Annotated in this window: 103 protein-coding genes, 1 pseudogene and 1 riboswitch (1 of these 105 cut by a window edge); of the genes and pseudogenes, 52 read left to right on the top strand and 52 right to left on the bottom strand. The window is 61.3% G+C overall.

Annotated features, from left to right (window positions below):
* The 12 genes from QMO80_RS25330 to QMO80_RS25275 form a co-directional block, all read left to right on the top strand.
* Positions 1-1,480 carry the 3' portion of an ABC transporter substrate-binding protein gene (locus tag QMO80_RS25330; RefSeq protein ID WP_283201088.1) on the top strand. 65 nt of this gene lie to the left of the window's left edge, so the window shows 1,480 of its 1,545 coding nt (coding positions 66-1,545); its start codon lies beyond the left edge, outside the window; the stop codon is at positions 1,478-1,480.
* A gap of 134 nt (positions 1,481-1,614) precedes the next feature.
* Positions 1,615-3,063, top strand: a complete 1,449-nt coding sequence (locus tag QMO80_RS25325) for a M20 family metallopeptidase (protein ID WP_283201087.1) — start codon at positions 1,615-1,617, stop codon at positions 3,061-3,063.
* A 145-nt stretch (positions 3,064-3,208) separates the two neighbouring features.
* Positions 3,209-4,342 (top strand): transporter substrate-binding domain-containing protein, encoded by a 1,134-nt coding sequence (locus QMO80_RS25320; RefSeq protein ID WP_283201086.1) that lies wholly within the window; start codon positions 3,209-3,211, stop codon positions 4,340-4,342.
* 1 nt (position 4,343) lies between these two features.
* On the top strand, positions 4,344-4,967 hold the full coding sequence (locus QMO80_RS25315) for an ANTAR domain-containing response regulator (protein WP_283201085.1): 624 nt from the start codon (positions 4,344-4,346) through the stop codon (positions 4,965-4,967).
* A gap of 194 nt (positions 4,968-5,161) precedes the next feature.
* Positions 5,162-6,007, top strand: a complete 846-nt coding sequence (locus tag QMO80_RS25310) for a nitrilase family protein (protein ID WP_283201084.1) — start codon at positions 5,162-5,164, stop codon at positions 6,005-6,007.
* Positions 6,008-6,037: 30 nt separating this feature from the next.
* Positions 6,038-7,186, top strand: a complete 1,149-nt coding sequence (locus QMO80_RS25305; protein ID WP_283201083.1) for a substrate-binding protein — start codon at positions 6,038-6,040, stop codon at positions 7,184-7,186.
* A 51-nt stretch (positions 7,187-7,237) separates the two neighbouring features.
* Entirely contained in the window at positions 7,238-8,071 is an 834-nt protein-coding gene (locus tag QMO80_RS25300) for a branched-chain amino acid ABC transporter permease (protein ID WP_283201082.1), read from the top strand.
* Entirely contained in the window at positions 8,064-9,821 is a 1,758-nt protein-coding gene (locus QMO80_RS25295; protein ID WP_283201081.1) for an ATP-binding cassette domain-containing protein, read from the top strand. The genes QMO80_RS25300 and QMO80_RS25295 overlap by 8 nt, the downstream gene beginning before the upstream one ends.
* The gene (locus QMO80_RS25290; protein ID WP_283201080.1) at positions 9,814-10,521 is read left to right on the top strand and encodes an ABC transporter ATP-binding protein; all 708 of its coding nucleotides are present in this window, start codon (positions 9,814-9,816) and stop codon (positions 10,519-10,521) included. The genes QMO80_RS25295 and QMO80_RS25290 overlap by 8 nt, the downstream gene beginning before the upstream one ends.
* Positions 10,522-10,534: 13 nt before the next feature.
* On the top strand, positions 10,535-11,695 hold the full coding sequence (locus QMO80_RS25285) for an amidase family protein (RefSeq protein WP_283201079.1): 1,161 nt from the start codon (positions 10,535-10,537) through the stop codon (positions 11,693-11,695).
* A 190-nt stretch (positions 11,696-11,885) separates the two neighbouring features.
* Positions 11,886-12,731 carry a pirin family protein gene (locus tag QMO80_RS25280; RefSeq protein WP_283201078.1) on the top strand — a complete coding sequence of 282 codons (846 nt, stop codon included), beginning with the start codon at positions 11,886-11,888 and terminating at the stop codon, positions 12,729-12,731.
* A 69-nt stretch (positions 12,732-12,800) separates the two neighbouring features.
* Complete coding sequence (locus tag QMO80_RS25275) at positions 12,801-13,025, top strand: hypothetical protein (RefSeq protein ID WP_064843557.1); 225 nt, start codon at positions 12,801-12,803, stop codon at positions 13,023-13,025.
* Between the two features lie 50 nt (positions 13,026-13,075).
* Here QMO80_RS25275 and QMO80_RS25270 read toward each other — a convergent pair whose 3' ends face one another.
* Together QMO80_RS25270 and QMO80_RS25265 are read right to left on the bottom strand one after the other, a co-directional pair.
* A complete protein-coding gene (locus tag QMO80_RS25270; RefSeq protein WP_283201077.1) occupies positions 13,076-13,516 on the bottom strand; it encodes a DMT family transporter in 441 nt (146 codons plus the stop codon).
* Entirely contained in the window at positions 13,513-13,998 is a 486-nt protein-coding gene (locus QMO80_RS25265) for a DMT family transporter (protein ID WP_283201076.1), read from the bottom strand. The genes QMO80_RS25270 and QMO80_RS25265 overlap by 4 nt, the downstream gene beginning before the upstream one ends.
* 170 nt (positions 13,999-14,168) lie before the next feature.
* On the opposite strand from QMO80_RS25265, the gene QMO80_RS25260 reads away from it, so the two are divergent.
* Complete coding sequence (locus QMO80_RS25260) at positions 14,169-14,408, top strand: hypothetical protein (RefSeq protein ID WP_369685950.1); 240 nt, start codon at positions 14,169-14,171, stop codon at positions 14,406-14,408.
* A 76-nt stretch (positions 14,409-14,484) separates the two neighbouring features.
* Here the strand turns inward: QMO80_RS25260 and QMO80_RS25255 are convergent, their stop codons facing one another.
* Entirely contained in the window at positions 14,485-16,251 is a 1,767-nt protein-coding gene (locus QMO80_RS25255; RefSeq protein WP_283201074.1) for an SLC13 family permease, read from the bottom strand.
* 198 nt (positions 16,252-16,449) lie between these two features.
* Between QMO80_RS25255 and ligD (QMO80_RS25250) the strand changes: the two genes are divergently transcribed.
* The 8 genes from ligD (QMO80_RS25250) to QMO80_RS25215 all read left to right on the top strand — a co-directional run bounded on the left by ligD (QMO80_RS25250) (position 16,450) and on the right by QMO80_RS25215 (position 26,502).
* On the top strand, positions 16,450-19,092 hold the full coding sequence (gene ligD / locus QMO80_RS25250) for a DNA ligase D (protein WP_283201073.1): 2,643 nt from the start codon (positions 16,450-16,452) through the stop codon (positions 19,090-19,092).
* Positions 19,093-19,291: 199 nt separating this feature from the next.
* Positions 19,292-20,017, top strand: coding sequence for a FadR/GntR family transcriptional regulator (locus QMO80_RS25245; RefSeq protein ID WP_283201219.1), 726 nt, complete (start codon positions 19,292-19,294; stop codon positions 20,015-20,017).
* Positions 20,018-20,068: 51 nt separating this feature from the next.
* Positions 20,069-21,061 carry a D-erythronate dehydrogenase gene (denD, locus tag QMO80_RS25240; protein WP_283201072.1) on the top strand — a complete coding sequence of 331 codons (993 nt, stop codon included), beginning with the start codon at positions 20,069-20,071 and terminating at the stop codon, positions 21,059-21,061.
* A gap of 148 nt (positions 21,062-21,209) precedes the next feature.
* Positions 21,210-22,277: an ABC transporter ATP-binding protein gene (locus QMO80_RS25235; protein ID WP_097629033.1), complete on the top strand. Its 1,068-nt coding sequence runs from the start codon at positions 21,210-21,212 to the stop codon at positions 22,275-22,277.
* A gap of 157 nt (positions 22,278-22,434) precedes the next feature.
* Complete coding sequence (locus QMO80_RS25230; protein WP_283201071.1) at positions 22,435-23,739, top strand: ABC transporter substrate-binding protein; 1,305 nt, start codon at positions 22,435-22,437, stop codon at positions 23,737-23,739.
* Positions 23,740-23,818: 79 nt separating this feature from the next.
* On the top strand, positions 23,819-24,751 hold the full coding sequence (locus QMO80_RS25225; protein ID WP_283201070.1) for a carbohydrate ABC transporter permease: 933 nt from the start codon (positions 23,819-23,821) through the stop codon (positions 24,749-24,751).
* A gap of 10 nt (positions 24,752-24,761) precedes the next feature.
* Positions 24,762-25,697, top strand: coding sequence for a carbohydrate ABC transporter permease (locus QMO80_RS25220; RefSeq protein ID WP_283201069.1), 936 nt, complete (start codon positions 24,762-24,764; stop codon positions 25,695-25,697).
* A 124-nt stretch (positions 25,698-25,821) separates the two neighbouring features.
* Complete coding sequence (locus QMO80_RS25215; protein WP_283201068.1) at positions 25,822-26,502, top strand: redoxin domain-containing protein; 681 nt, start codon at positions 25,822-25,824, stop codon at positions 26,500-26,502.
* Between the two features lie 35 nt (positions 26,503-26,537).
* Here the strand turns inward: QMO80_RS25215 and QMO80_RS25210 are convergent, their stop codons facing one another.
* Positions 26,538-27,131, bottom strand: coding sequence for a TetR/AcrR family transcriptional regulator (locus QMO80_RS25210; protein WP_283201067.1), 594 nt, complete (start codon positions 27,129-27,131; stop codon positions 26,538-26,540).
* A gap of 156 nt (positions 27,132-27,287) precedes the next feature.
* Between QMO80_RS25210 and QMO80_RS25205 the strand changes: the two genes are divergently transcribed.
* The 4 genes from QMO80_RS25205 (at position 27,288) to QMO80_RS25190 (ending at position 28,931) form a co-directional block, all read left to right on the top strand.
* Complete coding sequence (locus tag QMO80_RS25205) at positions 27,288-27,686, top strand: RidA family protein (RefSeq protein ID WP_283201218.1); 399 nt, start codon at positions 27,288-27,290, stop codon at positions 27,684-27,686.
* 137 nt (positions 27,687-27,823) lie between these two features.
* Positions 27,824-27,988: a hypothetical protein gene (locus QMO80_RS25200; protein ID WP_283201066.1), complete on the top strand. Its 165-nt coding sequence runs from the start codon at positions 27,824-27,826 to the stop codon at positions 27,986-27,988.
* A gap of 24 nt (positions 27,989-28,012) precedes the next feature.
* Positions 28,013-28,477, top strand: a complete 465-nt coding sequence (locus QMO80_RS25195) for an NUDIX domain-containing protein (RefSeq protein ID WP_283201065.1) — start codon at positions 28,013-28,015, stop codon at positions 28,475-28,477.
* 172 nt (positions 28,478-28,649) lie between these two features.
* Positions 28,650-28,931, top strand: a complete 282-nt coding sequence (locus QMO80_RS25190; RefSeq protein WP_283201064.1) for a hypothetical protein — start codon at positions 28,650-28,652, stop codon at positions 28,929-28,931.
* A gap of 42 nt (positions 28,932-28,973) precedes the next feature.
* Here the strand turns inward: QMO80_RS25190 and QMO80_RS25185 are convergent, their stop codons facing one another.
* From QMO80_RS25185 to QMO80_RS25175, 3 genes are all read right to left on the bottom strand, one after another.
* Positions 28,974-31,019 carry an SPFH domain-containing protein gene (locus tag QMO80_RS25185; RefSeq protein WP_283201063.1) on the bottom strand — a complete coding sequence of 682 codons (2,046 nt, stop codon included), beginning with the start codon at positions 31,017-31,019 and terminating at the stop codon, positions 28,974-28,976.
* 474 nt (positions 31,020-31,493) lie between these two features.
* Positions 31,494-32,789, bottom strand: coding sequence for an aromatic acid/H+ symport family MFS transporter (locus tag QMO80_RS25180; RefSeq protein ID WP_283201217.1), 1,296 nt, complete (start codon positions 32,787-32,789; stop codon positions 31,494-31,496).
* Positions 32,790-32,971: 182 nt separating this feature from the next.
* On the bottom strand, positions 32,972-33,424 hold the full coding sequence (locus tag QMO80_RS25175) for a MarR family winged helix-turn-helix transcriptional regulator (RefSeq protein ID WP_283201062.1): 453 nt from the start codon (positions 33,422-33,424) through the stop codon (positions 32,972-32,974).
* Between the two features lie 201 nt (positions 33,425-33,625).
* On the opposite strand from QMO80_RS25175, the gene QMO80_RS25170 reads away from it, so the two are divergent.
* Genes QMO80_RS25170 through QMO80_RS25145 form a run of 6 tightly spaced genes read left to right on the top strand, consistent with a single transcriptional unit; the run spans position 33,626 to position 38,670 of the window.
* Complete coding sequence (locus QMO80_RS25170; protein ID WP_283201061.1) at positions 33,626-34,165, top strand: flavin reductase family protein; 540 nt, start codon at positions 33,626-33,628, stop codon at positions 34,163-34,165.
* A gap of 10 nt (positions 34,166-34,175) precedes the next feature.
* On the top strand, positions 34,176-35,408 hold the full coding sequence (locus QMO80_RS25165; protein WP_283201060.1) for a flavin-dependent monooxygenase: 1,233 nt from the start codon (positions 34,176-34,178) through the stop codon (positions 35,406-35,408).
* A 47-nt stretch (positions 35,409-35,455) separates the two neighbouring features.
* Positions 35,456-36,436 carry a gamma-resorcylate decarboxylase gene (gene tsdA, locus QMO80_RS25160; protein WP_283201059.1) on the top strand — a complete coding sequence of 327 codons (981 nt, stop codon included), beginning with the start codon at positions 35,456-35,458 and terminating at the stop codon, positions 36,434-36,436.
* Position 36,437: 1 nt separating this feature from the next.
* A complete protein-coding gene (locus tag QMO80_RS25155; protein ID WP_283201058.1) occupies positions 36,438-37,496 on the top strand; it encodes a maleylacetate reductase in 1,059 nt (352 codons plus the stop codon).
* 20 nt (positions 37,497-37,516) lie between these two features.
* Entirely contained in the window at positions 37,517-38,365 is an 849-nt protein-coding gene (locus QMO80_RS25150; RefSeq protein ID WP_283201057.1) for a dioxygenase, read from the top strand.
* On the top strand, positions 38,362-38,670 hold the full coding sequence (locus QMO80_RS25145; protein WP_283201056.1) for a YciI family protein: 309 nt from the start codon (positions 38,362-38,364) through the stop codon (positions 38,668-38,670). The genes QMO80_RS25150 and QMO80_RS25145 overlap by 4 nt, the downstream gene beginning before the upstream one ends.
* Positions 38,671-38,689: 19 nt before the next feature.
* Here the strand turns inward: QMO80_RS25145 and ligD (QMO80_RS25140) are convergent, their stop codons facing one another.
* The 8 genes from ligD (QMO80_RS25140) to QMO80_RS25105 form a co-directional block, all read right to left on the bottom strand.
* Entirely contained in the window at positions 38,690-39,745 is a 1,056-nt protein-coding gene (gene ligD / locus QMO80_RS25140) for a non-homologous end-joining DNA ligase (RefSeq protein WP_283201055.1), read from the bottom strand.
* Positions 39,746-39,877: 132 nt separating this feature from the next.
* Positions 39,878-41,083: an MFS transporter gene (locus QMO80_RS25135; protein WP_283201054.1), complete on the bottom strand. Its 1,206-nt coding sequence runs from the start codon at positions 41,081-41,083 to the stop codon at positions 39,878-39,880.
* Positions 41,084-41,286: 203 nt separating this feature from the next.
* Complete coding sequence (locus QMO80_RS25130) at positions 41,287-42,471, bottom strand: MFS transporter (protein ID WP_283201053.1); 1,185 nt, start codon at positions 42,469-42,471, stop codon at positions 41,287-41,289.
* A 332-nt stretch (positions 42,472-42,803) separates the two neighbouring features.
* Entirely contained in the window at positions 42,804-43,718 is a 915-nt protein-coding gene (locus QMO80_RS25125; protein ID WP_283201052.1) for an SMP-30/gluconolactonase/LRE family protein, read from the bottom strand.
* A 14-nt stretch (positions 43,719-43,732) separates the two neighbouring features.
* Positions 43,733-44,683, bottom strand: coding sequence for an ABC transporter permease (locus QMO80_RS25120; RefSeq protein WP_283201051.1), 951 nt, complete (start codon positions 44,681-44,683; stop codon positions 43,733-43,735).
* Complete coding sequence (locus QMO80_RS25115) at positions 44,680-45,627, bottom strand: ABC transporter permease (RefSeq protein WP_283201050.1); 948 nt, start codon at positions 45,625-45,627, stop codon at positions 44,680-44,682. The genes QMO80_RS25120 and QMO80_RS25115 overlap by 4 nt, the downstream gene beginning before the upstream one ends.
* On the bottom strand, positions 45,624-47,075 hold the full coding sequence (locus tag QMO80_RS25110) for a sugar ABC transporter ATP-binding protein (RefSeq protein ID WP_283201049.1): 1,452 nt from the start codon (positions 47,073-47,075) through the stop codon (positions 45,624-45,626). The genes QMO80_RS25115 and QMO80_RS25110 overlap by 4 nt, the downstream gene beginning before the upstream one ends.
* A gap of 71 nt (positions 47,076-47,146) precedes the next feature.
* Positions 47,147-48,163, bottom strand: a complete 1,017-nt coding sequence (locus tag QMO80_RS25105; RefSeq protein WP_283201048.1) for an ABC transporter substrate-binding protein — start codon at positions 48,161-48,163, stop codon at positions 47,147-47,149.
* A 295-nt stretch (positions 48,164-48,458) separates the two neighbouring features.
* On the opposite strand from QMO80_RS25105, the gene QMO80_RS25100 reads away from it, so the two are divergent.
* Both QMO80_RS25100 and QMO80_RS25095 read left to right on the top strand, forming a co-directional pair.
* Positions 48,459-49,697, top strand: a complete 1,239-nt coding sequence (locus QMO80_RS25100) for a sensor histidine kinase (protein WP_283201047.1) — start codon at positions 48,459-48,461, stop codon at positions 49,695-49,697.
* 13 nt (positions 49,698-49,710) lie between these two features.
* On the top strand, positions 49,711-50,433 hold the full coding sequence (locus tag QMO80_RS25095) for a response regulator transcription factor (RefSeq protein WP_003594707.1): 723 nt from the start codon (positions 49,711-49,713) through the stop codon (positions 50,431-50,433).
* 39 nt (positions 50,434-50,472) lie between these two features.
* Here QMO80_RS25095 and QMO80_RS25090 read toward each other — a convergent pair whose 3' ends face one another.
* Both QMO80_RS25090 and QMO80_RS25085 read right to left on the bottom strand, forming a co-directional pair.
* A complete protein-coding gene (locus QMO80_RS25090) occupies positions 50,473-52,797 on the bottom strand; it encodes a bifunctional diguanylate cyclase/phosphodiesterase (protein ID WP_283201046.1) in 2,325 nt (774 codons plus the stop codon).
* 199 nt (positions 52,798-52,996) lie between these two features.
* Positions 52,997-53,818: a DUF1206 domain-containing protein gene (locus QMO80_RS25085; protein WP_283201045.1), complete on the bottom strand. Its 822-nt coding sequence runs from the start codon at positions 53,816-53,818 to the stop codon at positions 52,997-52,999.
* A gap of 274 nt (positions 53,819-54,092) precedes the next feature.
* Here QMO80_RS25085 and QMO80_RS25080 point away from each other — a divergent pair, with 274 nt between their 5' ends.
* Positions 54,093-55,466 (top strand): ISNCY family transposase, encoded by a 1,374-nt coding sequence (locus QMO80_RS25080; protein ID WP_283200343.1) that lies wholly within the window; start codon positions 54,093-54,095, stop codon positions 55,464-55,466.
* A gap of 262 nt (positions 55,467-55,728) precedes the next feature.
* Here the strand turns inward: QMO80_RS25080 and QMO80_RS25075 are convergent, their stop codons facing one another.
* The 4 genes from QMO80_RS25075 to QMO80_RS25060 all read right to left on the bottom strand — a co-directional run bounded on the left by QMO80_RS25075 (position 55,729) and on the right by QMO80_RS25060 (position 58,603).
* Positions 55,729-56,367: a GMC family oxidoreductase N-terminal domain-containing protein gene (locus QMO80_RS25075; protein ID WP_283201044.1), complete on the bottom strand. Its 639-nt coding sequence runs from the start codon at positions 56,365-56,367 to the stop codon at positions 55,729-55,731.
* A gap of 96 nt (positions 56,368-56,463) precedes the next feature.
* Positions 56,464-57,231, bottom strand: a complete 768-nt coding sequence (locus tag QMO80_RS25070; protein ID WP_283201043.1) for a nuclear transport factor 2 family protein — start codon at positions 57,229-57,231, stop codon at positions 56,464-56,466.
* A gap of 194 nt (positions 57,232-57,425) precedes the next feature.
* Positions 57,426-57,851: an Rrf2 family transcriptional regulator gene (locus QMO80_RS25065; protein ID WP_283201042.1), complete on the bottom strand. Its 426-nt coding sequence runs from the start codon at positions 57,849-57,851 to the stop codon at positions 57,426-57,428.
* A gap of 344 nt (positions 57,852-58,195) precedes the next feature.
* Positions 58,196-58,603 (bottom strand): carboxymuconolactone decarboxylase family protein, encoded by a 408-nt coding sequence (locus QMO80_RS25060; RefSeq protein WP_283201041.1) that lies wholly within the window; start codon positions 58,601-58,603, stop codon positions 58,196-58,198.
* Between the two features lie 298 nt (positions 58,604-58,901).
* Between QMO80_RS25060 and QMO80_RS25055 the strand changes: the two genes are divergently transcribed.
* Positions 58,902-59,831 (top strand): TauD/TfdA family dioxygenase, encoded by a 930-nt coding sequence (locus QMO80_RS25055; RefSeq protein ID WP_283201040.1) that lies wholly within the window; start codon positions 58,902-58,904, stop codon positions 59,829-59,831.
* 40 nt (positions 59,832-59,871) lie between these two features.
* Here the strand turns inward: QMO80_RS25055 and aspA are convergent, their stop codons facing one another.
* From aspA to QMO80_RS25030, 5 genes are all read right to left on the bottom strand, one after another.
* Entirely contained in the window at positions 59,872-61,299 is a 1,428-nt protein-coding gene (gene aspA / locus QMO80_RS25050) for an aspartate ammonia-lyase (RefSeq protein WP_283201216.1), read from the bottom strand.
* A 100-nt stretch (positions 61,300-61,399) separates the two neighbouring features.
* The gene (locus QMO80_RS25045) at positions 61,400-62,503 is read right to left on the bottom strand and encodes an asparaginase (protein ID WP_283201039.1); all 1,104 of its coding nucleotides are present in this window, start codon (positions 62,501-62,503) and stop codon (positions 61,400-61,402) included.
* A 73-nt stretch (positions 62,504-62,576) separates the two neighbouring features.
* Entirely contained in the window at positions 62,577-64,046 is a 1,470-nt protein-coding gene (locus tag QMO80_RS25040; RefSeq protein WP_283201038.1) for an amino acid permease, read from the bottom strand.
* A 225-nt stretch (positions 64,047-64,271) separates the two neighbouring features.
* Positions 64,272-64,979: a FadR/GntR family transcriptional regulator gene (locus tag QMO80_RS25035; protein WP_283201037.1), complete on the bottom strand. Its 708-nt coding sequence runs from the start codon at positions 64,977-64,979 to the stop codon at positions 64,272-64,274.
* Positions 64,980-65,031: 52 nt separating this feature from the next.
* On the bottom strand, positions 65,032-65,745 hold the full coding sequence (locus tag QMO80_RS25030) for a FadR/GntR family transcriptional regulator (RefSeq protein ID WP_283201036.1): 714 nt from the start codon (positions 65,743-65,745) through the stop codon (positions 65,032-65,034).
* Positions 65,746-66,403: 658 nt separating this feature from the next.
* On the opposite strand from QMO80_RS25030, the gene QMO80_RS25025 reads away from it, so the two are divergent.
* The 4 genes from QMO80_RS25025 to QMO80_RS25010 all read left to right on the top strand — a co-directional run bounded on the left by QMO80_RS25025 (position 66,404) and on the right by QMO80_RS25010 (position 68,721).
* Complete coding sequence (locus QMO80_RS25025; protein ID WP_183854798.1) at positions 66,404-66,742, top strand: hypothetical protein; 339 nt, start codon at positions 66,404-66,406, stop codon at positions 66,740-66,742.
* Positions 66,743-67,031: 289 nt separating this feature from the next.
* Positions 67,032-67,223 (top strand): hypothetical protein, encoded by a 192-nt coding sequence (locus QMO80_RS25020; protein ID WP_283201035.1) that lies wholly within the window; start codon positions 67,032-67,034, stop codon positions 67,221-67,223.
* A 736-nt stretch (positions 67,224-67,959) separates the two neighbouring features.
* Positions 67,960-68,280 carry a hypothetical protein gene (locus tag QMO80_RS25015; RefSeq protein ID WP_283201034.1) on the top strand — a complete coding sequence of 107 codons (321 nt, stop codon included), beginning with the start codon at positions 67,960-67,962 and terminating at the stop codon, positions 68,278-68,280.
* Positions 68,281-68,430: 150 nt separating this feature from the next.
* Positions 68,431-68,721, top strand: coding sequence for a ribbon-helix-helix protein, CopG family (locus QMO80_RS25010; RefSeq protein ID WP_097629070.1), 291 nt, complete (start codon positions 68,431-68,433; stop codon positions 68,719-68,721).
* Between the two features lie 193 nt (positions 68,722-68,914).
* On the opposite strand, the gene QMO80_RS25005 is transcribed toward QMO80_RS25010, so the two are convergent.
* From QMO80_RS25005 to QMO80_RS24975, 7 genes are all read right to left on the bottom strand, one after another.
* Positions 68,915-69,736 (bottom strand): bifunctional allantoicase/(S)-ureidoglycine aminohydrolase, encoded by an 822-nt coding sequence (locus tag QMO80_RS25005; RefSeq protein WP_283201033.1) that lies wholly within the window; start codon positions 69,734-69,736, stop codon positions 68,915-68,917.
* A 79-nt stretch (positions 69,737-69,815) separates the two neighbouring features.
* Complete coding sequence (locus tag QMO80_RS25000) at positions 69,816-71,651, bottom strand: ABC transporter ATP-binding protein (protein WP_283201032.1); 1,836 nt, start codon at positions 71,649-71,651, stop codon at positions 69,816-69,818.
* Positions 71,652-71,668: 17 nt separating this feature from the next.
* Positions 71,669-72,865, bottom strand: coding sequence for an aminotransferase class V-fold PLP-dependent enzyme (locus tag QMO80_RS24995; protein ID WP_283201031.1), 1,197 nt, complete (start codon positions 72,863-72,865; stop codon positions 71,669-71,671).
* Between the two features lie 67 nt (positions 72,866-72,932).
* Complete coding sequence (locus QMO80_RS24990; protein ID WP_283201030.1) at positions 72,933-73,445, bottom strand: RidA family protein; 513 nt, start codon at positions 73,443-73,445, stop codon at positions 72,933-72,935.
* A gap of 54 nt (positions 73,446-73,499) precedes the next feature.
* Positions 73,500-74,369 (bottom strand): ABC transporter permease, encoded by an 870-nt coding sequence (locus tag QMO80_RS24985; protein WP_283201029.1) that lies wholly within the window; start codon positions 74,367-74,369, stop codon positions 73,500-73,502.
* Complete coding sequence (locus QMO80_RS24980) at positions 74,369-75,310, bottom strand: ABC transporter permease (RefSeq protein ID WP_064819917.1); 942 nt, start codon at positions 75,308-75,310, stop codon at positions 74,369-74,371. The genes QMO80_RS24985 and QMO80_RS24980 overlap by 1 nt, the downstream gene beginning before the upstream one ends.
* Before the next feature lie 83 nt (positions 75,311-75,393).
* Positions 75,394-76,920 carry an ABC transporter substrate-binding protein gene (locus tag QMO80_RS24975; RefSeq protein ID WP_283201028.1) on the bottom strand — a complete coding sequence of 509 codons (1,527 nt, stop codon included), beginning with the start codon at positions 76,918-76,920 and terminating at the stop codon, positions 75,394-75,396.
* A 226-nt stretch (positions 76,921-77,146) separates the two neighbouring features.
* Between QMO80_RS24975 and QMO80_RS24970 the strand changes: the two genes are divergently transcribed.
* On the top strand, positions 77,147-77,731 hold the full coding sequence (locus QMO80_RS24970) for a DUF1349 domain-containing protein (RefSeq protein ID WP_283201027.1): 585 nt from the start codon (positions 77,147-77,149) through the stop codon (positions 77,729-77,731).
* 68 nt (positions 77,732-77,799) lie between these two features.
* Here the strand turns inward: QMO80_RS24970 and QMO80_RS24965 are convergent, their stop codons facing one another.
* The 7 genes from QMO80_RS24965 to QMO80_RS24935 form a co-directional block, all read right to left on the bottom strand.
* Entirely contained in the window at positions 77,800-78,114 is a 315-nt protein-coding gene (locus QMO80_RS24965) for a colicin (RefSeq protein WP_097588476.1), read from the bottom strand.
* Positions 78,115-78,136: 22 nt separating this feature from the next.
* On the bottom strand, positions 78,137-78,388 hold the full coding sequence (locus QMO80_RS24960; RefSeq protein ID WP_283201026.1) for a MafI family immunity protein: 252 nt from the start codon (positions 78,386-78,388) through the stop codon (positions 78,137-78,139).
* A gap of 166 nt (positions 78,389-78,554) precedes the next feature.
* Entirely contained in the window at positions 78,555-79,247 is a 693-nt protein-coding gene (locus QMO80_RS24955; RefSeq protein ID WP_283201025.1) for a hypothetical protein, read from the bottom strand.
* A 453-nt stretch (positions 79,248-79,700) separates the two neighbouring features.
* Complete coding sequence (locus QMO80_RS24950) at positions 79,701-80,114, bottom strand: hypothetical protein (RefSeq protein ID WP_283201024.1); 414 nt, start codon at positions 80,112-80,114, stop codon at positions 79,701-79,703.
* A gap of 97 nt (positions 80,115-80,211) precedes the next feature.
* Positions 80,212-80,859: a hypothetical protein gene (locus QMO80_RS24945; RefSeq protein ID WP_283201023.1), complete on the bottom strand. Its 648-nt coding sequence runs from the start codon at positions 80,857-80,859 to the stop codon at positions 80,212-80,214.
* A complete protein-coding gene (locus QMO80_RS24940; RefSeq protein WP_283201022.1) occupies positions 80,840-81,181 on the bottom strand; it encodes a hypothetical protein in 342 nt (113 codons plus the stop codon). The genes QMO80_RS24945 and QMO80_RS24940 overlap by 20 nt, the downstream gene beginning before the upstream one ends.
* A gap of 136 nt (positions 81,182-81,317) precedes the next feature.
* On the bottom strand, positions 81,318-82,589 hold the full coding sequence (locus QMO80_RS24935) for a hypothetical protein (RefSeq protein ID WP_283201021.1): 1,272 nt from the start codon (positions 82,587-82,589) through the stop codon (positions 81,318-81,320).
* A 99-nt stretch (positions 82,590-82,688) separates the two neighbouring features.
* Here QMO80_RS24935 and QMO80_RS24930 point away from each other — a divergent pair, with 99 nt between their 5' ends.
* Together QMO80_RS24930 and QMO80_RS24925 are read left to right on the top strand one after the other, a co-directional pair.
* Positions 82,689-82,853, top strand: coding sequence for a hypothetical protein (locus QMO80_RS24930; protein ID WP_283201020.1), 165 nt, complete (start codon positions 82,689-82,691; stop codon positions 82,851-82,853).
* Entirely contained in the window at positions 82,850-83,092 is a 243-nt protein-coding gene (locus tag QMO80_RS24925) for a hypothetical protein (protein ID WP_283201239.1), read from the top strand. Before QMO80_RS24930 ends, QMO80_RS24925 begins: the two co-directional genes overlap by 4 nt.
* Here QMO80_RS24925 and QMO80_RS24920 read toward each other — a convergent pair.
* From QMO80_RS24920 to QMO80_RS24870, 11 genes and pseudogenes are all read right to left on the bottom strand, one after another.
* Positions 83,042-83,503, bottom strand: a complete 462-nt coding sequence (locus QMO80_RS24920; RefSeq protein WP_283201019.1) for an SMI1/KNR4 family protein — start codon at positions 83,501-83,503, stop codon at positions 83,042-83,044. The two genes, QMO80_RS24925 and QMO80_RS24920, sit on opposite strands and share 51 nt — an antisense overlap.
* Positions 83,504-83,505: 2 nt before the next feature.
* Positions 83,506-88,293, bottom strand: a pseudogene (locus tag QMO80_RS24915) (hemagglutinin repeat-containing protein); the annotation flags it as partial.
* Positions 88,294-88,311: 18 nt separating this feature from the next.
* A protein-coding gene (locus QMO80_RS24910; protein WP_283201018.1) for an IS3 family transposase occupies positions 88,312-89,501 on the bottom strand; the annotation gives its coding sequence in 2 pieces (ribosomal slippage) (positions 88,312-89,252 and positions 89,252-89,501; 1,191 coding nt in all).
* A 47-nt stretch (positions 89,502-89,548) separates the two neighbouring features.
* Positions 89,549-89,893, bottom strand: coding sequence for a hypothetical protein (locus tag QMO80_RS24905; RefSeq protein WP_283201017.1), 345 nt, complete (start codon positions 89,891-89,893; stop codon positions 89,549-89,551).
* Between the two features lie 140 nt (positions 89,894-90,033).
* Entirely contained in the window at positions 90,034-90,606 is a 573-nt protein-coding gene (locus QMO80_RS24900) for a hypothetical protein (RefSeq protein WP_283201016.1), read from the bottom strand.
* An 8-nt stretch (positions 90,607-90,614) separates the two neighbouring features.
* On the bottom strand, positions 90,615-99,497 hold the full coding sequence (locus QMO80_RS24895; protein ID WP_283201015.1) for a hemagglutinin repeat-containing protein: 8,883 nt from the start codon (positions 99,495-99,497) through the stop codon (positions 90,615-90,617).
* A gap of 179 nt (positions 99,498-99,676) precedes the next feature.
* On the bottom strand, positions 99,677-100,360 hold the full coding sequence (locus QMO80_RS24890; protein WP_283201014.1) for a hypothetical protein: 684 nt from the start codon (positions 100,358-100,360) through the stop codon (positions 99,677-99,679).
* Between the two features lie 94 nt (positions 100,361-100,454).
* Positions 100,455-101,009, bottom strand: coding sequence for a hypothetical protein (locus tag QMO80_RS24885; RefSeq protein ID WP_283201013.1), 555 nt, complete (start codon positions 101,007-101,009; stop codon positions 100,455-100,457).
* 45 nt (positions 101,010-101,054) lie between these two features.
* Entirely contained in the window at positions 101,055-101,522 is a 468-nt protein-coding gene (locus QMO80_RS24880; RefSeq protein ID WP_283201012.1) for a hypothetical protein, read from the bottom strand.
* 13 nt (positions 101,523-101,535) lie between these two features.
* The gene (locus tag QMO80_RS24875) at positions 101,536-103,257 is read right to left on the bottom strand and encodes a ShlB/FhaC/HecB family hemolysin secretion/activation protein (protein WP_283201011.1); all 1,722 of its coding nucleotides are present in this window, start codon (positions 103,255-103,257) and stop codon (positions 101,536-101,538) included.
* Between the two features lie 13 nt (positions 103,258-103,270).
* Entirely contained in the window at positions 103,271-103,885 is a 615-nt protein-coding gene (locus QMO80_RS24870; RefSeq protein ID WP_097628990.1) for an invasion associated locus B family protein, read from the bottom strand.
* A 703-nt stretch (positions 103,886-104,588) separates the two neighbouring features.
* A riboswitch (TPP riboswitch) is annotated at positions 104,589-104,685 on the top strand.
* Between the two features lie 48 nt (positions 104,686-104,733).
* On the opposite strand from QMO80_RS24870, the gene thiM reads away from it, so the two are divergent.
* The 10 genes from thiM (at position 104,734) to QMO80_RS24820 (ending at position 114,231) form a co-directional block, all read left to right on the top strand.
* Positions 104,734-105,537, top strand: coding sequence for a hydroxyethylthiazole kinase (thiM, locus tag QMO80_RS24865; RefSeq protein WP_183778122.1), 804 nt, complete (start codon positions 104,734-104,736; stop codon positions 105,535-105,537).
* Positions 105,534-106,169: a thiamine phosphate synthase gene (thiE, locus tag QMO80_RS24860; RefSeq protein WP_183778120.1), complete on the top strand. Its 636-nt coding sequence runs from the start codon at positions 105,534-105,536 to the stop codon at positions 106,167-106,169. Before thiM ends, thiE begins: the two co-directional genes overlap by 4 nt.
* Positions 106,166-106,996 (top strand): bifunctional hydroxymethylpyrimidine kinase/phosphomethylpyrimidine kinase, encoded by an 831-nt coding sequence (gene thiD / locus QMO80_RS24855; RefSeq protein ID WP_283201010.1) that lies wholly within the window; start codon positions 106,166-106,168, stop codon positions 106,994-106,996. The genes thiE and thiD overlap by 4 nt, the downstream gene beginning before the upstream one ends.
* A gap of 405 nt (positions 106,997-107,401) precedes the next feature.
* Entirely contained in the window at positions 107,402-107,890 is a 489-nt protein-coding gene (locus QMO80_RS24850) for a GNAT family N-acetyltransferase (RefSeq protein WP_283201009.1), read from the top strand.
* Between the two features lie 16 nt (positions 107,891-107,906).
* Positions 107,907-108,929, top strand: a complete 1,023-nt coding sequence (locus QMO80_RS24845) for a glycoside hydrolase family 3 N-terminal domain-containing protein (RefSeq protein ID WP_283201008.1) — start codon at positions 107,907-107,909, stop codon at positions 108,927-108,929.
* Between the two features lie 44 nt (positions 108,930-108,973).
* Positions 108,974-110,620 (top strand): ABC transporter substrate-binding protein, encoded by a 1,647-nt coding sequence (locus tag QMO80_RS24840; protein WP_283201007.1) that lies wholly within the window; start codon positions 108,974-108,976, stop codon positions 110,618-110,620.
* Positions 110,621-110,677: 57 nt separating this feature from the next.
* Entirely contained in the window at positions 110,678-111,655 is a 978-nt protein-coding gene (locus QMO80_RS24835) for an ABC transporter permease (protein WP_283201006.1), read from the top strand.
* A 1-nt stretch (position 111,656) separates the two neighbouring features.
* The gene (locus QMO80_RS24830; RefSeq protein WP_283201005.1) at positions 111,657-112,535 is read left to right on the top strand and encodes an ABC transporter permease; all 879 of its coding nucleotides are present in this window, start codon (positions 111,657-111,659) and stop codon (positions 112,533-112,535) included.
* Positions 112,532-113,335, top strand: a complete 804-nt coding sequence (locus tag QMO80_RS24825; protein WP_283201004.1) for an ABC transporter ATP-binding protein — start codon at positions 112,532-112,534, stop codon at positions 113,333-113,335. The genes QMO80_RS24830 and QMO80_RS24825 overlap by 4 nt, the downstream gene beginning before the upstream one ends.
* The gene (locus QMO80_RS24820) at positions 113,332-114,231 is read left to right on the top strand and encodes an ABC transporter ATP-binding protein (RefSeq protein WP_283201003.1); all 900 of its coding nucleotides are present in this window, start codon (positions 113,332-113,334) and stop codon (positions 114,229-114,231) included. The genes QMO80_RS24825 and QMO80_RS24820 overlap by 4 nt, the downstream gene beginning before the upstream one ends.
* A gap of 19 nt (positions 114,232-114,250) precedes the next feature.
* On the opposite strand, the gene QMO80_RS24815 is transcribed toward QMO80_RS24820, so the two are convergent.
* Positions 114,251-114,688 carry a VOC family protein gene (locus tag QMO80_RS24815; RefSeq protein ID WP_283201002.1) on the bottom strand — a complete coding sequence of 146 codons (438 nt, stop codon included), beginning with the start codon at positions 114,686-114,688 and terminating at the stop codon, positions 114,251-114,253.

The following is a 114,688-nucleotide window of genomic DNA, read 5'->3' as shown; positions in this document are numbered from 1 at the left end:
CATCGTCGTGGCTCAAAGCTCCGACCTGCGCAGCAACAATCCGGGCGTCAATCGCGACGGCAATACCGATGGCGTCATCCTGCATATCGTCGAAGGGCTCGTCGGCTATGCCAACAACGGCGAGGTCAAGCCGCTGCTGGCAAAGAGCTTCGAAGTCTCGGCGGACGGGCTGACCTATAGCTTCAAATTGCGCGACGGCGTCAAATTCCACAGCGGCAAGACATTGACCGCCGATGACGTCGTGTGGAACTGGAACCGCTATCTCAAGCCCGAAACGAAATGGACCTGCCTGCCCGATTTCGACGGCAGCGGCACCGTGCATGTTACCGGCGTCAAGGCAGCCGATGCCTCCACCGTCACCATCACGCTGGAAAAGCCATCCGCGGTTTTCCTTGGCCTCCTGTCGCGCCCCGAATGCGGTTACACCGGGATGATCTCCCCGGAATCGGTCGGCGCGGACGGAAGCTTCATCAAGCCGATCGGCACCGGACCCTTCAAATGGGATGAATGGAAGAAGGGCGAATATATCCGTCTCGCCAAGTTCGACGATTATGTTTCGCCGGAGAATGACGGCAAGCCTGACGGCATGGTCGGCTCCAAGCGCCCTCTCGTCGATGGCATCAAGTTCATGGTCATTCCCGATGCTTCGACTGTGAAAGCCGGCCTTCAGTCCGGCGTGCTCGATACCGCGGAAATTTCGCCGGATCTCATTCCCGAATTCAAGACGAGCGACACGATGCAATTGATCGTGGCCCGTAACAACGGCAAAAACCTGTTCTACATCCAGACGCGCGACAAGGTTCTGGGCAACCCCGGCGTGCGCCGCGCCATGGCGATGGCACTCGATCTCGACCAGCTCGTCGAGGCCGCCTCCAATGGCACCGGCGCCGCCAACGGTTCGATGGTTTCGCAAGATTCGCTCTATTTCGACGATGTCCAGAAGAAGCGTCTGCCCTACGACATCGAGGCCGCGAAGAAGGAGCTGGCGGAAGCTGGCTACAAGGGCGAGCCGATTACCATCATCGCCAACAAGCGCAGCAACGTGCCGAGCTTCCCGGCCGCGGTGATGGCGCAGGCCATGATGCAGCAGGCGGGTCTCAATGTGCAGATCGAGGTACTCGACTATGCGACGCAGGTCGATCGCCGCCGGTCCGGCAACTACCAGATCATCTCGCAATCGGTCGCGCCGCGGCTCGATCCGGCGCTGATGTACGGCTTCTATGTCGGCAACAAGGACAAGAACGCTTCCCTGATGTGGGATGATCCGAAGGCCGTCGAGTTGATGAAGGCCGCCTATGCGGAGCCCGACCGGACGAAGCGTCAGGCGATCTTCGACGAGTTTCACACGCTGATGCTCAAGGAAATGCCGGGCATCTTCCTCTATGACATGGTCGATGTCTGGGGCGCGACCAAGAAGCTGAAAGGTCAGCCCGTCTGGCAATCGAATGCCCGTCTTTGGGAAGTTTCGCTCGACGATTGAGCCTGAACTGCCGCGCCCGCCAGCTCGGGCGCCGCCATCCCACTTCGACAGCCAACAGAAGATCCGGCAGGCAGACCTGCCGGGTCCGGTGCAACACGTCCCTGTGGCGGCAGGACAGACAGCGAGGAAATGCCATGAATCTTGACGCGATCAACTCCATTGCCGCGACGATCGAAAAGATGAAGCCGGATTATATCGCGCTCAGCGACAGTATCTGGGATTTCGCAGAACTGAAATTCGAGGAGCAGCGCTCGTCGCAATTGCTGGCAAGGACACTCGAGGAAAACGGCTTCGCCGTGCGCCGCGGCGTGGCAAGCATGGAAACGGCCTTCATCGGCGAAGCCGGCAGCGGCAAGCCGGTGATCGCTTTCCTCGGCGAATTCGATGCCCTGGCCGGAATGAGCCAGACCGCCGGCGTCTCCGAGCCTCTTCCCGAGGCGGCGGGAGCGACCGGTCACGGCTGCGGGCACAATCTGCTTGGCGTCGGATCGCTGATGGCGGCGGTTGCGCTTGCCCGCCATCTCAAGGAGAACGACCTGCCCGGAACGGTGCGTTATTACGGCTGCCCGGGAGAGGAGGGCGGTTCCGGCAAGACCTTCATGGTTCGCGCCGGCGCATTCGACGACGTCGATGCCGCCCTGACCTGGCATCCGGCCCCATTCAACGGCGTTCGTTCGACGAACAATCTTGCCGTCCTCGAATATTACTATCGCTTCAGGGGTGTAGCGGCCCATGCGGCCAACAGCGCCCATCTCGGACGTTCGGCGCTCGATGCCGTGGAACTGATGAATGTCGGCGTCAATTTCCTGCGCGAACACATGCCGCAGGATTGTCGCGTTCACTACGCGATCACCGACACCGGCGGCAGGGCCGCCAATGTCGTGCAGGCGAGCGCCGAAGTTCTCTATCTGATCCGAGCGCCCGACATGCCGCAGGCGCTTGCGCTTGCCGGGCGCGTCGAGAAAGTCGCCCGCGGTGCGGCGATGATGACCGAGACCGCGGTCGAAATCGTGTTCGACACCGCCTCGACGAACCTGCTTCCCAACATCACGCTGGAAACGGCAATGCACGAGAACATGGTCGCGCTCGGGCCGATCGCCTTCGACGAGGCCGACATCGCCTTCGCCAGGAAAATCCAGGATACCTTCACGCCGGAAGCGATCGCGAGCAGCCTCCGTCTCTACCAGATCAAGGGAGACGTGTTCTCCAACGCCAAGGTCGATGGCTCGACGCCCTTGCACACCGGTCTGCGCGATTTCGAAGGACAATCGCATTTCCGCGCCGGATCGACCGATGTCGGCGACGTCAGCTGGGTGACGCCGACCGCGCAATGCTGGGCGCCGGCCTGGGCGATCGGCACCAATCCCCATACCTGGCAGGTGGTCGCGCAGGGAAAAAGCCCGGCCGCGCACAAGGCCATGGCGCATGCCGCCAAGACGCTAGCGGCAACCGGTCTCGCATTGCTGTCGTCATCCGACCTCCTGGCAGCCGCAAAGGCCGAGTGGCTGGAAAAGACCAGCGGCAAAGCCTATGTCTGCCCGATCCCCGACAATGTGATGCCCGCAGCGGTTCACAGCCGCTAGCTCCCGCCTTCGTCTACCGGGACAGCGACCCGCATAGTACCCGCTTGCAGCATCCCATGAAAAAGCACTAAGGGTATGGAAGTCGAAGGCGCGGAACTGAGGCATTCACCGCTTTCGAACCTCCAACACGTCGGAAAAGGCAAAGATGACAAGCTCCGAATGGCGGGTGGGAGTGCTGTTTTCCAGAAGCGGAATTAGCGAAGTCACGGAAACAGAGCACTTTCTTGGCACCGCACTTGCGATCGAGGAAGTCAATGCGGCGGGGGGCGTGCTTGGCAAGCCCATCGTTCCGATCGCTTACGATCCAGGCGGGGACCAAACCGCCTATCGCAATCTGGCACGGCGCCTGCTGGCGGACGATGACGTCAACATCATTTTCGGTACCTCGATGTCGGCCAGCCGGAAGGCCGTGCTGCCGATCGTCGAGCGGCACAATGGACTGTTGTTTTATCCGTCGATGTATGAAGGTTTCGAATATTCGGAGAACGTGGTCTATACCGGCGCCACCCTCAATCAGAATACTTTCGCGCTCGCAGAATACCTTCTCCGCCACCATGGACGCCGCATCCTCTTCGTCGGCGCGGATTACATCTATCCGCGCGAATCCAATCGGGTGATGCGGGATGTGCTCGAGGCAAAAGGCGGCGAAGTCGTCAGCGAGCGATACCTTCCTCTTCATGCCGACGAACAAACCTTGCGTTCGGTTATTTCCGATATCGTCCGCCTTCAGCCCGATGCCATTTTCTCGACGATCGTCGGCCGGCCGGCGCAGCGCTTTTACCGCATGTATGCCGAGGCCGGAATCGATCGCAAGAAGGTTCCGATCGCCAGCCTGACCATGGCCGAGAGCGAGATTCGCGAGATCGGAGCCGACGCTTGCACCGGTCATATTCTTTCGGCGACCTATTTCCAGACGGTCGAGAACGAGGCGAATGAGCGCTTCGTGGCGGCGTTCAAAGCCCGCTTTGGCCAGGACTTCACCACGAGCGTATGGTCGCAGCCGGCCTATGCGCAGGTTCACCTTTTCGCCCGCGCGCTTGCCCGGGCCGGCTCGCTCGAGACCCATCGCATTTCCGAGGAAATTCTCCTGGAGGATTTTTCTGCTCCGGAAGGGCGGATCAATTTCGACGCCGATACCCGACATCTCTGGCTGCATCCCCGCATCGGCGTGGCGCGGGCCGACGGGCTTTTCGACATTGCCTGGCAGGCGCCTGGCCCGATCCGGCCGGACCCGTACCTGACCGCTTCGCGGTTCGAAGACGTTTGGTTGGAGGCCTGAGATGGCGGGACCGAGCCGGATCGTTCAGGATCTGCGGCGCGCACGCGTTCTGGTTGTCCATCCGCGCGACGAGGACGGCAACTTGCTGATCGCCCACCTCAAGCGCCTTGGGTGCGAGGTTCGGGCGACGTGGCCGCTCCCGCCTGCCTTGCCGCCCGACATAGACACCGTCTTCCTGCATGTCGAGGATGTTCAGCTCGAGCACGCGCTCGAGATCATCGACCTGCAGCAAACGGCGGTTATCGCCATCCTGACCTATGAGAGCCCGACGGCACTCCAGGCGATCATCGATCTCAACGCTCACGGCGTTATCAGCAAACCGCTGCGGCCGCTTGGGATCCTGACGCAATTTGCGCTTGCACGCTATCGGCAAAGCTACGAAAAACGGCTCGCCGGCAAGGTGCAGAAACTCGAGGAAACGTTGAAAAGCCGGCGGCTTGTGGAAAAGGCCGTTTCGGCGCTGCGGGTCATGAATGGCCTCGATGAAGAGGCGGCCTACAGGCTCTTGCGCGATCAGGCGACGTCGAAGCGCGTTCCGATGGCAACGATTGCCGAGTCGATCATTGCCGCGCAAGACACGATGAAAAGCCTTGGACTGTCGATCGGCGCAAAAACTCAAATTTAAGCCCTGAGTTGTGGCCGCGCAGCTCTTGAAAATATCCAACAGAGCGGCTTGACGGTCGTATTCTTTCGTGCAAGCCTAAAGATAACGAGCAGGTTTGCTCAGCGGCAGGGCTGCCGCTTTTACATCATGGCTATGTAGCCTCTGGTTCACGGATTGATTTCCGTGCCAGAGGTTTTTTGCGTTTGGAGACGAGATTGAACATCAAGACCTCGACCGCACGGGAAGTAACCGTCGCAACCGTCCAGTTCGAACCGATCGTCGGCGATCGTGCCCACAACCTCGCGGCTATCGAGCGGCTGGTGAGGGCAGCGAAGGCCAAGGGCGCGGACATCGTCGTTCTGCCGGAACTGGCCGACAGCGGCTATAGCTTCCGTGACGCCGACGAGGTTGCCGCATTGGCCGGCCCGGTACCCGGCGGCCCGAGTGCCGAGACGCTCCGCCGCCTTGCCGGGGAACTCGGCCTTTACATCGTCAGCGGCGTTGCCGAGCAGGATGGCGACCGGTTTTACAACAGCGCTCTCCTCAGTGGTCCCGACGGATATATCGGCAAATACCGCAAGCTCCATCTGTGGAACAACGAAAACCGTCTTTTCAAAAAAGGTGATCTCGGGCTGCCGGTATTCGACCTGCCCTTCGGCCGCATCGGCATCGCCATCTGCTACGACGGCTGGTTTCCGGAAACATTTCGCGAATTGGCGCTGGCCGGCGCGGAACTGGTCTGCGTGCCCACCAACTGGGTACCGATGGCGGGGGCGAAAAGTGCGGCCGAACCGATGGCGAACATCCTGCACAAGGCCGCCGCCCATACCAATGGTCTTTACATCGCCTGCGCCGACCGGATCGGCGTCGAGCGCGGCCAATCCTTCATCGGCCGCAGCCTTATCGTCGGCCCGCAAGGCTGGCCCATCTCCGGTCCGGCCAGTGCCGATCGCGAGGAAATCCTGCTTGCACAAATCGATCTGTCGAGCGTCACGGAGACCCGCACGCTCAACAGCTTCAATCATCTGCTCGGCGACCGCCGAGCCGATGTCTACGGGTAACATCGACCCATTCAAGAAAGGGGAACAAAAATGCAAATGAAAACCATCATCCTGACACTGGCATCCGCGGCATTCGCCACGGCAGCTTTCGCCGAGGATCCGATCAAGATCGGGGTGCCGGTCGGGCTGTCAGGCGCAAACAGCGTGGTTGCGCCGTCCGTCGTCCAGGCTGCGGAACTCGCCGTCGAAGAAATCAACGCCAAAGGCGGCGTTCTCGGGCGGCCATTGGAACTCGAGATCGCCGACGACGCGTCAGGTGCTGCCGGCGCGCAAAAAGCCTTCGATTCCTTGGTTTTCCAGAAGGAGGTGAACGTCGTCATCTCCATGGAGACGAGCGCTGCGCGCAATGCCGGCCTGCCGATCATTTCCAAGGGTGACGTGCCGTATATCTACACGTCGTTCTACGAAGGCAAATCCTGCAACGCCAAGCTTTTCGTTAATGCCTGGGTGCCTGAACAGCAGGTGCCGCCTGTCGTTGACAATTTCATCGGCAAACAGGGCGCCAAGAAGTTCTTCCTGATCGGTTCGGACTATTCTTTCGGGCGCGGCATGCTCACCTTCGCCAAAGCCTATATCGAAAAAGCCGGCGCGCAGGTCGTTGGCGAGGAATATCTGCCGATGGACGGCAGCGACTGGACGGCCATCATCTCCAAGGTCCGCTCCTCCGGCGCCGACGCCATTATCACCTCGACGGCCGGCGGCGCACCGAACGTGACCCTGACCAAGCAGTTGCGCTCGTCTGGCGTCACCTTGCCTTACGGCAATCTGGCGGTCGACGAAGGCACCGCCAAGAGCATGGGCGCGGATGCCAAGGACATCTTCCTCTCCGCTTCCTACGTTACCGGCATCGACAGCCCCGAGAACAAGGCCTTTCTCTCGGCCATGGATAAGAAGTTCGGCAAGGAACTGCGCACGCCGAACGATCTTTCGGTGCCGCAATATGAAGCGATCTACCTTTACAAGGCAGCCGTCGAGAAGGCCGGCAGCACCGATACGGCTGATGTGCTCAAGGCCCTTCCAGACGTCTCCTTCACCGGTCCGCGCGGCAAGATCTCGATGAACAAGCAGCACCATGCGCCGCTGACGATGTATCTTGGCCAGGTAAAGGACGACGGCAGCGTGGCGGTCGTCGATAGCTTCAAGGACGTCGATCCTGGCGATCAGTGCCCGAATCTCTGAAACCAGCGAGGCGGGGCAGGGTGCCCCGCCTCCAGCATCGGAGTTCAAGAAATGACCCTTTTTCTCGATATCGTCAGCACCGCGGCCATTCTTTTCATCGTCGCCGCCGGGCTGCTTGCGATCTTCGGCGTGCTGAAGATCATCAATTTCGCGCATGGCGCATGGCTGACCATCGGGGCTTACTGCGCTGTCGTCGTCAGCGGGTTCGGCCTCAACCCATGGCTTGCCATTCCCTTCGCCTTCCTGGTCGGAGCGATCCTCGGCGGTGTTGCCGAACGGTTCATCGTACGGCCTCTCTATCGCCGCCCGCTCGACGCCATTCTTGCAACCTGGGGCCTTGGCATCGTCATCGGCCAGTTGATTACGCTCTGGTTCGGCCGCGACGTGCAGTTCACGCCGGCGCTCTTGCCCGGCACCTTCGATCTCTTGGGAACCGGCTACTCGGCCTACCGCCTTTTCGCCATTGCTGCGGCTATCGGTCTGGGTCTCGGCTTCACCTTGCTGCTTGATGGCACAAGGCTTGGTCTTTCCGCCCGGGCAGTTATCATGAATGAAACACTGGCGCGCGGACTCGGTATCGATACCGAAAAGGTGCGGCTCGCGACCTTCATGATCGGCACCGGCCTAGCGGCCCTTGCCGGCGTGCTGCTCGCGCCGCTAACCAGCGTCGATCCCAATATGGGCGTCGCCTGGCTGACGGGCGCCTTCATGCTGGTGATGGTCGCGGGCTCTTCCTTCGCCGCGCTTGCCGGCGCTTGCCTCATCTTCGGGGCCGCCCAGGTGCTCGTCAGCACCTATTTCAGCCCAATCCTCGGCGGCATCACCGTGGCCGTCCTCTGCGCAATCACACTGCGCATACGTCCGAAAGGATTTGCCCGTGCGTGACAGACAAAAACTCCGGATTGTCCTGCTTCTGGCGCTGGCGCTCGCAGCTCTCCTGCTGATCGTCTTCGGACCGTTGTTTCTCGGTCGCTTCAGCCTCAACGTCCTGACACGTTCGATGATCTACGCCATGCTGGCGATCACCGTCGACTTGCTCTGGGGCTATACGGGGGTCCTCACCTTCGGGCAGGCGGCGTTCTTTGGCGTCGGCGCCTATGCCACGGCCATGGTTCTCACGCATATCGGCGCAAGCCCCGGGCTTTTCATCGTCGCTCTTGCCGCCGCCATCTTCGTTCCGCTCCTGCTTGGCCTCGCCGTCGGCTGGCTGTCGTTCTATCACGGATCGACACCGCTCTATGCCACCGTGATCTCGCTCGTGGTGCCGATCGTCGTCACCCAATTCGTCTTTTCCGGCGGCACCTGGACCGGTTCGTCGAGCGGCCTTGTCGGTTACGAAACTCTCCCGCTCGGGCTTCCCGGCTATTTCCGCCTGTCCGGCGCCTGCCTGCTGGTCCTGGCCGCTCTTGCGATCGTTTTTGTCCGCTCGGACGCTGGCCGTCTGCTCATCGCCATCCGCGACAATGAAGCCCGCGTCGCCTATCTCGGCATGAACCCCGCCCGGTTGAAAATCGTCCTGACCGGCGTTCTCGCGGGCGTATGCGGCTTGGCGGGCTTCCTCTATGCCAACGCGTCCGGTGTCGTCGCGCCAGAGAACACCGGTTTCGTTTTCGGAACCGAACTCGTCGTCTGGACGGCGCTCGGTGGCCGGGGAACGATTATCGGACCCTTGTTCGGTGCAATCGGCATCGATTATCTGAGCGCCAGTCTTTCGGGCGATCTGCCTTTCCTGTGGCAACTGATCGTCGGTGCGCTCTTCGTCATCATGATCATCCTTTTGCCGGGCGGCCTAGCCTCGCTTGCGACGCGTTTCCTGCAGTCCGCAAACGCCAGCAGCACTCTGACGTCCTTGCCGACCCGCATCGTCGCCAAGGAGGCTGCCTCGGCAGGCAAAAGCCTTCTGTCGATCCGCGGTCTCGGCAAGTCCTATGGCAGCCTCTCCGTCCTCAAAGGTATCGACCTTGAGATCGGCGCTGGAGAGCTCGTCAGCCTGGTCGGCCCGAACGGCGCCGGCAAGACCACGCTGATGCGTTGTCTGTCGGACGGTACCCAGCAGATCGAAGGTCAAGTGGATATCATCGGCACGAATATCGCCGGTCGTGCACCCGAACGGATCGTCGCGCTCGGCGTCGGCCGCAAATTCCAGGTCGCCAGCATCTTCGACAGCATGACCGTCGGCGAATGCCTGAAGATGGCGCGTCTCAGCTGCGAGGCACCCAACCCGATGCGCTCGGCTACCGAAATCATGCTGCCGGCAGCGGCGGCCGAAATCCTGACGCTGACCGGCATGGCCGATATGCTGGAAAAGCCGGTCTCGCTGCTGTCGCATGGTCAAAGGCAGGCTCTCGAACTGGCGATGGTCGTCGCTCTGGAGCCACGGATCATTCTTCTCGACGAGCCGACCGCGGGTCTTACCAAGACCGAGCGCATGACCATCGGCACCATCCTCAAGAAACTGACGGACCAGATGGGTTTCGCCGCCATCTTGGTCGAACACGATCTGGATTTCGTGCGCGAAATATCGAGCCGCATCGTGGTCCTCCACCAGGGCAAGCTCGTTCTCGATGGCACGGTGAACGACGTGGTCAACTCCGAAACGGTTCGCACCATCTACGCAGGAGGCGCTCATGGCTGACGCGTTCAAACTCAAGCTCAGCGGGGTATCGAGCGGATATGGCGCGGTCGATGTCGTCAACGGCGTGTCGCTCGCCATCCGGCCCGGCGAGATATTCACCCTCATGGGCAAAAACGGCATGGGCAAAACCACGCTGCTGAAGACGATCCTCGGCTTCTTGCGTGTCGGCAAAGGCAAGATCGAGGTCGATGGTGCCCCTATCACCGATAGAAAACCCGCCGAGCTGATCGCTTCCGGCATCGGCTATGCCCCTCAGGAACTGCCGCTGTTTCAGGATCTCTCTATCCGCGACAATCTGCGTCTGGCCCTTAAAGGCGATCGGGATCTGACACCAGCCCTGGAACGGGTCTACGGCTATTTCCCTTTCCTGAACGACCGGCTGGCGCAGAAAGCCGGCACGCTTTCGGGCGGGGAGCAGAAGATGCTGATCCTCGCCCGGGCGCTGATGCTGCAGCCAAAGCTGCTGCTGATCGACGAAATCTCCGAAGGTCTGCAGCCCTCCGTCGTCCAGAACATCGCCAAGGCGTTGAGGGACGACCGCGAGAAACGCGGCACGACCATCCTGCTGGTCGAACAGAACCTGGATTTCGCCCTTTCAGTGGCGGACCGCTGGGCGATTCTTAAACTCGGGGCAATCGAAGACGAAAACCTCAATAGTCCAGAGAGCCGCGGCCGTGTCCTGCAGCATCTGAAGATCTAGGGAGCCGGGGCAAATGCGGGATCGGTGGAATGCATTCATGCCCTATCCGGATGCAGATGTCGTGCACGCGGCCACCGGTCCGCTTTCCCGCTTTCGCCTGGCGGTCAAGGACCTTTTCGATGTTGCCGGATATCCGACCGCGGCCGGTAGTGCCGCGGTGCTCGCGGCCTCCGGCATCAAACCGTTGACGGCGCCCCTGGTCCAGACGCTGCTCGATGCCGGCGCCTGTTTCGTCGGCAAAACCAAAACGGACGAGCTTGCCTATTCCCTGATCGGCGGCAACATCCATTTCGGTATGCCGATCAATCCACGCGATCCCACCCTAATTCCCGGCGGATCGTCGTCGGGCTCAGCCGTCGCGGTCGCCGCTGACCTTGCGGATATCGGCCTCGGAACCGACACATCCGGCTCCATCCGGCTGCCTGCCGCCGTCAATGGCCTCATCGGCTGGCGGCCGACACATGGAAGCCTCGACGACAGGGCACTGCGTCCGTTAGCGCCAAGCTTCGATGTTCCAGGCTTCGTTACGAGAAGGCTGGAAGCAATGGCCGCCGTCATGAGCGCCGTCGGCATGCCCGCGGCTAGTGACCAACTCCCCTCTATTCTCATTGCCGAGGATATTTTCGAAACCATCGACGACAGGGTCGCCGACAAGATGATCGCCGGCCTTCGATCGGCGGCCATGCCTGTCCGCAGGACAGGTGCGATCTCCTCGTTCAGCCTCGCGGATCTTGCTTTGGCGTTCACCACCATCCTCCAAGGTGAGGCCTGGGAATGCAACAAAACGCTCTTTGAGCAGGCCCCGGAGGCCATTGCGCCCGATATTGCCGCGCGCCTTTTGTCAGGATCTCGCCTCGACGACGGGCAAGTGCGCGAGGCGCGTGCGATTGCCAAGCTCTTTTCCGGGGAGATCGACCGATGGCTCGGCGAAAATGTAGTCGTCGCTCTTCCGACCTTGGCCATGAGCGCGCCAACTCGCGATGCCGAACCGGAAAATTTTGCCGCATTTCGTTCCGCTTGTATCAAGCTTCTGTGTCTCTCGGGCCTCAGCGGCTGCCCGCAGCTGGTGTTTCCAATCACCGATTGCGCGGGCAATGTTTCGCTTTCGCTGCTCGGCGCAAGGAGGACCGACAGCATGCTTGTCTATGTGGCCCGACAAGTAGGAGCTGAGTGAACGAGCACGCTTCGGGCGGGGAGGATCGCGCGGTCGGCGATCGCATCGGTCGTGCTCTTCTGGCGCGAGACTGCCGTATAATTTATCCTTGAGCAGCAATTTAGAGCGCTGCGGCCTTTGCACGCCTCAATGAAGGCGCGGCGCTGTCATGGCCTGGTGTCGTCACTGCCTTGCAAGCACGGAGGATGCGATGCTGCTCAAGGGCGAACGGACATTCGTGGTGCGGGATTCGGGAGGCTTCGTCGTGCATGTCAACATGCCGGGGTGGTTGAGGCCGAAGCCGACCGATCACGGCCATGGCCCTCTCGCCATGGTCGTTGAATCCCTGCTTGATCCTGGCCGGCAGATCGCGATGCACGAGCACAGGAACGACGAGATCATTTCCTGGGTGCCTGACGGCGTCATGCGTCACGACGACAGGGCCGACGGCCGGCTGGTGATCGACCGCGACCACCTGATGGTGATGAATGCCGGCGCAAGCTTTTGGCATTCCGAAGAGACGCGGGCATCCGACCCGCCGCTGCGGATGCTGCAGATCCTTATTCGACCTCGCGCAATCGATCTCGACGCAAAGATCCAGCACGGGCGGGTTCCGGCTGCCGCCGTCAATAGCTGGCGACACCTGGTTGGCCCGGAAGGGGAAGGTGCGCCGTTTCATGTCCGCAGCGCGATCGACTTCTTCGATATCCGGCTGGACGCAGGTGCAAGGGTGGAGTTTCCCTACAGGGAAGGCCGAGATCTCTATTTCTACGTCTTTAGCGGATCCGTCGTCGTCGGCGCACAGACGTTTGCCGAAGGCGAGCAGGGGCTGTTTTTATCCGGCGACAGGCTCGAAGCAGAGGCGACGGGTCCGAGCACCCTGGTCGCCTTTCTGCTCGATCCGCACGCGCCGATCACTAGGCAGGGGACGATCGGCGACCACAGGAAGATCCCGCCGGCAATTCTCATCCGTGCATTTCTAAGGTGGAGGAAATTTCGCCATATGTGGTATCGTCTTTTTTCGCAACGCCGCCCGAAGGCCAAAAAGGCGATGTGAAACGAAACAAGACGGAACAAGGATGCCCCTAATGGGTTTCGAACCTTAGCGTTCAATAGGAGGAGCATTATGCCTACGGTTGCCGCGACATCGATCACCCCACCGGATCAGCACCTCGTCACAGCGCGCGAAGCCATCGAGCCGCTTTACGAGAAGCTCGAGCTTCAAACGGAATCGCTGGTGCTGGCTGCGGCACTGGAAGCCGGATGGTCTCCGGATGAGGCGACGAAGGCATTGGCGGCGCTGAGACTGCAGGATGCCCTTTCTACCCTTGACGAACGAACCAGCCTGTAAATTCCGAGAACATCCGCTGTTTCTGGCAACGCCGGCAGCGTTGCTGTCGACTATCGCGAGCCGTGGGTTTTGCGTCGGCTGCGGCTGACCGTCATTCCGCCGATGATCAGAACAATTCCGGTCGCGTTCGCCCAGAACGACGTTGGAACGGCGCTGAGATAATCGAATGCCACCCCGGTGACCATCTGGCCGCCGATGATCAGCAGGGCTGCATTGACCGCGCCGATGCGCGCGATCGCCCAGCTGCCCGCCGCCACGAAGATGACGCCGATCGGACCGCCGAGATAGATATACCAGGGCGCCTCGGCGGCGCCGGCAGGAAGCAGGCCACCGACAAAGAGGCCGAGGCAGGTGAGGACGGCAAAGCCGACGGCATGGTTCCAGAAGGATGCGACCAGGGGCGTGGTGGAGATGCTCAACCGCCCATTGAGCTGACGGCTTAGGCCGACGAGCACGCCGCCGAGGCACGCCAGGAGAATGAAGACCATCATGCTCCACCTCGCCCGAACAGGATGATGAGGGCGCCGCCGGTGACGACCAGGCCGAGCGCGGCGATGTCTCTGATATCCGGGCGCCGCTTCGGCAGACCGAACAGTCCCCAATTGTCGGCCGCCAGGCTGAAAGCGACCTGGCCTGCCAGTCCCAAAGCCAAGGTGCCGGAGAGCCCGAGCGGCGAGTTGACCGCTGTCGAGGTCAAAATGACCGTTGCGGCGCCGGATACCCCGCCGAGATAGGCCCACAAAGGTGCGCGGCCGGTTTTTCCCGCCATCGGTCTGCGTCGGCGGTAGAGCGCCAAAAGAAGAATGACGGCGGCGACCATGCCTGTGCCGTGCGCGGTCCAGGATGAGAACAGCGGATTGCCGTAACGTGCCAGCTCCCCATTCAGATGCACCATGAATGTCAGAAGCCCACCGGTCGCAAAAGCGCCGATGAAATAGATGGGATGCGGATTGCGTGCCGCTTCGATGGTCATTGCAGATCCCGTCAAAGAATCGATTGCGCCCGGTGTTTTTCCGATTGCTACCACAGCCCGCGCCGCATTTCAGGAGCCACAAAAGACGCCGCAGCGTCCTGATCCGGCCGGAGCTTTCAGCTTCGGCATCGGAGTGCTAAACGGCGGCGTTTGCACTTAAAGGAAATATGATGAGAAAATTGCTTCGCCTGCTGCTGGTCATCGCTCTCGCCGTCGTCGTTTTTACCGGTTTCCGCTGGTACCGCTATGTCAGCAACACCGACAGCCCCTATGATGAAATCGGCATCACGCTCAACAATACCATGCCCGGCCCGATCAACAGCTGGGGCTGCGCCAAGCTGAAAACCACCTTTGCCGGTGCCCTGCCGCCTTTGGGCTGCGCTGCCGCCGACGCGACGCAGTGGAAGTAATCCCGCCAGACTGCGCCGACGGCGCAGCCTGAATTGCCTCACAGGGGTTAGTCGACCCCCCAGCTCAGGCATGGGGTCAGATCGGCCAGACGGCCAGCAGGGCCGGCACGCTGACCAGCACGACGATGAGCGAGAGCGGCAGGCCCAATCGCGCATAATCGCCAAATCGATAGCCGCCCGGCGCCATGACCAGCGTGTTGCACTGGTGCCCGATCGGCGTGAGGAAATCGCAGCCGGCGCCGATCGCCACCGCCATCAGAAAGGCGTCGGGCTGATAGCCGAGCTTGGCGGCAAAGGTCGCGGCGATCGGCGCCATGACCAGAACGGTCGCTGCATTGTTCAAAAACGGCGTCACGGCCATGGCCGCAACCAGGATCAATGCCAGAGCGCCGAACGGCGGCAGCATTTCGGCGGTGCGCGACAGCAGGTCGGCGATGATGTCGGTCGTTCCGGTGGTCCTGAGCGAATCGCTGACCGGAATGAGAGCGGCCAGCATGATCAGGATGGGCGCATCGAGATGATGATAGACTTCGCGCAAGGGAACGGATCCGGTCACCACCATCAGAAAGGCGGCGGCGAAAAATGCCGTCGCGACCGGAACGCCGCCGAAGGCCGTCGCCCCCATCGTCGCCAGCAGGATGATGACGGGGATCATGCCGTTGCGGGCGTTGCCGAGCTTCAAATCCCGTTCGACCAGCGGCAGGCAGCCCCATTCGCGCAAGAGATCCGGCAGTTTCTGCAAGTCGCCCTGCAACACCACGACATCGCCGTTGCGGATCTTGATCTCGCCGAGACGCTCGGTGAAGCGCATGTCGCGGCGGCTGACGGCAAGAAGATTGAGGCCAGTATTGTGGAAGAGGGAGACGTCTTTGGCGCTGACGCCGATCAGGCGGGAATGTTCGCCGACGATGGCTTCGACGGAACTGATGTCCCGGCGTGCCTCGGGCTCGTGTTTGCGATCGGACAGTTGAAGCTTGGCTTCACTGACGATCTTGTCGAGGGCGCTCTGCTCCCCCTCGATAATCAGAAGGTCGCCATCCCTAATCACGGTGTCGGGAAGGGGCGTTCGTCTTTGGCCGCCGCCGCCGATGATCGCGGTCACCATCGCATCGCCGCCGGCCGGCTTCTGCAGCCAGCTGATGGACCGCCCGATCGCCTGCGATGGCGTAGTGACCTTGGCCTCGGTCGTGTAGTTCTTGATCGCCACCGCCTCATCCATCGAGCTTTCCAAGCGTGACCGCTCAGGAAGCAGCTTGTAGAACAGCCCCAGAAAGACGACGCCGGCGACCGACAGCGCCAGGCCGACCGGCGTATAGTCGAACATCGTGAACGGCTGCCCGGTAATCTCCTCGCGCACCCGGGAAACGATGATATTCGGGGATGTGCCGATCTGCGTCATAAGCCCTCCGAGCAGCGAGGCGAAAGACATCGGCATCAGGAACATCGACGGTGATACGCGTGATTTCCGGGCCATCTGCACGGCGACCGGGATCATGATCGCCAGCGCACCGATATTTTTGACGAAAGCCGACAGGGCCGCGACGATGGCAACCAAGATGATTAGTTGCATCCGCGGCCCGCGTCTTTCGGGAGAAAATCGGCGCAGCGCCAGATCCATGATCCCGGATCTCGATATCGCCGCACTGACGATCAGCGCGCTGCCGACGATGATGACGATGTCATCTGAAAAACCGGAAAAGGCATTTTTGACAGGGACGATGCCGACGATGATTGCGACGAGAAGGGAACTCACGGCGACGATGTCGTATCGATAACGGCCCCATAGGAACGCGCCCATCATCAGTGCGATGATGAGAAGAGAAAGCCATTGATCCGCGCGCATGTTTGCATCCCCGTGGTGGCAATTAACGTTTGAAGCAGGAGAACGATGCGGCGAGCCGAAGAAATATTTCATCGATCCCGCGTCGCTGCCGGCCAATGCGGCGAGCTTTTCCGCCGTAACCGGCCGGCGGAGCGCTGCGATGGAACTTCCAGCCGCCGGCCGGCATTCCATGCGTGGATGCTGCTTGAGGGAACGACCATGGCCAGTGACAACCTCTCGACATACCGATCGAAGCGCGACTTTAAAAAAACAGCGGAGCCGAGCGGCGAGAAGCAGATCGCCCGCAGCAACCGTCGCCGCTTCGTCATCCAGAAACATGACGCCACCCGGCTGCATTACGATTTGCGGTTGGAGCTCGACGGCGTCTTCAAATCCTGGGCGGTGACCAAGGGCCCGTCTCTCGATCCGCACGACAAGCGGCTGGCCGTCGAGGTCGAGGATCACCCGCTCGACTATGGCGACTTCGAAGGCACGATCCCGAAAGGCCAGTATGGCGGCGGCACGGTGATGTTGTGGGACCGCGGCTATTGGGAGCCCGAGGGAAAGAAGAGCCCGGAGCAGGCGCTTGCCAAGGGTGACTTCAAGTTCACCCTGGAAGGCGAGAGGCTGCACGGCAGCTTCGTGCTGGTGCGCATGCGCAATGACCGCGACGGCGGCAAGCGAACCAACTGGCTGCTGATCAAGCACCACGACGCGTTCTCGGTCGAGGAGGATGGGGCAGCCGTCCTGGAGGAAAACGACACCTCCGTCGCCTCCGGCCGGACGATGGAGGCGATCGCCGCCGGCAAGGGCCGCAAGCCGAAGCCGTTCATGATCAAGGGCGGCGACATCAAGGCGGATGCCGTCTGGGACAGCAATCACGGGCTGGCCGCCGAAGAGCGGAAGGAGGAGGGCCGAGCCGGCCGGGCGCCGAAAACGGCGGCAAGGGCCGACCTGCCGGACTTCATTGCGCCGCAGCTTTGCCAGACGCTGGAGCGGCCGCCGCCCGGCGAGGGCTGGATCCACGAGATCAAGTTCGACGGCTACCGCATCCAGATGCGCATACTCGAGGGCGAGGCGACGCTGAAGACCCGCAAGGGACTCGACTGGACCGGCAAATATCCGGAGATCGCCGAGGCGGCAGCGGCGCTGCCCGACGCCATCATCGACGGCGAGGTCTGCGCCCTCGACGATCATGGCGTGCCGGATTTCGCCGCGCTGCAGGCGGCCATTTCGGAAGGCAGGACCGGCGATCTCGTCTATTTCGCCTTCGATCTTCTTTACGAGGGGGACGAGGACTTGCGATCTCTGCCTGTCGTCGAGCGCAAGGCGCGGCTTCAGAGCTTGCTGTCGGATGCCGGCGAGGACCCTCGGCTCCGTTTCGTCGAGCATTTCGAGACCGGCGGCGATGCAGTGCTTCGCTCCGCCTGCAAACTGTCGCTGGAAGGCATCGTCTCCAAGCAGAGCGATGCACCCTATCAATCCGGCCGCACCGACAGCTGGGCAAAGTCGAAATGCCGCGCCGGCCACGAAGTGGTGATCGGCGCCTATGCCAAGACCAACGGCAGATTCCGATCGCTGCTGGTCGGCGTCTACCGCGGCGACCACTTCGTCTATGTCGGCCGCGTCGGCACGGGATATGGCGCGAAGAAAGTCGAAACGCTGCTTCCGAAGCTGCAGGCGCTCGAGGCGGCGAAATCGCCCTTCACCGGCATCGGCGCGCCGAAGAAAGAAGCCGGGGTTACCTGGCTGAAGCCCAAGCTGGTGGCGGAAATCGAGTTCGCCGGCTGGACCGCCGACGGCATCGTCCGCCAGGCGGCCTTCAAGGGCCTGCGCGAGGACAAGCCGGCGAGAGACGTCAAGGCCGAACGGCCGGCCAAACCCGCGGAGACCGAGATGCCGGAGCCGGCGGCCGAAAAGGCCAGGCCCGCCCGCCGAAAGGGCGCCAAAGCCGAGGTCATGGGCGTGATGATCTCCAATCCGGACAAACCGCTATGGCCGGATGCCAATGACGGCAGACCGGTGACCAAGGAAGAGCTCGCCCACTACTACGAAGCCGTCGGCGGCTGGATGATCGCACATATCGAGGGGCGCCCCTGTTCGATCATCCGCGCGCCCGATGGGCTCGGCGGCGAGCAGTTCTTCCAGCGCCATGCGATGCCCGGCACCTCGAACCTTCTCGAACTGGTCAAGGTCTTCGGCGACAAAAAACCCTATCTGCAGATCGACCGGGTCGAGGGACTGGCCGCCGTCGCGCAGATCGGCGCCGTAGAGCTGCACCCCTGGAACTGTCAACCGCATAGACCGGAGGTGCCCGGCCGGCTCGTCTTCGACCTCGACCCCGGCCCCGACGTGCCGTTCTCCACCGTCGTTGCCGCCGCCCGCGAAATGCGCGACCGTCTCGACGCGCTGGGTCTCGTCAGTTTCTGCAAGACGACCGGCGGCAAGGGCCTGCACGTCGTCACGCCGCTTGCGATCAACAAGCGCAAGCCGCTGTCCTGGGCTGAGGCGAAGAGCTTCGCCCACGACGTCTGCCAGCAGATGGCGCGCGACAATCCCGATCTCTATCTGATCAAGATGACCAAGAGCCTGAGGAACGGCCGCATCTTCCTCGATTACCTCCGCAATGACCGGATGGCGACGGCTGTGGCACCTCTGTCGCCCCGCGCCCGGCCGGGCGCCACCGTCTCGATGCCGCTGACCTGGAGCCAGGTCAAAGCGGATCTCGATCCGAAACGCTTCACCATCCGCACCGTGCCGGCGCTGCTGCCGAAATCGTCGGCCTGGCAGGATTACAGCGATGGCCAGCGGCCGCTGGAGCCGGCGATCAAACGCCTCGGCAAGGCCTCCAGCGCGGCCTGAACACCACCAACAACGGTCCACCCATGGCCAGCTGTTTTTGTCGGGATGCATTTTCTCCGCCTGCCGATATTGCCCTTCGTAAAACCGCTCCAAATTACAGCGGAGTGGATTGCCGACATCAAGCGTTTGACATTCCTTTTTTCCTGAGGTCTAGTGGCCCACTTACCGGACCAGTAGACCTCAGGGGGAGGGCATGGCGATGGATGTGCGAGCCATGCTCGAGGAGGTTGCGACGCTTGGGGGGGCGCCGAAGAAGTCGATGAAAGACTTCGTCGTCCAGAAAATTGCGACCTTTATCGCCACCGGCATCCTCAAGACGGGCGATCCGCTGCCCAGCGAACGTGAGCTGGCTGCCGCGCTCTCTGTCAGCCGCGAGACCGTCCGTGGCGCGATCCTCATCCTGTCCACGCATGGAATTCTTTCGGTTGCGCAAGGGACGCGCACGGTGGTGGCATCTGAGGATGTCGGCGAGTTGGCTGTCCAGGCGGCGCGCTATCGCGACATTGCGGCCTACAGTCTCGACAATGTTCATGAGGCGCGGCTGCTGATCGAAGCGCAGGTCGTCAGGGCCGCCGCGGTCAAGATGGAGGCATCAACACTTGATTATCTCCGCAAGTCGATCGCAGCCCAGGAAGCCGCCTGTGACGATCCCGTCCGATTTTTGATCTGCGACCGGGAGTTTCACACCGCCATCTACCGGTCCAGCGGCAATGCTGTTCTGGCCGATATGGCGGCCGATCTTTATTCCTATCTTCTGAGCCACCGCCGGCGCGTCATATCGCAGCCTGGCACGATCGCCACGAGCATCGCCGATCACCGGCTGATCCTCGCCGGCCTGGAGACGCGGGATCCGGATGCCGCATGCGCGGCCTTCGCGATCCATGAAACCCGCATTTATACGACAACCAAGCTGCTCCTCGCCTAATTCGCAGGCAAAGAGCGGCAGAGACGAGACATCGAAGACAGGGGGAATAGGATGCATATTCTCATTATCGGGGCGGCCGGAATGATCGGCCGGAAGCTCGCCGCCAGCTTGGCGCGCAGCGGCTCCCTCGGCGCTCGAACGATCACCCGCATGACGCTTGTGGATATTGCGCCGCCGCCGGTGCCATCAAGTGTCGTTGCCTCGGTCGAAGCGCTGGCGGCCGACATTTCCGAAGGCGATGCCGCGCAAGCCCTGGCGGCTCGCCGGGCCGACGTGATCTTCCATCTCGCCGCGATCGTTTCCGGCGAGGCCGAGCGCAATTTCGACCTCGGCTACCGGGTCAATCTCGATGGCACGCGATTGCTGTTGGAAGCGATCCGTCATGAGGGAAGCCGGCAAGCCTATGTTCCCCGACTCGTCTTCTCCTCCTCGATCGCGGTCTACGGCGCGCCGTTTCCCGATCCGATCCCCGACGATTACGTCCAGGCACCGCTCACCAGCTACGGCGTGCAGAAGGCGATATCCGAACTCCTGCTGGCCGACTATTCGCGCCGCGGCTTCGTCGACGGCGTGGGAATTCGATTGCCGACCATCGTGATCCGGCCGGGTGCCCCGAACGCCGCCGCATCGGGCTTCTTTTCCGGAATCCTACGGGAGCCGCTGGCGGGCCAGCGAGCTGTTCTTCCCGTTGAGGAAACGGTCAAGCACTGGCTGGCAAGCCCGCGTTCCGCCGTCAAATTTCTGATCCACGCCGCAACGCTGGACACATCGTCGCTGGGCGCGCGGCGCACGCTGACCATGCCCGGCGTTGCCGCCACCGTTGCCGATCAGATCGCTGCTCTGCGCCGGGCTGCCGGTCCCGAGGCGGTCGACCTGATCGATCGCCGCCGCGACGAGGTCATCGAAGGGATCGTCGCCGGATGGCCGAAATCCTTTGCGCCTGAACGCGCGACGCAACTGGGTTTCACAGCCGAAACCAGCGTCGACGAGCTGATCGAGGTCTACCTCGCCGAAGACGCTCCGGCAGCGTCCCGAGGAGATTGAGGAGAGGGGGAGGAGATCCCGCCCGGGCACCCCCACAGATGCGGGATTGCGGCCGCTAAAAGACTTGGGAGAGATGACAGCCGCCGGCAAGACTGAGTGAGATACGAAGACATAAGCATGTAGCGCTCGATTTCTGGGAGGAGTGAGTATGGCAGGCGTTCAATTCGCGGATGTGCGGAAATCGTTCGGTGTGCATCCTGTCATCAAGGGGGTGGACATCGACATTGCCGACGGGGAATTCGTCATCCTCGTCGGCCCGTCGGGCTGCGGCAAGTCGACCCTTCTGCGGATGCTGGCCGGGCTCGAGAACATTTCCGGCGGCGAGATCAAGATCGGCGGGCGCGTGGTCAACACGCTGCCGCCGAAGGACCGGGACATCGCCATGGTGTTTCAGAATTATGCGCTCTATCCGCATATGACGGTCGAGCAGAACATGGGCTTCTCGCTGATGCTCAACAAGGCGCCGAAAGCGGAGGCCGAAAAGCGGGTGAAATATGCCGCCGGCATCCTCGGCCTCGACAAATTGCTCGACCGCTATCCGCGCCAGCTTTCCGGCGGCCAGCGCCAGCGCGTCGCCATGGGCCGGGCGATCGTGCGCGATCCGGAAGTTTTCCTGTTCGACGAGCCGCTCTCCAACCTCGATGCCAAGCTGCGCGTCGCCATGCGCGCCGAGATCAAGGAGCTGCACCAGCGCCTGAAAACCACCACGGTTTACGTCACGCACGACCAGATCGAGGCGATGACCATGGCCGACAAGATCGTCGTCATGCATGACGGCATCGTCGAGCAGATCGGATCGCCGCTCGAGCTCTACGACAAGCCGGCCAATCTCTTCGTCGGCGGCTTCATCGGCTCGCCGGCGATGAACATGATCAAGGGCAGGCTCGACCCGGAAGACGCCCGCCAGTTCGTCGCCGCCAACGGCACGCGGCTGCCCGTCGCCAATCCGCCGGCAAGTGCGGTGGGCCGTGAACTCGTCTATGGGCTGCGGCCCGAATATATCTCGCTCGATCCGAACGGCGTGCCGGCCGAGATCGTGGTGATCGAACCCACCGGCTATGAGACCCATCTGACCGTTCGCCTCGGCGGCAGCGATGTCAGCTGCGTATTCCGGGAGCGCGTCAATGCTCGCCCGGGCGAGGCGATCCGCGTCGCGATCGACGCTTCGCACGTCCACCTCTTCGATGCCGAAGGCGGACAGAGATTGACCGACTGATGCCATCCGGCAGCGCGGGAGGGGAGGAGCCTTCCCCGCCGCCGGAGCGCAAGCATTCCGTGGGCGCTTCCGCTCCGGGGATGCCAGGCCGCCGTCCACCCAAGCGGGAGATGGACGCCGGAGAATTGCTCCCGCTGTTTCAATGAGGAGGAATCTCATGACGATCAAGAGACGTGAATTTCTTGCTGCATCGGCAGCCGTTGCCGGCGCTGCCGGCTTCGGCATCAAGCCATCTTTTGCGCAGGCCGAGCCGACCTACACGCCGGAAAGCGGCGCAAGCCTTCGCCTGCTGCGCTGGACGCCCTTCGTCAAAGGCGACGAGGAGGCCTGGATTGCCAACACCAAGAAATTCACCGAGGCGACCGGCGTCGAAGTGCGCATCGACAAGGAAAGCTGGGAAGACATCCGCCCGAAGGCTGCCGTTGCCGCCAATGTCGGCTCCGGCCCGGATCTCATCATGTGCTGGTTCGACGACGCCCACCAATATCCGGACAAGCTGGTCGATCTCACCGAACTCGGCAACTATCTCGGCAACAAGTATGAGGGCTGGTACGACGGCGTGAAGGGCTATGCGACGCGCGGCGACACCTTCATCGCCATGCCGCTGACGGCGATCGGCAATGCCGTCGTCTATCGCGATAGCCATGTGAAGGCCGCCGGTTTCAACGAATTCCCCAACGATACCGCGGGCTTCCTCGAGCTTTGCAAGGCGATGAAGGCAAAGGGCACACCCGCCGGCTTCCCGCACGGCAAGGCCGTCGGCGACGGCAACAACTACGCCCATTGGCTGCTCTGGAGCCACAACGGCAAGATGGTCGACGAAAGCGGCAAGGTAACGATCAACAGCCCCGAGACGCTCGCTTCGATCAACTATGCCAAGGAGCTCTACGCGACCTTCATTCCGGGCACGGAGAGCTGGCAGGACGTCAACAACAACCGCGCCTTCCTCGCCGGACAGGTCTCGCTGATCGCCAACGGCGTCTCGGTCTATTACACCGCCAAGAACGACCCGAAGCTCGCCGAGATCGCCAAGGACATCCGCACCACGAACTTCCCGATCGGCCCGGTCGGCAAGAGCGTCGAGCTTTGCCAGACGAGCTCGCTGCTTCTGTTCAAGCACACAAAATATCCTGAGGCGGCCAAGGCCTACATCAAGTTCATGATGGAAGCCGACCAGATGAATGCCTGGATCCAGGGCTCCAGCGCCTATTGCTGCCAGCCGCTCAAGGCCTTCGCCAAGAACCCGGTCTGGACCGCCGATCCGGTCCACGCGCCCTATGCGCGCGCCTCGGAAAAACTGCGCCCGAACGGTTATGCCGGCCCGCTCGGCTATGCCTCGGCAGCAACCATGGCCGATTATGTTCTGGTCGACATGTATGCCGCGGCCGTCACCGGCCAGATGTCGCCTGAGGATGCGATGAAGGAAGCTGAACGCCGGGCAAACCGCTACTACCGCGTCTGAGCCGCTTCAAACACGCGGCGTGCCGGCCTTCGGCATGCCGCAAACTCCTCCGGGAGTCCACGCGATCTGGAGATAAGCAATGTCGATGGCAAATTCGGGGAATGGACGCGGGCCGGTCTCTTCGCTCCTGCAGAACAATAATGTGCTCGGCTTCCTGTTCATGCTGCCGGCGGCGGTGTTCCTTGTCTGCTTTCTCACCTATCCGCTGGGGCTCGGCGTCTGGCTCGGCTTCACCGATACCAGGATCGGCCGCGACGGCATCTTCATCGGGCTGGAGAACTACCAGTTCCTGATGGAGGACTCGGTCTTCTGGCTGTCGGTCTTCAACACCATCCTCTATACATTCGTCGCCTCGGTGCTGAAATTCGCGCTCGGCCTCTGGCTGGCGATGCTGCTTAACCAGCATCTGCCCTACAAATCCTTCTTCCGGGCGATCGTCCTGCTGCCCTGGGTGGTGCCGACGGTGCTTTCGGCGCTGGCCTTCTGGTGGATCTACGACTCCCAGTTCTCGATCATCTCCTGGTCGCTGATGAAGCTGGGGCTGATCAGCGGGCCGATCAACTTCCTCGGCGATCCGATCAATGCCCGCATATCCGTCATCATCGCCAATGTCTGGCGCGGCATTCCCTTCGTGGCGATCTCGCTGCTTGCGGGGCTGCAGACGATCCCGGCATCGCTGCAGGAGGCAGCCTCCCTCGACGGCGCCACCAGCTGGCAGCGTTTCCGCTATGTGACGCTGCCGATGCTGACGCCGATCATCGCCGTCGTGATGACTTTCTCGGTGCTTTTCACCTTTACCGATTTCCAGCTCATCTACGTGCTGACCAAGGGCGGCCCCGTCAATGCCACGCATCTGATGGCGACGCTCTCCTTCCAGCGCGGCATTCCCGGCGGCCAGCTGGGCGAGGGTGCGGCCATCGCCGTCGCCATGGTGCCCTTCCTGCTCGGCGCGATCATGTTCAGCTTCTTCGGCCTGCAACGGCGCAAATGGCAGCAGGGCGGCCAGGATTAGGAGAATGACGATGTCGACACGTTCAAACACAGCCGACCGGGCAAACACAGCCGATCGGGCCAACACCGCCGATCAGGCCCTGACCGACAATGCCGAAGGCATGAGCTATCTGAACCGCCTGCCGCGGCGGATCGTGATGCTCTATTTGCCGATGGCCGTCTTCGTCTTCGTGCTGCTCTTCCCGTTCTACTGGATGGCGATCACCGCGGTGAAACCCAACGAGCAGCTGACCGACTATACCAATTACAGCCCGTTCTGGGTGGTCGGACCGACGATTGCGCACATCAAATACCTGTTCCTCGAGACATCCTATCCGGGCTGGCTGTGGAACACGATGCTGGTCGCGGTCTGCTCCACCTTCCTCTCGCTGGTGGCGTCGGTCCTGGGCGCCTATGCCATCGAGCGCGTCCGCTTCACCGGCTCGCGTTCGGTCGGCCTGGTGATCTTCCTCGCCTATCTCGTGCCGCCGTCGATCCTCTTCATCCCGCTGGCCTTCATCGTCTTCAAGCTCGGCATCTACGACTCCCGGCTGGCGCTGATCTTCACCTACCCGACCTTCCTCATTCCCTTCTGCACCTGGCTGCTGATGGGTTACTTCCGCTCGATCCCCTTCGAACTGGAAGAAAGCGCCCTGGTGGATGGCGCCAACCGGTGGCAGATTTTGACCAAAATCATCCTGCCGCTCGCCGTGCCGGGGCTGATCTCAGCCGGGATCTTCGCCTTCACGCTCTCCTGGAACGAATTCATCTATGCCCTTACTTTCATTCAGTCATCGGAAAATAAGACCATTCCCGTCGGCGTGCTGACCGAACTGGTGCGCGGCGATGTCTTCGAATGGGGGGCGCTGATGGCGGGCGCCCTGTTCGGCTCGCTGCCGGTGGTCATCCTCTACTCGTTCTTCGTGGATTATTACGTGTCCTCGATGACCGGTGCGGTGAAGGAGTGACAGCGGCAAACGGCATGCCGAACCACGTTCGGCGGCCACAACGTCGAGCATGGGCCTTCTTGCGACACGTGGTATAGTTCAATTTCGGTCGTCCATCCGGACGACACGATAAAGGAATTATTCCATGGGAGACCAGAAGCGCCCGCTGCAACCCGGAGAAGCCGCGCCCCGATTCACGCTGGCGACGGCCAACTTCGACGGAACCGTCTCTTTCGCCGACTTGAGCGGCCGCCCGTTCCTGATCGGCTTCTTTCGCGGGCTGCACTGCCCGTTCTGCCGGCGTCAGCTGGAACAGCTTGCCGGCGTCGAGCCGACGCTACGCGCCGCCGGGGTGGAGACCGTGGCCGTCATCAATACACCGGTGGAACGTGCGCGGCTGTATTTCCGCCACCGGCCGACGCCGATAACGCTTCTGTGCGACCCGGACTGCCGCACGCATCGGGCCTACGGTGTGCCGCATGCCGAGTTCCTGCCCGATGGGAGCAGCGAGCAGCCCGAATGGCCCTATCGTACAACGATGGCGCAGTTTCAGGCGGTACGCATCAACCCCACCGGCGAACTGCCGGAACCGCTGCACCCGATGGAAGCCAACACGATACTCAACGCCAAGGACGGCTTCGAACTTACCGAAGCCGATCATGCGATCTTTGCGAACCACGGGACCCAGCTCGTCGGACACTTCCTGGTCAATGCGAAGGGCATCATCGGCTGGGCACAAATAGAGGGGCTCATCGAACCGAACAGCCTCTCCGTCTTCCCGACCGCGGCGGAGATCATCGCCGCCGCCGGCAGCCTTGGGCACTGACCTGCCGCGAACGGTCCGCCGGCATTGCCAACAAATCACAAGCGCTGCAAAAGCAGACCTGCAGCCAAGGCATGAAAGGCCTCGACGGCTTTCGGCAGCACGCTTTGCGGATTTTCGCTGGCGGCGATCCAGAGAGCCGCATTGAGCGCCACGCCGCTCAGCAACCGGGCCGTCGCCTCGGCGTCAAGCGGCTTGAGGATGCCTTGTGCGATCAGGTGCTCCACGGCCCTCTTGGTCACCTGCAGACAGGTGTTCTGGCTCGGCCATTGCGAGGGATCGCCCAGCACCGCCGGTCCGTCGAGCAGAACGATGCGTTGGACTTCCGGATTGAGCGCCATCTCGATGTAGGCCGCCGCCTCGGCGAGCAGGCCCTGCCAATCATTGCCCGCCCGAGCCCCGATCTCTTTGGCGCGCGCCGCCATCTCAGTGTCGATCTGCTCGACGACCGCCGCCAGCAGCCCGCGCTTGTCTCCGAAATTGTGGTAAAGCGCGCCGCGTGTCAGGCCGGCATCCGCCGTCAGCTCGTCCATCGAGGCTGCAGCGTATCCCTTTTCGGCAAACGCCTTTCGCGCCGCCGCGATCAATTTGAGCCGGTTTTCCTGCATGGTTTCGTTGCGTGGTTTCGCCATCCGACCCCTCAAATTCACATACGCAGCGTATATAAGATTGACATACGCCGCGTATGCTGAATACTACACATACGCACCGTATATCAAAGAGCGTGCAACCCTGTGAAGCGTGATGCCGCGTTGATCGGTCGTTGCCAACAAAGAAGAGAGACCGGAATGACCCGCCGCGAAGCAATCTTTCCTGCCGACAGACACGCTCTTTACGAAGAGCACGGCTATTCCGCCGCCATCCGTTCCGGTGATCTGCTGTTTGTGTCCGGACAGGTCGGCAGCCGTTCGGATGGCACACCCGAACCCGATTTCGAGTGCCAGGTAAGGCTGGCCTTTGAAAATCTGAAGGCGACGCTCAGTGCCGCCGGCTGTACGCCGGATGATATCGTCGACGTCACCACCTTCCACACCGACCCTGAAAACCAGTTCGCAACCATCATGGCGGTCAAGCAGGAGATTTTCAGCAAGCCGCCCTATCCGAACTGGACTGCGCTCGGCGTCAACTGGCTCGCCGGCTTCGATTTCGAGATAAAGGTCATCGCCCGTATTCCGACAGGCGAGTGACATCGCCACCCCCGGCACGGGAAACGCCCCCCAGCAGAAAGCGCGCGACTTTCACTGAGCCCGCTGGCCGGTGTCGAGAACTTGCCGACATCGCTCGCCGCTCCTATCTCAAGTCAACAGACTGATGGAGCGACGAGATGGAACTTGTGGCTGACACGCAACTCGATACGGCGATCGAGATCATTCCGCCGGAAGACACAAAAGACCAGGCCGATGGCCGTGTTTGCCTGTGCTGCGAGCGCCGGCGCCGGTGGATGGACGACGACGGCTGCGGCATTTGCGAGGAATGCCTGGCTTCGTGATCGACGCAAAGAGGGCACAAGGCGATGGCAATCCGCAGCGCCGGACTTCTCATCTATCGACGCGTGTCCAACGACTTCGAAGTCCTTCTCGTCCATCCCGGCGGCCCCTTCTGGGCGGAGAAGGACGAAGCTGCCTGGTCGATCCCGAAGGGATTGGTCGAGCCTGATGAGGATGAGTTGGCGGCGGCAATGAGGGAAACGGCCGAAGAGCTGGGTGTCGCCGTCGGCGGCATGTTCACTCCGCTCGGCGAATACCGGCAGCCGGGCGGCAAGATCGTCGTCGCGTGGTCGGTCGAAGCCGATCCGGTATTGGACGTGAACACGATACGAAGCTCTGAATTTCAAATGGAATGGCCGCCGAGATCGGGAGCGATAAAGAGCTTTCCGGAGGTGGACCGCGCAGGTTGGTTTTCCCTGGCCGAGGCGGGCACAAAACTCCTGAAAGGGCAGCGACCGATGCTCGCCGACCTCCTGAAACATCAGGAATGAGCGGCGCGAAATGATGATCCAGCCGCCCGTCTCGCCGCATGCATGCATGAGGCGCGCGGCAGCCATGCGTTGCTTCTGCGGCCATCCATCTCCATCTGACAGTCACAGCCGCCTCACTCAATCGAGACAATCGGCGCTGCGACCCGGCTTGGGCACGCGCGAGGAGACAATCATGAACGGCATATCGAAAACCCTGAACGACATGACGCTTGTCGAGCGCTCGAGCCTGCTCGACACCGTCGCCAATGCCCTTGAGGCAACCGCCGAGGAAGCCGAAGACGCGGGCGACGCCCGCTTCGTTGCCAACTCCATCTGCATCGCCAATACGATCCGAGGCCTATCCGGGGAGCTGGCGCCACGTGATCTGCGGGCGGCCGAGCTGCTCCTCGAGCAGGGTATCATGCTCGTCCACCAATTTTCCAATAGGACGAAACCCGGTGGAGAGGTTCATTAGCGCCATGCGCATAACGGGCCGGCAAAGCCGGCCCGTCCGCAATCACTGCTGCTCGATCGGCGCCGGCACCGCAGCCGGTGAAGCAGGCCGTCCAAGCCGATCGGCGACCAGCATCGACAGCATCATCTCCACCAGGCCATTGGTGGCGCCCTTTTCGCCGCCGGCGCCGCCGACCTGGATCTGCGGCACGAGCGGCAGCCTGCCGTTTTCGATCGCCTCGGCGAAGCGCATCAGCACCTGCGAGTGGAGCTGATAATCCGGCCCACCGAAGGCTGCGACCTTCTTTTCGGTGGCTTCTGCTTCCGCCAGACCGACGGCGCGCACCTTCTGGGCATCGGCCAAACCGGTCGCCTTGATGCGCTCGGCATCGGCAAGTGCGATCGACTTGATCCGGTCGGCCTCACCCAGGCCGGCAAGCCGCACCTTTTCCGCTTCGGCCTTGGCGGTAACCTGAATGGTTTCCGCCTGCTGGCGGGTGCGGGCGAGTTGCGCCTTGCCTTCGTTCTCGCTGATCTCGATGGTGAGCGCCGATGTCGTGATCTTGGCCTGCTGCTCGGCGAGCGCTTCCTTTTCGCGCAATGTGCGCTCCTGGATCGCCGCCGCCTCCTGCAATTTATAGGTCTCGACCTTCTCGACGGCGATCTGCCGCTCGCGCAGCTGGATCAGGATCTGCTCGATGCTGTTCTGACCGTTGTTGGCCCGCGGCGTGCCGATCAGCACTTCCTGCAGTTCGAGGCTGTAGGAGTTAAACTTCTCGCGCATTTCGTCGCCGGATTTGCGCTGGATTTCGCTGCGCTCCTGCAGCAGTTCGATCAAGGTCTTGGTCTGGGCGATATTCTTGAAATAGGCCGAGACCATCGGATCGAGCGTCTGTTCGACCAGCCGCTTGATATCCCCGAAACGCTGCACGACGAGAGGCGCCTTCATATAGTCGATATGGACAACCACCGAGAGCGGCAGCACCGGTTCGAACGCGTCCTTGGTGATCAGCGACACTTCGGAAAGATTCTCGTCCAGCCTGTGCTCGCCGAACTGTTCCTTCGTCCATTTGAGCACGAAGTTCGTGGTCGGCACGATGATGATATTGCCGGCATAGGTGTTGAACGCATATTTGCCCGGCAGAAGCGGCGTCGACCAGACACCGCGTGCGCCCGTCTCGACCAGCTCGCCGTGACGATAGGACTGGCCTGAAATATCCGCGCTCCGCCGGCCGGTATAGGAGACGACGACACCCACCGTGCCGACGTCGATGATCGTCTTCTCGACGAGTTCGACGGTCGCAAAGATGCGGTTGAGGAAATAACTGCCGTCGGCAAGCACCTGCAATTGCCGGCCGCGATAGCCGCCGGCATTGAGAAACTTCTCCGGATCCTGGAAATTATTGTGGAAGTTTGCATCTCTAGGATTGTTGGCAACGGTCGGCGCGATGATCTCGCCATCCGGCAACGCCGGACCGTCATGGATGGTAACGATGCCGATCAGGTCCTCGGCGTCATGAATGACGACGGGCTCGAAGCCATTCCGCTCGGTGATCAAGGTAGACATGTCGGCAAACAGTCTTTGTTCCGACGCGTTCAGGTTGACGGCATAGGTCGATTGGGCGGTCAGCACGATGAACTGCGCCAGGTTGATGGCATAGGTGCCTTCGCGCAGGATCTTGCGCTGCGGCCCCTTCTGGCCGCCCTTTGTCAGAAAGCCGCGCACATCCTGAAAATCATCGGCGTCGACATTCGAGGCAAGCGTCTGGGTCGGCGGCAACGGCTCGCCATCGCGAGCGAAGACATAGCCGATCTGGCCCTGCGGAATGGTCACGAGATTGGCGCGATGCATCGAATACTGGAACGGCATGAAGAAATGCAGGCCGCCGCGCACGACGTCCGGCTGGAAGCCGGCCTCGCCGTAGAGCGCGATGAAGCCATTGTCGACGGAGCCGCGAAAACTCCACAGCTTTTCGAGAATGCCGAGCCTGTCGTTGGGGATATAGCGGATCACGCCGCTCCACCGGAACAGCATGACCACCACGATGAACGGAAAGGCGATAACGATCGCTCTCCATCCCATCGGACCAAGATATTGCAGGTTTTCCATCTTTTTTCTCGTATGGGCGCACGGGTTCATCCACCCGATAGCCGCCCGGTTGGTATTGGTTGATAAGACGGGGAGATGGCGCGCCTATTGGCTCGACGCACCTAGGGTGTATCGAACGCTTGGGCTGCTCATTGTCTGGGAAAATGACCGCGGATCCCTCGTCCCCACCGAGGAACGGTGCGGTCGTTATGGTCTCACATCGGTGTCGCCTTGATAGACATGACGATGGAGGACGTAGGGATTGCGCCTTAAGGTTTAAAGACGCTCGATAGTAAAAATCCGGCAAGTACTTCCAGCGATTTCGATATTTCGAGCATTCAATTCTACTGAATTACACCGTTCAGGATGTTTGTTTCAGCCGGCGCCTTCGTTGAATGTGCCCGATGTTGCCGAAGCGTGGCTTTGAGCGCCGAACTGGCCCCACGAAATCTGCATTGCCGGCAGGCCCTGTCAGGCCTGCCGACAATCCGGCCATCAGTCAGCCTTTTTGCGATAGAGCAATGTCATGAGCGCAAGGACGCATCCTACAGCTCCGACAGTTGCGAAGATGTAGAAATTCCACTGCGGAGCCAGGCCTGCACCCAGAACAGCACCGCCGATGGCCGGTCCTATCATGCCGCCGATACGGCCGATGCCGAGCGAGAAGCCAAGGCCGGTTCCACGGATCTCGACCGGATAGAGGTTTCCAACGAGAATATTGGCGAGGATTTGCGTGCCGATCGTTCCCGTACCCGCAAGTGCGACGAGACCATAGACCTGCAGGCCCTGATCCACCTGTGTCAGCAGCCAGATCGAGCAGGCTCCGAGCAGAAACATGCCTGCGACGACAATCTTGACATTGCCGCGGTCGGCAATCCTCGCGCCGATCAGCAGGCCGATTGCGGCTCCGAGATTGAGGGTTACCGAGAACAGCAGGGCGGAACCGAGGTCATAGCCCATCTTGTTCATGATGGTCGGAAGCCAGTTGACCATACCGAATGTCAGCAGCAGCGAACAGAAGTGGATGCCCCATGCGTTCAAGGTCGGCAGCAGGCGACCTTCGGAGAACAGCGACCGGATGCCGACCTGTACAATAGGCTTGGCGATAGGATTGGGCAGCCCGTACTGGTCTGCGATCTGGTTGGCTTCGCTCTGGCGGTTCTTCGTTGCCAGCCATTCGGGAGATTCAGGGATGAGGCGAATGAAGAAAGGCAGAAGTAGGATCGGTGCGCCGCCGATGATCATCAGCGGACGCCATCCGTATTTCTGTATCAGCAGCATTCCGAGGATGCCCGAAATGATGCCGCCGGCGAGATAACCGAGAAGCGCAATCGAATAGGCCATCGCCTTCCGCTTCGGCGGGGAAAACTCGATGATCAATGCGGTTACCGTCGGAAAAAGAGCGCCAAGGCCCAGGCCGGCAAGAAAGCGTGTGCCCTCGAAAACGGAAAAGTTCGGCGCCAGCCCGCTGCCGATCATCATGATGGAGAAGCTCAGCAGACTACCGATGATGACCTTGCGGCGTCCGATCCTGTCAGCGAGCGTTCCCGCAACGAGAGCACCGAGCAGCATGCCGAACAGGGTGATGGCGGCAGCGCGTCCGACCATGCCGGGCGTCAAGCCCCAGCTGGCTTCGGCGAGCAATGCCGGAGCGACTGCGCCGTAAACGATCAGGTCATAGCCGTCGAACAGGATCAGCAGACCGCAAAGGGCGATGATGATATTCGGGCTGCGAACGCGTTCCTTGAAAATAGCGAGATCTTGTATGGCCAATTTTCCCTCCCCATACATCTGAGTACAGGAAGTACGCTCCTGCCAGCGGCAGGTCCGCGTCAATCCATGTACAAACCCTCCTCGATCATTGCCGGCGTGGTTCCTCCCAGCGCCAGACTCACCCACGAGGGGGCGATGTCAAGACAATGACGACACGCTATTAAATACTTGCGAATAAAATATTTGCAACTGCAAACTTTTCAGCTCGCAACTTTTCCCTTTCCGGATATTGCCGGCAGGTTGGCGTGCATGCGGCGCAGCGCCTTCTTCAGGGCTGCGACCTCCTCGTCCGACATGCCCTGAACCGCAGTGCGTTCAAGCTCCATGGCAAGCGGCATCAGCTTTTCGGTCAGCGCCTCGCCCTGCGGGGTCAGTCTGACGATGACGATACGGCCATTGTCTTCCGGACGTGTTCGCGACACCAGCTTGCGCTTAGCCAGCGTGCCGACGAGGCGCGACAGCGTCGAGATCTCGACGGAGACGACGTCGGCGAGATCCCCAAGCGTGCTCTCCCGGCGCTCCTTCAGCATGGCCAGAACCCGGTACATCGCCACGCTGAGATCGTCTTCGGCAATTCTCTGCGAGAATACCTCGGCTATCCGCACGCCGGCGCGGTTGAGAAGGTAGGGAACGGAATCGGTGAGTTTGTACATGTCTCTGTCTGCTGGCGGGATTCGGCTTGCTGAAGGCATCCTCCGACATGCACCTAAATTGCCGGGATGACAACATGATAGGCTTTCAGCCGCCGAGAACGGCAGGGCAGACCAGACATTTTCCCACGCGATTTATAAATTTGCATTGACAATAGTTGCAACTGCAATAATTTGACGTTCGAGGAGACACGGGAGGAAATCATGTCTGCCACTGCTGCCCTCGGCATAGCGCCGGCCCCCGCACCGATCAGCGATGCGTTTCGATCGACCATGCGCCGTTTCCCGGCGACGGTGACGGTCATTTCCGCCTGCCGCAACGGTGCGGATCATGGAATGACGGCAACGGCCGTCACATCGCTTTCGATGGATCCGCCCTCTCTTCTCATCTGCCTGAACAATCGCACCTATCTGCATGACATGCTGCTCGAGGTGCCGGAATTCGCGGTCAGCATTCTGACCGACAGGCAAGCCGCCGTGTCGGAAGGTTTCAGCGGCAAGATTGCGCCCGAGCGCCGGTTCGACGCTGCCGATTGGGTTCGCCATGAGCGTGGAATGATGGTGTTGGGCACCGCCCATGCCTCGGTCGTCTGCCGCCGCATGGGCGTCGTTCCCTATGGCACGCACACGATCTTCATCGGGCAGGTGGTGGATACACGCGTTTCCAACGACACCGTCGCATTGATGTACGAGAACTCGAAATATTGCGCGCCACTGCACGCGCTTCCCGCATCCCAGAACTGAAGGTCGTTCCATGAACAATACAGCCGCCCTTTTTCCCGCCTCGGCGCGGGTCGAGACCGCATGTCTTGCCGATCGCATCGTCCCGGTACTGGACGAAATCCGTGCCGGTGCGCGCGATACGGAAAAATTGGGCCGCGTGCCGGCGCGCAATATCGATCTGCTGCGCTCGGCCGGCTATTTCGATATCGTCAAGCCGGCCCGTTTCGGCGGCGCCGAAGGATCGTTTGCCGAGCTTGTCGATGCTAATATCGAACTGTCGTCGGCCTGTGCCTCCACCGGCTGGGTGGCCGGCCTGCTTTCCGCGCATCAATGGCTGCTCGCCATGTTCGACGAACGGGTTCAGCAGGAGGTGTGGGGCGGCAATCCGGATGCGCTGCTCTGCGGTTCCTATGCGCCGGTCCGCATGGCTAAACGCGTCGAGGGTGGTTTTCGGCTATCCGGCGACTGGGCCTTTGCCAGCGGATGCGAAAATGCAGGATGGGCGCTCTGTGCGGCGATCATTCCGCCGAAAGGCGAGGGCGAGCGTCCGGTGCCGGCGTTTCTTCTGGTTCCCGCCGGCGATTATACCATTGCCGAGACCTGGGATGTCGTCGGCCTCGCCGGCACCGGCTCGAAGAGCCTGATCCTCGAAGAGGTCTTCGTTCCGGAATACCGCATGCTGAGCTTTGCGGATGCGACCTCCGGCAGAACGCCGGGCGGGCGTGGCTACAAGGGCATCGGCCTTTTCAACATTCCGCTCCTCATGGGCATTCCCTTCTGCCTCGGCAGCGCCGCCGTCGGTGCGGCGAAGGGCGCACTCGACAGCTATATCGGCCACATCGGGACCCGCGTGACACGGGGTGCGGTTGCCGGTGGCAACAACAAGATCGCGGAGTTTCCGACGATCCAGCTTCGCGTGGCGGAAGCCTCCGCATCGGTCGACGCCGCCCGCGAAATCCTTCTGCGCGATATTGCCCGGGCGCAGCAATTGGCCCAGGCCCGCGAGGATGGCGCCGCAGAAATCACCGAGGAAGATCGGATTCTCGCCCGCCGCAGCCAATCCTTTGCGGTCAGCCTGGCGCTTCGGGCCGTGGAGGCACTCAATGCATCGACAGGCGGCCTCGGCCTGCAGATGTCCAACCCGGTTCAGCGCGCCTGGCGCGACGCAAATGCCGTCGGGCGCCACATTTCCATGAACTGGGATGCCGTCGGCACCATGGTTGGCCAGCAGCTGCTCGGCCTTCCGCCCAAGGGACAATTCTGACCCGCCACCCTCATCGTTTCGATCGAAGACAGGAAAGAGAGCATATCGTGCAAGGCAAGATCGCGCTTGAAGAACATTTCGCCATTCCCGAGACGCTGCAGGATTCGGCCGGATTCGTGCCGGGCGACTACTGGACGGAACTGTCCGCTCGGCTTCTCGATATCCAGGACAAGCGTTTGCGGCTGATGGATGCCCACGGCATCGAAAAAATGATCCTGTCGCTGAACGCTCCGGCCGTGCAGGCGATCCCGGATAAGGCCAAGGCCCTGGAGATTTCCCGGCGCGCCAACGACTTTCTGGCGGAGCAATGCGTCAAGAACCCCAACCGTTTTCTGGGGTTTGCCGCTTTGCCCCTGCAGGATCCGGATGCGGCAACGCAGGAACTGCAGCGCTGCGTAACGACGCTGGACTTCGTCGGCGCACTGGTCAACGGCTTCTCGCAGGAGGGCGACGGAACGACGCCGCTCTATTACGACCTGCCGCAATACCGCCCGTTCTGGGCCGAAGTCGAAAAACTCAACGTTCCCTTCTATCTGCATCCGCGCAACCCGCTGCCGCAGGACAGCCGGATCTATGCCGGCCACTCCTGGCTGATGGGTCCGACATGGGCGTTCGCGCAGGAGACCGCAGTTCATGCGCTGCGCCTGATGGGATCCGGCCTATTCGACGAACATCCGGCTTTGCGGATCATCGTCGGTCACATGGGGGAGGGGCTGCCCTTCATGATGTGGCGCATCGACAACCGGAATGCCTGGGTCAAGGTGGAAAAGAACTATCCGGCCAAACGCCCGATCGCCGATTATTTCAACGAGAATTTCTACATCACGACGTCGGGGAATTTCCGCACGCAATCGCTGATCGATGCTATGCTGGAAATCGGCGCGGACAGAATTCTGTTTTCGACAGACTGGCCATTCGAAAACATCGACCATGCTGCAAACTGGTTCGACAGCGCCACCATTTCCGAAGCCGACCGGCTGAAGATCGGTCGCACCAATGCGGTTTCACTGTTCAAGCTCGATCGATAGCATGGTCGCACCTTTCAGATATACGGCCAGCGCGGCTGAGATCATCTTCGGGAGCGGCTCACTGAGCCGTCTCGCCGAGGCGGTGGCAAAGCAGGGCGGCAAACGCGCCCTGATCCTTTCGACCCCACACCAGAAGCTGGAGGCAGAACGCATCGCTGCCTCCCTCGGCCCGCTCGCGGCGGGACTGTTCCACGAGGCGGCGATGCATACGCCGGTCGATGTGACCGAACGTGCGATGGCTAGATACAACCAAGCCGGCGCCGATTGCGTCGTCGCGATCGGCGGCGGATCGACGATCGGCCTCGGCAAGGCAATCGCCTATCGCAACGACGCGCCGCAAATCGTGGTGGCGACGACCTATGCGGGCTCGGAGGTCACACCGATCCTCGGCCAGACGGAGAACGGCCAGAAGACGACGGTTCGTGGTTCCCGCATCCTGCCCGAAGTGGTGATCTACGATCCTGAATTGACATTGAGCCTGCCGATCGAGATCAGCGTCAGCAGCGGGCTCAATGCAATGGCGCATGCGGTCGAAGGTCTCTACGCACAGGACCGCAATCCAATCTCGTCAATGATGGCGATCGAGGGCCTGCGGGCGCTGAAGCACGCTCTGCCTCAGATCGTCCAAGCCCCTCGGGACATCGAAGCGCGAAGCGAAGCGCTTTACGGGTCCTGGCTATGCGGCACGGTGCTCGGAACGGTCGGGATGGCCCTGCACCACAAGCTTTGCCATACGCTGGGCGGCAGCTTCGATCTGCCGCATGCCGAAACCCATGCGGTCGTTCTTCCCCATTCCGCTGACTATAACGCCGCAGCCGCAACGGATGCGCTAAGGCCTGCCTCAGAGCTTTTCGGCGGCTCGCTCGGCCGCGGTCTTTATGATTTTGCCGCTTCGATCGGCGCCCCCCTGGCGCTGCGAGATCTCGGCATGAAGGAGGCCGATCTGGACCGCGCGGCGGAAATCGCCGCCCGGAATCCCTATTGGAACCCACGTCCGATCGAAGGAAACGCGATCCGGGCTTTGCTGCAGAGCGCCTGGGAGGGCGCGCGGCCGCGCTAACGCCTCAGGAGGATGGCCACGTGCCTGAATATTTCAGTGAAGAGAGATCCGTGGAAGCCGTCAACGCGCGCATGGGGCGGGACGTCAATCCGCGCCTGGCCGAAATCATGGCGTCACTCGTCAAACACCTGCATGCTTTTGCCAGGGATATCAGCCTGAGCCAGGAGGAATGGGCATTGGCCATCGGCTTCCTGACCCGAACCGGCCATCTCTGTCATAACGAGCGACAGGAGTTCATCCTGCTCAGCGATACGCTTGGTTTGTCGATGCTTGTGGATGCGATCAACAACCGGCGTCCGCCGGGCGCCACGGAAAATACCGTGTTCGGACCATTCCATGTCGAAGGGGCGCCCATACGGCATATGGGTGAAAACATCTCGCTCGACGGCAAGGGCGAGAGTTGTCTGTTCATCGGGCGGGTGCTCGATCTTAACGGCAATCCGATCGAGGGAGCCCGGATCGATGTCTGGTCGGATAATGCCGATGGGTTCTACGACGTCCAGCAGCCGGATATCCAGCCGAAATGGAACAACCGGGGCATTTTCGTCACCGGCGCCGATGGCGCCTATAGTTTTGTCGGCATCAAACCGGTCTCCTATCCGATCCCGGATGACGGCCCGGTCGGCCAGATGCTGGCCTCCCTCGGCCGCCATCCCTATCGTCCCGCCCACACCCATTACCTGATCACGGCTCCGGGTTATCAGAAGCTCGTAACCCACACGTTCGTCGGCGACGATCCCTATCTGGAATCCGATACGGTGTTTGGCGTAAAACACAGCCTTGTCGCGCCTTTCGAGCGCATAGATCGTCCGACCATCTGGCGCTCCGATTTCGATTTCGTGCTGACGCCGATCGAGGACAGACGATGATTGTTGCCCGCTATGCGGTATCCGACCCCGGCAAGGCCGCAGAACGCTCGCGATTGCTCGAGAACCACAAGGCCTATCTGCAAGGCGCAGCGATCCGCATCCTGCTTTCCGGCCCTTCCGCGCCGCCGGCGGAGGGCAGAGGTTCAACCGCCCTCGTGATCGCGGACGTCGAGACGCTCGCCGAGTTCGTGGCCTTCAGTGCGGAAGACCCCTTCGTGCGCTCCGGTGTTTACGCGAGCGTCGAGATATTCGAATGGCGGCCCACGCTGGGGCTTCTTCTGGAAAGGCTCTCCGACGGCGGCTGAAACCTGACGATCGCGGACCTTAACTGCCTATGCCGGCCATATCGAACACGGCCGCATTGTCCTGAATCTCGCGCAGCCCCTTATACGACGCATGGCGCAGACTGCCGTCGTCCGTCCAGCCGCGAAACTCGATCTCGGCGATGAGGGTCGGCTGCACGAAGACGTAGTTCTTGCCCCTCAGGGGAACGACCGGCCGGCTCGTCTTCAGCCGGTCGAGCGTCTTTTTCAGATGCTCGGCATCGCCCGCGCTGAAACCGGTTCCGACCGACCCCACGGAAACCCAGTCGAAACCCTTCCTGCCGGCGAGCAGCAGGCTGCCGATGCCGCCGCGGGCGGATGCCGATTGTTCGTAGCCGACGATCATGAAGCTCTCGCTCTCGACGCATTTGATCTTCAGCCAGTCGCCGGTGCGGCCGCTGCCATAGGGCCGGTCGCGATGCTTGGCGATGATACCTTCCATATGATGGTGGCAGGCGTGTTCAAGGAGGTCCTCGGCCGGCAGGTCTATCTCTTCGGAAAAGCGGATCGTCCGGTTGCCGCCTTCCGGTATCAGGTCTCCAAGAAGGTGACGGCGCACGGCGAGCTCGGTGCCGGTGAGGTCATGCCCGTCAAGGTATAAAAGGTCGAAGGCGTAAAGAATGGACTCGCTCGAGGCCCGCTTGCCGCCGCGACCGCCGAGCGACCGTTGCAGCGCGCCGAAATCCGATCGGCCGTGCTCGTCCAAAACCACCGCTTCCCCGTCCAGTATGGCGGTGGTCACGCCGAGTTCTTTGGCGGCCGCGGCGATGGTGGGAAAGCGATGCGTCCAGTCATGGCCGCCGCGGGTGATGACACGAACGCCCTTCGGCTCGATGTGGATCGCTAGCCGGTAGCCGTCCCACTTCGCCTCGTAGAGCCAATCCGGCCCGATCGGCACGCTGGGCTTCAGCAGTGCGAGGCACGGCTCGATCCTCGCCGGCATTGGATCGAACGGAAGGCTTGGCTGGTCGGGATCGCGCTTGCGGATCGGACGAGACTGCAGCGTCGCGTTGGACTTGTTGAGGAATGGCAATGAGGGTCGGCGCGAGCGTGTCATGATCGTTGTCTGTCCTTCCCGGACTGGTTTTCAGGCTCTTCTCCAAACACGATGTCGCCTTTCCCACTCTGCTCAATCGGATCTAGGTCCGGCGAGTATTTCGGCAAGAACCGTAGCCTGACGCCGCAGACGCTACACGGGCTGCACACTCCGGTCCTTCGGCAGCGAGATCGTCATCGCCGCGGCGACGGCGGCCGTAAATGCAACGGCGAGATAGATGCCGCTGAAACTCTCAGTCGAGGTCTGGATCACGCCGCCAAAGAAGTTCCCAGCAGTGCCGCCGATGCCTTGGAGCACGGTGCAGATGCCTAAGACAGTCACCGCGACGCGGGGCGTGGCGCGATGTGAGACGTAGGCCGGCAGCAAGCCATAGATCGGATAAAAGCCCAGCGAAAAGAAGATGCCGGACAGAATCGAGAGTTCCATCGAGGGATCGAGGACGACGAGGGCGCCGGCGGCGAGGAAGCTTGAGTAACAGGTAAGCATGGCATAGCGCGATCCGAGACGCGACGATATTGTGCCAATGGCGAAGCCCGCGCCGATCCCCACCGCCCCGATCGTTGCCCAGAGCCATGAGGCAAAGCCGACGGAGTAGCCGAGTTCCTCGCGCAGGAACGGCGAGAGATAGGTGAGATAGGGATATGGCATCAGGCCGTTTATGAAGCCGAGCGCGAAGATCAGCGTCACCCATGGCATGATGGAGCGCAGGCTTGCCGAACCGCCGGCCGTTGGCGCCAGCGTTTCGCCACTTGTCCCGCTGTCGAAGAGGCCGGCCCGCCCGAAGAGAATGTGGGTGACGACGGCCAGCGCGATCGTGGCCGCGCCTGTGAGGAACCAGACCATCTGCCAGTGACCGCTTCCGGCGTATGCCGCCACGAGTGCGCTGTTGATGAGGACGCCAAAGGCCGGGGCGCTGGAGATCAGGCTCATGGCAAAGCCGCGCTGTTCTGTTCTTACCACCCGCGAGGCAAGATTAATCATCGGCACGAAAGTCGATGCGCCAGTCGCGCCGGCGATCATCAGCAGGCCGGCAACCACATAGAGATTGTCGTTGATGGGGATGCTCGACAGGCAGAGCCCACAGAGCGACACGGACGCCACCACCGTCCGTGCGGCGCCGATGCGATGGACGAGCCAGGTACCGAGCACGGCGAATGCCACTGTGGAAAACTGCACCAGGCCGGTGACCGTGCCGACGAAGGCATAGTCGAAGGCAAGATCTTTCCGCATGTCGGGGATGATCTGAGGAAAAAGGCTGAGGCCGAATCCGTAACACGTGCCGACGCAGGCGATCATGACGGCTAGGAGGACGTTATCATGGATACGCACGCTAGTCATGATGATCGACCTCTGTTGGCAACCGTGTTCGCGCTCCGGCTCGACGCGATGATCATCTAGCATGAGCAGTCGGCGGACTGTCGGATCTGCGACGCCGGCGGCCTAAAACGCATACAAATGGGACCGCCGAGCACGCGCTACGGCGTGCTCGCCTATGCTGTTCGCCGAACCAATCAAGCCGCCGAAACAGCCAGCTCGATCGATCACCCGTTGACGCTCCGAACGCTCGCAACGCTGCCGCCGCAGGCCGCGCGGCGCTGAGCAAGCACCTTAACCGAAAAGAACGCGTAGACGATCAACGGAAGGCAGACGAGATAGGATGTCCTGATGCCCGCATGTTCGGCAATGAAACCGAGCAGCGGCGGCGCCAGGAAGAAGACCACGAAGGTCATCTGGCCAAGGGCGGCGACGTTGAGATGCGCCGCGCGATCTGTGCGCTGGGCCGCCGCCGAGACGGCGAGAGGATAGACCGCGCTGCAGCCGGCGCCCATCGCGGCAAAGCCCGCCAGTGCCACATAGGCATGCGGAGCGCCCCAGACAGCGCAAACGCCGATAGCCGAAAGGACAAGCAACATCGTGGCGACGGCCCGCGGGCCAAACCGATCGACCAGCGGATCGACGAACAGGCGCGCCAGTGCCATGCAGAAAGTAAAGAGGGTCAATCCTAGTCCGCCAATGAAGGGCTCGACTGAAAACACGTCGCGCATATAGATCGCCGACCAGTCGATCCCGGCACCTTCGACGAGAAAGGCCGCGATGCCGATCACGCAGAGCGGCATGAGGCTCCGGGTGGGAAGCGCCACCAGTGGCGCCTTGCCTTCATTCAACGGGGTCCGCGCGGGCGCATTGCGCATACCTGAAATCGCCCAGACGCCGAGCACAAGTACCGCTGCAAAGGTCACGGCGAGATGGAGTTGCATCGAAATACCGGCTTGGCGGACGACCGAGGAGACAAGCGCCGTGACGAAGAAGCCGAGGCTCCAAAAACCATGCGCCCTGTTCATCACGCCGCGTCCCAACTGTGCTTCGATGCGATCAATCTCGACATTGAGATTGATCTCCAGCGCCCCGGCGAGCATCCCCTCGACGAAAAGCACACAGAACACGACCGGCGCCGCACCAATCCACGGCACCAGCGACAGCAGCGCAGACGTGCCGAGAACAGTAATGAATGCCGTTGTCCGCGCGCCAAGCCGGGCGATCACGGGCGAAGACAAAGTCAACGAAATCAAGGCGCCGATCGCCGCCCCTATCAATGTCAACCCAAGCTCCGACTTGTCGACGTCAAGTGCAACCTGCAAATCCGGCATCCTCGACAACAGCGCCCCCAGCGACACGGCGAAGAGAAAGAAGCAGACATAGATCCGCTGCTGCGGCGCGATTTTCATGATGCAACTCCGGGAATTGACGCTCGAAGCCGAACGCGCGCTTTTGGACTTGTGATATCTAACTCACAGGGCCGGAGATCAAAACTTTTTTCTGAGGAGATGCGACGGAGCAAGCGATCTTGGGGACCGGCGATTTGCCTGGGCTGCCAAACCATAGGCAGGGCGGCTGGCTTTCTCGACCGCTGCCGGCGGGGACGTTCCGGATCAAGCGCCATGCGGGCGCTTCTGCCTGGCCGATGCTGGCGGTCTAAAGCGCCAACCGCAACTGCGGCTCCATTTTAGCGGCCCGCCGTTCCACCGACGATAGCGAGACGCCGAGTAGAATCACGCTCTCACGGCATCTGAGCACCGCCGACGGCGACATAGACCGAATAGATCGAACGCGTCGCCGCAATGAACAGCCGGTTGCGCTTGGGACCACCGAAGGTGAGGTTGGCGACGGTTTGCGGCACGCGGATCTTGCCGATCAGTTTGCCGGCCGGATCGAAGCAATGCACGCCATCACCGGCACTCGACCAGAGGTTTCCGTTCACGTCGGTGCGGATGCCGTCCGGAATGCCGTTGTCGATGAGGCAGAAGACGCGGCCGTTTTCAAGCTTGAGGCCGTCGGCCACGTCGAAAGCCCTTATATGGCGTGGCAGGCTTTCATCATGGCTTGCCGCCGAATCCGCCACGTAAAGAATCGTCTCGTCGGGAGAGAAGGCCAGACCGTTCGGCTGGATGAAATCCGTGACGACAGCCGCAAGCCCCCCGGTCTCCGGATCGAGCCGGTAGACGTTGCGGGTCGGCTGCTCCGGCACGGCGCGATAGCCTTCATAATCCGACATGATGCCGTAGGTGGGGTCGGTGAACCAAATCGTGCCGTCGGATTTCACCACCACGTCGTTCGGCGAATTGAGCCTGGCGCCTTCGAAACGATCGGCGAGCACGGTGATCGAGCCGTCGACCTCGGTGCGGGTGACGCGGCGCCCGCCATGCTCGCAGGAAATCAGCCGTCCCTGCCGGTCGCGCGTGTGGCCGTTGGCGAAATTGGAGGGTTGCCGATAGACGGAGACGCCGCTCTCCGGCGTCCATCGCAGCATGCGCTGATTGGGAATATCGCTCCAGAGCAGCTGGTTCGCATCGTTGAACCAGACGGGACCCTCCGCCCAGCGGCAGCCGGCATAGAGTTCGTCGAGGGCGGCGCTCGTGACGATCATCTGCCGGAAGCGCGGGTCGTGGATTTCATAGATACTGGCCTCGGCCATGGCGGTCTTTCCGTTTATCGCATGCCGGCCCGGCGGCCGCCGGCGAGCATGATGACGCTGATGATGATGAGGCCGGTCATGATCAGGCGGATGCCGGCGCCGACCCCGTAGGTGTTGAGCATGGAGACGACCAGAAACATGAAGAGCGATGCGCCCCAGATGCCCGGCACATTGGAATCGCCGCCGGCGACCGCCGTGCCGCCGATCACGACGACGGCAATCGACATCAGGAGATATTCCGAGCCCATGTTGAGCGCCGCGCCGCCGGAGAAACAGGCGAGCAGATAGCCTGCGACCGAGGCGAGCACGGCGCAGAACAGATAGGTGACGAAGCGTGTGCCGTCGACCGGGATGCCGGCCATGCGCGCGGCCGGCATGCTCTGGCCGATCGCCGAGATCCAGCGACCGTAGATCGTCTTTTCGAGCAGGAACCAGGCAAGCAGCGAGATGAGGAGCGCGACGATCGCCACATTCGGCACGCCGAGCGTGTTCGAGGTGGTGAACTCCGCAAGCATGGTCGGAGGCTTGATGCGCAATCCCCGGTTCGTCCAGATCGCTGCGGACTGGACGATGAAGCTCATGGACAGCGTCGCGATGATCGGCGGAATGCGTAGCGCCTTGATCAGCGCATAATTGCCGAGGCCGACCACAAGGCCGAGGATGATGGCGACGAGAAGGCCGGGCAGGATCATGCCGTTTTCAACATTCATCAGCTTCAACGCCACCGTGCCGGCAAGCGTCATGGTGGCGGGAACCGAGAGGTCGATATTGCCCGGACCCAGCGTGATGACGAACATCTGGCCGATGCCGACGATGACCGAGAAGGCGGCGAAGGTGAGGGCCGCCTGCGACAGGCCGAGCGTGCTCGCCCCGAGCGTTACCATGATCGTCAGGAACCAGACGGTGAAGGCGGCAAGCCACGACCAGATCCAGGGTTTGCCGAAAAGGCTCAAGAGCGGGGTCATCGGCGTTTCTCCCGCTTCTCCAGGCGGTTCAGCATCAGGCGGAGCGCGAGCACGATGATCAGGATCGCGCCTTGCGCGCCGATCTGCCAGTCCGGCGAGATGCGCAGGAAGGACAGGAACGAACCGGCGAGTGTCAGCGTCAGCGCGCCGATGACGGCGCCGACGGGGGAGACGCGGCCGCCGATGAACTCGCCGCCGCCGAGGATGACGCCGGCGATCGACAGCAGCGTGTAGCGCAACGCGATATTGGCATCGGCCGAGGTCGTCAGGCCGACGAGGGCGATGCCGGCAAGCACCGCGAACAGGCCGGCAAGACCGTAGGCGCCGGCGCGCGCCGCAACGATCGACCAGCCGGCGCGCTCGACCGAGCGCTGGTTGCCGCCGATGCCGCGGATCAGCACCCCGAGCGAGGAGCGCATGACGAGGAGATGGGCGATCGCGGCGATGGCGATGCTGGCGACGATCGCCATCGGCGCCAGCGGCGGCTTGACGGTCATCAGCCAGCGCACCCAATCGGGCGCCTGGCCGCCCGGTGCCGGCAGCAGCAGCACGGCGAGGCCGCCCCAGACGAAGCTCATGCCGAGGGTGACGACGATCGACGGCAGGTTGCGCAGATGGATGACGACGCCGAGGCCCGCATAGGTAGCAATCGCACCGGCAAGGATCAGGATGCCGATCAGGGGAGCATCGCGCAGAAAGGTCGCGGTGACGCAGGCGACGAAGCTGACGAAGGTGCCCATCGACAGATCGAGATCGTTGACCGCCATCACCAGCATCTGGGCGATCGTCGCAAGCGCGATGGGCACAGCCAGGTTGAACAGCAGGTTAAGCCCGACATAGCTCATGGCGCGCGGCTGCAGCCAGAAGACGGCGGCAAGCAGCAGCGTCAGCGACAAGGCAGGAATGGCAAGACGCAAGGCGTCGGACGACAGCCGGAACGTCATGCGGCGACCCCTTCGAAGGAGGCGGCGATGATATTCGTCTCGTTGACGGCGTCGCCGGCGAGTTCGGCGGTGATGCGGCCTTCGCGGAATACGTAGACGCGGTCGCAGAGGCGGACCTCGTCCATTTCGGTGGAATACCAGATGAAGGTGCGGCCGCGCGCCGCTTCCTCGCGGATGATCGCGTAGACCTCCTGCTTGGTGCCGACGTCGACGCCGCGCATCGGATCGTCCATCAGGACGACAGGCGCGCGCGTCGCAAGCGCGCGGGCAAACAGCACCTTCTGCTGGTTGCCGCCGGAAAGCGACAGGATGCGGTTGGCCATATCGGGCGTGCGGATCTCGATCCGCCGCTTCCAGTCGGCGCCCTTCGTCTGCTCTTCATCGGCGAGGATCAGGCCGTGCCGGGTGAGGTCACTGAGCGAGGCGATCGAGAAGTTGCGCAGGATGCTCCACAGTTCGAAGACGCCGTTGAGGCGGCGGTCGCCGGCGACGAAGGTGACGAGCGGATTGCGCTCAGGCAGCCAGTTGCCGGACTGGGCGGCATGCAGGGCGAGCAGCAATTCGGTCTGTCCGTGGCCGGCCAGTCCGGCCAGTGCGATGATCTCACCCTTGCGGGCGGTGAAGGGAAGGCCCTTCGTCGGATGGGACAGAATGAGCGGCGCGGTGGATTGTTCGCGCGTCGAGCGCTGTCCGGTCTCCTCCTTGGCGACGGTGCCCATCGATTCCACCAGGCCGTGATGGTCGAATCCATCAGCCGGACGTTCGGCGACGACGCGGCCGTCCTTCATGACGATAATGCGGTCGGAGGTCTCGAGGATCTCGTGCAGGATATGCGAGATGAAGATGACGGAGCCGCCGGCGGCGACGAAGCGGCGGACATGATCGAGCATCTGGCGGGCAAGGCTTGCGTCGAGCGACGAGGTCGGCTCGTCGAGGATCACCAGCCGCGGCGCAACGCCGGCGTCGGAAAAGGCCATTGCAATCTCGACCATCTGCCGCTCGGCGATCGACAGATCGCCCACGGCCCGGCTGCTGTCGATGCCATGGCCGGGAAAGACGGCATCGAGGCTCTTTTCGATGATTCCAGCGGCGCGCCTGCGCCAGCCGAAGCCGCCGAGATGGCGATGCATGATGCGGGTGTTCTCGACGATGGAAAGATTGGGGCAGAGCGAAAGCTCCTGGAAGACGCAGCGCACGCCGCGGGCGCGCGCCGCGTTGATGCCATAGCGCTCCAGCCGCTCGCCGTCGCTTGCCACACTTCCTTCATGCGGGGTGAGGCCGCCGTTGATGACGCTGACGATTGTAGATTTGCCCGCACCATTGTGGCCGACGAGCCCGACGCATTCGCCCGGCATGACGCGGAGCGTGACGCCGTCGAGCGCCCTGACCGCGCCGAAGCTCACTCTGGCGCCATCGACGGCGATCACCGCCTTCAAAACCTCATTCATCCTGCCCGCCACATCTGCTTCACAAGGAATGCCGCGCGGCCATTTGCGGCCGCGCGGCAGTCACCGGGAGATTACTTTGCAGACTCGATAACCTTGATCGCGTCAGCCTGCGTGTATTCCACATTGGCAACGCCGCCGGCCTGGGTATTGGCGAGGTTCGTTTCGAGATTGTCCTGGTCGATGCGCAGGAAGGGCACGACGAGATCCTTCTTGACTTGCTTGCCGTCGAGGATCTGCTGGGCGACCCAGAAGGCGAGCGTCGAAACTCCAGGTGCGATGGAGACGGACATGGTCTCGTAGCCCTTGCCGTCCTTCTGCTCCTTCCACCACTTCAACTCGTCTTCGCGGTTACCCATGATGATGATCGGCATCTTGCGGTCGGTGGCGGCAATCGCCTGTGCAGCGCCATAACCGTCGCCGCCCTGCGTCACCACGCCGACTATGTCGGGCAGGCTCGGCAGGACACCGGCAACAGCCTTCTGCGCTACGTCCTGAGCCCAGTCTCCATGAACGGAGCCGACAACCTTGAACTGCGGGAACTGCTTGACGCCGTCGTGGATGCCCGCCGAAATCTCATCGTCGACGAAGACCCCCGCAAGCCCGCGGATCTCCAGAAGATTGCCACCTTCCGGGATTTTCTTCGACAAGTACTCGACTTCGCTGCGCCCCATTTCCTTGAAATTGACGGCGATGCGCCAGGCGCAGGGTTCGGTGACGATGCCGTCGAAGGAAACGACGGTGATGCCGGCGTCGCAGGCTTCCTTGACCGCGCCGTTCAACGCCGTCGGCGAGGCGGCGTTCAGCACGATGGCGTCATAGCCCTGCAGGATCATGTTCTGGATCTGCGCCGCCTGCTCCGTCGCCTGGTTCTCGGCGGTGGTGAAAGGGTCGGCTGCGGCAACGACGCCTGATTTCACGGCTTCGCCCGTCACCTTGCCCCAGCTGGTCAGCATGGCCTGGCGCCAGGAGTTGCCGGCATAATTGTTGGAAAGGGCGATTTTCTTGGCCGACGTGTCGGCAAAGGCGGAAACGGGCATCGCGGCGCAAGCAATAGCGGCCGATGCCAGAAGCATCTTGCGGATTGTCATGTCTTCCTCCCTGATGATCGCGCTGGTCGGCGGATCGCTTCACTCCTGATTGCCCAATCGGGGCCGAGTGAAAATTGTTCTTGCACTGAGCTTCCTCCTCTCAGTAAGGGCAGGATGCGGGAGATCGACCGGCCTGTACAGGGGCAAGGCAGCAAGTCGTTTGCGGGTTTTGCGCAATTAGCTGCGGGTTTACGCAAGACGGCGGCGCTTCCGCGGGCGCTTACTGCGAAGGACGCGCGGCGGATTGAGGAGCCTGCTGCCGTCTGGCCTGTTGCCGTCTCTGGGAGGAACCACCATGCTGCATCGCGCACCCGCAGCCATGTTCGACCACTATCTCGGTATTTCCCGGCTGCTCGCCGGCCAGCTCGACTTCCGCTCGGCCATCCGTTCGGTCGCGGCCGAGGTCGCCCATATCATCCCGCACGACCATCTCGATGTCTGCGTGCTGCTCGAGGGCGGCAACTACCACACTGCCTATGAGACGGGTATCGAGACCGCCTGGGGCGACCTTGCCGGTGCGCCCGTGGTCAACAGCCCGATCCGCTCGCTGCTCTGGGGCGAGGTCGATTTTCTGCTGGCGGACGACGCCATGACGGACCAGCGTTTCCATTTCGAGGGCGCGTTCAAGCGGCCGATCGTCGAAGAGTCGCTGCGGAGCCGCCTGCATGTGCCGATGAAGGTGCAGGGCACGATCATCGCGGCGCTCTCCTGTTCGTCGCGAACGGCAGGCGTCTATACGATGGAGGATATCGAACGCGCCCGCATCATCGCCGACCTGCTGACCCCCTATTTCTTCGCGCTGCAGGCGGCCGAGCAGGCGCAACGCTCGGCCATCGTCGAGGCGGAGGCCCGGGCCCGCGAGGAGGGGCTGCGGCAGGGCGCGCTGAAGCTGACCGAGGCGCTGGAGCAGGAACGCCAGCGGATCGGCATGGACCTGCACGACCAGACGCTCGCCGACTTGACGCGGCTCGCCCGCCGGATCGACCGGCTGTCGCGCAACGGCGAGGTGACACCGGAAGCGCTGGAGCCGGTCTCGCGTTCGCTGCAGCATTGCATGCAGGATCTGCGGCAAATCATCGAACAGGCAAAACCATCTGTGCTCCAGCTCTTCGGTCTCGCGCAGGCAATCGAGCATCATCTCGACCGCTCGACCCGCGACACGGGATCGGCCATCGAATGGGGTCTGGTCGACGAAACGCACGGCGCATTGGAGCGGCTGGAACCGACCGTCAGCGTCGCGCTGTTCCGGATCGCGCAGGAGGCGATCAACAATGCGGTGCGCCATGCCGCGCCCCTCGCCGTGACGGTGCGGCTCGAGGCCGATGAGGAACGGCTGTCGATCGAAATTTTCGACGACGGAACGGGGCTTGCCAAGGCGCGGGGACGGATCGGCGGCGGCATCGACAATATGAAGACCCGTGCGCGGCTGATCTCGGCGCGCTTCACCACCGGGCCCGGCCACAACAATCGCGGGACCGTGGTGCGCGTCGTGCTGCCGCTGACCCCGCACGACCCGGCAAGCGGGCCGGACTGAGGAGAAACGCGCAATGAAGGTTCTGATCGTCGAGGACGACCCGCTGCACCGCTCCTACCTGCACGAGGCGGTCAACGCCGCCCTGCCGGAATGCGATACGGTGATCGAGGCCGAGAACGGCACGGTCGGCGAGAAGCTCGCCCGCGACCACAAGTCGGCACATATCGTCATGGACCTGCAGATGGCGAGCCGCAACGGCATCGAGGCGGCGCGCACCATCTGGAAGGAGCGGCCGGAGACCCGCATCCTGTTCTGGTCGAACTATTCCGACGAGGCCTATGTGCGCGGCGTCTCGCGCATCGTGCCGGATGGCGCAGCCTACGGCTATGTGCTGAAATCCGCCTCCGACGAGCGGCTGAAGCTGGCGCTGCGCTCGATCTTCATCGAGAGCCAATGCGTCATCGACCGCGAGGTGCGCGGCCTGCAGCAGAAGAGCCTCGGCCAGACCAACGGCTTTACCGATTCCGAATACGAGATCCTCGTCGATATCGCGCTCGGCCTGACCGACCGGGCGATCGCCAAACGCCGCGGCCTGTCGCTGCGCAGCGTGCAGAACCGCCTGCAGCAGCTCTACGACAAGCTCGACGTCTACCAGAGCGCCGGCGACGACCACGAGGACGGCCGTTTCAATCTCCGCGCCCGCGCCGTCACGGTCGCTTTCCTGCGCAAGCTCCTGAACTACAGCGCTCTGGAGCGGGCCGAAGCGGAGCTGCAGGAGTGGCTTGACGGAAAGTAGTCGGAGCAGCTGGAAGGCCCATCATTCCGACTATGCGGGTCAGGCGATGGCTTTCAACGGCGCCCGGCTGCTCGGCGCCGGCTCAGGCTTGCCGAACAGGAAGCCCTGCATCTGCGCCGGATGGCTTGCATGAAGGATCGCAAGCTGTTCCTGCGTCTCGACCCCTTCGGCAATCACCGGCAGGTTGAGCGTCGAGGCCATCTCGATGACATTCTCAAACAGCGCCCTGATGGTGGGATCGATGCCGATACCGGCAAGGAAACGTCTGTCGATCTTCAGCTTGTCGAACGGAAAATCCCGGAGGTTGCCGAGCGAGGAATAACCGGTCCCGAAGTCGTCCAGCACGACCCGGATCCCCATCGCGCGCAGCTGACCGAGTGTGGAAAGCACCGCAGCCCGATCGTGAAACAGCGCCGACTCGGTGACTTCAAGCTCCAGGCGGTCTGGCCGCAGCCCGGTTTTCGCAAGAATTTGCGAGAACTGCTCCACCAGGTTCGGCATCAGGAACTGAACCGGTGAGATATTGACCGCGATCGTCAGCGGGGTTTTCCACGAGGCTGCCTCGCTGCAGGCTTGTTCCAGAACCCAGATCCCGATGGGGATGATACAGCCGGTTTCTTCGGCGGCAGCGATGAAGTCCGCCGGGGCAAGAACGCCTCTGCTTGCATGGCGCCAGCGCAACAAGGCCTCATAGCCGCACGGCTGTTGCGAGGATGTGTCGACGATCCTCTGATAGACGAGGAACAGCTCTCCTTTGGCGACTGCGTGCCGCAGATCGTGCTCGAGCTGCCGCTTGGCATGCAGTTCAATGTCCATCGCCGGCTCGAATGTGCAGGCTCTGCCGCGGCCGCCGCTCTTGGCCCGGTAAAGCGCCATGTCGGCATTGTTTCTGAGGCGCCGATCGGTGACGCCGTGCTCCGGGTACAAGGCCATGCCGATGCTGGCGCCGAATCCCGAAGACGTCGCGAGATCTGCGAACTCCTCGGCAAAAGCCGTCAGCAGATCTGTTGACAACGCTTCCGTCTGCTGGCGGGACGCGTTTTCGAGGATGATGCAGAATTCGTCTCCGCCCATGCGGGCGATCGTCACATCGGTCGGCAAAGCGCGGACCAGGACCTGCGCGACCCGCTGAAGCACCGCGTCGCCCTCGGCATGGCCGAACGTGTCGTTGACGAGCTTGAAACGGTCGAGATCGAGGGCAAGCAGCGCCAGCCCGCTCGGGGTTTCTGCCGCGCCGGCGATCGCCATCCCGAAACGCCGGTCGAACTCGCGACGGTTCGCCAGGCCGGTCAACGGGTCATGGCGCGCCATATGCTCGATCCTGCGGCTCGCCTCATGGCGCTCCGTCAGATCGCGCACGGCAATCACCTGGCACTCGCGCCCACGATATTCGATCGTCCGAGCCAGGACCTCGACCGGAATCATATCCTGGCCGTCGCGCAACACCGCTCCCTGGCAGGTGTCCATGCCGAGGCGGCTGTCGATTGCAAGCACCGCCTCGACCGGTTGCCCTTTCAGAAATGTGGCTGCCTTACCGGCCATCGCAGCGAATTTCTCGTTGAGATCGATGACGACATTCTCCTGAGCGATGACCAGCCCCTCGAACGAGGCATTCGCCAGCCCGCGCAGATCGGTCAAATGACGGTCAAGGAACAGCGCTGCGGCGGCTCCGAGCAGGATCAATGTCGAGATGATCGAGACGGCAATTGCGATGGCGATCCGATCGACGGAGGAGAGATCGGCATGGACGGGCTCGGCGGAAGGGGTGATCTGGACACCGCTCATCGACACCGTGTGGAGGCTGCAGATCGCCAGGACGATGCACGCCGCGCCGGCGAAGATATGAAAACGCCTGCTGGCGCTATGCCGCAGGGCCGCAACCGCAACGATGCCGAAGCCGATTGCCAACGCGCAGGCGACGATCGATTTGTCGAGAGCGAGCGAAACCATGCTGAACGGCGTGATGGCGAGCAACCCCACGAAATGCATTGCCGCAATGGCAATACCGAACAGGACCCCGCCGGACGCCTGGACAAGCTGGCCGCCATTCATAAAAGCGATTTCAACCGCGACCGCAAACAGGACGATGGCGGCGATAATCGACAGAATGATCAATAAGCCATCGTAGCCGATCGGCACCGGGCCGGCATAGGCCAGCATCGCGATAAAATGGGTTGCCCAGGTGCTGGCGCCAAGGACGACGGCGGCGGCGATAAGCCAGTAGTGGTGATGCTGCCGCACGCATTCCTGCGCACGCGTCAGCATGAAGACGGCCGTCAGGCTGCCGAAGCAGCAGATCGACAGGGCGACGAAAAGCAACGTCCAGTCATGCTGGTCGGCGATACATGAAAGCACAGTGAACATGGCATCTCCCGAAGGTGCGGGGAGGGTGCCAAAGCGGACCTAACGAAATCATACGGGCTTCGTTAAAATGCCAGTCATCCATGCAAAAACCACAACGAAAAGACGAGAAGAAAGTGCCGCTCGATAAACCGCGGATGAAGGTCGCCGCAGCCGCAGCTCCGTGGCTTCGGTTGGAGAAATTCGACTTCCGGCAAAGGTATCAGGCGCCTGACAGCGGGATCGAACGCCTGGCGTCTGCCAATGACAGGCCTGAGATGACGCGGTACCGTGCCTCGACAAGGTTGTATATTCCGAAGGCTGCCAATCCGGCGGCAACGGCGATGTAGAGGAGGGATCCGAACGGAAGCTGGCGGACCCATTCCAGGGCGTCGCCCATGCTGCCGGCCTGTTGCGGATCCACCCGGAAGCCGGCATAGGCGAAAAGTATCCCGGTGATTGCGAACACCACGCCGCGGGCGACGAGACCGTAAACGCATATCAAGATCACGATGCCCTTGCTGTCCGGTATTTTGACGTAGCGCTCGAACTTCCGGGTGATGCCCTTGACGATGGTCACCATGCCGCCGATGACAAAACCGGCGCCAACGGCGATCGCAAGGGTGGAGCCGAACGGCTGCGACATGATCCATCCCGCCAGTCCCTTCTCACCCGAACCTTCGCTCCCGCCGCCGAGAAAGATGGCACGACTGAGTGCATATCCGGCAAGCCCGAGATAGGTGACGGCGCTGCCGAGGAGCGCCGCCCGGATCGCCCACGCCTTTCCGTCCCGCCCATGGCCGTCACTGTCCGCCAGGGACTGGGCCAGCCTCCAGGCGACAAATCCCAGAAGACCAAGTCCGATCATTCCGACCCAGACACGCCCGAACGGCTGCGCAAGCAGCGCCGAGAGCGCCGACTTCGTTTCCGGCCGGCCGCCGGCGACGCCGGAGAAGAGCGCCAGCCCCGCTATCAGGAGAAAAACGACACCGCGCGCCGTGTAGCCGCCTTTGGCGAGCACATCAAATCGAAAGCCTTTGCTCATCAGCATTTCCTCTCCGTCGCCAGTGCGCGGGATTAACGCGCCAGCCTTCAGAAAGTTTGCTGAAAGGGTTCGCAAAGGTCCTCGGGATCGTGAAGAAATGGATCTTCCTTCTTGATCGGCAACGTGGTCGTTGGCGATCCGGAATTGCTGCCGGCCAGCAGTTCCATAAGACAGATTACGCCACATTTGCATGTAGCCGCAAAGTTGAAGTGTCCTGTTTCTGCAAAGTTGGAATGTCACTCTCCCCGCGTTTGATGGCGCGGGAGACAAGCGGATGGGACTGATTGCGATGAGCGAGCGTGACCTGCAGCGGATCGAGGTTTTGTCGAAGGTTGCCGACGGGCGGATGACGATGGTGTCGGCGTCACATGTGCTTGCTCTCAGCGAGCGCCAGGTGCGGCGGCTGTTGGATCGCATCAGAACGACCGGTGCGGCATCGATCCGCCACAAGGCGATCGGCCGGCCGTCGAACAACCGGATCAGCGATGGTGTTCGCGATTATGCGGTGACGCTGGTTCGTGAACGTTATGCGGATTTCGGTCCGACGCTGGCGGCCGAGAAGCTTGCCGAGCGCGATGGATTGCGTGTGTCGCGCGAGACGTTGCGCGGCTGGATGACGCAGGCCGGATTGTGGCTGTCACGCAAGCAGCGGCGGACGTTTCATCAGCCGCGCTTGCGGCGCGAAGCCTATGGCGAGCTGGTGCAGATCGACGGGTCCGAGCATCGCTGGTTCGAGGATCGTGGAGATCCGTGCTCGCTCCTGGTGTTTGTCGACGATGCGACGGGCCGGTTGATGCAGTTGCGGTTCGTGCGCTCGGAAAGCGCCTTCAGCTATTTCGACGCACTTGAGCTTTATCTGAAGCAGCACGGGGCGCCGATCGCCTTTTATTCCGACAAGCACTCGGTCTTCCGGGTGACGAAGAAGGAGGCCAAGGGTGGTCAGGGCATGACCCAGTTCGGACGGGCACTCTCGGAGCTAAATATCGAGATTCTCTGTGCAAACTCCAGCCAGGCCAAAGGCCGTGTCGAGCGGATGAACCGGACGCTGCAGGATCGTCTGGTCAAGGAATTGCGACTGGCAGGCATCGACACCATGGAGGCAGGCAATGCGTTTCTGCCGGGCTTCATGGTGGACTACAATGGGCGGTTTGCGATTGTCCCTGCCCGATCCGATGACCTGCACCGGCCGGTAAATCTTGCACCGGATCGGTTGAAGGAGATCCTGTGCAAACGCGAGCAGCGCTATGTCGGGTCGCAGCTGACGTTTTCGTTCGAGCGTAAGCGGATCATGCTGGAGGAGAGCGACGTGACGCGCGGATTGGCCGGCCGCTATGTCGAGACCTATGCCTATGCCGATGGCCGCCTCGATGTACGATGGAAGGGACATTCCCTGCCCTACAAAACCTTCGACAAGGACCAGCGGGTGACGCATGCGGCGATCACCGAGAACAAACGGCTCGGCGACGTTCTGACTTATATCAAGGAGCGTCAGGAGCAGCCGTCGAAGCCGGTGGTGATGACCAACAGCGAGAAGAACGGCTATGTGCGACGTGCTCACGGTCCGGGGCGACGGAAGGATTTTACGAACGATCCGGCCGTCATCGAACGCCATAAAGCTGCGCTGGCAAAGCGCGATGCTGCCGAGTGAGGCGTCGATCGCATCGTCTTAAAGCTAAAGCCGATGGTGCCACAAACCCGCCCCGATCTGATCTTGCAACCCGGACCAGCCGCTCAGATCGGGGCTGGTCGGCCTGCCGTGCGGCTGCCGCCAGTGACATTTCTACTTTGCGCAACCGCGGACATTTCAACCTGACCGCCACATTGCACTTTATAATTGTGTATGACTTATTTAAGGTTGCAGCACCTGCCCCGCGCCGCACGCCCGCGCATCGAGGTCTTCAATCACGGATCTAGAGATGACTCACGGATCGGGCCACTCGATCGAGAGGCACGACAGCGAGGACGTCTCCGGCGCTGCGATTGACCAATGCATTCGTGATGATCGTAAAACTATCGCGCGATCGCACCTCCTCGGTGAGGAAATCGTCGGCGACCGTGCGGCGGACCCCGCTTTCGAACATCGTCTGGTAGCGATCGGTCACGAAGGGGTCCGCGCCATTCGAGTCGCCGCGCTGCCCGAGGCCGGCCTCGACGAACGCATCGCGCAACCGCTCCGACAAGTCGGTAGGAGTCGCGACGTCATGCATCACGATTGGGCCATCATGGCCTCGCAGCCTGTTGCGTCCGCGATCGGTCCGCTCCACTTTCCGGAAGACGTCGAGCGCCACATCGCCGTTCCAGCCGATGGCGCCGGCGGCCTCCCAAGCGTCGTAATCCTCGGGCCGGCCGCGCAGCCAGGCGCCGACATTGAGCACGTTCGATCCGCCCACGGCACGACCCCGGGGATGTGTGATCGACCGGCCTCCGAGACGTTCCTGCGGGACGGTCTCATAGCCCCAGTTTCGCTCACTGCTCCAGGTCACGAAGAACGCGCCCTGGCTGCGGCCGATGTCGAGTGGGTTTTCGCCGCCGGCTTCGATCAGCGCCACAGTCGCATCCGACAGGTCGCTGAGACGCGCAGCGAGCACCGACGATGACGTAGTCATATTCAGTCATGGACATTGTCCTCGCACGCACTGAATCTTTTAGAACCCGAACTTGCCGTTCTGATTCTTCCAATCGGCCTTTGCCGGAATGGCTTCGATCGTGTCCCAATGCTCGGCGATCTTGCCGTTCTCGATGCGGAACAAATCATAAAATGATGTCGGCTTGCCGGCTAATTTGCCTTCGCTGACCGTGAGCACGAAATCGCCCTTGCCAAGAACCTTGTGCATTGTGTCGTACTTCATGGTGATGCCTGCTTCGGCCATCGCCTTCAGGGCCGCCCCGAGCCCCGAAAGGCCGTCGCCGATCTGCGGATTGTGCTGCGTGTAGTTGTCGCCATCGAAGTATCCCGCAAGCTTCTCCATGCGGCCGTTGACGAGAATGTCGTCTACGAAGGCGGCGACCAGCTTCTTGTTGGCGTCCGTCTTGTCGAGATCCTTGATTTCGGTCGGGCCGTCGACCATCGTGTGGCCGCCGGGGTTCGGGCCGGCCGTTTCCTGCAGATTGTCCCAATGTTCGACGATCTTGCCATTCTCGAAGCGGAAGATGTCGAAGCCGACCTTCGGTCCGAAGAAATTGTAATCCGTATGGGCGACGACAAGGTCGCCGTCCTGGAACACCCGCACGGTGTTCGCCTTGGCCGATCCCTTGGGTAGGGCGGCGAGGAGTTCGCCGAAGCCCTTCAATCCATCGGCTGCGCCGAGATTGTGCTGTGTGTATTTCCCGGGATTGATCACGCCTACCGGCTCGGCCGCGCCGGTTTCGATAGCCTTGAGGAGATCGACGACCTGTTTTTCCTGCATAGTCATTTTGGCTTCCTTTGCGTAGGCGGAACTGGCGGCGAGCGCACTAGCGAGAGGGAGGATTGCCGTCATCGCGACGAGATGGCGGCGGGAGAACTTGAGCTTCATAATATGTAACCACTCCTGTAACACATTATGTGTATCTATATCTGTCACACTTTAATGTAAAGATCTCCCAACGAAAATAATCGAACTGCGCTTTAAACCGCTGGCGCAGCGGCCGCGATATCGGCGGCCAGGTCGGCAATCGTCGTACGGGAAAGTTCCACTTCCATTGCCTTCTCGACCGCCGCGACACGGCCGCGCAGTACCGCCCTGATATTGCGACCCACCGGGCACTTCGGATTGGGCTCCTGGTGCAGAGGAAAAATGGCGAGGTCCTCGTCCACGGCCTTGTGCACGTCGAGCAGTGTGATCGCGTCACCTGGCCGGCCGAGCAGAGCCCCGCCGCCGGTTCCCATTTGCGAGGTCGTCAAACCCGCCCTGGAAAGCTGCGACAGAAGACGTCGAATGAGCGTTGGATTTGTGTTGACGCTCGACGCAATGAGTTCTGACGATGCAGGACGGCCTTGCTGGGTTTGTAGAAACGTTAAGATGTGTGTGGCGACCGCGAAACGGGTATTCATGGGAGGTTCCCCTTATATGTGCGCGATATAAGCACACATAAGGGGAAGAGCAAGTAACGAGCCTTTCAGGGCACGGGTATCGAAGCGCCCCCCGCGAGGATCGCGCCAGTCGGCAGCGTGGATGTCTCCGGTGGTCTCGATGTAGCCCGCAGGGTGACCGTTGATCGCTATAGACCGACGACAGCAACACCTTTGAGGCGACGAAAAATCCGCTGAACCTGGTAGAGTCCGCCGATATTCGCCGGTGCCAAATCGTTAATAAACAGTAAATTGCGATCCTGTGATCCTGGAAGACCGACAATGGCGATAGAGACCCGCAAAGCGCGCGCCGAGCCCGTCGTTTCCTATCGCACCTCGAATTCCGGGTCGGACGGCACCTGCATGGCGAGAGCGAGGTGGTTCGTCTGCGCGGCAAGCCCGACGATCGTCAGGAGCTCGCCATGTTGGGCATCGGTCATGCCCCGCGCGCGGGCGGCGGCGGTGTGGGATTGAATGCAGTACTGGCAGGCATTGGCCGTCGATACCGCTATATAGATCATCTCCCGCGTTAGCGGATCGATGGCGCCTTCGACCGTCATGACCGATTTGAGCGTCTCCCACACCCGCTTGAGATTTGCGGGATCGTTGGCAAGGGCACGCCAGAAATTGTTGATGAAGTCGGTCTTGCGTGTCGCCCTGATATCGTCGAACACGGCTTGAACGGCCGGAATGGCGGCGGCCTCTTGGTCCGACAGGAGTTTGACTGTTGCCATCGAAAGTTCCTTTCCGCGCGCCGATCTACGGCCTCAGCATGATATTGCTCGGCGATCCGACGCCGCCTGCGGAAGATAGGAAGAAACGGCAACGGCTGCCAGCCTCCCCGCCGGCGAGGAAATCGAAGCGGCTGTTTCACGAAAACGGGCAAAATTAGAAATTATTGTCTACAGATTTTGTAGATTATACGGTTCCATAGCCCTGTCGACTTCAGCGCTGAGAATTCGAACGCCCGATGGATGCATCCTTGGGCGCATGTGACCTGCCGAGTTCATCCAATATCAACAGGAGATTTCCATGAGCAATCCGGTTCTCGTCAATCAGATCATTCCCGACACCGATGTCGTCCCGCTGACCGGCCGTGTCGGAGCCGAAATCAAAGGCATCCGCCTTGGCGGAGAGCTTTCGGATGCAACGGTAGCAGCCGTCAACCAGCTTCTCCTTAAGCACAAGGTCATCTTCTTCCGCGATCAGGGGCATCTTGACGATTCCGAACAGGAAGCTTTCGCACGCCGCCTCGGCGATCTCGTGCCGCACCCGACCCAGGGACCGGCCTCCGGCACGGCTTCCATCCTCAATCTCGACTCCAGCCGCGGTGGCGGCAGGGCGGATCAGTGGCACACCGACGTCACCTTCGTCGACGCCTATCCCAAATTCTCCGTGCTTCGCGGCGTCGTCATTCCGGCAGCCGGCGGCGACACGATCTGGTCCAACACCCATGCCGCCTACGAAAGCCTGCCGGCGCCGCTCAAACTGCTGGCGGAGAATTTGTGGGCCATTCACAGCAATGCCTATGACTATGCCGCCGTGCGCCCTCGCGCCACCGCCGAAGAGAAGAAGCATTTCGAGGAGGTTTTCACCTCGACCATCTATGAGACCGAGCATCCTGTTGTCCGTGTCCATCCGGAAACCGGCGAAAGATCGCTGCTGCTCGGCAACTTCGTCCAGCGCCTTGTCGGCCTGTCGAAGAGCGACTCCGCGAAACTCTACGAGGTCTTCCAGTCCTACGTCACGGCCCCGGAAAATACCGTGCGCTGGCGCTGGCGGGCCGGCGATGTCGCGATCTGGGACAACCGCGCCACCCAGCACTATGCCGTCAACGACTATGGCGACCGGCACCGGGTCGTGCGCCGCGCCACCGTCGACGGCGATGTCCCCGTCAGCATCGACGGCCGCCGCAGCATAACCCACGTCAAGGCTGCCAAGCCGCAAGCAAAGGCGGCGTGATCGCCTGAGTGTCGCCCGGAAGCAAAATGCGCCGCATGCCTTACGAGAAGGACAGCTTCTCGCTCGGCCGGGTCAGCGTTTCCGGGCGCAGCACCGCATCGAGATGCTCCTTCTGCATCAGGCCGCGTTCGAGAAGGATTTCATAGACTCCCCGTCCGGAATGATGCGCTTCCAGCGCAACCTCCGTGGCGTTGCGGTAGCCGATATAGGGGTTGAGCGCCGTGACGATGCCGATCGATTGCTCGACCGTCTGCCGCAGGCGATCGCGATTGGCAGTAATGCCTTGAATGCAATTCGCCTCGAGCGTCAGGCAGGCATTGGTCAGGTGGCTGAGACTCCGATAGAGGCTGTAGAAGATCACCGGCTCGAAGGCGTTCAGCTGCAGCTGACCGGCTTCCGCGGCCATGGTGATTGTCACGTCATTGCCGATCACTTCGAAAGCGACCTGGTTGACCACTTCAGGGATAACAGGGTTGACCTTGCCGGGCATGATCGAGGAGCCGGCCTGGCGCGCCGGCAGATTGATCTCGTTAAAGCCGGCCCGCGGCCCCGAGGACAGAAGCCGCAGGTCGTTGCAGGTCTTGGACAGCTTGACCGCCACACGCTTGAGAACGCCCGAAAGCTGCACGAAGGAGCCGCAATCCTGTGTCGCCTCCACCAGGTCAGGTGACGTCACCAGATCGACGCCGACGATTTCGGAGAGGCGCTCGCGTACCAGCGCGGCATAACGCGGATGGGCGGTAATGCCGGTACCGATCGCCGTCGCGCCGAGATTGATCTCGCGGATCAGCGAGACCGCCTCGGAAAGGCGCGCCTCGTCTTCCGCCAGCATCAGCGCATAGGTTCCGAACTCCTGGCCGAGCGTCATCGGCACGGCGTCCTGCAACTGGGTGCGGCCCATCTTCAGGACGTCGGCAAACTCGACCGCCTTGGCCTCGAATGCCAGGCGCAGGATCGCCATGGCGTCGACGAGACGGTGAACGCCGATCCATGCGGCGAGCTTCAACGCCGTCGGGTAGACGTCGTTGGTGGATTGCGAGAGATTGACGTGCTCGTTCGGATGCAGGTGCTGGTACTCGCCGCGGCGATGGCCCAGGATTTCAAGCGCCCTGTTGGCAATCACCTCATTGGCGTTCATGTTGGTCGAGGTTCCCGCACCGCCCTGGATCAGATCGACGACGAACTGGTCGTGCAATGCGCCGTCGCGGATTTCGACGCAGGCCGCGATGATCGCATCGGCGCGCTGCTGATCCAGAAGGCCGAGGCTAACATTGGCATGAGCCGCCGCCTGCTTGATCGCCGCGAGCGACGCGATCAGATCCGCCGATTCCTTCAGCGTCTGACCGGTAATCGGAAAATTCTCGACCGCGCGCAGCGTATGCACGCCGTAATAGGCCGAGGCCGGCACGTCGCGATCGCCGATCAGGTCGTGCTCAACGCGGATTGTCGTGATATCGGATGTCGTCATGGCGGGAACTTTCGAGTGGGACGCTGCGGGCACGCATTGCGGCGGCAGGCTGAAGACGAGAATGGCTGGTGACGCGGCAGGATAGCCGCGTCCGCAGACGTCATCGGGCCAGGGCGGCAAGACGAGGATCGTCACCGTCCGCCTTCGATCCGTGCAGCTTGAACGGAAAGGATACGCCGCCTGTCGTAACACCCATCGTGTTCGCGCGCTGGGGATGATGGAACGGCGCGAGCCGACTGCGGATCTCAGGCGTACCGATGCCGAGGCGCTCGAGAAGCTCCGTCACGACGGCGTAAAGGATTTCGAGATTGCCGTCCTCGATCTTGACCGAGATGCCGAGCGCACCGTCCGTCCCCAATCGCCGGGTTTCATCCGAGGCCCGCACGCCGATCGCGTAGCTGGCATCGGCGCCGAGCTTGCCGATGAGGGCGCCGTCGAATGCGCGCATCAGCGCCGTGCAGTAGCGCCCCTCGCCCGCGACCATGTCAGGGTGGTGTGCCATTGCATGGAAGATGCGGGCCAGTGCCGCACCCCGCGCCGACAGCCCCTCGCCCGCCCCGCCGCCATCCGCTGCCGCGGCAAGCTTGGCATAGATCCGGGCCAGGCGGTCCAGAGGAAAGGCCGGGGTCGGGAGATTGCATCCGTCGATCCCCCATTCAACATCCCGAACATCAAGATCGCAGAGTTCGGCGACGGTGCGTTTGACCCTCCCCTGCATCGGATGATCCGCCAGGTGGTAGCCTTCCATGTCTGCTCCGATCGCCCGGGCGCCGGCAAGCATGCCGACGTGCTTGCCCGAGCAATTGCTGCAGACGGCTGTCGGGACAAAGTCCTGCCTGATCCAGGCGCGGTTGACCGATTCGGACAGCGAAGGATGACCGCCGCAGCGAAGGTCGGCCTCCTCGGCCTTGATCTTCGACAGCATGGTTCGCGTGCGCGCGATATGCCGCTCTTCGCTGCTGTGGGACGCACACATCAGCGCAATATCCGCATCGTCGAAGCCGAAGCGCTCGACGCCCTCCGTCTCCAGGATGGCAAGCGCCTGGGCCGGCTTGGCGGCGGAGCGGGCAAGCGTCATACGCTCGGGATTTCCAAGCGCGTAAAGCAGCCCGCCCTTTGCATCGACGACAGCCGCGTGGACGCGATGACTGTTCTCGACGATGCCGCCACGTTCGGTGACGACGAAATCCTCACTCGGGGTCATGTCTCTCTCCATTCATGCCGCACCCCGGCGGCGACATGCGTCCGCCGGGGCAAGCCTCGATTGTCGATCGGTGTCAGGCGAGATCGAAACCGCCGCGGTCCTCGCCCTGTTCGGCGGCGAGCATGTAGATGCGCTCACGCATCAGCAGCCAGCCGACCACCAGCGCCGGAACGATCAGGGCCAGAGAAGCGACCGTGTAGGTTCCGACCGGATAGTCGAGGGCCATCAGGATCACGACGACGGCGAGGAAGCCCAGGGTCAGCAGGCCGGTGTAAGGCGCGCCGAACATCCGGAATTCAGGCCGCGCCAGCTTGCCCTGCCGCGACAGCTGCCACAGCTTGAGCTGGCAGAGCACGATCACGCCCCATGCGGCGATGATGCCGAGGGCGGCGACATTCAGGCCGATTTCGAAGGCCTCCGCCGGAACGACGGCGTTCAGCACGACTCCGAAGGCGGTCACGACAGCCGTCACCGCAATGCCGACATAGGGCACGCCCGATCGGTTCATCTTCGCCAGCGCCGCCGGCGCCGAGCCGGAAACCGCCATGGAATGCAGGATGCGGCCGGTCGAATAGAGGCCGGCATTCAGCGACGACAGGACGGCCGTCAGCACCACGAGGTTCATGACGACGTCGGCGCCCTGGATGCCGATCTTGCCGAAGAAGGTCACGAACGGGCTCTCGCCGCCCTTGTAGGCGGTATAGGGCAGCAGCAGCGACAGCAGCAGGACCGAGCCGACATAGAAGACCACCAGGCGCAGCACGACCGTCCGGATCGCCCGCGGCATGACTTTGCGGGCATTTTCGGTTTCACCGGCGGCGGTGCCGATCAGTTCGATCGAGGCATAGGCGAACACCACGCCCTGGATCACCACCAGGGCCGGCAGGATGCTGTTCGGGAACATGCCGCCGAAATCGGTGATCGTGCTGAGACCCGGAACATGGCCGTCGATCGGCGTGCCGGTGACGACGAAGTAGACGCCGACGATCAGGAAGACGACCAGGGCGAGGACCTTGACGAGGCTGAACCAGAATTCCAGTTCACCGAAGACCTTCACCGACAGAAGGTTCATCGAGAGGACGAGGACCAGCGCCACCAGCGCAAACACCCACTGATCGATCATCGCGATCCAGGGGACATAGGCCTTGAAGAAATTCATGTAGAGGGCGACCGCAGTGACGTCGGCGACCGCCGTCATCGCCCAGGTCAGCCAATACATCCAGCCAACCGCGAAGGCGAGCTTTTCACCGTAAAATTCGCGGGCATAAGAGACGAACGAGCCCGAGGTCGGGCGATGGACGATCAGTTCGCCGAGCGCCCTCAGAACGAGGAAAGCGAAAAAGCCGCACAAGGCATAGACCAGCACAAGGGCCGGCCCGGCAGCGGCAAGCCGGCCGCCGGCGCCGAGAAACAGCCCCGTGCCGATGGCGCCGCCGATAGCGATCATCTGGATCTGCCGCGGCTTCAGCGCCTTGTGGTAGCCGAGATCCTCCTCGGCAAAGACCTGGCCTTCGGCCTCGCTTCTATTTTGCATGACTGTCATTTCTCCTCCCTCCATGGGTTCGGCAACCTCCCGGCCACCCCTCCGCGCAGATTCACAAAAGATGTTAATCTGCTATGCGGTCTGACAGGTTTGGCGATTAAAGGAAAAACCACCCTGCAGTCAAGGATTTTCACTCTGCTATTTGTGGATGCGTCACCGCCGGCCTGTGGAAAGGCAGTGTCCGGGGGCTGAACGACGTCGCTTCCCTACGCTGCGCGACCGACTTTAGCGCGGCTCGGCGCCGATGATGCGGCTGACGGCCGCCTCGACCTTCCTGAGATGAATTTCCATTGCCGTCTGGGCTTCGGCCTCCGCCCCTATGCGGATGGCTTCGACGATGGCGCGATGCTCTTCATTCGATTCCTGGCGGCGCGGCCCCAAGGCGGTCAGCAGCCCGGATTGCTGCGCCAACGCCTCGCGGACGTCATCGACGATGTCTCGGAAGACGGTATTCTTCGATGCCTCGGCGATCAGTCCGTGAAAATCCGAATCCAGCCGCACCCAGGCCTCGGTATCTTCTTCCTGCTCCATCCGGTCGCAAAGATGAAGCAGCCGGGACAGCTCGTCATCGCTTCGGCGCAGCGCCGCCCAGCCGGCAGCGGATACTTCGACGAAGGGCCGCGCCTCCATCAGATCACGCGCCGAATAATCGCCGTAGCGGATATCTCCGCCGCCGCCAGCTGCGAGCACATAGGTTCCGCTTCCCGTTCGCGTCTCCGTCAGCCCCAAAATCTGCAGCGAGCGCAGCGCTTCCCGCACGATCGGGCGGCTGACGCCGTATTTTGCCGCAAGCTTCGCTTCCGACGGCAGCTTCGAACCGGCGGCAAAGCGGCCGGAGGCAATGAGATTGCGCAGCTCCTCGAAGACCAGTTCCGAGGCGCTTTTTCGACTGAGGATCGCGGAGTCGGATAGCCAGTCTTCTAGATCGTTCATCGCTTTGTCTTCGATCGGCAGAGCCCCGGACGTCCGGGCGCGAAATTGAAAATCATGTCGTCAGCGGCGATTCACCGGCAATGCCGATAATGGACCGCTTGACCTCCAGCAGGTGCTCCGCCATGGCTGCCCGCGCATCCGCCTCGCTGCCTGCGGCTACGGCCTGGAGAATGCGGCGGTGCTCGGCGTTGGAGGCTTTACGCCGGCCGCGAACATGCTCCACCAGTTCCGATTGCGTCGAAAGCGCCCCGCGGACATCGGCAACGACCTTCCCGAAGATCGCATTGCCGGAGGCTTCGGCGATCCCTCCGTGAAACTCAGCGTCCATCCGCACCCATATCTGGACGTCCTCCTCCTCGTCCATCCGGTTGCACAAGGATGTGAGCGATGCCAGCTGCTCGTTCGAGCGCCGCAATGCGGCCCAGCCCGCAGCCGGGATCTCGATGCACGGGCGCGCCTCCATCAGATCGCGGGCGGAATAGGCGCCGCCGCCGAGCTGCCGCGCCGGGCTTTCCGAAACGACGAAGGTGCCCCGCCCGGTTCTGGTCTGTGTGAAGCCCAGCGTCTGCAGCGAGCGGAGCGCTTCACGCACGATCGCCCGGCTGATGCCGTAACGTTCGGCGAGTTGCACCTCCGCGGGAAGACGGGTTCCGAGCGCCAGTTTCCGACTAACAATCGCCGTGCGGAGATCTTCAAAGACCGCCTCGGCAGCGTTTCTTCGGCTTATCTCTTTCTTCGCCGACAACCATGAATCCATATCCTGCATCGAAGGACGATGCGGGCATTCGAAAGAGCTGTCAAGCAACCGGACAAGTGCGCGGAAAAGGCGCTGTCAGCATCTCGGCGCGGTACGCGAAGTTGCGGTTGACGGCCTTTTAGAACAGATAGCGGAAGCGCTCTGGCGTGGCAGGCCATGCATTTATCGGAACGGCTCCTGCGTCGCATTCGTCGCCGCCAAGAGATCAGCGAGCCGTCGACTCGATTCGGACACGCTGCGCAAGCGGCTCCCCTCAGCAATCGAGGGCAGAAGATGTAGGTCGCGACGCCACGGTAGGCAAGCCACGACAGGCCCTCGATCGGCTCCTCATCCTGCGCGATCGTGTAATCGCCCGCGGGTGAATTTCACCGACAGATCGGGAAGCCCGAACTGGGACACAATTCTACAAATACCTTATCGGGACCAATTTCCGGGCGTAAATATTTTTATAATTTTATAATGGTGACCGAAAAGACATCCAGGTAAAATACTTGAACAATAAAACCATTCCGACATTTTATTGTGTTATTCTAAAAGCATGACCTCTTGGAAGTTCCTTAGATCGGTTTTTACAACGAAATACACACCGACTTCACCGGCCATGCTAGACAAGCAGGAGGCCAGCACGGTGGCCTCGCCAATTCACAATAAAAAAAGGAGGCAGCAAATGTCGAGGCATAACAACGCCAAACCCTTTATCGCCAGTGACCGCCACGACTTTGGCGCCAACGGCAGGCGCCCGCATGGTAATCCCTCCGCAAAGGAATTGATCGCCCATGCCGTCGCCGCACGCACCGACCTCGCCGCGCAACCTGAGGAAGCGCGGGCAGCTGACGAACTCCGTCAAGCAAAGAAGCCGCGGCATCATTTCACAAAACGCCGAAACGCTGAGACCGAAGATATGAGTCTGGCTGTCCGGGAACTTCCCACAATGGGTGAACTCAAGCAGGCGCGGAGCGATCACAGCATGAAGATCGCCACTCGGGAAGCTGAGAGGCGTGCCTAGGCGGGTGGCTCAGCGCTCTAATCGGATCGAAGCCTGTATCAGATCTTGGTGGAAGCAGTGGTTGCGCAAGTCCTCTGTCAACTTGAGCAAGACCAGACCGGCAGGCTCGCCTCGCGCCAGTATTCTATCGATCGGGCCCTGCTGAATGCAGATCATCTGCCGGTCGACAATCACTGCCAGCGCGAGTTCCAGGTCTTTCGGGGAATTGGTCGTAAGACGGCAACTTCGTATTCAGGGCTTCCATCCCGGCGAGCTTCACCGTCATCATTATAATTTTTAAGGGATGGTTATGGTAGTAATCATCACAACTGAAACTGCTGCGAAACGCGACGAGAATTGGCGGCTGCTGTCCATCCTCAAGCGAGCGGACTACGCGACGACAGATCTCGTTGCTTCGGAAAATGGCGACCGTCGCGAAGAGGTGATGGTAGTCCGGCGCATCAGGGCAGCGACGATCCGGGTGCCCGCCTACCCCTCTTAGAGGCGGCGGAAGATGGGCGCCGATCCTGAGGCTTTGGCATCATGGGAAAACGAAGGGAGCGCAACCCGAGCCGGACGCCCCTGCGGAAAGAACTTGATGACCCCGTGAGGCGATTGAGCGAGGAATGCCGAACCATCGTCGTGTTCGCTGATATGGAGATGCCGCGCCATGGTTATCCTGCAGCGACCATGCCAATTACAGGCGCGATTGCCGGCATGCTGTCGGGTGATAGCACCATTGCTCCGGCTTGAGTATAGGCTGACGGAATCTTCCTTGCACCCACTTCATTCGGAGGCCGGGCGGCACACATGTGGTGAGTGGCCCTATTGCGCGGACCAAGATGATTAAATGAAAGAGATCTCGCCGCCCATCCTTCGAAATACGCGTCAGACCGGATGACGCGGCAGAAAAGATCCAGATATGCGCGAGAGATGAGATGGCTTCGAACGCAATTCAGGACGTGATCGAGAGCGCGTTGCGTCCTGCAGGCCTGAACAAGGACGGCAAACAGAGCGGCAACCGACCGCTAGTCACGTAGAAGCAGGAGATTGATAAGTATTTTTAAATGTCCGCGGCGCATTGCAAAGCACAATCTTGATCGCTTTCTGCTCATCCCAAATATTTAATTTGCCAGCCGCATTGATTAGGCGCAGGATAGGTCTTCAGTAGCTTTTTACCCGGGCGCTACTGCGTGGAGGCTGACGGTTCCCTTCGCCCCAAAATTAAGGAGGGCAGCATGTCTTCCAATCTCCACCTGTCTGTTCGGACTTCTGACATGGCTATATTGCAGGGCGTACTCGACAACGCAGGATACGATTGCACAAGTAGCCTCGAAGATCCCAAATGTTACAACATCGCCGTCAAATTGCTGTTCAAGCTTTACAATGATGGAATGACCTCGCCCGCCGCCCTTACTATCGAACTCAGCCGGCACTTTGGAAAAACACCACTGTCCTCGAAATCCTCCGCGGAGTTCGAAAAGAATCGCAAACTGATACAAGGAATCGGACCAGTCGTTGTGGTCAGTCGTCTACCGGCGCCTGAGCAGACTCGTTAAGTTACTTCTCGCAAACCTCATCCAGTCTCGGTCATCTTTCGACAGTCGCTTTTATCAAGCGCGCGATTTCCGACAGATTCCGCTCTCCAAAGAGACAGGCGGCACCTTTAGCGCATGCGGTTGGTGAGGAACGTAGGGAAGCGCACAATGATGACATCGTCCGACGCCGCCACGCTTCTCCAGGATGCAGCGGACCGGATCGCGGACATCCCGCGTTCTGATCTGCAGATTATGCTTCGGCGAGCGGCACTCCGGCTGCGCAATGCGACGACTGTTTCTATGGAAGACGATGTTGATGAAGTCTTGCGAGACCTCGCCGGCGAACTCGGGCAAACACGGGAAGACGTGATGAGATACATCATCAGGGAGTGGATGGTAAAGAACAGCTTCCTGTCCGGGCATGTGCTGGACGAGGATGGCGAGTTGGGCGGATCGGCATAACCTTGCCACGTCTGGGCTCGACATGGAATCGCGACAGAGTTTTAGACGCCCTTTACACTAACTTATCAGATGTGTCGCGTCGGCGGCATGAAACGATAATCCCTATAACTTCCTATTTGAACCGGCGTCCGCTTGGCCCCGAACACAAGGCTTTATCGTCGTTGCTTGCGGAACGAAGTTCCGGCGACCGACGCTACCAGAGCTTCACGTGCCGGTTGACGTCCTTGTAGAGCAGGTAGCGGAAGCGGCCGGGGCCGCCGGCGTAGCAGGCCTGCGGGCAGAAGGCGCGCAGCCACATGAAATCGCCGGCCTCGACCTCGACCCAATCCTGGTTCAGGCGATAGACGGCCTTGCCTTCCAGCACATAGAGCCCGTGCTCCATGACATGGGTTTCCATGAAGGGGATCACGGCGCCCGGTTCCAGCGTGACGATATTGACGTGCATGTCGTAGCGCACATCGGCCGGATCGATGAAGCGGGTCGTGCCCCAGCGGCCGTCGGTATCCGGCATGGCCCGGATCGGATGGTCGTCCTCATGGGTGATGATCGCCGGCGGCAGCTCCAGCCCTTCGACCTCCTGAAACGCCTTTCGAACCCAGTGGAAGATTGCTGCGGCCGAGCCGTCGTTCTTCAGGCGCCAGGCCGAACCGGCGGGAATATAGACGAAGGAACCGGCGCGCAGCGTATGGCTGACGCCTTCGAGCTCCACCGTCATGCCGCCTTCGACCACGAAGAGCACTGCCTCGGCGCGGCTGTCCGGCTCCGGCCGGTCGCTTCCGCCGCCCGGCTGAACTTCCATGATATATTGCGAGAAGGTTTCGGAAAAGCCGGAGAGCGGGCGGGAAAGAATCCATGCCCGCGTTCCCGTCCAATGCGGCAGGAGGCTCGTGACGATATCGCTCATGACGCCGCGGGGGATGACCGCGTAAGCCGTGGTGAAAACGGCTCTGCCGGAAAGCAACTGGGTCTGCGGCGGCAATCCGCCGAGCTTCGAAAAATACTCTGTCTTGTCCATTGATGCGGCTTTCCAGGCAGGTGTCTCTGCATCTGCTTTATGCGCCGCCGACCCGTTAGGCAACTCCCAACGGCTTTCGCTACCGGTCGGCCATCACCAGGTGGCCCGGCCCGACTTCACGATAGAAGCTGGCCGGCGGCTGATAGTCGACCGGGCGCATCGGGCTCTTGATCTCATCATTCGCCACCATGCGTTTTTCGTGGCGCCGGTCCGGATCGGGCACCGGCACGGCGGCGATGAGTTTTTTCGTATAGGGATGCTGCGGGTTTTCGAAGACGGCGGCGCGCGGGCCGATTTCGACGATTTCGCCGAGATACATCACCGCCACGCGGTGGCTAACGCGCTCGACCACGGCCATGTCGTGCGAGATGAACAGGAAGGCGAGGTTGAGGCTCTGCTGCAGGTCGAGCATCAGGTTGATGACCTGCGCCTTGATCGAAACATCGAGCGCCGACACGCTTTCGTCGGCAACGATCACCTTCGGCTGCAAAGCGAGTGCCCGGGCGATGCAGATGCGCTGGCGCTGGCCGCCGGAAAATTCATGCGGGTAACGCGAAGCCATGTCGGGAGAGAGGCCGACCTTGACCAGCAGGTCCGCCACGACCTCCCTTGCCTGCTTCGAATTGCCCATCCGGTGCTCGAGATAGGGCTCGGCGATCGCCGTCCCCACTGTCATGCGCGGATTGAGACTGGCGAACGGATCCTGGAAGATCATCTGCACGGATTTGCGCATTTCGCGCAGATCCTTCCTGTCGAGGCCGAGCACCTCCCTGCCCTCGACGAGAACGGAGCCCGCCTGCGGCTCGATGAGACGCATGATGGCGCGACCGGTCGTCGATTTGCCGCAGCCGGATTCACCGACGAGCGACAGCGTCTCGCCGGCGTGCAGATCGAAGGAGACGTTTTCGACAGCATGCACGCGGCTGGTCAGCCGGCCGAACAGGCCGGAATGAATGTCGAAACGCTTGGTCAGGTTCCTCACCTGCAAGACCGGCGTTGCGGCGACGGTATCGGCAGCCTCGGCCGGCGTGTTCGATTCTCCCGTCGCGGTATTGACCACCGGAAAACGCAGCGGCCGCTGCCGGCCCTGCATCGAGCCGAGCACCGGCACGGCCGAGAGCAGCGCCCTGGTGTAAGGATGTCTGCCGCGGTGGAAGATATCGGCGGTAGGCCCGCTCTCGACCTGTTCGCCGCGATACATCACCACTGTCCTGTCGGCGATCTCGGCGACGACGCCCATATCATGGGTGATGAAGAGAACGGAGGTCCCCTCCTCTTCCTGCAGCATCTTGATGAGATCGAGGATCTGGCCCTGGATCGTCACGTCGAGCGCCGTCGTCGGCTCGTCGGCGATCAGGAGCTTCGGCCGGCTGGCGAGCGCCATGGCGATCATCACCCGCTGGCGCATGCCGCCGGAAAAGCGATGCGGATATTCGTCGAAGCGCGAGGCGGCCGAGGGGATGCGGACTTTTTCCAGCAGCCTAATCGTCTCGGCTTTGGTATCGGCGCGGCTCATAGCGGAATGGCAGAGCAGCGCTTCGGAAATCTGATCGCCGATGGTGAACAGCGGATTGAGCGAGGTCATCGGCTCCTGGAAGATCATCGCCACCTGGTTGCCGCGCACCTGCCGCATGGCCTGTTCCGGCAGGGCCAGCAGGTCGCGCCCGCCGAGCATGACCCGGCCCTCGACACGGCTTGTGTCGGCCTGCAGCAGCCGCATGATCGAGAGCGAGGTGACGCTTTTGCCCGAACCGGATTCGCCGACGATCGCCACGGTCTCGCCAGGTGCGACGGTGAAGGAGATGTCGCGCACAACAGGTTTCCACCCGCCGTCCACCAGAAAGGACGTCGTCAGCCCCTCGACGGAAAGAACGGGGGTGGCTGTCTCGATCGATTTCGCCTGGACGCTGCCCATGTCGGTTCCTTCTACGTTCAATCCGGCCAGCGCAGCACGCCGTCGAAGCGGTGCTTGCTGCGGTTTTCGATCGGCGTTGCGATGATCTCGTTGGAGGCGCGCGCCTTGTCGAGTTCCTCGGCCAGGCGGTTTGCGACGATGCCCTCCTGCCCCGGATGCAGGTTGCATGGGTCGAGGTAGAAATAGCGGTGCTCCACCTCATGGTCGCGGACGATGATCGGCGGGCTGCCCTTCGCCAGCGCATCGGCGAGATCCCAGGCGGTGATATGGGCCTCTCCGGCATCGACGATCAGGCGCAGCCGCTCAAGCGGATTGTTGGTCGGATCGGGCTCGATCAGCGCAGTGACGCCGGGACGGCCATCGAGCGTGCGTTTCCACAGGTTGAGATAGCCGGTTTCGCGCTCGCGGATGCCGGCATGATCGCGCCTTTCCCAGGCTTCGAGCGCGGCCATGACGCCGAAGATGCTTTCCTTGCCGACCTTCATGCCGCGGCCGATGCCCATATTCTGCAGGAAGGCATGGCGCACCAGCTCCTTGCGGCCGGCGACGATGCCGGAGGTCGGGCCGCCGAGGAATTTGTGGCCGGAATAGAGGGCGATATCGGCCCCCTGCTCCAGGAAGATCCGGAGATCATATTCCGAGGCGGCATCGACGATCACCGGCACACCTCTGGCATGAGCGATCTCGACGAATTCCTTGAGGTTCAGCAGGCCGTAATCGACGACATGGTGGGAGACGACATAGACGGCGGCGGCGGTCTTTTCGGTGATCGCCTTTTCCATGTGGAAGCGATGCGTCGAGGTTGCCTGGCCGATCAATACGACCTTGCCGCCGGCAAGCCGGATCGCCTGATCGACTGGCGCGCCATAGCTGACCACATGGCCCATCTGCACCAGCACCTCGTTCTTCTCGGGCACGACATCCGGCAGCTTTTCGATCGCCAGCAGATTGTCGCCTGACATGGCGCCGGCGACCGCCAGCGAAATGCCGGCCGAGCAGGAGGCGGTGACGAAGCCCGCCTCGCCGCCGGTCAGGCGGGCGATGACGGCGCTTGCCTTGCGCTGCAGGTCGTTGATCTCGACGAAATGCGGCAGGATCGATGCCATCGCCTCGATCGCCTCCGGCACGACGATCGAGGCGCCGAGGCTGGTCATCGTGCCGGATACGTTGATGACGGGGCGAAGGCCGAGTGAAGGTCTGATATCAGTGGGCATGAAGGTCTCCAGAAGTCTCAGTCGAGGAACTGGCCGGTCGGCGCTGCTCCGAATATGAAAGCTCTCGTCAGCCATTCAAGGCGACGATCGCCTCAATTTCGACGGTGATGTTGCCGGGCAGCGAGCCGAAGCCGACGGCCGAGCGGGCATGTTCGCCGGCCGCGCCGAAGACGGCAATCAGCAGATCCGAGCAGCCGTTGATGACACTCGGATGATCCTCGAACTCAGGCACGGCATTGACCATGCCGAGAAGCTTGACCACCCGCTTGACGCGGGAGAGATCGCCGAGCGCATCATGCATGACGGCGAGCAGATTGATGCCGGTCAGCCGTGCATGCCGGTAAGCCTCATCGACACCGACATTGGCGCCGACTTTGCCGGCGTGCAGGAAGCCGTCGGCCTCGCGCGGCCCCTGGCCGGAGAGGTAGAGCATATTGCCCTCCACCACATGCGTCACGAAATTGGCGATCGGCGGCGGCGGCGGCGGCAGCTTGATGCCGAGGGCGGCTAACCGTTGGTAAGGCGAATTCTCGACCTTGCCGGCGGCGGTTGGAAACTGATTCACGCAAACTCCTGTCATGCGAATTTTGGATTGGCGAATTTTGATTTGGATTGGCCGATTTAGGTCGGCGGATTAAAGGTCCTTGCGAAGTCTTGGGTCGAGCATATCCCTGAGGCCGTCGCCGACCATCTGCAGCGACAGCACCGAGAGGATGATGGCGACACCGGGAAACAGCGTCATCCAGTCGGCCTGGCCGATATATTGGCGGCCGGCGGCGATCATCGTTCCCCAGGTCGGAATTTCCGGGCTGACGCCGAGGCCGAGGAAAGACAGACCGGCTTCGGCCAACATGGCGCTGGCGAAGAGGAAGGTGGCCTGCACCAGGATCGGCGACAGCAGATTGCGCAGCACGTGCCGGGTCATGATATGGAAGGTCGAAATGCCGAGCGCCCTTGCCGCCTCGACATAGGGCAGCTCGCGAATGACCAGCGTCGAGGCGCGGACGATGCGGGCCAGGCGCGGGGAATAGACGATCGACAGCGCGATGATCACAGTGGTCAAGGACGGGCCGAGCGCGGCGACGAGGGCGATCGCCAGCAGAATATCCGGGAAGGCCATCATCGCGTCGATCAGCCGGGCGATCGGCGTATCGAGCCTCTGGAAGAAGCCGGCAAGCAGGCCGAGGGTGACGCCGATCACCGCCGACAGGCTGACGACCGCCGCGCCGACGAGCAGCGACAGGCGGCCGGCAAAGATCGTCCGCGAGAAGACATCGCGGCCGAATTCGTCGGTGCCGAAGAAGAAGGTGCCGCTCGGCGGCTTCAGCCGGTTGACGATCGAGAGTTTGGAGGGTGAATAGGGCGCGACCATAGGCGCGAAGACCGCCAGCAGCACGAAGATCGCCAGGATCAACAGGCCGAAGGCCACCGTCTTGCGCTTCAGCAGGCGGCGGATGAATTTGCTGCCTTCGCTCTCGGCTGATTTGATTGCGATATCGGCCATCAGTAGCGCACCCTCGGATCGACCAGCAGATAGAGCATGTCGATCGCAAAATTGATCAGCACGTAGAGCGCGGCGATGACCAGCAGCGCCCCCTGGATGACGGGATAATCGCGGCGCAGCACCGCCGAGACGACGAGATTGCCGACGCCCGGCAGGCCGAAGACCGTTTCGGTGACGACGGCGCCCGATATCAGCACCGCCGCCGTCAGGCCGAGCACCGTGAGGATAGGGATCAGCGCATTCTTCAGCGCGTGCTTCAAGATGACCTTGCGCTCGACCAGCCCCTTGGCGCGCGCCGTGCGGATATAATCGTCGCCGAGCACATCGAGCATCGAGGCGCGGGTGAAACGCAGGATCAGCGCCGAGGAGACGATGCCGAGCGCGAAGGCCGGCAGCGTCAGATGATACATCCGGTCAAAGAAGGTCGAGCCGGGGCCGCCATAACCCGAGACCGGGAAGAGGTTGAGCCGGACGGCGAAGAATTGCATCAGGATGAGGCCGAGCCAGAAGCTTGGGATGCTGGCGGCAAACATGGCCAGCGTCGTTGCCGCCTGGTCGACGAAGGAGCCGCGCCGATAGGCGGCATAGATGCCGATCGGCAGCGCGATGATGCTGGCGATGGCAAGCGAAAACAGCGTCAGGAAAAAGGTCGGCTCGGCCCGATCGAGCAGCGCCGACGTCACCGGCATGTTGAGGAAGATCGACTGGCCGAGATCGCCCCGCAGCAGTTGGCCGATATAATAGACATATTGCAGGCCGAGCGACTGATCGAGGCCGAGCCGGGTTCGGAGATCGGCAACATCCTGCGGCGTCGCATCCGGCCCGAGCATGACGGCGGCCGGATCACCCGGCGTCACCCGCACGATGACGAAGACGATCGTCACGACGAGAAACATCACGACGATCATGCCGAACAGGCGCTGGAGGATGTAGCGGATCATGAATGCTGGCCTTCAAGCCTTTGCGGATGCGGCAGAAAAGAAGACCGGCACCGGCCGCGAGGGACCGGCGCCGGCGGTGGTGCTTACTTCTTGATCGAAGCGTTCCAGAAATACGGCCACGGAGCCGGATCGACGCCGTCGAGCTTGACCGATTTCGCCGAGACCGCGTTGAAATCGCCGATCTTCATGAAAGGCGCGTCTGTATAGACGGCTTTCTGGACATCGGCCCAGAGTGCCACGCGCTTTTTCGGGTCGACCTCGGAGGTGAAGGCATCGACGGCAGCCTTGCGGGCCGGCGTATCCCACCAGCCGGGCGAGCTGGTCGAGAGCGAGCCGATCAGCGCCGGCTCCGGCAGGAAGGGGCTGTGGGTGATGTAGATATCCCAGAGCTTCGGATCGGTGCGGCGCTGGGTCAGCGTCGCCCAGTCCACGACCTGCATATCGACGGTGAAGCCGGCAAGCTTTAAATATTCGGCGGCGACCTGCGCCATCTTGTAATGGAATTCATACTGGCGGCTGGTCAGGATCCGGATCGGCTCGCCGTTGTATCCGGCCTTCTTGGCGGCAGCCGCCGCCCCTTCCGGATCGGCGACATTATAGGCTCCCTCGACGCCGGCATCCGTCGACCAGGAAAAGGTCTTCGGATAGATCGAGCCATCGAGCGCATAGAAATCCGTGCCGCCGAAAGCCGCGGCCAGCATGTCTTCCATGCTGAGCGCCTGGCGGATCGCCTTGCGAACCTCGACATTCCCGGCAACACCCTCCTTCGTGTTGAAGACGAAGACCGGGTAGCCGAAGGGCTTCAACATGACCGGCTGCGAGGCGGTAGAGGCCTTCAGCTTGTCGTAGGATTCGACCGCGATCGAGTCGACATAATCATACTGGCCGGAGATGGCGGCCTCGACGCGGGTGTTCGGGTCCGGCACCGGCACGAAGCGGATTTCATCGAGATATTGATGGCGGGCGCCGCCATAACCATTGCTGTCGCCTTCGCGGGACTTGTAGCCGTCGAAGCGGACGAGCTGGATATACTGGTCGGCCTTGCGCTCCTTCAGCATATAGGGGCCGGTGCCGATGAACTCCTTCATCGGTTCGTCCTGCTTTTCCGACGGGATGATGATCGCCGCCGAATTGTTGAAGGCGAGCAGCGAGGTCAGCGGCGCATAGGGCTGCTTCAGCGTGATGGTCACTGTCGAGGCATCAGCGGCGGTGATCTTGTCGATGAAGCCGGCCACCTGCTTGCCGCGCGAGGCGATCTTCATCCAGCGGTTCAGCGAGGCGACGACATCCTCCGAGGTCATGTCGCTATTGTCGTGGAACTTGATGCCGGTCCGGAGCTTGATCGTATAGGTTTTCCCGTCAGCGCTGATCTCGGGCAGGCTTTCGGCCAGAAGCGGCGTGACATTCCAGCTCTTGTCGAAAGTGTAGAGCGTTTCGAAAATATGCTGGGTGACGATGCCGACGAGATCGGCCGTCGACGACATCGGATCAAGCGTCGGCGGCTCGCCGATCGTCGCAACATTGATGACGCCGCCTTTTTCCTGGGCAAGCAGGGTCGAAGGCAGGGCGACGAGCGCAGTGCCGAGCAGGAATGCGACAAGCGTTTTCATATGAGAGCTCCCGGTTAAGTTCCACAATTATGTAATTCATCTTTTTACAACAGAATAAGAGATGAAGTGGTGGTGTCAAGCGGAAGCCGTGGATTATGTCGTGGGACGAGGTCGCAGCGGCAAACAGCGCCGAACCGCATGTGCGGCTAGCCGCCTGCCCGAAGCTCGCGCATTATGCGGGCGTGAAGAATCGGCAGCGCCACGGCTTCAATAAAGCGAGGATAGAATGAACATCGACTTCAACGACGGAAAATGGCTGAACGAACCGGCAAGCTGGCAGGCCGACGCAACCGGCCTGACGCTGACAACAGGCGAGAAAACCGATTTCTGGCGGGAAACCTATTACGGCTTCACCCGCGACAGCGGCCATTTCCTCGCCTTCCCCACCGCCGAGAGCTTCACCGCCCAGATCCGCATCCAGGGCGAATTTCGCACCCTCTACGACCAGGCCGGCCTGATGGTGCGCCTCGACGAAAAGCGTTGGGTCAAAACCGGCGTCGAATTCACTGACGGCGAAGCCTTCCTCAGCACCGTCGTCACCGACGGCAGGTCCGATTGGTCGGTCTCACAGCCGTTCAAGGAGCTCGAAGACTTCCACATCCGCGTCACCCTGGCGGCCGGCGCCCTGCGCATCCAGGCTTCGCACGACGGGAGCTTCTGGCCGCTCTTGCGGCTAGCGCCCTTCCCAATCGCCGACAGATACCAGGTCGGGCCCACCGCCTGTACGCCGGAGCGGAGTGGATTAACGGTGCGGTTTTCGGAATTTTCGATCGGGCCGGCGATTACGACGGATCTGCATGATTTGAGTTGAGGAACGCTGTGACGCATTCAAGCGCCTCATGCCGACTGCACCACCTGGAACAGGAGACACAGCCATCCTCACTCGGGCATGTCGTATTCTCGACGGCAATATACAAACCCAGACAATGCGTCCAAATCTTTGAAAAGCCGCGTTGCGTAGGAACATTCCGTATCGATACGTTCGATCAGTTCCGGTCCGGCAGAGGCGAAAACGTTTGTGGATAATACTTCCGCGCTTTCGATATCAAACTCAGTTGGCTCACGCTCAAGGTAATATCTTATGAGAAGAGCCTTTTCATCGAATTCGACGGCGATGGCCCTAATCGCTGGGTAAATCTCTCCCAGTAGATTTCGCCAGATATTGAGGACAAGCCAGTTTGGAAGTTTGTTCACTGTTGTCGCCCTTGCACTGAGCTCACGAATTCGAATGCCTGAGGAAGTGCCATGTATCCTCCTCCAGGTTCATTTCCTCGGCTAGCTCCCGAATGGTGATCAGTTCCCCTGGAGCCGGCACCACGTCATGCTCGTGCAATTGCGTGCATAGATTTTCCAATGCGACTGCGCACTCATTGTGCTTCGCAAGGGATATGTATTCGCCGATATATTCCTCGGGCAGGCGTCCGGTGAAATCACCTATGAGCTTGATGAGCTGCTTCTCAACTTCCATACGCACCTCACGGGGCTTGAGCGATAAATCTATGAAATAATCCGAGCAACTCACCTATCCATGAGGAATTCGGCATTGCACGAAACACAAACCGTTTACCGGCTGTCCACCCACTCAACTTTCATCCGGTAACGAGTATCTCGGCTTTTTTGAACCGCCTGCTCCATCAATATTGGAGTGCAGCGCGCGTGGGAGCTACAGCGGTAAAGCGTGCGTCGCTGAAATCATACAGGCGCTGAAAGGCATCTTCGCGCTTGTCGGCATAATATCGGAATTGGCTTTTCGACAATCGGTAGATGCAACCACCCCGGGCGAACACAAGGTCGCCGCCGTCCCAATCCGCCCAATCGCTCTCAGGGAGATCGATGAGCAGGGTTCCGTCGCGATCAATCACGCGATAATCGAGGCCGTACCACGCCTTTTGCCTACGACCGATCGCGTGGAGGATCATCTGGAGCCGCCGACCGTTAGGACCGACCTTTTCCTCAACGTGTGGCTGGCTAAAGCGAAAAATCGCAGGCGCATTCAAACCGCAGTACTGCTCTTCACCGATCTCTACCACTCGCCAACCATCGCGCTCGCGCAGGAGGCCATTGATGGGTTCGTCCTCACCGCGGCCTGGCCGGTTCCCGCACGGCTTGACATGCATTCCCGGCTTTAGCCGAAATCCATCGGCGAGTTTGAAGCTGGCCTCCCACTCGGGGGAATGATTCAAAAGCAGTGTTTCCTCATCCTCGAAAATGCCGCCGCCGCCCCAGGCATCCCCTTTCGGCCAAAGGGCCAACGCCGTAAAGAATGGCGGCTTTGATATTGCTGTCCAGCTTCCGTAGGGCGCGCGATTTGTCGCTGCGAAATACACCAGCAGTCGGCCGGACGGGGAAAGATCGCAGCGTCGTTCGTAAATGCGTCCCTTGAACCATTGCCCATGTTCAAAAGTATCGTTGCTCAGGTCTCAACGAATTAGCTGCACCTGTCTGCTCGGTCCGCGACGGAATATAACACCCGTTCTCGCTCCCCGCGCGAGGATCGCATATAGCCGCGTTGCGGCCAGTTTGTTCCTCCGAGGACCTTCGCCTGAGGCGGGGTTGCATTCTTCGATGGTCAATTAGACCGCTTCCTTGAGCTGGAGGTGTTTTTCCCGATCTGCCCTCGATGGGCAGGACTCCAATTCGTTCCAGGAGGAAATTCGGTGGCCCGCTTCCCTCACAAGGGCGGTAGCTAGATTCGTCCCACGCTTGCAATGTACTCCGCGGCAGCACGAGCAGCGACCTCAGCTGCTGAACCAACTGAAACCTGTCGCGAGAAGCTCAACTTACCAAAACTTCGGACAAGCCGCGAAAGCATCCCCCAGGCTGCGAAGAAACGGCCCATCCAGATCGCTTTTCAAGTGCGCTTCAAGGCGTATCGTTCCTTGTGAAATGATCGGCTCCTGTACTCGAATTGTGATTTCAAAGCATATTGCAGTTCGTTCGATGACAAAACTGAAGTACTCGCTCATGTCCGAAAGATTGAGGATTGCCGGCTCTTTCGATGAAAGGCCGGTCGTAAATTCGGTCCACATGTCTGTATCGAACCAAGCATCTGTCGCGAGGTAGGAAAAACATCCGGTGGAATGTTTTATATCCAACCGGACACTCCAACGCGTTGAGCGTTGATCGTTTGGATCCAGCTCTAAAAAGGCCATCTCTAAGGAAACGTTTTCACATTCAAAAATTATATCAGTCATGGGATATACAAAGCGTGCTTGATCACAGGGAGGAGGTCAAACATATTGTCGCGTGGTTCGACAATTCGGCAGATGCCTCATACATCGTCCACTCTGCCTAGCCGTTTGAGAAATTGGTAACAGCCCAGAAGTCTTCCGCGGTGCTTCTAACCCAATAGCGATGCGATGTCGGGATCATATGCTCAAAATCGCCTTCAGCCGCCCACCAACCATCAAGCACGACCGTTTCGTAAGAACGACCATGCACCATATGCATAAATATTTTGCGGTCGTAGTTAATGTAGAACTTCGGCAGCTTCGAAAACAGCCGTATCCGAAGCTGAACCAGTTCTTCTCGCATCGGCGTGTTGAATGAAAGCTCCGTCTCTATCTCCCTGGACAACTCAGCGTACTGGCCCTCGTCTTCCGAGAAGAACTCCCGGCGCAGCAAGTCGGCTGAGACAACCTTGGCGGTTTCACCATCCCTATATTGTGGAAAGAGATCCGCGGTGAGCTGCGGAATACCGTTGCGAAATTCACTCTGCAGTTTCTTGCTCCACTGTTGGACTGTTAGACCAGCGGGCATAAATCTGCGATACCGTTGCTCAGTACACATGGCATCAATGTTTTTCTGTTGATCAAGGGTGAAGTGATCAACCCAATCAATCAGCCAAATAGTTTCACCTCGATAGATGACAAACCCTATAGATTGCTCCCTTGAATCCAGAGATTTGCGTAATTCGGGATCAATTTCTGCCAAATTCATTGAAGAACTCGCTCTGAGTAAGAACACGGCCATTTGACGAACCACTGACCATAAGCTCTGAATATGCCCGGTTTAACTCAATGGAAGTTCCCGGCGTGTTGGTGTCGGTAAGCTTTACACCAGCACCCGAATTTCCTTGTTGGGGCACCAGATCATCCATGATCTTATTGTGAGTCACCCGATCCACCTCGAACACTACGACAGATCCGTCAGAGCGCTTATTGCTCAGGGAATAGGCCGCATGATCGGAATTGTCGATGCTAACACAAATTGAACCCGTACATCCCGGCGAAATTGACACCGACCCATCCGCATTCACCATCAACGCATTCCTGCTCGTCGCGCTACCTGAGCCGCCGCCCTGTACCCTAAAATATGGAACTCCGTCTGGAACGTCGGGTACACTATTTAGCGCAATAGCGGCCCGCTGTGCGGTGGCAACATCGCCATAGAACGCATTACCTGGTCCGGCGATGACGATATTGCCTTGAGCATCCTGAACATAGACGAAGCCGCTTGGCAGACCGACAACATCTTTTCCAACGGCACCCGCGCTGAGGGGTTGATAACCCTCCGGCACCGTAACCCTGGTCCCGTCGGAAGCCGTGATGATACGCGTCCGTCCTTTGCGTTGCGCTGTCGGCAAGGATCTGACCGACTGAGTTGCGTTCCGCAACCGTCAAACGCTCCGGATACCTTAATTCAAAGACCGCCTTGCCGCCTGCAGTGAAGCCGGCGACGAGAGCGCCCACGTCTATGGCGCTTTGCATCGCGAGCGCATCGTCGCCCGATAGCCCGCCTGCCAGCAACAACTGCACAAGACCCGGCTCGGTAATCACACCGGTGAGGGATTGCTCGATGTCACCATAGAGATGGCTGCCTGACGATACGGTTCCCAGCCCACCGGCGACCAGGGGCAAAAGAGTACCATCGGACAGGACGATCATCACCCCGGCGCCAATCAAGCCGGCCCCATCGACGACGGCCCGCAACTCGCCCAGGTCTTTAGTGGACTGAACGACGCTTTTGATAATGTTTCGTCTTGCCTGCTCCGGTGCGATATCCCCCGCCAGCACAGCGGTGAATTGCTCGGCAACCGCGTGGTCGAGTCGGAGGCCACTATCCACTGCCTCGTAATATCGCGCCATGGTTGGCGTTGGATCCGTGCCGGCGGAAGGGCCGCGGGGATTGTTCTGCATCCAGTTAAGTTCTGCATCGACAGTTGCATTGAACTCTTCCAGATCTTTCATCATCGATTCGCAGGTCGGCGTTACTCCTTTGCTGCATTCCGCTATCAGGTTCCTGGTGTTTGTCGCGGATTCCTGAACGAAATCGTCAACCTGTGATTTTAGCGATGCGTATTCTGCGCAGTTGGTGAAGACGCCTTTGCACGCTGCGAGCGCCTTACCGATTTCGATGGCTTTGGCCAGACGTTCGTGGGTCAAATAGTTGTATTGATACTCCGCAACACCGTAGGCGGCAGCATCTCCGCCGCCGATGGCTCCGGTGATTCCCGCCATGAGGCTTGCGCCGATCAATTTGGCAAGCGCGTCGCCTGCTTCCGTTCCCTCATATTTACTGCCTTTCAGCCTGTTGCCGGCAATGAAGGTGCTTCTGCCGAGCCCTTCGCCGACGAGCTGGCGCAACTGCGTGTCGATCAGCTGGTTCTCGAAATAGGCATCGCCCAGGAAAGGAATGGTGGTGTCCGGCTGATAGCCGATGCGGTCCATGAAATAGTTGGAGCCGTAGAATTTGCTGACATCGAGGAAGTCGGCGCGGGTCTCGAACAGGAAGGTCTGGCCCGGTATGTTGCCGCCGACGCCGCCCGATTGCGGATTGGCACGCTGAAGAGGGCGCCGCCGGCGGTCAGGCCGGAGAGCGCCGACAACGGATCGCCGGGATTGCTCGGCGCCGCGACGCTGGCGCCGCCGGCCATCGAGCCGGCCGCCGACGTGTTGTTGACGCTGCCGAAATTGACGGAGAGCGCCCCGTGAGCCTTGATGTTGGCCGATACGCCGCCGATCGCCTGGACGGAGCTGACGATCGTCGTGCCTTTGGCGATATTCTTCGAGGGATTGGCATTGCCGTTGGCATCATCGGCCGTGCAGGGGCCCCTGTTACACTGCCTGTTGGGAGGTCATCATCTGGCGCTGGACAGATCACCCAAAAAAGTCCAGCACATTCAGATGTGCGCCTTGATCCGCTTACACAGGAACTCGAAAAAATTAACTGAATATATAACTTCTTCTCCTGACGGGAGCCTCATATATATTGGGCATTCGGTGTCTGATCTGTTCAAATAATAAAAAAAGAACACCTCCCCGTAGTCAGTTTCGCTAACGGAAATCTTGTTATCGTCCAACAAGCCGTTCTTTCGACTCATAATATATTGATAAACTATATCTCCACCGTTTGCCGTTTCAAAATCTATTCCGTATATGCTATATATCTCCTCCCCACCTATCTCCCCTCCGCCATACTTTTTTAGAAACCACTTATATGAAGTACTTAGAGGAAACTTCAATCGATGCTCCGCGCGCCGGATCCAATCGTCACTTACTGCATCCGCTTCACTGCCGAAGCTTACGATCCCTGCGTAAGCGGCCACTAATTCTTCTACTTGTTCGGAAGTCACATTATTCATACTCAATGCCCATACGTTGTTGCGCGACTTTCCCAATAAGCGGCCTTCCAGATATCAAAGGCAGCTCGGTCAATTCCTGAAGGAATTGTATTGGGGTTGATATGAATAACAGAGCTATTACTTTGATGGAATGATTGCGTGACTTCAGCGATTGGGCCGCTTTGCGTCTGGGTGATATGGTGCAGGTTTACTGACTTCCCATCTGTGCCGATAGGCGCTCGTCCCGAAGCCATTCGCTCGATGTTTGTACCAGTGATGACCTTTCCACCTTCTCTCCAGCTTGTTAACAAGTCTGGATCAAACAGGTCATTTCGTTGATAGACCTTATTTCCCTGAAACTGGATTGGCTCCTGTGCCCAGAACCTCCGTTCCTGACCAAAAGACTCGCTTAGGGCTTTTTCAGCGGTAACCGCTTCCTTAAGGATGCGGACGTCATCTGCCACTAGCCGTCCGCTAGCGCCCGCCGCCGCTAACTTGGCATAGGCGACGGCCGTCAGACCATCGCTGAGATCAGCGAGAATACTTCCAAGTAGTTTGCAATTAGGTCCCGGACTACGTTCGCAAAATGCGACTGCGGTGAGGTCGGTGCCAGCTTCTACCTCAGCCAGTGCCTGCGAGAAAAATAACCCTTCCTGTCGTTGATTAATTCGGCTCGCCGTATCAAGTGAGTACTCCGCAATTTCGGTAACATAGTCATTCTCAAGCAGATACTCTTTAGCTTCCTGAATCAGCTTTATGTGGATTTCGACGCAAGCAATTGTGCGACAATCGGCCAAGGCTTGGTCTTGTATATCATCGATCGCCTTATATTTTTGTGCCACCTTGCTGATACATGCCTGGTTTTGATCGCACTCGATCATCTCCTCAAGCTGCTTCTCCAACTGACGATGCGTCAGGTAATTGTATTTGAACGCATTCCCAGCATAGGCGGCGCCCTCTCCACCGCTGACGGTCGCGGCAAGGCCCTGCACCAGGCTGGCGCTGATCATATTGATCAGTTGTTCGCCCTGAGCGGTGCCCGCAAGCGAGGTGCCGTTGACGATCTCGGCGACGAGATCGCGGATATGCGGGCCGAGCAGCGAGGAAGTGGCTCCCCCAAGCGCACCCCTAATCATACCGGAGACATCCGTAACGCCACCGAGCAGGCCGCCGGCCAGTGCGTGCAATGCCGCTCGGCCGGGACCGCCTTCAGCCCAGAAGGCCCGTTCCTCGTCGGTGGTCGCCGCCTGCTCCCGCTTAAACGCAAAGTCGCCGATGAACTTGGCGGCCTTGGCAGCGGCATCCTGATAAAGCTCCTGCGTCTTCAACTGCTCACGCAGAATATCCTGCAGTTCGGGAATGCCCGGCAGCGACGTGTTGGTGTTGCTAGTGTCACGGCGCAGATCGTCAAGGCTCTGCGTCTGATGGGCGGGGTCGGTGATGACGATCTGGCCCGGCGAGACGGCGGACATCGCCTCACCTGTCGCACTTTCGCCGTCGTGCATGGGCGGAGCAAGGAGCGGTCCAGTGAGAGTCAGCCCGCCACTGTAGCTGTCGGCCTTCCATTTCGAATGGGTGTCGAGGTCGTTGAACTCCAGCGTGCCGGTTTCAAGCGAGTTCTGCGTTGCCGGCGCCTGAGAGGCGATCAATCCACCCGTCAACGCAGTCTTGTTACCAACGGTGATATCAAAGCCGCCGGGCCCGGCATGGATGCCGGACTGTTCAGAGACGATCGCGGCACTGCCGGTGGCTTTTTGGAAGGAGCCGTTCAGACCTGGAGCGGAACTGCCGCCAAAGCTGCCGCTGATGCCGAACTGGTTGGCCTTTTGGGATGTTGTGTCGAGCTGGCTTTCGATGATCAAGTCGTGGCCAACATCGGCCATGACGCTCTCGCCGCTTACGACGGCACCTTCCAGTTTAGTATCATTGCCGGACTTAATGAATACGTCGCCGGCGCCGAGGACATGGCTGTTGACCTGTGTAACTGTGGAACCGTTGGACGAGCCCTTGCCATAGTTGAAGCTGAGACCGGGATTGACCAGGTCGAACTGAACGCCGCCGGAACTGTTCTTGGTGGAGTTGTTGCTGGTCGCCTGGGCGCTTTCCAGGACGACATCCCGGCCGGCGATAAGCGCAATATCGCCGGCCTTGCCGTTCGGCGTGCCGTCGGCATTATAACCAGCGGCGATCTGTGCACCATGGCTCAACAGATTCCCCGATATCGCCTCGATTGTGACGGAATTGCCGCCGCTGATCGCGGTGGAAACCGGGTCCGTGCTGGAGCCTTTCTCACTGCTCTTGCTGTATTGGAAGCCGGCCGTGAGCGAGGCGGAGGCGAACACGCTCGACTGCCCGTTCTGGAATTTCGCGAACTCTTTGGCGGCGTCCTGATTGGTCAGAGCATCGAGCACGGAGTAGGCTTCGATGCCGGCAATCGCCACATGGGCAATCGATCGGCTGGCGCTGCCATCTCCCACCTTCGAGGCGGCTTGCACCGCGTTGCTTGCCGCGGAAACGAGACCCGAAGAAACTGACAGCGTAACGCCGGCGAAGAACTGCTCGTGCACGCTCTCGTAATTCGACTTGTCTTCGGCGCTCAGCAGATTGACATCACGTTCAGCGGTGATCGCCACGTTGCGGTCGGCCGAGACGTCGGCGGCCTGGAGGTTGGCGTCGCGGCCGGCCTTGATCGTCAGGTCGTTGCCGGCGGAAAGGGTGGCCATCGCGTTGGTCTGTGAGCCTTGTTTCGTCGTGTCGGATACCGACGACACACCGATGCCGACGGAGAAGCCGCCGCTGCTTGAGCCGAAGGAAATGCCGAAGCCGGATCGTTTTTCTTTCTCCTCCGACGATTCGCTTTCGGCGCCCGGGGTGATATTAGCGTCGCGGGCGGCGTCGAGCGTGATATTGTTGTCGGCGTAGATCTGCGAGCCGAGAATGTTGACATCGGTCTCGCGGGACTTCAGCGCCACGTCCGTTCCCGCGGAGAGTACTGATGCCACATTCAGCTCGGAGGCCTGCTTTCCGCTTTTCTGCTCCCTGCCCCAAAGCGATATGAAGCCGTCGCCAGAGCCGACGAAGAGGCCGGATTTCTTGCGGCTGATCTCAAGCTCATGCTGCTCGGCCGCGCCGATGACCGAGACACTGTCGCCCACCACGTTGATCGACCCATCGGCATCAGCCTTCGAGCCGGCAATCACGGCCGCACCGCCGGCATCCAGGCTGATGTTGCCGGATGCGCCGAGTTCAGAGGCGACGGTCGTTTCGTCGTAGCTCTTGTAGGTGGAGCTCCCTTTGGAGAGGAAACCACTGCGCGAGCCCTTGTCGTCCTTGGCGCTGGTGTCCTTGCCGGAGGCGATGACAAGGTCGCCGCCGGTGGTGATGTTCAGGTTTGCCGTGCTGGTCTCATTGCCGGCCTCGATCTGCGAGGCGGAGATGACCGTGTCCTTGCCGGATTCAATGTCGACGCCAGCACCGCCTGAGATGGCGGAGCCGACGGCCGTCGTCGTTTCCAGATGCGTGGTCGTCTTCTCGCTCGTGCCGAGGAAACCGCCCTTGGTGCTGAGCTTGGTGTCGAGGGTCGCGGTGTCGGTGGCTTCGGCGATCGTGACGTCGCCATCGGCCTTGAGACCGACCTTGCCGTCGGCGGCAAGCTTGCTGCCGACAATGTTGAGGTCGTGATCGCCGCTGCCGTTGCCCGCTTTCACCGAGAGATCGCCGCCAGCCGATATCTCCGAGCCGACATGGGTGATCGACGAGGCGGACTTCTTGCCGAAGGTGGATGCCGATTGCTCCTGCGCGGCGGTGATATTGATATCGTCGCCGGCGCTCAGCGCGACATTGCCCCCGCCCTTGACGGAGGAGCCGGAGAGCAGGATGTCGTCGCCGGCCTTGATCGTCGCGTTCGTGCCTGATGAAAGCTGAGATTGCTGCTGGTCGGTGGAAAGCGTCCTGGTGTAGCCGGACTGGTTGTTGCGGGCGACATCGGTCGAGACCACGGCCACCGAGCCGTTGTCGGCGGTCACATCAAGCGTCGTTCCCGCCTTGGCGGAACTGCCGATAACGTTGACATTGTCGGTTGCCTTGATCGTCAGGGCTCCGCCGCTGGCGATCTGGGTACCGGTGGCATTCTGCTGACCACCGTTATCGACCTTGGCGGCTGCGAGCGTGACATTGGTGCCGGAGAGCTCGGCGGAACCGCCGGCGTTCACCTTGACGCCCTGAAGGGCGAGATCGCCGCTGCCGCCGGCAAGCGTCAGATTGCCGGTGGCTGCCACGCCGGCATTGGTGTTGACCATGTTCTGGCCGCCGATCGTCATGGTCTGGGCGGCGAGCGTGATGCCGTTGGTGGCATTGAGCACCGTGTCGCCACGCGACAGGAACGTTCCGCTGCCCTGAATGGTCTTGCCGGTGACGGTAAGGCCGCCGGCGGAGGCGATCAGGCCGGCATTGGCGAGATTGTCGACATCCATGTCGACCGAGCCGCCCGCCATGACGGCGCCGGCGCCGGTGAGCTTCTGCCGGTCGGCGGCGGCAACATAAACGACAGGCGCGAGCACCTGCACGCCATCGATTGTCTGCCACTGGTAGAGAACGATCGACTCGGTGAGAGCTGCCGCCTGCGCCGGCGTGAGACCCTGACCGACGGCCAGGTGGTGATCGTTGGCATAGTCGGCACCGTTGTCGAGCAGTGTCTTCATCTGCTCGATCGCGCTGTTGCCGGCAATGAAGGTGCTTCTGCCGAGGCCTTCGCCGACGAGCTGGCGCAACTGCGTGTCGATCAGTTGGTTCTCGAAGTAGGCGTCTCCCAGTGACCTTGCCCCCAAGTTTTATCCAGTTTTGCGTTCGCTCCAGCGTTTTTTGGTTGCTGTTGTTGGTTCGGTAGCGGCGGGTTGCGGTGCGGAGCCATTTCGGCTGCGCAGCACCACATCACGTCGCGGGTTGAGTGTCTGAGCGAATTCGGCCGGTGTCAGCCAGCCAAGGCCTGAATGCGGGCGTTGATCGTTGTAATCGCTACGCCAGTTTGAAAGCGCAGACCGGGCGTGAGCAAGCGACGAGAACAGAGTTTCATTCAATAACTCGTCTCGCAGCCGCCCGTTGAAGCTTTCGATAAAAGCGTTCTGGATAGGCTTACCAGGCGCAATGTAATGCCAGTCAACCTTGGTCCGGTCCGCCCATTGCAGGATCGCGTTGCTGGTGAACTCGCTGCCGTTGTCGCTGACGATCATCCTCGGCTTGCCGCGCTCCTCGATAATCCGGTCAAGCTCCCGTGCGACGCGAAGACCGGAAAGCGATGTATCGGCGACGAGCGCCAGGCACTCCCTCGTGCAATCATCGACGACGGTCAGAATCCGCAGCCTGCGCCCATCGGTGAACTGATCCGACACGAAGTCTAGCGACCAACGGTCATTGGCCACCATCGGCACCAGCATCGGCGCTCGCGTGCCTATCGCTCGCTTGCGACCGCCGCGCTTGCGCACCGTCAGTTTCTCCTCCCGATAGAGCCGGAAGAGCCTCTTGTGGTTCACGAGGTGACCCTCCCGCCTCAGCAGCACATGAATGCGTCGATATCCAAAGCGGCGGCGTTCATGCGCCAACGCCTTCATTCGCTCGCGAAGCTCATGATCATCGTCGCGCCTGGTCTCGTAACGAATCGTCATTCGGCAAAAACCAATGGCTTTACACGCCCGCCGTTCGCTCATCTCATGATGGCTCATCAGATGCGCGACAGCTTTCCGCTTGGCCGCGGGCGTCACCACTTCTTTCCCAAAAGGTCTTTCAAAGCGGCATTGTCGAGCATGGCATCCGCCAGAAGCCGCTTCAGCTTCGTGTTCTCGTCCTCCAGCGTCTTCAGCCGCTTGGCTTCGGATACCTCCATGCCGCCGAATTTGGCCTTCCATTTATAGATGCTGGCATCGCTGACGCCGTGCTTGCGGCAAAGCTCCGAGACCGGCGTGCCAGCCTCGTGCTCCTTCAGAATGCCGATGATCTGTTCGTCTGTGAAACGATTGCGCTTCATTCCCTGGTCCTCTCAATGGGCCAGAGCTTACTTCAAAATGGATTATGTCAACGGGGCAAGGTCACCAGGAACGGAACCGTGGTGTTCGGCTGATAGCCGATGCGGTCCATGAAATAGCCGGAGCCATAGAACTTGCTGACATCGAGGAAGTCGCCGCGGGTTTCGAACAGGAAGGTCTGCCCCGGGATCCGCTTGCCGAAACCGCCCGACTGCGGATTGGTCGAGGCGACAAGGGTGGTGCCGAGGCCCGAGTTGACGTTGAAGAGGGCGCCGCCGGCCGTCAGGCCGGTGAGCGCTGACAACGGATCACCGGGATTGCTTGCGGCCGCGACGCCGACGCCGCCGGCCATCGAGCCGGCCGCCGACGTATTATTGACGCTGGCGAAATTCACGGAGAGCGCGCCGCCGGCCTTGATGTTGGCCGATACGCCGCCGATCTCTTAATGACGGCGAAGATCCGCACAAGCTCACTGCGCTCGACAGAAACTTTATTTAATCGAGCTCGGTGGCTGTCGCCCTTCTAATCCTTCCATCAGCGCGATCTGGGACGATCATCCCAAGGAACAAAAACAGGATTGGGATCCATATCGCCAGCCTGAAAAGTCGGCACAAGCTCACCAACCTTGTTCGGGATATTTACGACGTTCGCCCTGATAAGCCGCTTGATTTCATCCCGATACTGCAAGGCTCTTTTCTCTCGCGCCTCTTTTTCCGCGTCCGACTTCGCTGGTTGAGATTTGGTGTGCTGTAGCCGTCTTTGAAAGTATGGCCTTCCAACTCTTTCGTTTTGAATATGCATGGACCCGCCATGCATGATAGGCTCACCTGACTCCTCATCCATTTCATCTAGAATATCTAGAATATCTTGCGTAGCCAATACTATGACCCTGCATCCGCGCGAATGCGCTAGAAAGAAATTTAAAATATGCCCAGCCTTTCTGTGATAGTCTTCCCAATCTTCCGACTGATCGCAGTAAGGAATTCCGTCGAAAAACCTATGTTCTTCCATGATGCCGATTTCCGGAACGGCGGGATGGGTCCTTTGTTTACCGACAGCCATCATGTCCCCGGTATCAAGATTTAAGAGCATGTAATCAACAGACATTTTGACCTCTACTTCGGGTACTCGTACACAAGTTTACCCTGTGCGGTGTAAATCGTTACAGTTGGCGCAGTTTTGTCATATGCGGCATCCGACATGACCCTTTTCATTGCCTCTTCCGCGGTCCCGCGGCTCAGATTGGCGGCGCGGCCATCAATCACAATCGAAGCCCCAGAGTCCCTGCGGGTATTCGAGGTAATTTTTTCCAAGACGGCACGTTGTAAAGTAACGGTACTATTCTTTGAGACCGTCGCCAGCTCGAATCGCTGGTCATTTATCAAGAAGTCCAGCCCTTGGCTCTTGGAGCCACCGAGAATAACAACTTTGTTTCCGGAGTCAGCAGAATCAAATGCGAATTGTATCTCTTCCCGGGAAACGTCTTTCAGAGATGATGCGATAACGGAACCCCCGTTTGTGCCGACACTTTCGCCCTTGGCCAAGACATCGAACTGAGACTGCGCCGCCTCAAACACGTCTGAAGTTCGGTCTTCCGTGCTTTTCTTAATAAACCTATTGATATCCGGTCCACAGGCGTTGTGCACCCATACCGGCTGGGCATTGTCGTTGTCCGCTTGCTTTACGAAGTAGGTATGGAAGTCGGCAATCGTCAGATTGTAGGCGTTCAGCTGTTTGTCTTCGATGCGAACATTCACAACTGAACTCCAGCTTCCATCCGAGTCGAACAACTTTTCGCCCGGCTGAAGGTCGGCTGCTGCAACCCAAAAGCCATTTTGGATCGGCCCCTCGTACCGGTGACCTTCCGGCAACGCTATCGGAACCGTTCGCTTCTCCGAAACAATAGCGAAGAAAGGATGGTTGGTCGTGGTTATGATGGTTTGCCGCCGTCCGTTCGTGTCAGATTTTAGGGTCAAATAGACAGTTTCTGTATGGTTTTCTTGGATTTTAGCGAGGGCAAGCTTGTAGCCTTCACGCCCTTGTTCGTCGCGCGACCACACCAATGTCTTGTCGGGTCGGATGTCGCGAATAGCCGTAAAGCCATCAACCGTCTTGACCAGCGTGGAACCGTCGAACGAACAACCGACTGCGCAATGCCCGCCGGCGCAAGTACCTCCTTCCGCCTTGGTGATCTCCCCCAGCGTTCCTGACCCAAAGATCCTGAGCTTGGTGGCGATTGCAACGATTTGCGCCATTGCTGCCGGGTCGCCATCACTAGCTTGTTGAATCGCGTAGGGGATACCGAAGATCCCGGCGGGATCGGAGACCAATAGTCCGAAGATGGACGGAAGATCTCTCTTCTGCTCTGGTGTCAGATTCTGAATTCCGTTGGGCGCGAGAATTTTGAGAATCTGATCGCTGCCTCCGGAACTATCAAGCTCTTGCAGTAGCGCCCGCTGCTGTTCTGGCGATGCCCAATAAGAGATCGTGCCGGCATAGCTGGAAAGGGCAGCCACTACGTCCGCTAGGACCACCGTGCAACCGCTGCCGCCATAGCCATTCTGCCGGCAAGCGACATAGGCCTCCTGTTGCTGTTTATCTTTTGCCTCCAGGCGCGTCTTCTCGCCGCAGGCTGTCGTGTCGGCGCCCTTTGAGCTATCACACGCTGCCTTGGCAGCATTCAGCGCATCGTTGTCGGCGTGATTCAGGTAGTTGTACTGATAGTTCGCAGCACCATACCCGGCGCCCTCAGCACCCCCCACAGCTCCGCCTACACCCGCCGCAAGGGTTGCGCCGATCAGTTTGGCGAGCGCGTCACCTTCGGGCGTTCCTTCGTATTTGGTGCCCTTGAGCATACCCTCGACGAGCTTAGCTATGGCTGGAGCCATCAATGTGGTCGCGGCGCCGCCCAGAGCGGCTTTGATCGCGCCCTCCCAGCCATTGACGCCACCAAGGATGCCGCCACCGATAGCGTGAAGTAGCGCGCGGCCCGGGCCGCCTTCTACCCAAAAATCACGTTCGGCCTGGGTCGTCGACTGCTTGTACAGTTCCGACGCAATATCGCCGACCAAGCCCGCCATCGTCTTCTGCGCTTCCTGCAGATCGGCCTGCGTCTTGTATTGGTCGCGCAGGATATTCTGCAGGTCTGGCAGACCGGGCAGCGAGGCGTTGGTGTTTTCCGTGTCTCGACGGATCGTGTCGATATCCTGCGTCTGGTGCTCGGGATCGGTGATGGTGATGCCGATATTGCCGCCAATGGCCGAGTAGGCCTTGCCGGTTGTGCTCTCTCCGTCGTTGACCTTTGCAAGGCTCAAGCCGCCGGAGCCGATCGAGGCGCCGTAGGTGTCGGCCTTCCAGCGCGAATGGGTGTCGACGTCGGAGACCTCAAGCGTGCCGGTTTCCAAGTGGTTCAGATTGGCCGGAGCCTCGCTGGTGAGCAGGCCGCCCACCAGCGTCGTCTTCTTGTTGACGGTCAAATCAAGACCGCCAATGCCGGCATGGATGCCGGATTGCTCGGCGACCACGGCGGCGTCGCCCGTCGCCTTCTGCGTCGAGCCGGAGGCACTGAAGCCGTCCGTGCCGATCGAGCCGGAAAGGTTGAGCTGGCGGGCATTTGCAGTGCTCGTGTCCACCAGGCTTTCGACCGTCAGGTTGCGGACGGCGGCGGTCACCGAGTTTCCGGTGACGGTGGCGCCCCTCAGCGTGAGGTCGTTGGTGAGGATGGTGACGTCGCCGGTGCCGTTGACATGGGTGTTGTAATTCGTCAGCCCCGTCGTGCCATCATTACCCTTGCCGTAGGAGCCGTTGACGCTGACCCCGGGCACGCATTTCGACTTCGTGCCGCACTCCCACTTAACGCCGACGCCGACGCTATAGGACGAGTTCTTGCTCGATGTGTCCGACGTGCCGGTCGCCGCATTGAAGTTGATATTGCCGTTCTGTGCCGATAGGAAAATATCGCCAGCCAGCGGATCGTCAGAGATTGTGGGAAGACCGAACTTGTCGTAGCCGGCGGCGATCTGAGCACCGTCGCTGATGATCGAACCGTCCTGTGCCTTTAGTGTGGTCGAGCGGCCGGCGCGGATGTCGGTCACGACGGGCGTCGAGGATGACGAGGACGAGCTGTTTTCCTGATGGTTGACGCCGGCCATTAGCGAGACCGAGAAGTTGAGGCCTTCCGCGTCAAGAGACGTGTCCGTCAGTTGCTTATAAGCTTCCTTCAGGCCCTTGTACCCCTGATAGAAACCGAGAGCGGCAATGGTGGTGTTTGTCACTGTATTGACGCGGCTGTCGCCGGCAAGGCGTTCGGCCGAGTTCATGATGCTGCTGGCCGCTTGGCCGACTTGGCTGGAGACGCTGAGCGTCACGCCGGCAAAGGTCTTCTCGTGGATCTCCTCGTAATTCGTCTTATCCGCCGCTGAAAGTAGGTTGATGTCCTTGGCGGCGAAGAGGATGACGTCACGCTCGGCCGAAGCTTGCGCAGCCTGCAGGTTGAGGTTGTTGCCGGCGGAGATGTTGAGATCGCGGCCGGCCGACAGCGCCGACGCAGCATTGGTATCGGACTGCTGCGCCGAGCTGTCCTTGCTCGTCTGCGCGCCGATGCCGATGGAGAATCCGCCATTGCCGGCGGAGAAGGACAGGCCGAAGCCGGACTTCTTCTCCTGTTCGGACTGCGAGAAGCTTTCCGCGCCGGGTGTCACATTGACGTCGCGGGCCGCCGACAGGTTGATGTCGCGCTTGGCGTCAACCGAGGAACCCAAGATGTTCAGGTCGGTTGCTCGGGCTCTGAGGTTGACGTCCTCTCCAGCGGAAAGCGCTGAGCCGACATTGAGGGTCGACGCCTGCGCGCCCTTGTTCTGTTGGCTGCCGTAGATCGAAATGAAGCCGCCACCGCCGCCGATGCCGAAGCCGGACTTTTTGCGCTGCTCCTCAAGCTCGTGCGTTTCCTGCGCCCCGATGATCGAAACACTGTCGGCGGCCACGGTGATCGAACCATCCGCATCGACCTTGGAACCGGCGATCACCGCCGCGCCGCCGGCGTCAAGATTAATGTCGCCACTGGCGCTCAACTGCGAGCCGACCGTCGTTTCGTCGTAGCTCTTATGGCTCGACGATCCCTTGGAGAGGAAACCGCTGCGCGAGCCCTTGTCGTCCTTGGCGCTGGTGTCCTTGCCGGATGCAATGACGAGGTCGCCGCCGGTGGTGATGTTCAGGTTCGCCGGAGTAGTGCCGTCTTCCTTGCCAGCCTCGATCTTCGAGGCCGAGACGACCGTGTCCTTGCCCGAGGTGATATCGACGCCGCCACCGCCTGATATGGCGGAGCCGACGGCGGTCGTCGTTTCCAGATGGGTGGTCGTCTTCTCGCTCTTGCCGAGGAAACCGCCCTTAAGGTTGAGCTTGGTGTCGAGGGTTGCGGTGTCGGTGGCTTCGGCGATCGTTACGTCGCCATCGGCCTTGAGGCCGACCTTGCCGTCGGCGGCAAGCTTGCTGCCGACAATGTTGAGGTCGTGATCGCCGGTGCTGTTGCCTGCCGTCACCGAGAGGTCGCCGCCGGCCGATATCTCAGAGCCGACATGGGTGATCGACGAGGCGGATTTCTTGCCGAAGGTGGATGCCGATTGCTCCTGGGCGGCGGTGATATTGATATCGTCGCCGGCGGAAAGCGCGACATCGCCCTTCGCCTTGACGGAGGAGCCGGAGAGCAGGATATCGTCGCCGGCCGTGATCGTCGCCTTGGTGCCGGCAGAAAGCTGCGATTGCTGCTGGTCGGTGGACAGGGTCCTGGTGTAGCCGGACTGGTTGTTGCGAGCGACATCGGTCGACACCACGGCCACCGAGCCCTTGTCGGCGGTCACATCGAGTGTCGTGCCCGCCTTGGCGGAACTGCCGATGACGTTGACATTGTCGGTGGCCTTGATCGTCAGGGCCTTGCCGCTGGCGACCTGGGTGCCGGTGGCATTCTGCTGGCCGTCGTTTTCGACCTTGGCGGCATCCAGCGTTACATTTTTGCCGGAGAGCGTGGCGTCACCTGTGGCATTGACCTTGACGCCCTTGAGCGCCAGATCGCCGCTGCCGCCGGCAAGCTGCACGTTGCCCGATGCCGTCACACCGGCATTGGTGTTGACCATGTTCTGGCCGCCGATCGTCATGGTCTGGGCCGCGAGCGTGATGCCGTTGGTGGCATTGAGCACCGTATCGCCGCGCGACAGGAACGTTCCGCTGCCCTGAATGGTCTTGCCGGTGACGGTAAGGCCGCCGGCGGAGGCGATCAGGCCGGAATTGGCGAGATCGCCGACATCCATGTCGACCGAGCCGCCCGCCATGACGGCGCCGGCGCCGGTGAGCTTCTGCCGGTCGGCGGCGGCAACATAAACGACAGGCGCGAGCACCTGCACGCCATCGATTGTCTGCCACAGGTAGAGAACGATCGACTCGGTGAGAGCTGCCGCCTGCGCCGGCGTGAGACCCTGACCGACGGCCAGGTGGTGATCGTTGGCATAGTCGGCACCGTTGTCGAGCAGTGTCTTCATCTGCTCGATCGCGCTGTTGCCGGCGATGAAGGTGCTTCTGCCGAGGCCTTCGCCGACGAGCTGCCGCAACTGCGTGTCGATCAGCTGGTTCTCGAAATAGGCGTCGCCCAGGAAGGGAATGGTGGTGTCCGGCTGATAGCCGATGCGCTCCATGAAATAGTTGGAACCGTAGAATTTGCTGAGATCGAGGAAGTCGGCGCGGGTTTCGAACAGGAAGGTCTGCCCCGGGATCCGCTTGCCGAAACCGCCCGACTGCGGATTGGTCGAGGCGACAAGGGTGGTGCCGAGGCCCGAGTTGACGTTGAAGAGGGCGCCGCCGGCCGTCAGGCCGGAGAGCGCCGACAACGGATCGCCGGGGTTGCTTGCGGCGGCGACGCTGGCGCCGCCGGCCATCGAACCGGCTGCCGACGTGTTGTTGACATTGCCGAAATCGACGGAGAGCGCCCCGTGCGCCTTGATATTGGCCGAGACGCCGCCGATCGCCTGGACGGAGCTGACGATCGTCGTGCCGTTGGCGATGTTCTTTGAAGGATTGGCGTGGCCGTTGGCATCATAGGCGGTGCAGGCGCCCTGGGCGCTGCAGGTCGTCGTCGTCGTGCGGAAGAGGGTGACGCCGGTGTTGGTCAGTGTCGAGCCCTTCAGCGTCGCGTCGCCGCCGGCCTCGATCGAGCTGTAGGAATTGGTGAGATTGGTGGCGTCGATGGTGAGGTTGCGGCTTGCACGGATCGTTGCTTCCGGGCTGAGCGTGCCGGTCAGGCGGTCCTCGTAGACCGACTGGCTGAGATGAGACGACCAGTCCCATGAATAGGTGGTGCTTTCATCCGAGCCGCTGAAATTCACCTCGTCGACGATGAAATAGCGCGACGGATTGTTGGCATCGGCCACCGGATTGCCGTTCGCATCCCGCGGCACCCGGGCTCTGATCCAGTCGATGATCGGCGTGACCTTCTCCGGGCCGTCGGCCGAGATCCAGGTCCAGGCGCGATAGGTCGTGCCGTCGGCGAGCGTCGCCTTCGACCAGAGCAGCGGCTCATAATCCTGCCACAAGCCCGGATCGACGCCGGCATAGAGCTGGAACATGTTCTGATCTGCAGTCTCGAGATAGCCGAAAGGCAGGCCGGCGGCGGCGGGATTGAGCGTGAAGCCGGTGACGACGCCGGAGGAAATCAGCGTCCCGGTCGTCCATTGCGGCGTGGCGGTCCGCTTGTTGCTCAGGTTGCCGGTCAGGATCGACATGTCGTTTCCGGCCTGGATGAGGCCGGAGATATTGGTGACCTCAGTGTTTCTCAGCCCCGATGCCGTTCCGGCGATCTCAAGGTCGTTGCCGGCGAGGATGGCACCCTGATTGTTGGTGAGCACCCCGCCGATGAACAGGCGGGCGTCGTTGCCGGCGTAGGCAAGGCCCGTGGCGCTGTTGGTGAAGTTGCCGGAAATGTTGAGGGTCAGATCGTCGCCGGCCGCCAATTGTCCGGCATTGGTCAGCGACGGCAGCGTCAGCGTCAGGTCGTCGGCGGCGAGAAGCGCCGTGCCGGCCGAGGTGGAGAGACCGTCGGCATTGATGGCGATGTCGCCGGAACCGCCGGCACTGGTGACGGCGTTGATGGTGGCGCCGCTGAGATCGGCCGTGCCGGTGAGATTGAGGGCGAAGCCACCGAGTGTGAGGCTGCTATTGCTGAGATTGGCGCTATCGGCGTTGAATGTCAGCGTGCCGCCGACGGCGATGTTGCCGGCGGCGCCATTGGAGAGATCGACGTTGGTGGTGGTGAAGGCCAGGTTGCCGGTGGTGCTGGTCGGATTGCCGTAACTGATCTGGCCCGCGGCCGTGAGCGCTGCGCTGCCGAGGCTCTGGAGCTTGTTATAGGCAATATTCTGGCTCGCCGTGGCCGAAAGATTGCCGCTGCTGAGCAGCGCATTGCTGACGGCGATCGAACCATTTGTGGCGGTTAGGCTCATGTCGCCCGCCTGCTGCAGCACCAGCGTGCCGTTGGCGGACTGGGCGGTGGCGGCGAAATCGACACCGGAGGCGACGGTTGCAGCTGCAATCGAGCTGCCTGAAGCCGCGACGTTGCCCTGCGCCAGTATATCGCCGGAGATGCCGATGTCGGCGCCGGCGGAAAGCGTGAGGCCGCTGCCGCTGACGAGCGAGGCTGCGGCGATCGCGCCAGATGTCGCGGTGATCGCCAGCGCATCGGTGCTCTTGACCGCACCGGCAATCTGGATGTCGCCCGCGGTCGCGGACAGGGTGAGCGCATTGCCGGCGACGACGCTGCCGGCCGTAATGCCGTTCGATGACGACATCACCACGTTGGCGGCGCTGTTGACCTCGCCGCTGGCACTCAACAGGCCGCTGCCGCTTGAAAGCACGATATCGCCATCGGCGGCGACCGTATCGAGGGTGATACCCTGATCCGCCTGAACCTCGACCTTTGCTTTCGAGGTGACCTTGGCAGCCGTCACCTTCGCCTTCGAAGAGATCGAAACACCCTGCTCGCCGGAGACGTTGCCGAGCGAGATCTTGCCGTCGGCCGACAAGGACAGCTCGTTGGTGTTGGCGGCAAGATCGCCGCTCATGCGCACGCCGGCGCCATTCTCGGTGACGACGATCTTGATGCGGTCGGCCTGCATGGCGCCGAGTGCGGTGCCGTCGATCGCATATTCCGGCGTGCCGGAGATCGGCGCCAGCGCCTGAGCATCGCCCGTCGCGTAGTCGAAATTGGACGCACCCGCCGTCACGCGCATCGACTTGCCGTAGACCGGGCCGTTGACGTGGACGGTGCGCGAGACGATGTCGAACAGATCGACCGCGCCGGATCCGGCGGAAAAATTGCCGCCGTTCGGCCCGATGGTGACATCGCCGCCGTTGACGCTAAAGCCGTTGAGCTTGCCATCGGCGCCGATCCGCGGCGCCCCCGTCGTCAGCGTCGCATGCGGCGTGTTGATGAAGCCGCAGCCGTCGCAGGTGATGCCGTTCGGGTTGGCGATGACGACATCGGCGCGCCCGCCGAACACCTCGATCGCGCCGTTCAAGGCCGAACGGTTGCCGCTGGTGACTTCGTTGAGGATAACCGATGCCGGCCCTGAGCTGTTGAGATTGGCATTGCCGGGCGTGACGCCGCCGAGATTGGAGTTGCCGATCTCGCCCTTGAAGTTGTTGAGAATCAGGCCCGGCGTGCCGACATTGAAATTGTCGTATTTGTTGTGCGACAGGCCCTGGCTGTTCGGCGTGACGATGTCGATGAGCGGCACGCCGTTGGGGGCAACACCGACGCCCGGCTGGTTTGCGGCCGGCGCCGTGGTGCTCGCCGAGACCGACTGGGCATTGGCAAGCATCGGCTGAAAGACCAGCAAACTGCTCAGCAGGAGTGCGAGCGATTGCCGGGCGGCGTGCGTGATTTTGCGAACGGATCGTCTATCGGCTTCAGCGACGCCATGAAGTGTCGTCGTCGACTTGCCCAGCCTTTTGCTCATCGTATGTTTTTCCGCGCCCTGAATCCGCGCGGTAAACAAATCCCGTCGCGGTTGTAATTTTTCAGCAGGACCGAGACCATAGCCGTTGGTCACGGTCAACTTTTGCCTGTAGTTGAGGTAAATGCAATCCGAACAAAAATGGACGCGATTTAGCACGTCCTATCGGTATTCAAGCTTGCCTATTCCCCGAACTTCTTAAACGTGATGGAGGAATATGCTCCCGGAAGAACTTCGCTCATGACCTCGCGTTCGGCCGCACTTGCTTCCTGCCCGACCACGACCGGGTGGGTTTGCGTGCCCTGGACACGGAAATAGCCGGCATCGACGATCTGGCCCTCCCCAATCGTGATCGTGCTCGCACCTTCCAGTGCGCTGATATAGCTGAACAGGCCGCCATGGTCGCCGCCCGCCTCGAGCGTCGTGGTCCCATTCGGCGAAGACATCTGGCAGGAAGCGTAGGTCACGACATAAGTGCCGGGCGCGATCGGATGTAAGACGCGCTCGTACTCCTTCGCGTTGCCGACAGGGTTGAGGAGATTGCCTTTTATGTCCGCCGGCTTGCTTTGCTCTGGCAGAAGCCATTTGAAACCACTGTAGACATCTTCAGGAGCAGCCACCTTGTCAGGTTCGCCGTCGACGAGCTTGCGAAGACGAATCCGGCCGTCGCATCGGATGGGACCGAACAAGCCGGGATAAAGAAAGCGTACAAGGATCAGCGCACCTTTCTGTTTCCGGTTGTTGAGAATCTCAGTGGATTTTGCCACTCTTTCGCTGGCGACCATCGCGGGATCCGTTGTCCCGCACGATGCCAACAGCACGGCTATGATGCTCAATCCCGCAACCGCAAAAGCTTTTTTGGTCATACGAATTTTCTCCGTTTCGATTGAGAGAGGGGATCAAACGCCGGCAAGAACCTGTCGCCATCCCTTCGACAATATGACTGCTGCATCGCAGAACTTATTTCTGGGTGAGCCAGGTCTTCACATTGCGGGTGAAGGAATTGGAAAGCTTTTGGGCGAGCGCGTCCTCTCCCTGGGACTGCGCCGCATTGATAGCCATGGCAATGACGATGCCGATTTCCCCATCTCCCCTCACGCCCTTGTCTTCACCGCGAATGCTCTGGGCTTCGGCTATCAGCTGGCCGGTCTTGGCATCCTCAAGCCGCACCGTTCCCTGGATGTAGCTGTCGTTTCCGGCAATCACGCGTCCCGCCTTGCTCGACACATCGACCCTATGCAGGGTCACGATCAGACGGCCCTTGACCGGACCGCCGGGCAGGCCCGTCAGCTCGCGTGCCATGGTGCTCTGCAGTGTGCGCACCACCGCCGGCAGCTGTGGGTCCGGCTTCGTGCGGTCAAAAAAGCCGCCCATGGTGATATCGGGCGCCGTCTCGACGCGGATCTGCGATACCGAGGTTTTCTTGAGGGCCGAGACCAGCCGGGGGTCGGTGGTGACGCAGGAGGCCAACGTCGCCGCCAGCAGGAGAAGCGTTAGAAAACGAACGATACGCATCGGAAACTCCGGACTTCATTTATAAGATTTTCGTGACTGCCAAACTCAGTTCCGGTTGTCCGAGGACGATGCCGGCTTTGGCTTGCTGTCGAGATGCTTGTAGAGTTCGGTCAGCTGGGACTTGGGCGCCGGACATCCCTTCGATTTGGCGATGCTGGTCAGGACGTTGTTCCTGTTGCGCAAAGCATCGATCTCGACCTTCTCGGGCGATTTCGGATCCATGAAGAACAGCGCCGGCAGAAACAGCAGCACACCGGTCGCCCCGAGTACGATGTTCTTGCCTTGCGCATCGGTGCGCTCCTTCACTGTCGAGGTGATCTGCCGTTCGTTGGCCTCGAATTCCCGCGCGATGCCGGCGCAATCGAAAGCGCTGTCGGTCGGGTTGGTCGAAGCCACAGGGCGTGCCTCCCGCCCGGCGCAGCCGGCAAGCGAGATGGAAAGAGCAAGGATCAGCGCCGTCGATCTTGAAAGGGTTTTGGCGTGCTTGTTCGTCGAAATAGTGCGGGTGGTCATTGTCCTGCTTTCGTTACCAATGAGCGGATGCGCTGAAATAAAAGAGCCCGCCGTCGACATCGTCGAGGCTGCTTGCAACAATGTCGGAATAGCCGAGGTCGGCGCTGATATTGCCGCCGACAGCCCGGATGCCGGCCGTCCAGCTGGCGAGGTCGCCGCCTGATATGTCGAAGCGTTTTTGCGCATAGACATGGCCGTAGTCGAAGCCGAGATAGGGGCGCAGTTCGCCGAACGCCTTCGCCGCCGCGCCGCCGCCCTGGTTGGACTGCGTTCTCCAGACGATCTCGTTGTGGCTGAACATGCCATTATTGCCGAAGAGCACGCTTTCGCGCGTGCCGCGGACATTGCTGTAGCCGCCGAGCGAGATCTGTTCGGCCCCGAGCAGATTGTCTAGGGAATATTGACCGCTGAGCAGCGAGGTGAATTCGAACTGCCGGCCGGCGGCCTGGAACGGCTGCGTCACGCTGACGGTGGCGTTGAATTTCGAAAATCGCGGATCGGCATTGCCGGCGCCGGGATCCCCTGGGTCGACCGCATCGAAGAGACCGAGCCCCTTGTCGAAGCTGGCGTCGAACATCCAGATGCCGCCGAACATGCGGCGGGAATGGGAAATGCCGATATCGCCGACCGTATAGCGGCGGCTGCCGACCTCGATCAGATTGCCGAGCAGGAAGTTGTTGGTCTGCTTGTAGGTCAGGCCGCTGCGGACGGTTGTGATCGAATCCTTGTCGCGAGAGATAACGCGATCGATGCCGAGACCGGCCTGCCCCGAATTGCCAGAGGTTTCGAGCGTGCTGAAGTTTCCCTCGACCGCACTTTCATATTGGTACCAGGAGCCGTTCAGCGACAGGGTGGAGTAGCCGTAGGGCACGCTGACGCTGCCGGAATAGCTGTTGCCGTAGCCATTTCCGTCATTCTCCCACGGATAGCTCGGGCCGCTGTGCTCGTAGGAGAAATTCCACTGGTCATTGATGCCGAGCAGGTCATCGTAGCCGAGCGATGCCGAGCTGCGGGAAAAGCCGGTGCTCTCCTGCCCCATATTGTTGTTGCCGAAGGAGACGTGCCAGGGCCGGCCCGGACGGTTTTCGATGTTGAGGATCGAGGTTCCGTCCTTCGGGCCGGGTAGCATCGCCGATTTGGCGTCGTTGGCCTGCAGCCGGTTCATCTGGTCGAGCCCCTGCTCGATATCGCGGATATTGACGACGCGGCCGATCAGGCCGGGAAAGGCGGTCGCCAGCGAAGCATTGCCGGCCACTTTCCGGCCATTGAGATAGATGTCGGAGAGCGTGCCTTCGACGACCAGCAGACGGAGGATCCTGGTCGTGCGGATATCCTGCTGCGGCACATAGGCGCGCGAGGTCACATAGCCATGATCGATATAGAGATGCGTGACATCCCTCAGGACCGCATTGATCTCGGCGAGGCCGACGCAGCGGTTGCCGTAAGGCGCCGTCACCTTGCCGATCTCCTGGGCCGACAGCAGGCTCGCCCCATCGATCTCGACCCGCGCGATGTCGAAACAGGCGCCGTTGCCCGGTGCGGCGGGCAAAGCGCCGTTTTCCGCATCCGTGCCGCCGCCTGGTGTGGCGCGCCGCAGGGCATCAAGTCGCTGGGTCTGCGACTGCTCTTCCTGGCGGCGGTTGAAATCATCGGCAGGCGTTTGCGCGTAAGCGGGGGCGATCACCACTGCGAGGGCGGCGCCGGCAATCAAAAAGTATCGAATTTCTATGGTCATCGGTGAAATTCGGCTACTTCGCGGCGACGGACTGAAGCTCGTCGAGGGCCGGCTTCAGCCCCTTCAGCGAGAAGCGGATATTGACGTCCTGGCCGTTCATCAGCCGCACCAGCCCCTCGGCCGCCGCGCCCTTCTTCAGCGCCGCAGTCATCTTGGTATCCAGCGCCAGCTGCGCCCAGCATCCGGTCTGGTTGCAATTGCGGTAATCGAGCTTGGCGACGGGCTTGCCGTCGGCCTTGATCGACAGGCCCGAGGGCAGGAAAACATTGAGCGGCAGAAGGGCGGTCAGCATCAGCCGCGCCTTGCCCTTGCCTTTGTCGGAAGGCGCGGCAGGCGCCGGCGGCGCGGATATCGCCAGCGTCAGGATATTGACGGGTTTGCCGTCCTTGGTGACTTGCGCCACCTGTGCGACTTCGCAGGCCTCGGTGCCTGCCGAACCCGTGCAGCGATAATACCAGTCGTCGAATTTCTGCGATTTTATCGCCGGCGCAGGTTGCGCCGGCGCCTGTTCCGGTTCTTGACCATCAGGAGATTGCGAAAAGGATGGGCTCGCGCAGGCGATCGATATCAGAATGGGGGCGATCGTCCAAAGGACCCTCTTCATGCCGCTTTTCAAAAATTTCTTCATTTAAAATGCAACTTCAGGAAGATTTTATTTGGGTTGGAAGTCATATCGCTACAATCCGCAATTTGGTCAACCTTAACGTGTCAGCACGGTAAAGTTTGCGTTAGGTATTTATTTCGCGTTCTGGGAGATTACGCTCAGTTTGCCCGAGACCCCATTCGCAACGAAAACGCCAACAGATTCCGAAATTCGAATAAAACCGCTTGGCGAGGGACATGAGACGATGCGCAACTTACGCGAAGCTGGTCACCTGCTCGTTTTTATTGAAAATCAGGCGTATAATCGGATAGGATGAATAATTCCGCATCGTCAGACATCCAGAAAAATCTGCGAAAGATGAGCCGCACTCATTTTGAAGAAACACATTCCAAGGCGCCGGCTTTATCCCCGATGCCGCCCACGAATACTGAGATGTATTTCAGAAATTCGTCACACCCGCGGGTTGCTGCGACTGTTCTTCTCGGAAGGGAAAGGACAACCGAATGGTGAAAAGGCGGCGGCCAATGCAGCCTGGGACGGAATCCGCGGGCCGTATTCGGGAAAACCTGATCAAGACCCGAATCGGCGGCAAGCTCTCGGCCCCCGTAAAGCCCGGGCCTGGCCGTCGAGGATGATAGCGTGTCCGCAGCGGACTTCACGCGCCGCGCCGTCGCAGCACTGTCATTTTCGAGATGACATCCGCCCCGTTCTCTGCGAAAAAGAGCGCGATGAGAGACAGGGGCGTTCGTCGACAGGCGGGCTGAGAAGCACCCTTCGAACCTGAACCGGATAATGCCGGCGGAGGGAGTCGCTCGGGGTCGCGGTCCGCCGCACGAATGACCCCGTGCCCGCCCCCGCCTGAAAGGGGCCACATGCAGACCAGGAGCACACCAGGAGCCATGCTGAAGGCGATGCGCGAAAAGCCGCCGCTCGTTCAGTGCATCACCAATTATGTCGCGATGAACGTCGCCGCCAATGTTCTCCTGGCCGCCGGCGCCTCGCCGGCCATGGTGCATGCGGCTGAGGAAGCCGGTGAGTTCGCCGGCCTCGCGAGCGCGCTGACCGTCAATATCGGCACGCTGTCGACGCAATGGATCGACGGCATGCAGGCGGCGGCGAAGGCGGCGACCTCGGCCGGCAAACCCTGGGTGCTCGATCCGGTCGCCCATTATGCCACGGCCTTCCGCCGCGATGCGGTCGCTGCTCTGCTGGCGCTCAAGCCGACGATCATCCGCGGCAACGCTTCCGAGATCATCGCGCTTGCCGGCGGCGAGAGCCGCGGCCAGGGCGTCGACAGCCGCGATCCGGTCGAGCAGGCCGAAGGTTCGGCGCGATGGCTGGCCGAGCGCCAGCAGGCGGTCGTCGCTGTCACCGGCGCTGTCGATTTCGTCACCGACGGCGAGCGGGCGGTGCGCATCACAGGCGGATCGGCCTTGATGCCACAGGTCACCGCGCTTGGCTGCTCGCTCACCTGCCTCGTCGGCGCCTTTGCCGCCACCGTGCCCGAGGATCTGTTCGGCGCGACGGTCGCCGCCCTTTCAACCTTCGCCATCGCCGGCGAGGAGGCAGCGCTCGGTGCGGCCGGCCCCGGCTCCTTTGCCTGGCGCTTTCTCGACGCGCTGAACGCGCTCGATGCCGAAACGCTCGATGCCAGGGCAAGGATATCGGCGGCATGAAGAGTTTCGACCTTTCGCTCTATCTCGTTCTCGATCCCGATCTCTGCGCCGGGATCGGCATGGTCGAGACCGCGCGCCGTGCCGTTGCCGGCGGCGCGACGATGGTGCAGCTGCGCGACAAACATGCCGGCACGGCCGCAATGATCGAGACCGGACGCGCCTTGAAACAGGCGCTTGATGGCACCGGCGCCCGCCTCGTCGTCAACGACGATGTCGAGGCGGCGATCGCCATCGGCGCCGACGGGTTGCATATCGGCCAGGAGGATATGGATGCGGCGACAGCGCGGGCGATGATCGGTCCCGACATGATCCTCGGCCTGTCGGTCGAAACCGCGGCGCTTGCTGCTGCCGTCGATCCCGATCTCGTCGACTATACCGGCGTCGGGCCGGTGTTTGCGACGCCGACCAAGGCCGACCACAAGCAGCCGATCGGTTTTGACGGTCTTGCCAAACTGGTGGCGGTCTCGCCGGTGCCCTCGGTTGCCATCGGCGGGCTCAAGGCGGAGCATGTGGCCGAAGTCTTTGCCGCAGGCGCAAGCGGGCTTGCCGTCGTCTCCGCCATTTGCGGCGCGCCGGATCCGGAAGCCGCCACACACCGCATCGCCGCAGAAATTCGAAAGGCCCGCGCATGATCCGCAACGTCCTCTCCATCGCCGGCTCCGATCCCTCCGGCGGCGCCGGCATCCAGGCCGACCTCAAGGCCTTTTCCGCCCGGGGCGTCTACGGCATGGCGGTGCTGACGGCGCTGACGGCGCAGAACACGCAAGGCGTCAGCGGCGTGCATCTGGTGCCGCCTCCATTCGTCGCCGATCAGATCAATGCCGTCTTTGCCGATGTGCGCGTCGATGCCGTCAAGATCGGCATGATCGCCAATGCCGGCATCGCCGAGGCCGTCGCCGCCGCACTCGACGCAGCTGTGGCCGCAGCACCGGCCGACCGCCGCGGCATTCCCATCGTCATCGATCCCGTGATGATCGCCAAGGGCGGGGCCGCCCTGCTTGCGCCCGAAGCCGTCGACGTGCTGAACCGCCGGTTGCTGCCGCTCGCCACACTGCTGACCCCGAACCTGCCTGAGGCCGCCGCCCTGCTGCACCAGCCGGTCGCGACAAACCGCGCCGAGATGGCGGCGCAGGCCGAGCAGCTGCGCGCGCTCGGCCCGGCCGCCGTGCTGGTCAAAGGCGGTCATCTCGACAGCGAGGAAAGCCCCGACGTGCTTGCCGCGGCCGATGGTCTGCACTGGTTCGAAGCCCGACGCGTGCCGACCAAGAACACCCACGGCACCGGCTGCACGCTGTCGAGCGCGCTGGCGGCCGAGCTTGCCAAGGGCGTCTCGGCTGAAGAGGCGGTCGCCATCGCCAAGGATTACCTCGCCGGCGCGGTTGCGGCTGCCGGCAGCCTCACCGTCGGCTCCGGCCACGGCCCGGTGCAGCATTTTCATGCGCTTTGGAAAGACGGGTAATGAGGGCTGCCGCCGCTCATCCGCCTGCCGGCACCTTCTCCCCGTAAACGGGGCGAAGGGGATATGCTGCAACCTCTCCGTTCCCCAAACTTTTCGCGGGGCACGTCCCCTCTCCCCGTTCTTACGGGGAGAGGGTTAGGGTGAGGGGCAGCCAACGGACGTCAACTGAACGGCCGTGGCCTTATGCCGAGCATTACGAAAGAGAAGTTGCCCACTTTGTCAGGCCCGGCCCTCCCCGGGCCATTTTTTGCGTTCGGCAGCCAGCTTGCTTTCGAGCGAGAGCATCATGGCGAGCAGCATCGCGCCATTTGAAAAACGCAGTTGACAAGCTCAGCCAGATAGCCAAGTCTATGACATTAAAAGGGTATATATTCTGCAATAACGGAATATTAGGAGGAATGACCGGTGCCAGACCTGCTTGTGAGTCTATACTCGACAGAGCTCGCCGACCTGCAACGGAAAGCCGATCATGTCGGCGTCTCCATCCGCCCGGCCCTCCCCCCGGAGCTGCATCTCGTGATCAATTGGGTTCGCGAACGGTTCAGCGAGAACTGGGCAAGCGAGGTCTCGGTCGCCTTCTCCCGCCAGCCCGTCGCCTGCCTGATCGCCATCGAAGGCCGTGAGCTGCTCGGCTTTGCCTGCTACGACACGACGGCGCGCGGCTTCTTCGGCCCGACCGGCGTCGACCCTGAAGCCCGCGGCAAGGGTATCGGGCTCGCGCTGTTTTCCGCCTGCCTTCAGACCATGAAGACGCTTGGGCATGCCTATGCCTTCATCGGCGATGCCGGCCCGGTCGATTTCTACGCCAAGACCGCAGGCGCCATCATCATCCCCGCCCCCGACAAGGGCATCTACGAAGGCATGCTGAGAAGCATGCCGGCAATGACCATCTGATCCCGGAGCACCAGAATTGTCCTCGACCCCGCTCGCCCTTTTTGTCGGCCTTCCCAATCCGGTTCTTTCGGATGATGAATTCGCGCTGTTTCGTGAGACCAATCCGCTCGGTCTCTTCGTCGGCCGGCGCAATCAGCGCGAGCCGGAGCAGACCAAGCGGCTGATCGAACGCTTCCGCGAAGCCGTCGGCCGCGACGATGCGCCCGTCTTCACCGACCAGGAAGGCGGGCGCGTCCAGCACCTCGATGCCGGCCCCTGGCCGCTCTTCCGCAGCTTCGGGCAGTTCGCCGAACTGGCGCGCCGCGATTTCGAGCTCAGCAAAAGAGCATTGCGCCTTTCCTCCCAGGCCATGGGCGCGATGATGACGGAACTCGGCCTTTCCAGCGGCTGCTCGCCCGTTCTCGACCTCGTCTTCGAGACGACGAGCGCGGTCATCGGCGCCCGCTCTTTCGGCCCCGATCCCGATGTCATCGCCGCCCTCGGCCGCGAGGTGGTCGACGGCCTGCTCGAGACCGGCAACATGCCCGTGATGAAACATATTCCCGGCCATGGCCGCGCCACGCTCGACTCCCATAAGGAGCGCCCGGTGGTCGACGTCAGCCGCGAGACGCTCATTGCGACCGATTTCAAGCCCTTCGTGGCGCTGAAGGATACGCCCTGGGCCATGGTCGCCCATGTCGTCTACTCCGCCTACGACAAGGAGCTGCCGGCCTCCGTCTCTCCTGTCATGCACGACGTCATCCGCAACGATCTCGGCTATGACGGCGTGCTGATCTCCGACTGCATCTTCATGGAATCGCTCGCCGGCACATTGCCGGAACGCGTCGAACAGGTGCTCGACGCCGGCTTCGACATCGCCCTCCACAGCCACGGCGATGTCAGGGAAAGCGAAGCCGCCGCCAGGGCCGCGCGGCCGCTGAAGGAGGCGGCGGTGAAGCGCATTGCCGCCGGCCAGGCCCGCCTCGGCAATCTCAAGGTCGATGTCCGCGCCGCCCACCGCCAAGTCGAAGACATATTTGCCAGCGCCTCGGTCTCCTGACCGGCGCGCCATCTCTCACCGCATAAAAAAAAGGGGAATAGAACATGAAAAAGTATCTTCTTGCCGCCGCTGCCCTGACACTGCTTTCAGGCTCCGCCATGGCGCAAACGGTCCTGACGGCGAATATCGAACCGGCGACGACCTGGGTTCGCAACTTCAACCCGTTCAACCAGACCTCGTCGCGCCAGTCGACGCTCGATTTCATCTATGAGCCGCTCGTTATCTTCAACCGCTTCGACAGCAACAAGCCGGTCTATCGCCTGGCCGAAAGCTTCAAGCTCTCCGACGATCTGAAAAGCATCGATTTCAAGCTGCGCCCGAACCTGAAATGGTCTGATGGTAAGCCGCTGACCGCAGCCGACGTCACCTTCACCTATGCCTATCTGAAGAAATTCCCGGCGCTCGACTTCGTCAGCATCTGGAGCTTCGTCACCGATGTTAAAGCCGTCGATGCCCAGACCGTGCGCTTCACGCTCGCCAATCCGAGCTCTCTCGCCGCCGAGCAGATCTCGCAGCTGCCGATCGTTCCGGAACATGTCTGGAAGGACGTCGCCGATCCCGTCACCTTCGCCAACGAGAACCCGGTCGGCAGCGGACCGCTGACCGAGGTCCCTCGTTTCACCGGCCAGACCTACGACCAGTGCCGCAACCCGAACTATTGGGACAATGCGCATCTGAAGGTCGATTGCATACGCTTCCCGCAGCTTGCCGACAACAACCAGATCCTGACGGCAACCGCCGACGGCACGCTCGACTGGGGCGTCTCCTTCATCCCCGATATCGACAATGTCTATGTGTCCAAGGATCCGGCGCATTTCCACTACTGGTATTCGCCGAGCAGCATGGTCGCCTTCCTGTTCAACCTGGAAACCGCGAACGAGAACAACAAGAAGGCCTTCAACGACCTGAAGTTCCGCCGTGCCGTCGGCATGGCGCTCGACCGCAAGACGATGATCGACGTCGCCGGCTACGGCTATCCGACGCTGAACGAAGATCCCGGCCTGATGGGCGAGCTTTACAAGAGCTGGGCCGACCCGTCCGTCAAATCAGACTTTGGCAAGTTCGCGACCTATGACGCCGACGCCGCCAAGGCGCTGCTCGACGAGGCGGGTTACAAGGACAAGGACGGCGATGGTTTCCGCGACAATCCCGACGGCAGCAAGATCTCCTTCTCGATCATCGTCCCGAACTCCTGGACGGACTGGGTCGACACCGTCAACATCGCTGTCGAAGGCATGCAGGCGGTCGGCATCGACGCCAAGATCGAAACACCTGAAGAGGCCGTGTGGACCGGCAACCTCATCAACGGCAGCTTCGATGCGGCGATCAACAGCCTGCCGGCATCAGCCTCGCCCTACTATCCCTATAAGCGCGCCTTCAGCGCCTCGGACAAAGGCAAGACCCGCTTCACCGCGCAACGCTGGTTCAACCCCGATGTCGAGAAACTCGTGACCGAGTTCACCCAGACCGCCGACCTTGCCACGCAGAAAGAGGTGATGAACAAGGCGCAGCGCATCGTCGCCGAGAACATGCCCATGATCCCGGTGTTCAACAATCCGAACTGGTATCAGTACAACACCAAGCGTTTCACCGGCTGGTCGACCAAGGAAAATCCCTTCGTCAATCCGTCGATTTCGCGAACGAACCCGGCGCGTCTCTTGAACCTGCTCGCACTCGAGCCGGTCAAGTAAGGGCATTGATCTCGGGAGCGGTGCTTTCAACGCCGCTCCCGTCACGACGGAGTTCCCATGGCTTTCCTGCTTCGCCGCCTCGTCTTCTACATAGCAGCCTTCATCGCGGCAGCGACGATCAACTTCTTCCTGCCCCGCCTGATGCCGGGCGATCCCGTGCAGATCATGTTTTCGAGCGCCGGCGCCGAATTGCCGCCGGAAAGCCTGCAGGCGCTGAAGCTGACCTTCGGCTTCGTCGATGGGCCGCTCTGGCAGCAATATCTCACCTATCTCAGCAGCATTTTTACCGGCGATCTCGGCCGCTCGATCAAATATTTCCCGCTGCCGGTGACCTCCGTGCTCGGCCATGCGCTGGTCTGGACCGTCAGCCTGATGGGAACGGCGACGATCGTCAGCTTCGCGCTCGGCACCTTCCTCGGCATCCTCGCCGCCTGGCGCCGCGGCAGCAGGTTCGATGTCGTCGTCTCCGTCGGCGCGATCTTTGCCACCTCGGTGCCGGCGGTCGTCACCTCGCTGATCGTGCTCTTCATCTTCGGCTTCACGCTCGGCTGGTTTCCGAACGGCTATGCCGCCGATCCCTCGCTCGATCCGGCCTTCAGCCTGCACTATCTCGGCAGCGTCGCCTATCACGGCATCCTGCCTATGGTCACACTCTGCACCGTTCTGATCGGCGGCTTCACCGTCACCATGCGCAACAACATGATCAACCTGCTCGGTGAGGACTATATCGTCATGGCCCGCGCCAAGGGCCTGTCCGACCGGCATGTGATGCTCTGGTATGCGGCGCGCAACGCCCTGCTGCCGACCGTCTCCAGCCTTGCCATCGCCATCGGCACCATTCTCGGCGGTTCGCTAGTGACGGAGGTCGTCTACAACTATCCCGGCCTCGGCAATATTCTCTACCAGGCGATCCTCGCCCGCGATTATCCGGTCATCCAGGGCCAGCTCCTCATCATGACCGCGACCATGCTGATCGCCAATTTCATCGTCGACGTCAGTTATATCCTGCTCGACCCGCGGCTGAAGGGAGCATGAGATGAGAACCCTGCTTCGAAACCGCAAGGCGCTGGTCGGCCTCCTGATCATCGCCTTCATCGTCATCGTCGCGATCGCAGCCCCTTTGCTGACGCAATACGATCCCGCCGCCCGCACCGGGCGGCCGCATCAGCCGCCGTCGCTCGACCATATTCTCGGCACCACCCGCATCGGCCAGGATGTCTTTGCCCGGCTGATCTACGGCGCCCGCACCTCGCTCGCCGTCGGTTTCGGCGCCGGCCTGCTGATCACGCTGGTTGGTACTGCGCTCGGCATCATCTCCGGCTATCGCGGCGGCAAGACGGACGAGATCATCAGCTTCTTCACCAATATGGTGCTCGTCGTGCCCAACCTGCCGCTGCTGCTGGTGCTCGCCGCCTTCATCGGTCAGGCGAGCCCGCTCGTCATCGCGCTCATCCTCGGCGCCACCTCCTGGGCCTGGGGGGCCCGCGTCACCCGCGCCGAGACGCTCTCCGTCAAACAGAAGGATTTCGTCAAATCGGCCGAGATGATGGGCGAGCCGCAATGGCGCATCATGACATTCGAGATTTTCCCCAACGTGATCTCCATCGTCGGCATCAATTTCATCGGCAGCGTCATCTTCGCGATTATTACCGAGGCGACGCTGGAATTTCTCGGCCTCGGCGATCCGAAAGCGATTTCCTGGGGCACGATGCTTTACAACGCGCAGAAGGCTTCCGCCCTTTCGGTCGGCGCATGGTGGGATATCCTCACACCCTGTTTCGCGCTCGCCCTCCTCGGCATCGGCATGTCCCTCCTCAATTTCGCCGTCGACGAGATCGCCAATCCGCGGCTGCGCACCGGCAATCACCTGAAGCGCTGGTCCCTGCTCGTTCGCTCAGGGGAGGGCCGCCTGTGACCCAGCCGCTGCTTTCGGTGAGGAGCCTCACCATCGATTATATCGGCGAGGAGAAGGATTTCCGCGCCGTCGACGATGTCAGCTTCGACGTGGCGCCGGGCGAGGTCTTCGGCCTTGCCGGCGAATCCGGCTGCGGCAAGAGCACCATCGCCTTCGCCATCAGCCGGCTGCACAAGCCGCCGGCGCTGATCCGCAAGGAGAGCCGCATCCTGCTCGACGGCCGCGACGTGCTCGGCCTCGACCGGCAGGCGCTTGCCGCCTTCCGCTGGCGCGAGGTCGCCATGGTCTTTCAGAGCGCCATGAACTCGCTGAACCCGGTGCTGCGCGTCGAGACACAGTTCTATGATGTGCTGCGCACCCACAAAAACATGAGCCGCGCGCAAGCCCGGGAGCGCACTGCCGAAATGCTGAAGCTGGTCGACATCGCGCCGGATCGCATGCGTGATTATCCGCATCAGTTTTCAGGCGGCATGCGCCAGCGCATCGTCATCGCTATCTGCATGGCGCTCGACCCAAAACTCGTCATCATGGATGAGCCGACGACGGCGCTCGACGTCGTCGTTCAGCGCGAGATCCTGCAGCGCATCAACGAGCTGCGCCGCAGCTTCGGCTTCTCCGTGCTGTTCATCACCCATGATCTCGGCCTGATGGTGCAATTCTGCGACCGCATCGGCATCATGCTGTCAGGCAGGCTGGTGGAGCAAAACACCGCCGAAGCGATCTACCGGACGCCGCAGCATGATTACACGAAGAAGCTCTGGGCCTCCTTCCCCTCACTGCATGGAGGCGTGCTGCTGTGACTGATGCCATTCTCGCACTCGACACGGTGACGAAGACCTTCGGCCACGGCGCGTCCGCCGTTCATGCTGCCCGCTCGATCTCCTTTTCGCTGCGCGCCGGCCGGGCACTGGCGCTCGTCGGCGAATCCGGCAGCGGCAAGACGACCTGCGCCCGCATGGCAATGCGCGAATACCTGCCGACATCGGGCCGCATCCTCTACAAGGGCCGGCCGGTCGAGACGGCCAATTCCGCCGAGATCGCCCGCTACCGCCGCTCGGTGCAGATGATCTTCCAGGATCCCTTCGCCTCGCTGAACCCCGCCCATACCATCGCGCACCACCTCCGCCGGCCGCTGAAGCTGCATCGCCCGGAGATCAAAGGAAGCGAGATCGACGTCGCGGTCCGCGAACTGCTGACGCGCGTCAGGCTCGATCCCGATCTCGTCGCGCCAAAATATCCGCATGAACTCTCCGGCGGCCAGCGCCAGCGCGTCAACATCGCCCGCGCCCTCGCTGTCAGGCCGGAAGTGATCGTCGCCGACGAACCGACCTCGATGCTCGACGTCTCGGTGCGCCTCGGCGTGCTCAACCTGTTGAACGAGATGAAGCAGGAGATGAATCTCGGCCTGCTCTACATCACCCATGATATCGCCACCGCCCGTTATGTCGCGGAGGACATCGCCGTGATGTATGCCGGCCAGATCGTCGAATGGGGCAGCACCGCCCGGGTGATCGACAATCCGCTGCATCCCTATACCAGGCTGCTGCTTTCAGCCGTGCCCGATCCCGACGTCCGCTTCGACGATCCGAAGGCGCGGCTGAGGCCCGACGAGGTGGAGGATATCCGCCGCCGTTCGGCCGCGGCCCAGGACGATATCGTCGAAGTGGAGCCGGGTCATTTCATGCGGATGATCTGACAGCCTGTTTGATTGCGCCTCAGCTGAGTTCCTGGGCAAGTCCGAGGAGAATCCCTTCGGGCCCTCTTATGTAGCAGAGCCGATAGGCATCTTTATACTGGACTATTTCGCCGACGAGTTGCGCGCCATGCGCGCGAAGCCTCTCCAGCGTCTCGTCGATGTCATCAACGGTGAACATGACGCGGAGATAGCCGAGCGCGTTGACCGGGGCGTTGCGGTGGTCTGCGACGACATCGGGCATGAGGAAGCGGGAGAGTTCGAGCCGGCTGTGGCCATCAGGTGTGCGCATCATGGCAATCTCGACCCGCTGATCGCCCAGCCCCGTGATCCGCCCGGCCCATTCTCCTTCGACCATGGCCCGTCCTTCGAGCGCAAGGCCGAGCTCGCCAAAGAAATCAATCGCCGCGGTGAGGTCTTCGACGACGATGCCTACATTGTCCATCCGCTTGAGCGCCAT

This window comes from Rhizobium sp. BT03 (assembly GCF_030053155.1).
GTDB lineage: Bacteria > Pseudomonadota > Alphaproteobacteria > Rhizobiales > Rhizobiaceae > Rhizobium.
The sequence above is the reverse complement of the archived record's forward strand: the minus strand, read 5'-3'. Positions and strand labels throughout refer to the sequence as shown.

What these genes read in the sequence shown, in the direction of transcription:
- QMO80_RS25045 (WP_283201039.1), bottom strand. Translation starts at nt 62,503, where the DNA reads ATGACCCCGAGTGAGGATTTCGTCGTCACCGAACGTGGCGGCATCGTC.
- ligD (WP_283201073.1), top strand. Translation starts at nt 16,450, where the DNA reads ATGGCCAGTGACAACCTCTCGACATACCGATCGAAGCGCGACTTTAAA.
- QMO80_RS25125 (WP_283201052.1), bottom strand. Translation starts at nt 43,718, where the DNA reads ATGGCCGAGGCCAGTATCTATGAAATCCACGACCCGCGCTTCCGGCAG.
- QMO80_RS24835 (WP_283201006.1), top strand. Translation starts at nt 110,678, where the DNA reads ATGGCTTTCCTGCTTCGCCGCCTCGTCTTCTACATAGCAGCCTTCATC.
- QMO80_RS25195 (WP_283201065.1), top strand. Translation starts at nt 28,013, where the DNA reads ATGGCAATCCGCAGCGCCGGACTTCTCATCTATCGACGCGTGTCCAAC.
- QMO80_RS25275 (WP_064843557.1), top strand. Translation starts at nt 12,801, where the DNA reads ATGCCTACGGTTGCCGCGACATCGATCACCCCACCGGATCAGCACCTC.
- QMO80_RS25270 (WP_283201077.1), bottom strand. Translation starts at nt 13,516, where the DNA reads ATGATGGTCTTCATTCTCCTGGCGTGCCTCGGCGGCGTGCTCGTCGGC.
- QMO80_RS24985 (WP_283201029.1), bottom strand. Translation starts at nt 74,369, where the DNA reads ATGGCCGATATCGCAATCAAATCAGCCGAGAGCGAAGGCAGCAAATTC.
- QMO80_RS25190 (WP_283201064.1), top strand. Translation starts at nt 28,650, where the DNA reads ATGAACGGCATATCGAAAACCCTGAACGACATGACGCTTGTCGAGCGC.
- QMO80_RS25120 (WP_283201051.1), bottom strand. Translation starts at nt 44,683, where the DNA reads ATGACCCCGCTCTTGAGCCTTTTCGGCAAACCCTGGATCTGGTCGTGG.
- QMO80_RS24995 (WP_283201031.1), bottom strand. Translation starts at nt 72,865, where the DNA reads ATGCCCACTGATATCAGACCTTCACTCGGCCTTCGCCCCGTCATCAAC.
- QMO80_RS25245 (WP_283201219.1), top strand. Translation starts at nt 19,292, where the DNA reads ATGGATGTGCGAGCCATGCTCGAGGAGGTTGCGACGCTTGGGGGGGCG.
- ligD (WP_283201055.1), bottom strand. Translation starts at nt 39,745, where the DNA reads ATGACACGCTCGCGCCGACCCTCATTGCCATTCCTCAACAAGTCCAAC.
- QMO80_RS25110 (WP_283201049.1), bottom strand. Translation starts at nt 47,075, where the DNA reads ATGAATGAGGTTTTGAAGGCGGTGATCGCCGTCGATGGCGCCAGAGTG.
- QMO80_RS25315 (WP_283201085.1), top strand. Translation starts at nt 4,344, where the DNA reads ATGGCGGGACCGAGCCGGATCGTTCAGGATCTGCGGCGCGCACGCGTT.
- QMO80_RS25220 (WP_283201069.1), top strand. Translation starts at nt 24,762, where the DNA reads ATGTCGACACGTTCAAACACAGCCGACCGGGCAAACACAGCCGATCGG.
- QMO80_RS24870 (WP_097628990.1), bottom strand. Translation starts at nt 103,885, where the DNA reads ATGAAGAAATTTTTGAAAAGCGGCATGAAGAGGGTCCTTTGGACGATC.
- QMO80_RS25055 (WP_283201040.1), top strand. Translation starts at nt 58,902, where the DNA reads ATGAGCAATCCGGTTCTCGTCAATCAGATCATTCCCGACACCGATGTC.
- QMO80_RS25255 (WP_283201074.1), bottom strand. Translation starts at nt 16,251, where the DNA reads ATGCGCGCGGATCAATGGCTTTCTCTTCTCATCATCGCACTGATGATG.
- QMO80_RS25145 (WP_283201056.1), top strand. Translation starts at nt 38,362, where the DNA reads ATGATTGTTGCCCGCTATGCGGTATCCGACCCCGGCAAGGCCGCAGAA.
- QMO80_RS25170 (WP_283201061.1), top strand. Translation starts at nt 33,626, where the DNA reads ATGTCTGCCACTGCTGCCCTCGGCATAGCGCCGGCCCCCGCACCGATC.
- QMO80_RS25200 (WP_283201066.1), top strand. Translation starts at nt 27,824, where the DNA reads ATGGAACTTGTGGCTGACACGCAACTCGATACGGCGATCGAGATCATT.
- thiD (WP_283201010.1), top strand. Translation starts at nt 106,166, where the DNA reads ATGATCCGCAACGTCCTCTCCATCGCCGGCTCCGATCCCTCCGGCGGC.
- QMO80_RS25180 (WP_283201217.1), bottom strand. Translation starts at nt 32,789, where the DNA reads ATGTATGGGGAGGGAAAATTGGCCATACAAGATCTCGCTATTTTCAAG.
- QMO80_RS25325 (WP_283201087.1), top strand. Translation starts at nt 1,615, where the DNA reads ATGAATCTTGACGCGATCAACTCCATTGCCGCGACGATCGAAAAGATG.
- QMO80_RS25025 (WP_183854798.1), top strand. Translation starts at nt 66,404, where the DNA reads ATGTCGAGGCATAACAACGCCAAACCCTTTATCGCCAGTGACCGCCAC.
- QMO80_RS25135 (WP_283201054.1), bottom strand. Translation starts at nt 41,083, where the DNA reads ATGACTAGCGTGCGTATCCATGATAACGTCCTCCTAGCCGTCATGATC.
- QMO80_RS25060 (WP_283201041.1), bottom strand. Translation starts at nt 58,603, where the DNA reads ATGGCAACAGTCAAACTCCTGTCGGACCAAGAGGCCGCCGCCATTCCG.
- QMO80_RS24880 (WP_283201012.1), bottom strand. Translation starts at nt 101,522, where the DNA reads ATGACCACCCGCACTATTTCGACGAACAAGCACGCCAAAACCCTTTCA.
- QMO80_RS25080 (WP_283200343.1), top strand. Translation starts at nt 54,093, where the DNA reads ATGGGACTGATTGCGATGAGCGAGCGTGACCTGCAGCGGATCGAGGTT.
- QMO80_RS24945 (WP_283201023.1), bottom strand. Translation starts at nt 80,859, where the DNA reads ATGAATTTGGCAGAAATTGATCCCGAATTACGCAAATCTCTGGATTCA.
- QMO80_RS24830 (WP_283201005.1), top strand. Translation starts at nt 111,657, where the DNA reads ATGAGAACCCTGCTTCGAAACCGCAAGGCGCTGGTCGGCCTCCTGATC.
- QMO80_RS24970 (WP_283201027.1), top strand. Translation starts at nt 77,147, where the DNA reads ATGAACATCGACTTCAACGACGGAAAATGGCTGAACGAACCGGCAAGC.
- QMO80_RS25090 (WP_283201046.1), bottom strand. Translation starts at nt 52,797, where the DNA reads ATGTTCACTGTGCTTTCATGTATCGCCGACCAGCATGACTGGACGTTG.
- QMO80_RS24920 (WP_283201019.1), bottom strand. Translation starts at nt 83,503, where the DNA reads ATGAATAATGTGACTTCCGAACAAGTAGAAGAATTAGTGGCCGCTTAC.
- QMO80_RS25085 (WP_283201045.1), bottom strand. Translation starts at nt 53,818, where the DNA reads ATGAGCAAAGGCTTTCGATTTGATGTGCTCGCCAAAGGCGGCTACACG.
- QMO80_RS24890 (WP_283201014.1), bottom strand. Translation starts at nt 100,360, where the DNA reads ATGACCAAAAAAGCTTTTGCGGTTGCGGGATTGAGCATCATAGCCGTG.
- QMO80_RS24950 (WP_283201024.1), bottom strand. Translation starts at nt 80,114, where the DNA reads ATGACTGATATAATTTTTGAATGTGAAAACGTTTCCTTAGAGATGGCC.
- QMO80_RS25095 (WP_003594707.1), top strand. Translation starts at nt 49,711, where the DNA reads ATGAAGGTTCTGATCGTCGAGGACGACCCGCTGCACCGCTCCTACCTG.
- QMO80_RS25165 (WP_283201060.1), top strand. Translation starts at nt 34,176, where the DNA reads ATGAACAATACAGCCGCCCTTTTTCCCGCCTCGGCGCGGGTCGAGACC.
- QMO80_RS24975 (WP_283201028.1), bottom strand. Translation starts at nt 76,920, where the DNA reads ATGAAAACGCTTGTCGCATTCCTGCTCGGCACTGCGCTCGTCGCCCTG.
- QMO80_RS25010 (WP_097629070.1), top strand. Translation starts at nt 68,431, where the DNA reads ATGACATCGTCCGACGCCGCCACGCTTCTCCAGGATGCAGCGGACCGG.
- QMO80_RS25035 (WP_283201037.1), bottom strand. Translation starts at nt 64,979, where the DNA reads ATGAACGATCTAGAAGACTGGCTATCCGACTCCGCGATCCTCAGTCGA.
- QMO80_RS25155 (WP_283201058.1), top strand. Translation starts at nt 36,438, where the DNA reads ATGGTCGCACCTTTCAGATATACGGCCAGCGCGGCTGAGATCATCTTC.
- QMO80_RS25230 (WP_283201071.1), top strand. Translation starts at nt 22,435, where the DNA reads ATGACGATCAAGAGACGTGAATTTCTTGCTGCATCGGCAGCCGTTGCC.
- QMO80_RS25215 (WP_283201068.1), top strand. Translation starts at nt 25,822, where the DNA reads ATGGGAGACCAGAAGCGCCCGCTGCAACCCGGAGAAGCCGCGCCCCGA.
- QMO80_RS25000 (WP_283201032.1), bottom strand. Translation starts at nt 71,651, where the DNA reads ATGGGCAGCGTCCAGGCGAAATCGATCGAGACAGCCACCCCCGTTCTT.
- QMO80_RS24940 (WP_283201022.1), bottom strand. Translation starts at nt 81,181, where the DNA reads ATGGTGAATGCGGATGGGTCGGTGTCAATTTCGCCGGGATGTACGGGT.
- QMO80_RS24815 (WP_283201002.1), bottom strand. Translation starts at nt 114,688, where the DNA reads ATGGCGCTCAAGCGGATGGACAATGTAGGCATCGTCGTCGAAGACCTC.
- QMO80_RS25280 (WP_283201078.1), top strand. Translation starts at nt 11,886, where the DNA reads ATGCTGCTCAAGGGCGAACGGACATTCGTGGTGCGGGATTCGGGAGGC.
- QMO80_RS25115 (WP_283201050.1), bottom strand. Translation starts at nt 45,627, where the DNA reads ATGACGTTCCGGCTGTCGTCCGACGCCTTGCGTCTTGCCATTCCTGCC.
- QMO80_RS25185 (WP_283201063.1), bottom strand. Translation starts at nt 31,019, where the DNA reads ATGGAAAACCTGCAATATCTTGGTCCGATGGGATGGAGAGCGATCGTT.
- QMO80_RS25100 (WP_283201047.1), top strand. Translation starts at nt 48,459, where the DNA reads ATGCTGCATCGCGCACCCGCAGCCATGTTCGACCACTATCTCGGTATT.
- QMO80_RS25285 (WP_283201079.1), top strand. Translation starts at nt 10,535, where the DNA reads ATGCGGGATCGGTGGAATGCATTCATGCCCTATCCGGATGCAGATGTC.
- QMO80_RS24980 (WP_064819917.1), bottom strand. Translation starts at nt 75,310, where the DNA reads ATGATCCGCTACATCCTCCAGCGCCTGTTCGGCATGATCGTCGTGATG.
- QMO80_RS25065 (WP_283201042.1), bottom strand. Translation starts at nt 57,851, where the DNA reads ATGAATACCCGTTTCGCGGTCGCCACACACATCTTAACGTTTCTACAA.
- QMO80_RS25005 (WP_283201033.1), bottom strand. Translation starts at nt 69,736, where the DNA reads ATGGACAAGACAGAGTATTTTTCGAAGCTCGGCGGATTGCCGCCGCAG.
- denD (WP_283201072.1), top strand. Translation starts at nt 20,069, where the DNA reads ATGCATATTCTCATTATCGGGGCGGCCGGAATGATCGGCCGGAAGCTC.
- QMO80_RS24840 (WP_283201007.1), top strand. Translation starts at nt 108,974, where the DNA reads ATGAAAAAGTATCTTCTTGCCGCCGCTGCCCTGACACTGCTTTCAGGC.
- QMO80_RS25030 (WP_283201036.1), bottom strand. Translation starts at nt 65,745, where the DNA reads ATGCAGGATATGGATTCATGGTTGTCGGCGAAGAAAGAGATAAGCCGA.
- QMO80_RS24900 (WP_283201016.1), bottom strand. Translation starts at nt 90,606, where the DNA reads ATGTCTGTTGATTACATGCTCTTAAATCTTGATACCGGGGACATGATG.
- QMO80_RS25205 (WP_283201218.1), top strand. Translation starts at nt 27,288, where the DNA reads ATGACCCGCCGCGAAGCAATCTTTCCTGCCGACAGACACGCTCTTTAC.
- thiM (WP_183778122.1), top strand. Translation starts at nt 104,734, where the DNA reads ATGCAGACCAGGAGCACACCAGGAGCCATGCTGAAGGCGATGCGCGAA.
- QMO80_RS25130 (WP_283201053.1), bottom strand. Translation starts at nt 42,471, where the DNA reads ATGAAAATCGCGCCGCAGCAGCGGATCTATGTCTGCTTCTTTCTCTTC.
- QMO80_RS25300 (WP_283201082.1), top strand. Translation starts at nt 7,238, where the DNA reads ATGACCCTTTTTCTCGATATCGTCAGCACCGCGGCCATTCTTTTCATC.
- QMO80_RS25210 (WP_283201067.1), bottom strand. Translation starts at nt 27,131, where the DNA reads ATGGCGAAACCACGCAACGAAACCATGCAGGAAAACCGGCTCAAATTG.
- QMO80_RS25070 (WP_283201043.1), bottom strand. Translation starts at nt 57,231, where the DNA reads ATGACTATGCAGGAAAAACAGGTCGTCGATCTCCTCAAGGCTATCGAA.
- QMO80_RS25290 (WP_283201080.1), top strand. Translation starts at nt 9,814, where the DNA reads ATGGCTGACGCGTTCAAACTCAAGCTCAGCGGGGTATCGAGCGGATAT.
- QMO80_RS25040 (WP_283201038.1), bottom strand. Translation starts at nt 64,046, where the DNA reads ATGACAGTCATGCAAAATAGAAGCGAGGCCGAAGGCCAGGTCTTTGCC.
- QMO80_RS24990 (WP_283201030.1), bottom strand. Translation starts at nt 73,445, where the DNA reads ATGACAGGAGTTTGCGTGAATCAGTTTCCAACCGCCGCCGGCAAGGTC.
- QMO80_RS24875 (WP_283201011.1), bottom strand. Translation starts at nt 103,257, where the DNA reads ATGACCATAGAAATTCGATACTTTTTGATTGCCGGCGCCGCCCTCGCA.
- QMO80_RS25175 (WP_283201062.1), bottom strand. Translation starts at nt 33,424, where the DNA reads ATGTACAAACTCACCGATTCCGTTCCCTACCTTCTCAACCGCGCCGGC.
- QMO80_RS24935 (WP_283201021.1), bottom strand. Translation starts at nt 82,589, where the DNA reads ATGGACCGCATCGGCTATCAGCCGGACACCACCATTCCTTTCCTGGGC.
- QMO80_RS25225 (WP_283201070.1), top strand. Translation starts at nt 23,819, where the DNA reads ATGTCGATGGCAAATTCGGGGAATGGACGCGGGCCGGTCTCTTCGCTC.
- aspA (WP_283201216.1), bottom strand. Translation starts at nt 61,299, where the DNA reads ATGACGACATCCGATATCACGACAATCCGCGTTGAGCACGACCTGATC.
- QMO80_RS25260 (WP_369685950.1), top strand. Translation starts at nt 14,169, where the DNA reads ATGAGAAAATTGCTTCGCCTGCTGCTGGTCATCGCTCTCGCCGTCGTC.
- QMO80_RS25305 (WP_283201083.1), top strand. Translation starts at nt 6,038, where the DNA reads ATGCAAATGAAAACCATCATCCTGACACTGGCATCCGCGGCATTCGCC.
- QMO80_RS25020 (WP_283201035.1), top strand. Translation starts at nt 67,032, where the DNA reads ATGGTAGTAATCATCACAACTGAAACTGCTGCGAAACGCGACGAGAAT.
- QMO80_RS24960 (WP_283201026.1), bottom strand. Translation starts at nt 78,388, where the DNA reads ATGGAAGTTGAGAAGCAGCTCATCAAGCTCATAGGTGATTTCACCGGA.
- QMO80_RS25265 (WP_283201076.1), bottom strand. Translation starts at nt 13,998, where the DNA reads ATGACCATCGAAGCGGCACGCAATCCGCATCCCATCTATTTCATCGGC.
- thiE (WP_183778120.1), top strand. Translation starts at nt 105,534, where the DNA reads ATGAAGAGTTTCGACCTTTCGCTCTATCTCGTTCTCGATCCCGATCTC.
- QMO80_RS25105 (WP_283201048.1), bottom strand. Translation starts at nt 48,163, where the DNA reads ATGACAATCCGCAAGATGCTTCTGGCATCGGCCGCTATTGCTTGCGCC.
- QMO80_RS24895 (WP_283201015.1), bottom strand. Translation starts at nt 99,497, where the DNA reads ATGAGCAAAAGGCTGGGCAAGTCGACGACGACACTTCATGGCGTCGCT.
- QMO80_RS25320 (WP_283201086.1), top strand. Translation starts at nt 3,209, where the DNA reads ATGACAAGCTCCGAATGGCGGGTGGGAGTGCTGTTTTCCAGAAGCGGA.
- QMO80_RS25235 (WP_097629033.1), top strand. Translation starts at nt 21,210, where the DNA reads ATGGCAGGCGTTCAATTCGCGGATGTGCGGAAATCGTTCGGTGTGCAT.
- QMO80_RS25015 (WP_283201034.1), top strand. Translation starts at nt 67,960, where the DNA reads ATGTCTTCCAATCTCCACCTGTCTGTTCGGACTTCTGACATGGCTATA.
- QMO80_RS24885 (WP_283201013.1), bottom strand. Translation starts at nt 101,009, where the DNA reads ATGCGTATCGTTCGTTTTCTAACGCTTCTCCTGCTGGCGGCGACGTTG.